The organism is Telluria sp. PB2R4 (assembly GCF_059685695.1).
This window is the reverse complement of the sequence record NZ_JCASIC010000006.1, coordinates 166,661-280,953: the sequence shown is the minus strand read 5'-3', so window position 1 is coordinate 280,953 and position 114,293 is coordinate 166,661. Positions and strand designations below refer to the sequence as shown.

The window sequence follows — 114,293 nt, the reverse complement described above, 5'->3', positions numbered from 1 at the left end:
ACCATCAAGACCGTGTTCCAGGAACACCGCCTGCCGAAGGGCACCTGGGAGGTCGGCGGCCAGCTGGTGCGTCCGCAGGACATCAAGACGGTGGCGCTGTTCACCGTCGAGGGCGAGCTCGACGACATCTCGGGCGCAGGCCAGACGCGCGCCGCGCACGACCTGTGCAGCGGAATTCCAAAGAACATGCACCTGGATTTCGTGGCGCCCAACTGCGGCCACTACGGCATCTTCTCGGGCCGCCGCTGGCGCGAGATCATCTGCCCGAAGATCGGGGAGTTCATCCGGGCGCACGCCTGATGGATGTGAAAAATGCCGGAGCTTGCTCCGGCATTTTTGTTTGGGCCGCCATGACGGCAGCGTATCAGCGTATCACCAGCACCTCCTGCACCATCCCCGTCGCGATCGCCACCAGCGCGTAATCGCTTCCCGCCTGCACCCACTGGTGCCCCGGCGGCGGCTCCGTCAGCCGATGCGTCTTCCAGTTCTCGACCACGTAATGGTGGGTGCGGTAGCGTGGCGGCAGCTGTTCGCCGCGCTTGAGCTGGCCGCTGGCGCCCACGCTGCGGTAACGTCCTTCCTTGGCGATCTGCTTGCCGTGCTGCGCGCGGGCGTCCTGTTCGCCGCGCTGGTGCGCCTGGGCCGCGGCGCCACCGGCCAGCACCGCGGCGACCAGCACCGGAACGATGAGTTTGTTCATATGAGCTCCTCTTCAGCGTCGAGCCTCCAGTACACCACGCGCCAACGCGGCAGTCTGTTCGCTCCAGCACGCAGTCGCAGCACTGCTGGTTTTTGACGCGATTTTTGACGGATAATGTCGGCTTTTACCGCCCGCGTTTATCGCCGCTTGCGCCGTGACCAAGACCCTCGCCGACCAGATCGAAGACGTACTGCCGCAGACGCAATGCACCAAGTGCGGCTATCCCGCATGCCGGCCGTATGCGGAAGCGATCGCGCGCGGCGAGGCCGAGATCAACCAGTGCCCACCCGGCGGCATCGAAGGCGTGCGCCGCCTGTCCTCCGTGACCGGCCGCCCGGTGATCCCGATCAACCCGGCCAACGGCATCGAACGCCCGCGCCCGGTCGCTTTCATCGACGAGTCGCTCTGCATCGGCTGCACCCTGTGCATCCAGGCCTGCCCGGTGGACGCCATCACGGGCGCGGCCAAGCAGATGCACAGCATCCTGCCGAGCCTGTGCACCGGCTGCGACCTGTGCGTGGCGCCCTGCCCGGTCGACTGCATCTCGATGCTACCCGTGACCGGCGAGCGCACCGGCTGGGACGCCTGGTCGCAGGAAGCCGCCGACGCGGCGCGGAGCCGCCATGACTTCCGCAGCGAGCGCCTGCAACGCGAACGCGAAGAGAACGACGCCCGCCTGGCCGCCAAGGCACTGGAAAAGATGCGCGCGGTGACGGCCGAGGTGACCAACACGCCGGAAGAACTGGCGGAGAAGGAACGCAAGCGCGCCATCATCGCCGCCGCGATGGAGCGCGCGCGCCTGAAGGCCGCCGCGAATTTGCCCGAGACGCCGCCGGACAAAACGTAAGCAAAACGAATGAATCCTGCTAAAAGATTAGAAATATTCACGCGCTTTCGCGCCGCCAATCCGAAGCCGACCACCGAGCTCGAATTCGGCACGCCCTTTGAACTCCTGATCGCGGTGCTGCTGTCGGCGCAGTCGACCGACGTCGGCGTCAACAAGGCCACGCGCCGCCTGTACCCGGTGGCGAACACGCCGCAGGCCATCCTGGACCTGGGCCTGGACGAACTCAAGTCCTATATCTCGACGATCGGCCTGTACAACACCAAGGCCGCCAATGTCATCGGCACTTGCCGGATCCTGGTGGAGCAGCATGGCGGCGAAGTGCCGCGCGAACGCGAGGCGCTGGAAGCCCTGCCGGGCGTGGGCCGCAAGACCGCCAATGTGGTGCTCAATACGGCGTTTGGCGAGCCGACCATGGCGGTCGACACCCATATCTTCCGGGTGTCGAACCGGACCCGCATCGCTCCGGGCAATAACGTCGACATCGTCGAGCAGAAGCTGCTCAAGTTCGTGCCGAAGGATTTTCTGCACGACGCCCACCACTGGCTGATCCTGCACGGCCGCTACACCTGCATCGCGCGCAAGCCGAAGTGCTGGAACTGCCTGATCAACGACCTGTGCGAATTCAAGGACAAGACACCGGCGCCGGCCGGCGCGATGGATCCGGCGGCCGACCTGGCGGCGCAGGCCGCGGAGCTCGGGTAGTCAGCCTTGACCCAGCCTGGTTTCGCCGGTGGCAAAGGAAGCGCGCACGATGCGCCCCTCCACCACTTCGTACACGCACAGCATCTCCACCGTGCCCCGGCCTTCCGGGAAGTTACGGGTCACGACCTCGAGGTCGATGACGAAGTTGCCGAGCACCGAGCGGGTAAGCAGGCGCGCCTGCAGGTCAGGCTCCAGGAAGCGCTCCTGGTAGCGCGGGCGGATCTGGTCGATGCCTTCCGCCAGCAACGCGCCATGCAGTGCGTACTGCCGGGCGTCGGGTGCATAGGTGCGCATCAGCGCGTCGAGGTCCTTGGCATTGTAGGCGTCGAGCTGCGCCTGGACGACAGCGAGGGGAGAAGTCGGGTTCATGGGCTCCGTGGGCAGATGAAAAAAACGCGCCAGGCCTGGCGCGTCTTCCATCTTACGCGGTCAAGCGCTTGGGCGCATGCATGCCGATGGCTTTTCGCGCTTCCCCGCCACCCGCGAGCTTGAACACCGCGACAACCTCGTTCAATGCCTGCGACTGGTCGCGCAATTCCTGCGCGGCGGCGGCGGCCTCTTCCACCAGGGCCGCGTTCTGCTGCGTCACCGTATCCATCTCGCCGACCGCCGTGTTGACCTGGGCGATGCCGGCGCCCTGCTCCGCGCTGGCGGTGCTGATCTCGCCGATGATGTCCATCACGCGACGCACGCTGGTGACGATCTCGTTCATGGTGGCGCCGGTCTCGCCGGCCAGCCGGTTGCCTGCGTCGACGCGCTGCACCGAGTCCTTGATCAGTTCCTTGATTTCCTTCGCCGCGGTGGCCGAGCGCTGCGCCAGGTTGCGCACTTCGCTCGCCACGACCGCAAACCCGCGGCCCTGCTCGCCGGCGCGCGCGGCTTCCACCGCTGCATTCAAGGCCAGGATGTTGGTCTGGAAGGCGATGCCGTCGATGACGCCGATGATGTCGACGATCTTGCGCGAGGACTCGCTGATCGAAGCCATGGTGCCCACCACCTGCTCGACCATCTGGCCGCCCCTTTCGGCAACGTCGCAGGCCGACATGGCGAGCTGGTTGGCCTGGCGCGCATTCTCGGCGTTCTGCTGGACGGTCGAGGTGATCTCTTCCATCGACGACGCGGTTTCCTCGATCGCGCCGGCCTGCTGTTCGGTGCGGCTCGACAGGTCGAGGTTGCCGCGCGCGATCTCGCTCGAGGCCTGGGCAATGGTCTCGGTGCCGCTGCGGACCTGTGTCACGATGGCCTGCAGGCTGCCGGTCATATCGTTCAGCGCCTGCAGCAGCTGGCCGGTTTCGTCGTCGCTGCGCACCTCGATCGTGGTGCGCAGGTCGCCCGCGGCGACGCTCTGCGCGGCTTCGACCGCGTCGCCGAGCGGGCGCGTGATCGAACGCGAGACCAACACGCCGGCGACCACGGATACGACCGCGCCCAGCAGCATCAGGGTGTAGCCGAGCAGGGTGGCCCGCTTGCTTACCGCTTCGGCGTCGGCCATGGTGGCCTTGGCCTGCCCGCTCATGGCCTCCTCTGCCTTGTTCAGCAACTCGGCCGGCGCACGGTCCATGCCCTTGACCGCCACGTCGCCTGCGGACGCATCAAAACCGGCGGCAGTGAACGCCTCGAAACCGCTGCGATAATCCTGGCCCATCTTGCCGTGCGCCTGCGAGAACTGCTGCAGCAGCGCGCGGACCTCGCCCTCCGGCATGGCGGCAGCCAGCGCCCTTGCCTCGCCCGCCACATCCGATTCGGTTTTCTGGAACGCCTTCCAGTACTTCGCGCGCTGCTCATCGTCCTTGCCGCGCAACAGGGTGTTCTTCCATTCCTGGGTCTGCAGGCGGAACTGCGACAGCAGGCCTTCCACACGCTGGGCATGGCCGGACATGGCGGATGCGGCGCTGTAGCTGTCGACCGCTTGATTCATCTGGTATATGCCGAAGAATCCGGCGCAGGCCACGATCAGGGTGACAGCGGCAAAACCAATGGGCAACTTACGGCTGAGTTTCATCGAACATGCGAGTTGGTTAAAGTGATTACCAGTGTAAATGCGCTGTAGCCGAGCGGCAAAAATAAAGGCGGGCCGCCTGCGGGTCAGGCGTCCGCCTTGTAGCTCATCAGCAACGTGCGCACCAGGGTGGTGCGCATTCCATCAAAGAAGCACCAAATTGTCGCGATGCACCAGTTCGACACCCTCGACGTAACCAAGAATGCGCTCGATCTCGGCCGACGAATGGCGCATGATGCGCCGCACTTCGCTGCTGGTGTAGTTGGTCAGGCCGCGCGCCAGCGCATTGCCGGCCTCGTCGATGCAGGTGATCACCTGCCCGCGCCCGAATTCGCCGCGCACGCCGATCACGCCGATCGGCAGCAGCGACTTGCCCTCCCTGGTGAGCTTCTGCACGGCGCCGGCGTCGAGCACCACTTCGCCGGTGGTGTGCAGGTGGTCGATCATCCACTGGCGGCGCGCGGTCAGGCGGCCGGTCGGCGCGGTGAGCTGGGTGCCGATCATTTCGCCGCCGGCCAGGCGCACCAGCACCCCGTCTTCGCGGCCCCAGGCGATGATCGTATGCGCGCCCGAGCGCGCGGCGCGGCGGGCCGCCAGCACCTTGGTGAGCATGCCGCCGCGTCCGATGCTGGAACCGGCGCCGCCGGCCATCGCTTCCAGCGCCGGGTCGCCCGCCTGCGCCTCCTGGATCAGGTGCGCGGCCGGGTCCTTGCGCGGATCGGCGGAATACAGGCCGCGCTGGTCAGTGAGGATCACCAGCACGTCGGCCTCGATCAGGTTGGCCACCAGTGCACCCAGCGTGTCGTTGTCGCCGAACTTGATCTCGTCGGTGACAACGGTGTCGTTCTCGTTGATGATCGGGACCACGCCCAGGCGCAGCAGGGTCGTGAGCGTCGAGCGCGCGTTCAGGTAGCGTTCGCGGTCGGCCAGGTCGGCGTGGGTCAGCAGCACCTGGGCGGTCTGGACGCCGTGGGTGCGGAAACTGGTTTCGTAGATCTGGGCCAGGCCCATCTGCCCACAGGCGGCGCAGGCCTGCAGTTCGTGGATGTCGGTCGGGCGGGCAGCGAAACCGAGGCGCAGCATGCCTTCGGCGATGGCGCCGGAGGATACCAGCACGACTTCCTTGCCGAGGGCGCGCAGCGCGGCGATCTGGGCGGCCCAGCGGGCGATGGCGGCATGGTCCAGGCCCCTGCCCTCGTCCGTGACGAGCGAGGAACCGACCTTGACGATGATGCGGGAGGCTTGCCGAAGCGTTGAGTGGGCGACTGAGTTCATGGAGACAGGAATTTTCCTCGCGGCCGTAAGGCCAGCAGGGAAAGTCCTGCCAACAACTCGACCGCGCAGACTGCTAATAATACCCCCTTCGGCAATCCGATCGCGAAAGCCGCGGCCAGACGCCCGGCCGGCTGGGCCAGGAGGAACAATGCGGTGAGGTCGACGAGAAGCGGATGGTTGCCGCTTCTTGCTGCCAGCAGCGCCAGCATCGCGGTAGCGAGGCGCATGCCCACGTAGATGGCGTAGAACTGGCTGTAGCCGTTCACGCCAACGAGAAAGACGCCCATCGCCGACGCGATGCGGTCGGGATCGAGCATGGCCACCAGCGCCGCCAGCGAACTGGCGGTGGCGAGCAAATGTAGCAACTGGCCACGCAGCCAGTCGCGACTGACGGAACTGGCTGCCAAGTCAGCGCCTTTTAATCTTCAAGGATCTTGAAGCGCGGATCGTCCGGGTCGATCGAGTTGATGCCGCGCGCTTCCTCGGTCATCGAGGTCTCTTCGGCGCGCTGCTCGCTGTGGCGCTTTTCTTCCAGGTGCAGGTAGATCGCATTGACCAGGTCCTGGCAACCTTCGCGGTTCAGCGCCGAGATCTCGAACACCGGCCCCTTCCAGGCCATGCGCTTGACGAAGTCCTTGACGCGCTTCTTGCGTTCGGCATCCTCGACCACGTCGAGCTTGTTCAGCACCAGCCAGCGCGGCTTGTTCAGCAGCTCTTCGTCGTACTTCTCGAGCTCCTTGACCAGGGCCTTGGCTTCCTTGACCGGATCGACGTTGTCATCGAACGAGGACAGGTCGACGATGTGCAGCAGCAGGCCGGTACGGGCCAGGTGACGCAGGAACTGGTGGCCGAGGCCCGCGCCTTCGGACGCGCCTTCGATCAGGCCCGGGATATCGGCGATCACGAAGCTTCTCTCGTGCGATACGCGCACCACGCCCAGGTTCGGATGCAGGGTAGTGAACGGATAGTCGGCGATCTTCGGCTTGGCGTTCGACACGGCGGTAATGAAGGTCGACTTGCCCGCGTTCGGCATGCCCAGCAGGCCGACGTCGGCCAGCACTTTCAGCTCCAGGCGCAGGGTACGGCGCTCGCCTTCCTTGCCCTCGGTCTTCTGGCGCGGCGCACGGTTGGTAGAGGACTTGAAGTGGATGTTGCCCCAACCGCCCTCGCCGCCCTTGGCGAGCAGTTCGGTCTGGCCGTGTTCCATCAGGTCGGCGATGATCTCGCCGTTGACGTCGTCGATGATCAGGGTGCCGACCGGCATGCGCAGGTAGACATCCTCGGCGCCCTTGCCGTAGCAGTCCGAGCCGCGGCCCGGTTCACCGTTCTTGCCGTGGTGGGTCTTCGAGTAACGAAAGTCCACCAGGGTATTGATGTTACGGTCGGCCACCACGTAGATCGAGCCGCCCTTGCCGCCGTCCCCGCCGTCGGGGCCGCCAAACGGGCGGAACTTCTCGCGGAGGAACGAGGCGCACCCGTTGCCGCCGTCGCCGGCGATGACTTCAATTCTTGCTTCGTCGATAAACTTCATGATGGTGACCGATAAAAACTAAAAAGGCCCTACCGTGGGCAGAGCCTTTCGATGGAAGGCTTGCGCCTTGCAAAGAAGCGCCGCATCGAATGCGGCGCGAGTGCTTGTTTAAGCAGCGACTGCTTCGTTGGCAACGACGGTCACGAACTGCTTCGAGCCCACGCCTTGCTTGACGAACTTGACGGTACCATCGACCAGCGCGAACAGGGTGTGATCCTTGCCGGTGCCGACGTTGGTGCCAGCGCGCACCGGGGTGCCGCGTTGACGGATGATGATGCCGCCGGCGTTGATCGCCTGGCCGCCGTAGACTTTCACGCCAAGGCGCTTGCTTTCTGAGTCACGGCCGTTGCGGGTAGTACCGCCGCCTTTTTTGTGTGCCATTTAATTACTCCTTGATGAACTGATTGACCGGTCGGCGATTAGCCGTTGATCGAAACCACTTGGATTTCGGTGAAGTTCTGGCGGTGGCCCTGACGCTTCTGGTAGTGCTTACGACGACGCATCTTGAAGATACGCACTTTGTCGTGACGACCATGGGAGACCACTTTCACCAGCACCGTTGCACCTTCAACCAGCGGAGCACCAAACTTGATGCTGTCGCCCGCGCCGAGCGCGAGAACCTGATCGATCGTGAGTTCGGAACCAATGTCTGCCGGTATCTGTTCTACTTTAAGTTTTTCACCAGCGACAACTTTATACTGCTTGCCACCGGTTTTTATGACCGCGTACATGATTTGAAACCTCATCAAATGTTAAAAGAATTCCCTAGCGTCGAGACGCTGAACTGTTTGGATGCCGGGGAACAGGGGATTATACATGGATCGCTGCAGCGCGTCAAAAGGCCTTGACGATTCCTGCAGAGCGTGTTGCGGGCATGTCGCAATGGCAAGACCGTACGGCATGTGGTCAGGCCAATTCAGCGCGCCCCAAGCCATCAGTGGGACGCCGTTCTCTTGCATGACGTATAATCCCGGCACTTTCTACCGAATACTCACTGTTTATTGCAGGTTCGCCTTGTCAGCCGCTACCCAACACGCCCAGAACACCATCGCCCAATCGATCGCCACCGACATGGAAGCCGTGAACACGGTGATCCGACAGCGACTGCACTCGGAAGTGAGCCTGGTGAACCAGATCGCCGAGTACATCATCAGCGCGGGCGGCAAGCGGATCCGGCCGGTGCTGGTGCTGCTGCTGGCGAATGCCTACGGCTACAAGGGCAGTGACCATCACGAGCTGGCGGCGGTGGTCGAGTTCATCCATACGGCAACCCTGCTGCACGACGACGTGGTCGACGAATCCTCGATGCGCCGCGGGCGCCAGACCGCCAACGCGCTGTTCGGCAATGCGGCCTCGGTGCTGGTGGGCGACTTCCTGTACTCGCGTTCGTTCCAGATGATGGTCGGCCTCGACGACATGCGCGTGATGCGCATCCTGTCCGACGCCACCAACGTGATCGCCGAAGGCGAAGTGCTGCAGCTGCTGAACATGCACGACCCGGACGTGACCCACGAGAGCTACCTGACAGTAATCCGTTCCAAGACGGCCAAGCTGTTCGAGGCGGCCGCCGAGCTGGGCGCCCTGGTGGGCGGCGCCGACGACGCGCAGATCGCGGCGGCCGGCGAATACGGCCGCTCGCTGGGCACGGCCTTCCAGTTGATCGACGATGTGCTGGATTACGCCGGCGACGCCCAGGAGATCGGCAAGAACCTGGGCGACGACCTGCGTGAAGGCAAGCCCACCCTGCCCCTGATCTGGCTCATGGAAAACGGCACGCCGGCGCAGCGCGAGCTGGTGCGCAGCTGCATCGAACACGGCGACGATGAGCAATTCGAGGCGGTGCTGGCCGCAGTGAGCTCGAGCGGCGCGCTGGATTACACCCGCCGGCAAGCCGAACAAGCGGCCCGCCGCGCGGCCGAAGCGATCGCCGATTTGCCCGACAATTCCTATAAGGACAGCCTGCTCCAGCTCTGCCGTTTCGCTGTTGACAGGAACCATTGAGCAGTTTTATAGTAATGCCTTCCCGAGATTGCGAATACGTCATCTCAAACCGTCGGGGTGTAGCTTAGCCCGGTAGAGCGCTACGTTCGGGACGTAGAGGCCGGAGGTTCGAATCCTCTCACCCCGACCACCAAATTCAAAAGGCCAGATGCAGCGAAAGCGCATCTGGCCTTTTCCATTCTGGGGTAGCAGGGTTGGTACGGTGGTCGGCTTCGCCGACCGCCCTACGACAGGCTCGCCGCCAGCAGTTGCCGAATCTCCGGCAGGCAGGAACCGCAGTTACCGCCCGCGCGCACGCAGGCGGTGACGCTTGCCGCATCCTGCAGCCCCTGCTCCTTGATCGCCGTGCAAATCGTATTGCGGCCGACACCAAAGCACGAACACACAATCGGGCCAGGGTCCACGCCCTGCACGGGCGGGCGCCCGGCCAGCAGCGTGGCCCGCTCCTTCGTCCCCAGAACCTCCTGCGCGAACAGGCCCCCCAGCCAGGCCCGCGCCGGCAGATCCGGACGGCGCGACACGAACAGGCAGGCATGCAGGCGGCCATCGACCAGCAGCGCGCAGCGCAGCATGCCTTCCGACTTGTCCTCGTATTCGATCCAGTCCGCTTCCTCGTCCGCCCCCAGCAGGGTGCGCGCCCATCCCGGCGCCACCGGTTCGCGGCCGCCCAGTTCGTAGCGCACGAAGCCGCTGCCGCAGACCCGCGTCCAGTTGGCGACGCGCTCCAGGTCCAGTTCTGCCCTGCTGAGGATGAAGCCGTGCCAGGCCACCCCAAAAGGCTCGATGCGCACCGGCGTGTGCTTGAATTCCGGCTCGCCCGAGACCGGATCGACGTCCGGGTTGACCACGGCGCCGACCCGCGCATCCGATGCGGTCTGGCCGTTCCAGTGGATCGGGATGAAAGCGGCGCCGCGCGCAATGCCGCCGCTGTGCGCCACCCGCGCCACCATCGCGCCCCAGCGGCTGGAAACGCGGGCCAGTTCGCCCTCGCGTACGCCGCTGACGAGCGCGTCGTGCGGATGCAGGTCGACGAAAGGTTCGGGCGAGTGGCCGGCGAGGCGCGGCGACTTGCCGGTGCGGGTCATGGTGTGCCACTGGTCGCGCAGCCGGCCCGTGTTCAGCGCCAGCGGGAATTCTTTACATGGTGCGTGGGCCGGCAGGCGCGGCGCGGTCGCGACGAAACGTGCCCGGCCGTCGGGGTACGAGAAGCGGCCGTCGGCAAACAGGCGTGTCGTTCCTTCGCGCCTGTTCAGCACGGGCCACTGCAGCGGCTCCAGCGCGTCGTAGTCGGCGCGATCCATGCCGGCCAGGCCGTCGATGCGGAAGGCGCGCGGCAAGTCGTCGTCGCCATTGCGCCAGGTCGACAGCCTTGCGTGCTCGTCGAAAATCTCATGCACGCTAGAGTAGTCGAAGCCGCGGAAACCCATGCGCTGCGCCACCTGGCAGATCGCCTGCCAGTCGCTTCGCGCCTCGCCCGGCCTTGGGAGGAAGCCGCGCTGGCGTGAGATGCAGCGTTCGGAATTGGTGACGCTGCCGTCCTTCTCGCCCCAGCCCAGTGCGGGCAGCAGCACGTGTCCAAGCCGGGCGGTGTCGGTATCGCCGCTCATGTCCGAGACCACGACCAACTGGCAGCGCTGCAGCGCGCGCTTGACCTGGTCGGCGTCCGGCAGGCTGACCACCGGATTGGTCGCCATGATCCACACCGCCTTGACCTTGCCCTCCTCGATGGCGCGGAACAGGTCGACCGCCTTCAGGCCGGGCTTGTCGGCGATGCGCGGCGCATCCCAGAAGCTGCGTACGGCCTCGCGGTGCGCCGGCTTGTCGAGCTCGAGGTGGCTGGCCAGCATGTTGGCGAGGCCGCCCACTTCGCGCCCGCCCATCGCGTTCGGCTGGCCGGTCAGCGAGAACGGCCCCATGCCTGGTTTGCCGATGCGGCCCGTGATCAGGTGGCAGTTGATAATGCTGTTGACCTTGTCCGTGCCGCTCGACGACTGGTTGACGCCCTGCGAGAAAGCGGTGACCACTTTCCCGGTGGCCGCGAACATGGCGTAGAACTCGGCCAGCTTTCCCGCATCGACGCCGCAGGTACGGGCGACGAAGTCGAGGTCGGCGCAGCCGGCCGCCTCTTCCAGTGCAGCCTCGATGCCGTCGGTATGGCTTGCAACAAAAGTAAGGTCGGCCGCGCCAGTGCGCGCCAGGTGCGCTAGCAGGCCATTGAACAGCCAGACGTCGGTGCCGGCCTTGACCGGCAGGTGCAGGTCGGCCAGTTCGCAGGTGGCGGTGCGGCGCGGGTCGATCGCGACGATGCGCAAGCCTGGCCGCGCTTCCTTCGCCCTGGTGATGCGCTGGAACAGCGTCGGGTGGCACCAGGCGGTGTTGGAACCGACCAGCACGATCAGGTCGGCCAACTCAAAATCTTCGTAGCAGCCCGGCACCAGGTCTTCGCCAAACGCGCGCTTGTGCCCCGCCACCGCCGAAGACATGCACAGGCGCGAATTGGTGTCGATGTTGGCGCTGCCAACATAGCCCTTCATGAACTTGTTGGCGACGTAATAATCCTCGGTGAGCAGCTGGCCCGAGACGTACATCGCCACCGCGTCCGGGCCGTGCTCGGCGATGATGGCAGCAAAAGTAGTGGCGACCTTGTCGATCGCCTCGTCCCAGCTGGCGCTGCGCAGCACGCCGTCCTCGCGGATCTGCGGCGCCAGCAGGCGCCCGTCCAGGCCGAGCGTTTCGCCCAGGGCCGAGCCCTTGACGCACAGGCGGCCGCGGCTCGCCATGTGCTCCGGGTCGCCCTCGATCAGGGCGCCATCCGGCGTCAAGCTGGCCTTGATGCCGCAGCCGACGCCGCAGTACGGACAGGTAGTGCGGACCGCTTTGGCGATCGGAATCATGGGTGCATTCATCAGGCAGCCTCGCACAGGCTTGGGCCGAACAGCAGCCGGTCGCGGATGGTCGAGACGTCGGCGCCGCGCTGGATCAGGTCGAAGTACCAGGGGCCGTCGGCCACGTCGCCGTACAGCACCGCCCCGGTCACGCGCCCCCCTTGCAGCACCAGGCGCTTGTACACGCCGGCATGGCGGTCGCGCAGCACCAGGTCTTCGCTGCCTTCCAGGCCGACGATGTCGCCAACCGAGTACAAATCGATGCCGGTCACCTTCAGCTTGGTGGCAGTGGCCTGCTGCACGTAGCGGCGGTGTCCAAGCCCGGCCAGGTGGGCGGCGCAGACGCGCGCCTGGTCCCAGATCGGCGCCACCAGGCCGAAGGTGGCCTTGCGGTGCTGGACGCATTCGCCGACGGCATACACGCGCGGATCGTAGGTCTGCAGGGTGTCGTCGACCACGATGGCGCGCTCGACGTGCAGGCCGGCGTCACGCGCCAGCGCCACGTTGGGACGCACGCCGGCCGCCATCACCACCAGGTCGGCGGGTACTTCGAGCCCGTCGGCGAAACGTACCGCTTGCACCCCTCCCTCGCCCAGGATCGCCTCGGTCTGCGCACCGAGCAGGATGCGCAGACCGCGCCGCTCCAGTGCAGCTTTCAACAGCAGCGAGGCCTGCGGGTCGAGTTGCTGGTTCATCAGGCTGCTGGTCAGGTGCACCACGGTGACCTCCATCCCCTGGCGCAGCAGGCCGTTGGCCGCTTCCAGGCCGAGCAGGCCGCCTCCGATCACCACCGCACTGCCGCCGCGCCGGGCCGCGGCCAGCATCACGTCGACGTCATCGAGGTCGCGAAAGCCGATGACACCCTCGAGCTGCGCTCCCGGCACCGGCAGGATGAAGGGGCTGGACCCGGTCGCCAGCAGCAGGCGGTCATACGCCACTTCGAGGCCGGAACGCGAGCGCACGATGCGGCGCGACCGGTCGATCGCCACCACCGGGTCGCCCGCGTGCAGCACAATATTGTTTTGCCCGTACCATTCGCGCGTGTGCAGCACGATGTCCTCGGGCTTCTTTTCGCCGGCCAGCACGGGAGAGAGCATGATGCGGTTGTAGTTGACGCGCGGCTCGGCGCCGAACACGGTGATGTCGTACATCTCTGCATCGAGCTTGAGCAGCTCTTCGACGGTGCGCATGCCGGCCATGCCGTTGCCGACCACGACCAACCGCTGTTTCAGGGTGCGATCCATACCTTGCCTCCTTCCACGCGGGCCGGGTAGCTCGCCACCGAGTGCTCGGGCGCTTCCAGGCATTCGCCGCTGTGAAGGTCGAAATGCTGCTTGTAGATGGGCGAGGCAACGACGATGCGCTCCCCCAGGCTGCCCACCAGGCCCCGCGACAGCACGGCCGCCTGCGCATTGGGATCGAAGTTATCGATGGCGAACACGCGCGGCTCCGTGGTGCCGACGCGGAACACGGCCACCTGGCGGCCGGCCACTAGTGCGCAGACGCCGGTGTCCGGCACGATCTCGTCGATGGCGCAGACGGCGGTCCAGTTTTGAAGATGGATGTCTCGGTGCATGGCGATCTCCTGGATGTTGGTCAAGCCGCGCTGGCGGCGATGGGGATGACGCGTCCGCGCCGCTCCTCCGGATTGGCCGGGCGGATCTGGCCGCGCTCCGGCACGAACACGACATTGCTGTCCACCGCCTCGCTGTTCACGAAATGGCGGAAACGGCGCCGCACTTCCGGATTGGTGACGGCTTCCTTCCATTCGCAGGCATAGGTGTCGACCACGTGCTGCATCTGCGCCTCGAGTTCGGCGCCGATCCCCAGCTTGTCGTCGACCACCACCTGTTTCAGGTAGTCCAGCCCGCCCTCCAGGTTTTCGCGCCATACGCTGGTGCGCTGCAGGCGGCCGGCGGTGCGCACATAGAACATCAGGAAGCGGTCGACCAGCTTGACCACCGTTGCATCGTCGATGCCGGAGGCGATCAGTTCCGCATGGCGCGGCTTCATGCCGCCGTTGCCGCACACGTACAGGTTCCAGCCCTTCTCGGTCGCGATCAGGCCGACGTCCTTGCCCTGCGCCTCGGCGCACTCGCGGGTGCAGCCGGAGACGCCGAACTTGATCTTGTGCGGCGCGCGCAGCCCCTTGTAGCGGTTCTCCAGCGCGATGGCGAAGGCCAGGCTGTCGCCCACGCCGTAGCGGCACCAGGTGGAGCCGACGCAGGATTTCACGGTGCGCAGCGACTTGCCGTAGGCGTGGCCCGATTCGAAGCCGGCCGCGATCAGCTCTTCCCAGATGTTGGGCAGCTGGTCCAGGCGCGCGCCGAACAGGTCGACGCGGGCGCCGCCGGTGATCTTGGTGTACAGGCCGTACTTCTTGGCCACCTGCCCTACCGCGATCAGGCCGTCGGCCGTCACTTCGCCGCCCGGCATGCGCGGCACCACCGAATAGGTGCCGTCTTTCTGGATGTTGCCGAGGAAGTAGTCGTTCGAGTCCTGCAGGCTGGCGTGCTCCGGCTTGAGCACGAAGTCGTTCCATGCCGAGGCCAGCACGTTGGCGACCACCGGCTTGCAGATGTCGCAGCCCAGGCCCTTGCCGTGGCGGGCGATCAGTTCGCCGAAGCTGCGGATGCCCTCCACGCGCACGATGTGATAAAGCTCCTGGCGCGAGCAGGCGAAGTGTTCGCACAGGTGGTCGTTCACTTCCACGCCGAGGCGCGCCAGTTCGGCGTTCATCACCTGGGTCATCAGGGGCACGCAGCCGCCGCAAGCGGTGCCGGCCTTGGTACAGCTCTTCAATGCGCCGACGGTGCCGGCGCCGCCCGCCACCGCTTCGCACAGCGCGCCCTTGGAGACGTCGTTGCAGGAGCAGATCTGGGCGCTGGCCGGCAGCGCGTCCACGCCCAGTGCCGGCCGCGCGGTGCCTTCCAGCTGCGGCAGGATCAGGACTTCGGGCGACTCCGGCAGCGCGATCCCGTTCAGCATCATCTGCAGCAGCTCGCCGTAGGCCGAGGCGTCGCCCACCAGCACGGCGCCGAGCAGCTGCTTTCCGCAGCTCGAGGTGACGATCTTGCGGTACTCCTGCTTGCGCTCGTCCAGGAACTGGTAGCTGCGGCTGCCGCTGGTCGCGCCATGGGCATCGCCAATGCTGGCCACGTCCACGCCCATCAGCTTGAGCTTGGTGCTCATGTCGGCACCAGTGAAGCCGGCTTCCAGGCCGAGGATATGCTTGGCGGCGGTGCGCGCCATGTCGTAGCCCGGCGCCACCAGGCCGAACAGCTGGCCATTCCACAGGGCGCATTCGCCGATCGCGTAGATATGCGGGTCGGACGTCAAGCAGCGCTCGTCGATCACGATGCCACCGCGCTGGCCGAGCGTCAGGCCGCTGTAGCGCGCCAGCTCGTCGCGCGGGCGGATGCCGGCCGAGAACACGATCATGTCGGCATCCAGATTGCTGCCGTCGGCGAATTGCATCCGGTGCGTGCCGTCTTCGCCATCGACGATGGCGAGCGTGTTCTTCTGCGTGTGCACCTGCACGCCCAGCTCTTCGATCTTGTTGCGCAGTACCCGCGCACCCGGGTCGTCGACCTGCACCGCCATCAGGCGCGGCGCGAATTCCACCACGTGGGTCTGCAGGCCGAGGTCGCGCAGCGCCTTGGCGCATTCCAGGCCGAGCAGGCCGCCGCCCACCACCACGCCGGTGCGCGAACGCGCCCCGCACTCGCTCATCGCTTCCAGGTCTTCGATGGTGCGGTACACGAAGCAGTCCTTGCGGTCCGCGCCGGGCACCGGCGGCACGAAGGGGTAGGAGCCGGTGGCCAGCACCAGCTTGTCGTAGGCGACCGGTTCGCCCTCGGCCAACACGACCTGGCGCGCTTCACGGTCGATGCCGGTGACGCGGGTGCCGAGGCGCAGGCACAGTTGCTTGTTGTCGAAGAATCCGGGCGCGACCAGCGACAGCTCTTGCGCGCTCTTCCCGGCGAAGAATTCGGACAGGTGGACCCGGTCGTAGGCTGGACGCGGTTCTTCGCCCAGGATAGTCACGCGCAGGTCCGGATCCCCACTGGCTGCGAGGGTCTCGATGAATTTATGGCCCACCATGCCGTGGCCGACGACGACGATATGCATTGCTCTACTCCTTATGCTGCGGAGACCGCAGGCGAGGCCGACGTGGACTCTTCCGCGCTCATGGTGAAACGGGCTGCGATGGCGCACAGGCTTGCGGCCAGCACCAGCACACTCAAAATCGTCAGGGTCTCGGCGATATCGCCGGTGCCTTTCATCAGGAAGCCGGCCGCCACCGCGCCGACATTGCCGCCCGCGCCGACGATCCCGGCCACGCCGCCCAGCGCCTTCGGGGCCACGAAGGGCACCAGCGCATAGGTGGCGCCGCAGGCCATGTGGGTGAACAGGCCGAAGCACAGCATGGCGATCACCGCATACACCACGCCGTCGGCCTGGGCGAACCACAGCAGGCCGAGGCCCTCGCCGATCATCAGCACGAACAGCACGCTGACGCGGCTGTTCAGGTTGCCGCCACGGGCAAAGCGGTCCGACATCCAGCCGCCGAGGGCACGGGCGAACAGCGCCAGCAGGCCGAAGCTGCCGGCAGCCAGGCCGGCGGCGCCCAGCGACAGGCCGAAGTGCTCGACGTAGTACACGGCGGCGATGTTGTGGATGAAGATCTCGATGCCGAAGCAGGCGCCGTAGGTGACGAACAGCAGCCAGGCGCGGTGGTTGCGGCAGGCTTCGCGGAAGCTCGCCCAGCCGCCCTTGCCGCCAGGGAGCGCTTCGCCGCGTGCGCGTAGTTCGTCGAAGTTGCCGGCCGGGCAGTCCTGGGTGTAGCGCCAGTAGAAGAAAGCCATCACGATCATCATCAGGCCCGGCACCACCAGCGCCACGCGCCAGCTCATGGCCTGCGACACGCCCAGCATGGTGACGGCGACCAGCATCAGCGGCATCAGGGCCTGGGCCGCGCCGCCGCCGCTGTTGCCCCAGCCGGCCGCCGCCGCGTTGGCCGTGCCGACAACCTTCGGGCCGAACATCACGGAAGTGTGGTACTGGGTGATGACGAAGCTGGCGCCGACCGCGCCGATCCCGAGGCGGAACAGCAGGAAGCTTTCGTAGCTCTGCGCTATCGCCACACCCAGCACCGGGATGGAGCCCAGCAGCAGCAGGCCGGTGTAGGCCTTGCGCGGACCGTAGCGGTCGCACAGCGGGCCGATGAGCAGCCGCACGAAGATCGTGATGGCGACGGCGGCGATGTTGATGTTGGCGATCTGTTCCATCGACAGGCCGAATTCGCCTTTGATCACCGGCATCAGCGGTGCGCAGGCGAACCAGGCGAAAAAGCAGATGAAGAAGGCCACCCAGGTCAGGTGGAAGGCGCGCATGGGCGCCGTATTAAACGAGAAAAGGTGGATGCTGTCCGCCTTGTTGCCCACGTTGTTGTGTGATGCGTTGGCCATGTTTCTTCCTTAGAAAAACAAAACGGCGTCCGCGCTCTGCTGCCTTGGCAGCGAGTCGCGGACGCCGTTGTCCTTGGTAGCCGGCCCCTCGTTAGGCCGACAGTGAAGTAGTGTGGTGCGTGAAGAGGATCGCCATTGATCCGTACAGACATATACGCAAGAGGCGTGCCACATCGCCTTCAGAGGGAGAGACGATCCAGGCGGCGCGGGGACGCGCTACATTGCGGTGCAACATGCCCGTTAATGATGCGTGGCGCGGCGCACCCGCGCACCGATTCAGGCAGCGCGCTGGAACGAGGCGATATAGCCGGACGGATCGCTGCCGTTCCACACGCGGCCGTCGATCATGGTCGAACTGCGCAGCGCACCGTCCGGCACGGCCACGCCGGCGAGCGCCGCACCGTCGCGGTACAGGTCGATGCGGTTCACTTCGGCCGCGACCGAGCGCCAGGCGGGATCGGCGCGCAGCAGGCCCCAGCGGCGCAACTGGGTCAGGAACCACATGCCGTCCGACAGCCAGGGGAAGGTAGCGTCTCCGCCGTCGAAGAAGTGCAGGCCGTTGTGACCGCGCCAGGCGCGGGTGCCCCTCCTGCTGCCGGCACGGCCGGCCAGGCAGTATTGCAGCAGCTCCCTGCCGGCATTCACATAGGCGGGACTGGCCAGCACCTCGGCAGCGGCCTCGCGGTTGGTGCGCGAAGCATCCAGCCAGCGTGCGGTGTCGAGCAAGGCGGCCACCATGGCGCGGCAGGTGTGCGGGTTCTCCGCAGCAAAGGCCGCACTGGTGCCCAGCACCTTGCCCGGATGGTCCGGCCAGATCTCCTCGCTCGACACCGTCAGTCCCGCCGCGCCGTCGCGCACCGCACGCTGGCCCCAGGGCTCGCCGACGCAAAAGCCGTCCATATGGCCGGCCGCCAGGCTCGAGGCCATCTGCACAGGGGGCACCGTGACCAGCTTGCAGTCCTCGAATGGGTCGATGCCGGCGGCGGCCAGCCAGTAGTACAGGAACATCGCATGGTTCCCGGTCGGGAAGGTATGCCCGAAGGTGGGGCGGAAAGTGCCCGCGCGGACCAGCCGCTCCAGCGCTGTGGCGTCCTGCGCCATCGCGGCGAGGGCGCGCGACAGCGTAATCCCCTGCCCGTTGCGGTTCAGGTTCATCAGGACGGCCATCTGGCGCGGCCGCGTGCCGACGCCCATCTGCAGGCCGTACAGCAAGCCATACAGGACATGGGCCGCATCGATCTCGCCGGCCACCAGGCGGTCGCGCATGCCGGTCCAGGACAGCTCGCGGCTCAATTCGAAGCGGATGCCGTACTTCTCGTCGAAGCCGAGCACGGACGCCATGACCACCGGCGCGCAATCCGCCAGCGGCATGAAGCCGATCCGCACGGCCTGCTTTTCCGGTCGGTCGGAACCGGCGATCCATGCTGCGCTCTTTTCGCTGCCTGCCATAGTGCTCCTGTTGCCTGTCTTTGCTTCTGCCCGGATCAGCCGAGCAAGTCTTCCACGTCGATCAGCCGCTGCGCGATGTCCGCCAGCTTCAAATTCTTGTTCATCGCCATGCTGCGCAGGCGCTGGTAGGCCTGGTCCTCGGTCAGCTGGTAGCGCGTCATCAACAGCCCCTTGGCGCGGTCGACGATCTTGCGTTCGGCCAGCTTCTGGCGCGTGCCCTGCAGTTCGTCGAGCAGCTTCTGCTCGCGCCGGAAGCGCGCCAGCGCCACGTCGAGCACCGGCTTGACGCGCTCGGCCTGCAGGCCGGCCACGATGTAGGCGGACACGCCCGCGTCCAGGGCGGCATCCATGCTGGCCGGCGCATCGTCTTCGGTGAACAGGACGATCGGACGGCGCGCGTCGCGCGTGGCGATCACGATGTGCTCGAGGACGTCGCGCGCATCCGATTCGCTGTCGACGATGATCATGTCCGGCTGCAGCTGGGCGATGCGCTCGGGCAGGAACACGTCGGCGGGCAGCGAAGCGACCAGGTCGTAGCCCGACTCGAGCAGCCCGATGCGCAGCGCGGCGCTGCGGCGCGCCTGCTCGGCGAGCGCGGCATCGCGCTCCGCGCCGGGTGCGCTGGCAGGGTTGACGACGACGATGCGCAGATGAGGTGAGGCAGGGCCAGGCGATTTCATGCCGGTATGACATGCAAGAACCGATCCACCCCGGGATGGGTTGCATGAACCATTCATAGTGGTAACAACGAGACATTCGCAATGTAAATATCACGAGGCGAGTATTGTCGACAATTATTCACTCAACGTATCGCTGGAATCACCAATCTAAAGTTTATTTATGGCTCGCGCCTCCTTATACTGCAACGCAACATCGCAGTTTTCACCGGAGATTCCACCATGGTCGCAACCCGCCGCCTCTTTGCCAACGCTGCCGCTGCATTGCGCAGCTTCTCGATCGAGCTCTATGCCGCCCACGGCGGCTGGGCGCCAACCATCCGGGGCTGAACATGACCACGCTCGACACCGTGCTCAGCGTGTGCGCCCTCGCGGCGCTGCTGATTCGCCTGGCATTCTCCCTGCGCCCCTCCAAGCGTGCGCGTCAAGTAGCCTGACCCGCTGCGGCGCAACAGCCGTATTTACATGGCAGCGCCGGTTTCACGTATGTACGTGCCCCGTCGCTTTCATTTTTAGCAGGCTCGTTCTCCGTATCGCCCGCAACGTGAAATGCTGAGCTAGAATGCAAGTCGCATTTTCTGCCAAGAAAGCTCACCCTTTTTCATTCAGCTCCCCATAACACGATGCGTATACCAGCACTCACGATCCTGGCGGCCCTCTTGGCCCTGCCGGCGGCGGCTTCCACGCCCATCACCCTCGACCAGGCCATGGCCCACCCCGACTGGATCGGCACCCCGGCGGAAACCGCCTGGTGGAGCTGGGACAGCAAGCAGGTGTTCTACAAGCAGAAGCGCACCGGCTCGCCGATCCGCGACACCTGGCAGGTCACCCAGGGCGGCAAGGCAAGCCTGGTGAGCGATGCCGACGCCGCCAGGATCGACGGCGCCGACGTCTTCTATAACCCGTCCCAGACCCGCGCCCTGATGCTGCGTAACGGCGACCTGTTCGAGCGCGACCTCAAGACCGGCGCGCTGGTGCAGATCACGCGCGGCGCCGCCAAGCTCGAAGCGCCACAGTATTCCAGCGACGGACGCAGCGTCCACTACCGCATCGGCACCGACTGGTACAGCTGGGACCGCGCCACGAAAGTGGTCGGCCCGGTTGCCCTGCCGCGCGCCGCCAAGGACCCGGCAGTCAACGAGGAAGACGCGCTGCGCGACCAGCAGCTGCGCCTGATCGCCACGCTGAAGCGCCAGAAGGACGAGCGCGATGCGCTGCGCGAGCGCATGAACGAGCAGCGCCGCGTGGACCCGACCCTGCCCCCTGCCCAGATCTACCTGGGCGACAAGGTCGCGATCGAGAGCACCGTGCTGTCGCCGGATGGCCGCTGGCTGCTGGTGGTCACCGCGCCGAAGAACGGCGACAAGGGCCGCGTCGGCAAGATGCCGCGCTACGTCACCGAGTCGGGCTACGAGGAATTCGACGACCAGCGCACCCGCGTCGGCCGCAACATGCCGGCGCCCCATGCACTGAAGCTGGTCGACCTGCGCACCAACAAGGTGCAGGACCTCTCCTTCGACGTGCTGCCGGGCGTGAACGTCGATCCGCTGGCCGAGCTGCGCGCCGCCGCCAGGAAGGAGCCGCTGAAGGGCAACCGCGCGGTGCGCGTGATCGATGGCGCCGATGCGATCGAATGGTCGGCCAACGGCGCCAACGTCGCCGTCATGCTGCGCGCGGTCGACAACAAGGACCGCTGGATCGCCACCGTCGACCTGCAGGGCGCCAAGCTCAAGCCGCTGCACCGCCTGAGCGAGAAGGCGTGGATCAACTACGACAACAACGAATTCGGCTGGCTGCCGGACAACCGCACGCTGTGGTACTTGTCGGAAGAAAGCGGCTATTCGCACCTGTATACCCAGCCGGCCGAGGGTGGCGCGCAGCGCGCCCTCACCTCGGGTAAATGGGAAGCCTCCGACGTGCGCTGGTCGCACGACGGCAGCATGGCCTGGGTGATGTGCAACCGCGCCACGCCTGGTGACTACGAAGTGTGCGCCGTCAACGCCAGGGACGGCGCGATCCGCGAAGTCACCAGCATGGACGGCGTCGAGCGTTTCCGCCTGTCGCCGGACGAGAAGAAGCTGCTGGTGCACTGGTCGAGCAGCTACACCCCGGTGCAGCTGGCCACCGTGCCGGCCAGCGGCGGCGCGGCCGTCAAGCTGACCGACACCCGCACTGCCGAATTCAAGGCGCGCCAGTGGATCGAGCCGCAGTATGTGGCGGTACCCTCGCGCGCCGGCGGCGACCCGGTCTGGGCCAAGCTGTACCGCCCGGCCCAGCTGGAGCCGGGCAAGAAGTACCCGGTGGTGATGTTCGTGCACGGCGCCGGTTACCTGCAGAACGTCAGCAAACGCTACCCGAACTACTTCCGCGAGCAGATGTTCCACAACCTGCTGGTCCAGAAGGGTTACATCGTGCTCGACATGGACTACCGCGCCTCCAAGGGCTACGGCAGGGACTGGCGCAGCGCGATCTACCGCCAGATGGGCCATCCGGAACTGGATGACTACCTCGACGGCGTGCAGTACATGGTGGCGCAGCACCAGGGCGATGCGAAGAACGTGGGCGTGTACGGCGGCAGCTATGGCGGTTTCATGACCTTCATGGCCCTGATGCGCGCACCGGAAACCTTCAAGTCGGGCGCCGCGCTGCGTCCGGTGACCGATTGGGTAACCTACAACCACGAGTACACCGCGAACATCCTGAACACGCCGGACATCGACCCGCAGGCCTACAAGGTCTCGTCGCCGATCGAATACGCCGACAAGCTGCAGGGCCACCTGCTGATCGCGCACGGCATGATCGACGATAACGTGTTCTACCAGGACTCGGTGCGCATGGCGCAGCGCCTGATCGAGCTGAAGAAGGATAACTGGGAACTGGCCAGCTACCCGCTGGAGCGCCATGCCTATGTGCAGCCGGAAGCCTGGTACGACCAGTATCGGCGCATCTACCAGCTGTTCGAGCGGACGCTCAAGCAGTAAGCATCTCAAAGGCGCCTGCGGGCGCCTTTATGTTTTCGTAGGGTGGGCGGCTTGTCCGCCCACGCGGTGATCGCTACCGGCTGAGTCGTCGCGCCGGATGATCCCGCTGCAACCTACCACCGCGTGGGCGGGAAACCCGCCCACCCTAGGTCACACGCTAACGATGGCACCAGGTATTGTAGGAGCGGCAAATCCGTCCGCCCTACGCCAAGAAATCCAGCAGCGTCAGCGCCACCACCTTGGTCGCCTTGCGCAAATCGTCCAGCTGCACATGCTCGTCGGCTTTCTTCGCATTTGATTCCTGCACCGTGCGCGGCCCGGCGCCGTACAGCACCGCCGGGATGCCGCGCTCGCCGTACAGGCGCGCGTCGGCGTACAGCGGCGTGCCCTGCGCCGTGATGTCCTCGCCGAGGATCGCGCGGCCATGGCGCTGCAGGCTCTCCACCAGCTTCTCGGAACCAGGCAGCGGGCGCAGCGCATGCGACAGCAGCAGGCGCCGGATCTCCAGCCGGATGCCGGGCATGCCGGCCACCGCCCCTTCGATCAGCGCGCGCACCTGCGCCTCCACCGCCACCGGGTCTTCTTCGGGAATCATGCGGCGGTCCATCTTCATGACCACCTTGCCCGGCACCACATTGGTATTGGTGCCGCCATCGATGCGGCCGACCAGCATGGTGGGCGAATCGATGCCCGGAACCTGCGACTTGATTTTCTTCAGTTCGGGCAACTGGCCGTAGATCGCGTTCAGGATGCGGGTGGCGGCCTGCAACGCGTCGACCGCGGTTTCCGGCATGGCGCCGTGGCCGGCCTTGCCGTGCACGGTGATCTCCAGCTGCAGGCAGGCGTTGTGGGCGGTGACGATGTTGTAGCTGAAGCCGGCCGCGATCACGTAGTCGGGGCGGGTCAGGCCTTGCTCGAGCAGCCAGCCCGGGCCGAGCAGGCCGCCGAATTCCTCGTCGTAGGTGAAGTGCAGTTCGAGCGCGCCCTTGAGCGGCAGTCCCAGCGCTTCCAGTGCGCGCACCGCGAACACATAGGTGGCGAAATCGCTCTTCGAGACCGCCGTCGCGCGGCCGTACATGGCGCCGTCAATGATCTCGGCGCCGTAGGGCGGCGTGCTCCAGCCCTCGCCCGGCGGCACCACGTCGCCATGCGCGTTCAGCGCCAGGGTCGGGCCGCCCGCGCCGTAGGGCCGGCGCACGATCAGGTTGGTGATGCTCTCCATGCCGTAGTCGCGCACGTCGCGTTCCGGCACCGCGTGCTTCTCGGCGCTCCAGCCATACTGCGCAAGCATGTCGGCCACCGCCTCGGCGTGCGGCGCGTTGTTCCCCGGCGGCGTGTCGGTGGGGATGCGGACCACCTGCTGCAGGAAGCCGACCTGCTCGTCGAAGTGCGCGTCGATCCATTGCAGGAGCTGTTGCTGTCGTTGATCGTCCATTTAGTTCGTTCCAGTTTTTGCGCCGGCTTCGAACCAGGCGCCGACCTGCGCCCGTTCGGCATCGGTCATGTGGGTGAGGTTCGCCAGCGGCATGGCCTTGAGCTGCACGGTCTGCTGGTAGATGCGCTGCGCGTTCTGGCTCACGAGTTCGGGGGTGTGCAGCGCCACGCCGGCCGGCGCCGTGGCGAAGCCGGGCTGGGTCGGCTGCTGGGCATGGCAGGACACGCAGCGCTGGTCGATGATGGTGCGCACCTGGGCGAAGCGGGCCGCATCGTCCTCAGTTCCCCTACCTTCGGCCTGCGCCGGGGCCTGCACAGGCGGCTTGGGTGCGATCGCGAAAGCCAGCACCGCGAGCAGCGCCACGCCCGCCGCCGGATACTTCCACTCGACGCGGCCCTTGTGGCGCAGGTTGAAGAAGTGGCGGATCAGCACGCCCGCCGCCATGATCACGCCCAGCACCGCCCACGCATAGTCGTGGCGGTAGGTCATCGCGTAGTGGTTGCTGATCATGATGAACAGCACCGGCAGCGTGAAGTAATTGTTGTGGACGCTGCGCTGCTTGGCCTTGATACCGTGGATGGGGTCGGGCTGTCCGCCCGCCATCATGGCATCGACCATCTTGCGCTGGCCGGGAATGATCAGCATCGCCACGTTCGCCACCATCATGGTGCCGATCATCGCGCCCACGTGCAGGTAGGCGGCGCGGCCGCTGAGCAGCTGGGTCAGCACATAGCTGCTGGCCACCAGGAAGGCGAAGATGGTCAGGCCGAAGGCCAGGTCGTGCTTGCCGAGCGGGGAGCGGCACAGCAGGTCGTAGACGATCCAGCCGATGACGAGGCTGGCCAGGCCGATGCCCACCGCCTGCCAGCTGCTGAGATCCGCCACGCTGCGGTCGACCATCATCGCCTGCGCATTCAGGTAATACACGATGACGAGCAGGGCGAAGCCGGAAATCCAGGTGGAATAGGCTTCCCACTTGAACCAGTGGAGTTCGCTGGGCAGCTCGGCGGGCGCCACCAGGTATTTCTGCGGGTTGTAGAAGCCGCCGCCGTGCACCGCCCACAGCTCGCCGGACACGCCCTTCTTCGCCAGCTCGGATCCCGGCGCGGGCGGCCGGATCGTGTTGTCGAGCCAGACGAAATAGAAGGAGGCGCCGATCCAGGCGATGCCGGTGATGATGTGCAGCCAGCGCACCAGCATGTTGAACCACTCCAGGGCATATGGCCCAAGATATCCGAAGTCCATGCAGCTTCCCAGTATTGTGTATCCCTCGACAATAACGTGATTTCAATTTCTGCAACATGAAATCTAGCGTATATTCAACATATCTGTATTGATATACGCTCCCATGTCCAGCCTGCCCCAGCACCTCGACCTGCACCTGATCCGCATCCTCTACCTGCTGCTGCAGGAGAAGAACGTCTCGCGCGTGGCGCTCAAGCTGAACCAGCCGCAGCCTTCGATCTCGGCCTCGCTGCGCAAGCTCCGCGAGCTGACCGGCGACCCGCTGCTGGTGCGCGGCGCGCGCGGCATGGTGCCGACCCAGCACGGCGAGAGCCTGCTCAAGCCGGCCAAGCGCATCCTGGACGAAACCGAGAGCCTGTTCGTGCGCAAGTCGCCCTTCGTGCCCGAGGAAGCAGCGCGCACCTTCCACATCGCCGCGCCCGACTACCTCGACACGCAGTTCCTGCCGGGCGTGGTGGCGTCCTTGCGGCGCGGTTCGCCCAACAGCAAGATCGTGATCCACAGCCTGGGGCCGGGCATGGATTACCTGCGCATGCTGTCCGACGGCGAGATGGACCTGGTGATCGCCAACTGGGACGAACCGCCGGCCCACCTGCACATGTCGAAGCTGTTCGAAGACCCGATCACCTGCACCATGCGCGCCGACAGCCCGTACGCCAAGCGCACGGCAGTCGACGCGATGACGGTCGAGGACTACCTGTCGCTGCCGCACGTGGCGCCATCACAGATGCTGCCGGGTTACCACGGCGTGATCGACGCCCACCTCGACCGGCTGGGCATGCAGCGCAAGGTGGCGGTCGAGTCGCCCTACTTCGGCGTGATCCCCTACATGCTGACCCAGACCGACCTGGTGCTGACGACCGGACGCCAGTTCATCCGCTTCTACGAACGCACGCTGCCGCTCAAGAGCTTCACGGTGCCGATCAAGTTTCCGCCGATGCGCTTCTACCAGCTGTGGCACCAGCGCGTGCACCAGTCGACCGAGCACAAATGGCTGCGCGACCAGGTGAGCGCGGCGGCGCGCGCGCTGGTTGCCAAGTAGCGCAATACCGCCTATGCGCCCGGGCGTATAAGCTGGAAGGCTTGCAGCATTTATCATCATTGATTCCAATGAGGCGATGCAGACCATGACCACCCTGTCGGACCTGAATACCTTCGAGCCCGGCGCCTTCGTCGAGGCGCTGCGCGGCATCTACGAACATTCCCCCTGGATCGCGGAGCGCGCCGCCGGCCTGCGTCCCTTCGCCAGCGTGGCCGCGCTCAAACAGGCCTTGCAGGCGGTCGTGACGCAGGCGACAGAGGCCGAACGGTTGTCGCTGCTGCGCGCCCATCCGGAACTGGCCGGCAAGGCGGCGATCGCCGGCGAGCTGACGGCAGAATCGACGGGCGAGCAGGCGGCGTCCGGGCTGAACCTGTGCAGCGCGGAGGAATACGCGCTGCTGCACGCACTGAACGCGCAATACAATGAAAAATTCGGCTTTCCCTTCCTCCTGGCGGTGAAGGGGCCGACCGGGCGCGGCCTGACCCGCACGGCCATCATCGCCACCTTCACGCGCCGCCTCGGGAATACGCGCGGGGACGAACTGCATGAATGCCTGCGCCAGGTGCACCGCATCGCCGAGATCCGCCTCAACGACCTGCTCGATGTGCGGCACCGCTTCGGTCCGCAGGTGATGGACTGGGCCGAGGCCTTGGGGGCCATCAGCGACAGCCCGGAGAACCTGACCTGCGCCTACATGACGCCCGCCCACCAGCGCACCGCCGGCCAGCTGCGCGACTGGATGCGCGAATCCGGCATGGAAGCGCATATCGACACGGTCGGCAACGTGGTCGGACGTTACGCCGCGTCCGAAGTGGATGCGAAGACGCTCATCACCGGTTCGCATTACGACACCGTGCGCAACGGCGGCAAATACGACGGCCGGCTCGGGATCCTGCTGCCGATCGCCCTGGTGCGCTACCTGAACGAGCGCGGCGAGCGCCTGCCCTTCCATCTCGAGGTCATCGGCTTCGCCGAAGAAGAAGGCGTACGCTTTCGCAGCACCTTCCTGGGCAGCAGCGCGGTCACCGGCCGTTTCGATCCTGTTCTCCTCGATCAGCAGGACAGCGAAGGCGTCAGCATGCGCACGGCCCTGGCCGCTGCCGGCCACGATCCGGCAGGTATCAAGGCGATCGCACGCGACCCCGCTTCTCTGCTGGGCTTTATCGAAGTCCACATCGAACAGGGACCGGTACTGCTGGAGCGCGGCCTGCCGGTCGGCGTGGTCACCGCAATCGCGGGGAGCTCGCGCTACCTGGTCGAACTCGCGGGCGTGGCCAGCCATGCGGGCACCACGCCGATGGGCATGCGCCGCGATGCCGCCGCGGCGGCCGCCGAGATCGTGCTGCTGGTCGAAGCGCGCTGCGGCGGGCGCGGCTCGCTGGTCGGCACGGTCGGCCAGCTCGAGGTGCCGTCCGGATCGGTCAACGTGATTCCGGGCCGGTGCCGCCTGTCGCTCGACATCCGCGCCGCCAGCGACGAGGAACGCCTGGCGGCGGTGGACGACATCCTGGCCGGGGTTAAGCAAATCTGCGCGCGGCGCGGCATCGATGAAAAGCTGTGGAAGCTGGTGGAAGCGGACGCCGCACCCTGCGCGCCAGGCCTGATGGACCGGCTGGGTGCGGCCATCGAAGCCGCCGGCCTGCCGCGCTTCGACCTGCTGTCGGGCGCCGGGCACGACGCCATGGAAATGGCGAAGTTCACCGAGGTGGCGATGCTGTTCACGCGCTGCGGCAACGGCGGCATCAGCCACAATCCGCTCGAGACCATGACGGCCGACGATGCGGAGGTGGCCGGCGACGTACTACTCGGCTTTCTCCGTGGTTTCGGTGGAGCGTCCCTCCACGGATAAGGGCTCCGCCTTCGCGGGAAGCAGTTCCTTCTTTGGCGTCAGGCGTAGCAGCGCCAGGATGGCAAGGGCAAACAGCGCACTCAGAACTGCCGTGGCTTCGCGCCCCATACCGGCTGCGATGCCGACGGCCGCAGTCAACCACACGCTGGCGGCGGTGGTGACGCCTTTCACATCATCGTGCTTCGTGTGCTTGAGGATGGCTCCCGCGCCGATGAAGCCAATGCCTGCGGTGACGCCTTGCAGCACGCGCGACAGGTCGCTGATCTCCATTCCTGCCTGCAGCGGGATCAGGACGAACAGTGCGGCGCCGAGCGACACCAGCATGTGGGTGCGCAGGCCGGCCGAGGCGCCGACCGACTCCCGCTCGTAGCCGAGCATTCCACCCAGGACCACCGCCACCAGCAGGCGCAGCACGATGCGCGTGATGTCCTCCGGACTGCCAAGGTCCGAGAATTCCTGCTGGATTGTCAGCCAGCTCCGTTCCATCCACTCCATGCCGCTCCTCCCGAGATAACCCGGGAATAATGCCAGCTAAACAAGAACGGCGGCGCTCTCCTGCCCCTCACTCCGCCACGCCCGCCCGCGCCAGCATCGCATGCAACAACACATTGCAGCCCGCTTCCAGGTGGGCCGGCTGCGCATCTTCGATCTCGTTGTGGCTGATGCCGTCCTTGCAGGGCACGAAGATCATGCCGGCAGGGGCCACGCGCGCCGCGTAGATGGCGTCGTGGCCGGCGCCCGAGACCACGTCCATGGTCGAGTAGCCGAGCTTGTCGGTGGCGGCCCGCACGGCGTTGACGCAGTCGGGGTGGAAGGGGCATGGCGGGTAATAGGACACCCGCTCGATGGCGATCGACAGGCCGCTGTCCTCCTGTGTCTTTTTCACGAAGGCGAGCATCTCTTCGTGCATCGTATTCAGCAGTTCGTCGTTCACGTTGCGCAGGTCGATGCTGAATTTCACCTGGCCCGGGATCACGTTGCGGCTGTTCGGGAACACCTGCACCATTCCGACAGTCCCGCGTCCGTAGGGCGGGTAGCGGTTCGCGATCCGCACGGTCTCCTGCATGATGGCGGTGGCCACCTGCAGCGCGTCGCGCCGCAGCCCCATCGGCGTCGGACCGGCGTGGGCTTCCATGCCCGTCACGGTGCAGTCGTACCAGGACAGGCCCATCACGGCCGGCACCACGCCGATCACCTTGTCGGCGTCTTCCAGCACCGGCCCTTGCTCGATGTGGGTCTCGAAGTAGGCGCCGATCGGGTGCTTGCCCGGCACCTGGTCGCCCAGGTAGCCGATGCGCTCCAGTTCATCTCGCACGCACTTGCCCTCGGTATCGACGGCGGCGTAGGCCGTCTCCAGGCTGAAGGCGCCGCAGAACACGCCGGAGCCCATCATCACCGGCACGAAGCGCGAGCCTTCCTCGTTGGTCCAGAAGGCGACTTCGATCGGCGCCTCGGTCTGGACGTTGCGCTCGTTCAGGGTGCGCACCACTTCCAGACCGGCCAGCACGCCGTAGTTGCCGTCGAACTTGCCGCCCGTGGGCTGGGTGTCGACGTGGCTGCCGGTGACGATCGGCAGTGCAGATGCGTTACGCCCCGCACGGCGCATGAAGACGTTGCCGATCTGGTCGACCGTGACTTCCAGTCCCGCTTCGCGTCCCCAGCGGACGACCAGGTCGCGGCCCTGGCGATCGAGGTCGGTCAGGGCCAGGCGCTTGACGCCGCCCTTCTCGGTGGCGCCGATCGCGGCCAGCTCCATCAGCGACTTCCACAGGCGGTCGCCATTGATCCTGAGTTCGTTCATGTTCATCCCCTTCTTCAAGCCACGGTAGCGGAAAAAGCGGGACGCTCGATGTAGCGCCCTGCCCCGGCTTCGGCACGCAGGTCGCCGCGCGCAAATACCAGTTTTCCGGCAGCCACCGTGTGGGTCGGAATGCCGCGCACGGTGCGGCCTTCGAACACGTTGAAGCCACCCTTCGAATGCTGGGTCTGTGCCGAAATGGTGCGGGTCCCAATCGGGTCCCAGACCACGATGTCGGCATCGGCCCCGGCGGCAACCAAGCCCTTGCGCGGGTAGATGTTGAAGATCTGCGCCGCATTGGTGGAGGTGACGCGCACGAATTCCGAGGGCGTGAGCAGACCGGTGTTGACGCCGGCATCCCAGACCACGGCCATGCGCTCCTCGACCCCGCCGCAGCCGTTCGGAATCCGCGTGAAATCGTCCTTGCCGGCCGCCTTCTGCTCGGCACAGAAGGTGCAGTGGTCGGTGGCGGTGGTGTGCAGGTTCCCGCCCTGCAGGCCCTGCCACAGCGCCTGCTGGTGGTGCCGGCTGCGGAAGGGCGGGCTCATGACGTGGGCGCGCGCGAATGCCGGGTCCGGATTGCGGTAGACGCTGTCGTCGATCACCAGGTGGCCGGCCAGCGCTTCGCCGTACACGCGCTGCCCTTTGGCGCGCGCCCGTGTAATGGCTTCCAGCGATTCGGCGCAGGACACGTGCACGATGTAGACCGGGGTGCCGAGCACGCCCGCGATGGCGATGGCGCGGTTGGCGGCCTCCGCCTCCACTTCCGGCGGGCGCGAGAGCGGGTGCGCCTCGGCGCCGCGAATTCCTTTTGCCAGCAGCTCCTGCTGCAGCTGGTAGACGAGCTCGCCGTTCTCGGCGTGCACGGTCGGGATCGCACCGAGTTCGAGGGCGCGGCGGAAGCTCTTCACCAGGGTTTCGTCGTCGGCCATGATCGCGTTCTTGTAGGCCATGAAGTGCTTGAAGCTGTTCACCCCATGCTCGCGCACCAGCACGCCCATTTCCTCGTGCACCGACGGGTCCCACCAGGTGACCGCCACGTGGAAGGTGTAGTCGCCGGCCGACTTCTCCGCCCAGCCGCGCCAGGTGTGGAAGGCCTCGAGCAGCGACTGCTTCGGGTCGGGGATGACGAAATCCATGATGGTGGTGGTGCCGCCGGCCAGGCCGGCCGCGGTGCCGGTGAAGAAGTCGTCGGCCGTGACGGTGCCCATGAAGGGCAGCTGCATGTGGGTGTGGGTGTCGATCCCACCCGGCATCACGTACTGGCCACCGGCGTCGACCACCGTGGCGCCCGCCGGCGCCTCGAGCTTCTCGCCCACCGCCGCAATCTTGTCGCCCACGCAAAGCACATCGGCGCGGAACGCGCGGTCGGCGTTCACGACGGTACCGCCACGTATCAACGTAGTCATGCTAACTCCCCCTGTCTTAGGAATGCCGCGCCGCCAGGACTGGAACGCGATGGCCTTTCATCATGGCCCCATAGACGACAGCCGCGATGGCGACGCCGACGAACCATGCATAGGTATAGATGGACTTGAACACCTCGGCAACATCCGGGAACGCGGCCGGGAAGGCGGCATTCAGGAAGCCCGGGATGTTGGGCAGCACCCCGAGGACGAAAGCGGCGATCGCCGCCACGTTCCAGCCGTTCCTGTACGAATAGATGCCGTCGTCGCGGTACAGTTGGGCGACGTCGAGCTCCGTCTTGCGTACGAGGTAGTAATCGACGATCAGGATGCCGGCGATCGGTCCGAGCAGCGCGGAGTAGCCCACCAGCCAGGTGAAGATGTAGTTCTGGGTCGTCTCCAGGATCTTCCAGGGCATCATCACCAGCGCCAGTCCGGCCGTGATGTAGCCGCCGAGCCGATAGCTGATCTTGCGCGGCGCCAGCGCCGAGAAGTCGTAGGCCGGGCCGACCAGGTTGGCGGCCAGGTTGACGCTGACGGTATCGACCAGCAGCACGATCAGCGCCACCAGTACCGCCGCCCCTTCCATGCGGCTGGCCAGGTCGACCGGGTCCCACAGCGCCTTGCCATACAAGACCACGGTGGCCGAGGTGACGATCACCGCCAGGGCGGCCAGCAAGCCCATCGGCACCGGCAGGCCCACGGTCTGGCCGATGACCTGGTCGCGCTGGGTCCTGGCGAAGCGGGTGAAGTCGGGGATGTTGAGCGCCAGCGTGGCCCAGAAGCCGATCATGGCGGTGAGCGAGGGCCAGAACACCTGCCAGAACTGCCCTTCCTTGGGGCCGCCCGGCACGAAGGCCGAGGGTCGGTCGAGCAGCGGGCCGAAACCGCCGGCGCGTTCGTACACCCACCACAGCAAGACGAAGCAGATGGCGATCTTCAGCGGTGCGGTCCAGGTCTCGAGCTTGCGGATCGACTCGATGCCGTGCACGATGAAATAGAGCTGGATTGCCCAGAAGGCCAGGAAGCACAGCAGCTGCGCAAGGTTGATGCCGAGGCCCGCGATGGGATCGCCGCCGATCGGCGCACCGTTCATCACCCCCAGCAGCGTGTAGATCATGCTGCCGCCGAACCAGGTCTGGATGCCGTACCAGCCGCAGGCGACAATGGCGCGCATCAGGGCAGGCAGCTTGGCGCCGCTGGTGCCGAAGGAGCTGCGCGCCAGCACCGCGTAGGGGATGCCGTACTTGGTGCCGGCGTGGCCGATCAGGAGCATCGGCACCAGCACGATGGCGTTGGCGAGAAAGACCGTCCACACGGCCTGCCAGGCCGACATGCCCGACTCGATCAGGCTGCTCGAAAGCGTGTAGGCAGGGATGCACATCACCATCCCGACCCACAACGCGGCGAAGTGGTACCAGCGCCAGGTGCGCTGTTCCGGGCCGGTGGGGGCCAGGTCGTGGTTCCAGAGTTCGGAGCTTGCGTTCTGTTGCATGGTCACGGTCGGACTCTCCTCATCGCTTGCGAATGGTGCAAGCGAGTGTAGCGCAATCGTAAGTACGTTTGTTTTTCGTAGGGTGGACGGCTATGCCGTCCGCGCATTCAACACACGCCCGCGTGATCGCAACTGTGATTTGAACGCGCGGGCGGGAGACCCGCCCACCCTACGCAATAACGGGTTCTGCGCGGGGATTCCGCGGATCCTGCGTCCAGTTCATATAAGGCTTGCCGCTCTCCTGCGGCACCATGGTGATGCAGGCCTCCACCGGACAGGTGATCTCGCACAGGTTGCAGCCCACGCACTCGGCGTCCTTCACCTCGTAGCGGCGCTTGCCCAGGTCGTCCACCAAGCGCGCGACGGCCTGGTGCGAGGTGTCCTCGCAGGCCACGTAGCACTTGCCGCACCCGATGCAGGTGTCCTGGTCGATCCGGGCGATCACGTGGTAGTTCATGTCCAGGTACTTCCAGTCGGTGGTGTTGCGCACCGCCTTGCGCGAGAACGCCGCGATATTGGGGTAACCCTGGCTGTCCATCCAGCGCGACAGGCCGTCCTTCATCTCCTCGACGATCCGGAAACCGTGCAGCATCGCGGCCGTGCACACCTGCACGCTGCCCGCGCCGAGCGCGATGAACTCGGCCGCGTCGCGCCAGCTGCCGATGCCGCCGATGCCGGAGATCGGCAGCGCGGCGGTGAGCGGATCGCGCGCGATCTCGGCCACCATGTTCAGGGCGATCGGCTTGACCGCCGAGCCGCAATACCCGCCGTGGGTGCTGGCGCCGCCCACGATCGGGAATGCGACCATGCGGTCGAGGTCCAGGTGGGTGATCGAATTGACGGTGTTGATCAGGGACACCGCATCCGCGCCGCCGGCCAGCGCCGCGCGTGCCGGTTGGCGCACGTCGGTGATGTTCGGGGTCAGCTTGACGATGACGGGCAGGCGCGTGTGCTTCTTGCACCAGGCGGTCACCATTTGAACGTACTCCGGCACCTGTCCCACCGCCGCGCCCATGCCGCGCTCCGGCATCCCATGCGGGCAGCCGAAGTTCAGTTCGATGCCGTCGGCGCCGGTCGCCTCGACCAGCGGCAGGATCGCGGCCCACGGCGCTTCCTCGCAGGGCAGCATCAGCGAGACGATCAGGGCTCGGTCCGGCCAGTCCTTCTTGACCTGGGTGATCTCCTGCAGGTTGATTTCCAGGCTGCGGTCGGTGATCAGCTCGATGTTGTTGAAGCCGATGACCTCGCGGTTCTTGCCGTAGTGGGCCGAGTAGCGCGACGACACGTTGACCGCCGGTGGGTCTTCGCCCAGGGTCTTCCACACCACCCCGCCCCATCCCGCCTCGAAGGCACGCACCACGTTGTAGGCCTTGTCGGTCGGCGGCGCGGAGGCCAGCCAGAACGGGTTCGGGCTCTTGATACCGCAGAAGTCGATGCTCAGGTCGGCCATGCTGCCTCCGCTTTGGCTTGGATGTCTTCGTGGATGGCCAAGGCGGCCAGTTTGCCGTGCTGGACCGCCTGCACCGTCAGGTCCTGCCCTGGGGCGACGCAGTCGCCGCCCGCATAAATACCAGGGAGCGCGGTGCGGAAGCGCCCGTCGATCCGGATGCGCTCGCCCTCCCGTGACAGTTCCCGCGCCAGCGGCTCGGTGAAGCCCTCTTCGCTCATGCCCTGGCCGATGGCTTTGAACACGGCGTCGGCCGCGATCTCGATGAAGCCGCCTGTGCGCACCAGGCGGCCGTCTTCCATGCGGGTCTGCTCGAAGCGCATGCCGGTCACCCGCCCCGCCTCGTCGAGCAGCACCTCGAGCGGCGCGGCCCAGGTGCGGATGCGGACGAAATTCGCCTTGGCGATCTCGATCTCGTGGCCGGTCGCGCTCATCGCCTCCAGGCCGCGCCGGTACACCAGGGTCACGTCCTCGGCGCCGAGGCGCTTGATCTGCACCGCCATGTCGATGGCGGTGTTGCCGGCGCCGATGACCACCGCACGGCGCGGCACCGGCAGTTTAGATAAGTCGCTGGCCTGGCGAAGCGCGGCGATGTAGTCGATCGCCGCCATCAAGCCGGGTGCATCCTCGCCAGTCAGGCCGAGGGCGCGGCTGGCCTGCAAACCGAGGCCGAGGAAAACCGCGTCGTAGCGCGTATGCAGCTCGGCCAGGCTCAGGTTCTCGCCAAGCTTGCGGCCGTATTCGATGTGGATGCCGCCGATCGACAGCAGGAATTCCACTTCGCGTTCGGCGAAGTCGCCCGGGAGCTTGTACTTGGCGATGCCGTATTCGTTCAGGCCGCCCGCCTTCGGGCGCGCTTCGTACACCACCACGTCGTTGCCCAGCATCGCCAGGCGGTGCGCGCAGGACAGCCCGGCGGGGCCGGCGCCCACCACCGCGATCACCTTGCCGGTGGATGGCGCACGCCCGAACGGATGGCCGTCGAAGCGTGCATGGTCGATCGCATAGCGCTGCAGCAGCCCGATGCGCACCGGCTCGCGCTCGGCCGGATTGTTGCGCACGCAGGAATCCTCGCACAGGATCTCGGTGGGGCAGACCCGGGCGCAGCTGCCCCCGAAGATGTTGGCCTTCAGGATGCCGGCTGCCGCACCAGTGACGTTGCCGTCGTGGATATTCTTGATGAAGCCGGCGACGTCGATGCCGGTCGGGCAGGCGTTCATGCAGGGGGCGTCGTAGCAGTACAGGCAGCGCGCCGCCTCGACGGCGGCCTGGCGCGCGCTGAGCGGCGGCGCCAGGTCGGTAAACTGCGCGGTCAGCTCGCCATTCGACCCTGCTGCGGGCGGCAGGTGCTGGAGTGATTCGATCATGGGCATCCCTGTTGTGTTGTTGAACCGGGCTTAGTTCATTGATTACTTCATCTGCGGGAAGGCGAACTGCGGCCCGCTGCTTGCACTGTCAGGCCAGCGTTCCATCACCGCCTTGTGGCGGGTATAGAAGCGCACGCCTTCGGGCCCATAGGCGTGGTGATCGCCGAACAAGCTGCGCTTCCAGCCGCCGAAGCTGTTGAAGGCCATCGGCACCGGCAGCGGCACGTTCACGCCCACCATGCCGACCTCGATCTGGCGCACGAACTCGCGCGCCACGCCGCCGTCACGCGTGAAGATGGCGACGCCGTTGCCGTATTCATTGGCGTTGATGAGTTCCACCGCGCGGCCCACGTCCGGCAGGCGCACCACGCACAGCACCGGGCCGAAGATCTCTTCCTGGTAGATCGTCATGTCGGGGGTGACGTGGTCGAACAGGGTGCCGCCGACAAAAAAGCCGTTCGGGCAGCCATCGACGCGGTAGCCGCGGCCGTCGACCACCAGGCTTGCGCCCTGCTCCACGCCCTGGCCGATCAGGCGCTCGATGCGCTCCTTGGCGGCGCTGCTGACCACCGGGCCCATTTCGGCGTCCCGGGCCATGCCGTCGTTGACCTTGAGTTTCGCGGTGCGCTCCGCCAGCGCTGCCACCAGCTTGTCGCCCGCATCGCCGATCGCCACCGCCACCGAAATCGCCATGCAGCGCTCGCCGGCGGAGCCGTAGGCCGCGCCGACCAGGGCGTCGACCGCCATCTCCAGGTCGGCGTCCGGCATCACCACCATGTGGTTCTTGGCGCCGCCCAGGGCCTGCACGCGCTTGCCCTTGCTTGATCCGCGCGTGTAGATGTATTCGGCGATCGGGGTCGAGCCCACGAAGCTGATGGCCTGGATATCCGGGTGGTCCAGCAGCGCGTCGACCGCCACCTTGTCGCCCTGGACCACGTTGAACACGCCGTCCGGCAACCCGGCTTCCTTCAGCAGCTGCGCATGCAGCAAGGCGGGCGACGGGTCGCGCTCGGACGGCTTCAACACAAAGGTATTGCCGCACGCGATCGCCACCGGGAACATCCACATCGGCACCATCACCGGAAAATTGAACGGCGTGATGCCGGCCACCACGCCGAGCGGCTGGCGCATCGACCAGGCGTCGATCCCGCGCGCGATCTGGTCGGTGAACTCGCCCTTGAGCATCTGCGGGATGCCGACCGCGAACTCGACGACCTCGATGCCGCGCGCCACTTCGCCTTGCGCGTCGGCGAAGGTCTTGCCGTGCTCGCGCACCACCATGGTGGCGAAGTCATCGAGGTGCTGCTGGCACAGCTGCAGGTATTTGAACAGGACGCGCGCGCGCGCCAGCGGCGGGGTGGCGGCCCAGGCCGGGAAGGCTTGCAGGGCCGCCGCGACGGCTGCATCGATATCACGCGGCTCGGCCAGCGCCACCCGCGCGCAAGGCTCGCCGCGCGCCGGGTTGAAGACGTCGGCCTGGCGCGTGCCTTCCGCGTGCGCCAGCTGGCCGTTGATGAAGTGCGAAATGATGTCCATGACTCTGTTCTTTTCCTAGTCCAGGTTTTTCAGTACGGTGGCAAGCTTGCCAAACAACTCGTCGATATGCTGCTTGGTCAGGATGAGCGGCGGCGACAGCGCGATGATGTCGCCCGTCACGCGGATCAGGACGCCGTCCGCGAAGGCCTGCTTGAAGGCGCTGTAGGCGCGCGCGCCGGGCTTGCCGGGGATGGATTCGAGCTCGATGCCCGCCACCAGGCCGATCGAGCGCAGGTCGATCACGTGCGGCAGGCCGCGCAGTCCATGCAGCGCATCTTCGAAATATGGCTGGAGCGCCTTGGCGTTCTCGATGACGCCCTGCTCGCGGAAGACCTCGAGCGTCGCCAGGCCGGCGGCGCAGGCCAGCGGGTGGCCCGAGTAGGTGTAGCCGTGGAACAGCTCGATGCCGGCCGGCGCGTCCATGAAGGCGTCGTGGATGAAGCGCTTGGTGAACACCGCGCCCATCGGCACCACGCCGTTGGTCAGGCCCTTCGCCGTGGTCATGATGTCCGGCTCGACGCCGAAGTAGTCGCTCGCAAAAGGCGTACACAGGCGGCCGAAACCGGTAATGACCTCATCGAAGATCAGCAGGATGCCATGCTTGTCGCAGATCTCGCGCAGGCGCTTGAGGTAGCCCTTGGGCGGCACCAGGACGCCGGTGGAGCCCGACACCGGCTCGATGATCACGGCGGCGATGGTCGAAGCGTCGTGCAGGGTCACCAGGCGTTCGAGCTCGTCGGCCAGCTCCACGCCGAACTCCGGCTCGCCGCGCGAGAAGGCGTTTTTGAGCAGGTTGTGCGTGTGCGGCAGGTGGTCGACGCCCGGCAGCAGCGGGCCGAAACTCTTGCGGTTGTTGCCGATCCCGCCCACCGACAGGCCGCCAAAGCCGACGCCGTGGTAGCCGCGCTCGCGGCCAATCAGGCGGGTCCGCCCGCCCTCGCCGCGCGCCCGGTGGTAGGCCAGCGCCATCTTCAATGCGGTGTCCACCGCTTCGGACCCTGAGTTGGTATAGAACACGTGGCCGAACTTGTGGCCGGTGTACTCCATCAGTTGTTCCGCCAGGTCGAACGCGGCCGGGTGGCCCATCTGGAAGGTGGGTGCGAAGTCGAGCTGGCCGACCATCTCGCTCACCATCTGCGTGATGCGCGGCTGGGCATGGCCGCAAGGCACGCACCAGAGGCCGGCGGTGCCGTCCAGCACGCTGTTACCGTCCACATCCTTGTAGTACATCCCCTCCGCCGAGACCAGCAGGCGCGGGCTGGCCTTGAAGTCGCGATTATTGGTGAAGGGCATCCAAAATGAGGACATCGACTTGGGCCTGGACTCGTTCATGCGTCTCTCCCCGCCATGAGGCGAAAAATTTTTACCAGTTGGCAAAATATTGATCAATAATAGTCAGCAAGGCAACACCGGCACAGATACACCAAGGGCAAAACCGACCAACCGTACAGGCATCCTACCCTGTACAGTTTCAACCCCGCGCGTGGAGTGGTGGTATGGAAGAAGTCGTTCTCACAGAGGTCATGCCGGCATGGCCGCTGCTCGCCATCGACCGGAAGGGCCGCGGCAGCCTGGTCGACCAGATCGTCGGGGCTATCTCGGCGATGGTAAACGAGCGCCAGCTCGGTGCCGGTACGAAAATGCCATCGGTTAGACAATTCGCAAAGTGCAATGGCGTCAGCACATTCACCGTGGTGGAAGCCTACGAACGCTTGCACCAGCTCGGCCTGCTGTCCTCGCGCCGCGGTTCCGGCTTCTTCGTCACGCGCAGCCTGCCGCAGGCGGCCTGCACCACCCTTCCCACCCAGCCCAGCCTGCAATCCGAAATCGACGCCCTCGCCCCGGATTTGTATAGCGGCCAGGCCGAAGCCCTGCCGGTCGGCGCCGGCTGGCTGCCGCCCGAGTGGTACGGCGAGAACACCATCCTCGACGCCGTGCGCCATGCGATGAAGATCCCGGCCAGCCGCCTGCGCGGCTACGGCCACCCGCTCGGGTTTCCTTCGCTGCGCCAGCACCTCGCCGCGACCCTGTCGAGCGAGCTGTTCGCCGTCGGGCCGGACCAGGTGCTGCTCACCAACGGCGCCACCCATGCCTTCGACCTGGTGCTTCGCACCTTGACGCGCCCCGGCGACGTGGTGCTGGTCGAGGACCCCGGCTACAGCAACCTGCTGGCGCTGGTGCGCCACCACGGCTGCATCCCGGTCGGTATCCCGCGCAGCGAACAAGGCCTGGACATGGCGGAACTCGCGCGCCAGGCCGCGCTGCTGCATCCCAAGCTCATGTTCGTCAACACGGTGCTCCAGAATCCGCTCGGCACCTCGCTGTCGCAGGCCCAGGCGCACCGCCTGCTGGCGCTGGCCGAGCAGTTCGATTTCTGGCTGGTGGAAGACGACATCTACCGCGAGCTGGCCGCCCCCGGCGAGGCGTCGCTGGCAGCCATGGACGGGTTGCGCCGCGTGATCCGGGTCGGCAGCTTTTCCAAGACGCTGTCGCCGGTGCTGCGCGTGGGCTCGCTGTGCGCCTCGCCATCGCTGGTGCCGGAGCTGCTGCGCGTGAAGATGGTGGCCGGCCTGACGACCTCGGAGATCAACGAGCGTGCGGTGTTCCACGCCACCAGCGCGCGCGGCTACCGCCGCATGGTGGAGCGCCTGGTCGGCCAGCTGATGGATGCGCGCGAGTGCACCCTGGACGCATTGCGCGGGATCGGGATGCGCCCGCTGGCGCGGCCGCGCGGCGGCATGTTCGTCAGCGCCGGTTGGGACGCGTCGCCAACGGCGGCGAAAAACGGGCGCAGCATCGCCGACGCCGCCCTGCGTGCCGGGATCCTGCTGGCGCCAGGCGAATTCTTCACCCAACGCGAGCCAAGCGGCATCTGGTTCCGCTTCAATGCCGCCTACGCGGCCAATCCCCAACTGCTCGACTTCCTGCGCGCCCAGCGCTGAGGCCCCCATGGACGTTCATGTTACTGACAGCGCCAAACGGCGCGACAAGCTGGAAGCCGCCATCCTCGCCGCCGCCACGCGCCTGTTCGCCGAGTGCGGCTTCGCAGGCACGAGCATCGCCGCCGTTGCCGAGCGCGCCGGCATCTCGAAGCAGAACCTGCTCTACTACTTCCCGACCAAGAACAGCCTGTACCAGCGCGTGCTCGACGACGTGCTCGACGACTGGCTCGAGCGCATGGCCAATCTGGCCGATGGCGGCGGCGAGCCGGCCGAGGTACTGCGCGCCTATGTCGCCGCCAAGCTGCGCTTCTCGCGCGAGCAGCCCTGGGCTTCGCGGGTGTATGCGATGGAGGTCATCGGCGGCGCCACCTTCTACGGCGAGCAGATCCGCGCCCGCGTGGTGCCGCTGCTGCGTCGCGACATCGAGGTGTTCGAGCGCTGGATGCTCGAGGGCCGCATCGCCCGCGTCGACGCCACCCACCTGCTGTTTGCGCTCTGGGCCATGACGCAGTCCTACGCCGACTTCGCGGCCCAGATGACGCTGGTGCTGGACAAGCCCGAACTCGGCGGCGGCGACTTCGAGGACGCCGAACGCCTCATCGGCGACCTGGTGGTACGGGCGCTGGCCTCTACCGGCTGAGATAGGCGGCCGGCCGTGCTGCAGTGTTATCATTTATGCCATGTCGAGCTATCCCACGCCCATCCTCACTACCAACCGGCTCACCCTGCGTCCCCTGACGATGGCGGATGCCGAAGACCTGTTCGCCGTATTCTCCGACCCGCAAGTCGTGCGCTACTGGGGCTTCGACGTCTGGACCTCGCTCGACTCTGCCCAGCACATGATCGCGGAGGCGCTCGAGAGCTACCGCGAACAGTCCGATATCCGGTTCGGCATCGAGCTGGCGGAAACCGGGGTCCTGGCCGGCACCGTGAACCTGCATCATTTCTTCCCCCAGAACCGCCGCTGCGAGATCGGTTATGCGCTCGGCAGCCCCTACTGGGGCAAGGGCTACGCTGTTGAGGCGCTCGCGGCGGCGCTCGACTACGGCTTCCATGAGCTGCGCCTGAACCGCGTCGAAGCCGACATCGACCCGCGCAATACCGCTTCGGCCGCCTTGCTGGAGCGCCTGGGTTTTCGCAAGGAAGGCTATATGCCCGAGCGCTGGTTCGTGCATGGCGAGATGGCCGACACGGTCAATTACGGGCTGCTGCGCAGCTACTGGGACGCTGGCGGCCGCAGGTAGAGCAGAAGGCGGCGCCGGCACTCTCCCAAAAGTGGCAGGGCAAGCGTCCCGCTTATCGGCCCACGCTACCGCCAGACCCGGGATTTCGACAGTTCGTCGGATCGCCATGGCGCCTTGCAGGCCCAGGGCCTACAGTGGCGCCATCAACTCAACCGAAGGACCACGCATGAAACCCTCCCGCTTCGATTCGTTCATGACCGACATGACTGACATCGCCCGCAAGGCCAACCGCGCCATCCGCTCGGGCGCCCGCACCCTGGCGGCGCTGTCCTGGCCGTCACTGCTGGCGGTGTCGATTGGCCTGGCCCTGATCCTGAGCATCGTGCCGCTCGCCCTCACGCTGTTCGTCGCCTTCCTGCTGCTGAAGCTGCTCGCCGCGGCCCTGTTCGGCCGCCGTCCAGCCCAGATCGTGGAGTAAGCCATGGCCGCCGCCCCGATCAACCGCGCCGTCGACTTCGTGCGCGAAGCCGTCAGCGAAGCCAGCGCCTTGTGGTGGAGCTTCTTCGACTGGCTGGCCCTGGTCGAGTGGCGCAAGCTGTACGTGACCTGGTTCCTGGTCTTCATCTTCGGCATCTCGTTCCAGCTGACCGAGCCGGCGGTCTGGTTCATCCTGATCTCGTTCGGCGTCAAGGTGCTGGCCGGCGGCAAACGCCGCGCCGAACTCACCGCGCACGAAGCTGCCGACAAGGCCAATGTGGCCACGCTGGAGCGGCGCCTGATGGAAGCGCAGATGGCCACGCTGCAGGCCCAGGTCGAGCCCCATTTCCTGTTCAATACGCTGGCGCTGATCGGCCAACTGATCGAGACCGACCCGAAGGAAGCGGCGCGCGTGCATGCGCATCTGATCGAGTACCTGCGTTCCTCGCTGCCGCAGATGCGCTCTGGCGGTGGTGGCACGCTTGGCAAGCAGGTCGAGCTGTCGCGCGCCTACCTGGCGATCATGCAGGCGCGCATGAAGGAACGCCTGGCGGTGCACTTCGAGGTGCCCGATTTCCTCGGCAGCGCGCCCTTCCCGCCCATGATGCTGCAGACCCTGATCGAGAACTCGATCAAGCATGGGCTGGAGCCGAAGGTGGCCGGCGGCACCATCACCATCCGCGCCCACGTCGAAGTCGCCACCTTGCACGTGGACGTGTGCGACGACGGCGTCGGCATCGACCTGCATGCCGACGAAGGCGTGGGCCTGGCCAACATCCGTGAGCGGCTCGCGCTCCTGTATGGCAAGGATGCCGAGCTGGTGATCGAAATGCCCGCAAGCGGCGGCGCCTGCGCGTCGATCCGCCTACCCTACCGCATGACGGAGTTCGACTGATGAGCGCAAGCAGTCCGACCGCCCTCATCGCCGACGACGAAGCGCCGCTGCGCGAGCAGCTGCGCATGCGCCTGCTCGAGGCCTGGCCCGAGCTGCGCATCGTCGCCGAAGCCGCGAACGGCAGCGAGGCGCTGGAACTGGCTGCCGTGCATAAGCCGGACATCGCCTTCCTCGACATCCGCATGCCGGGCATGGGCGGCATCGACGCCGCGCGCCAGCTCTACAACCGCTGCCACATCGTATTCGCGACCGCCTACGACCAGTACGCGCTTGACGCCTTCGAACAGGGCGCGATCGACTACTTACTGAAACCGGTGACGCCGGCGCGCCTGCAGACCACCTGTGAACGCCTGCGCGCGCGCCTGACCCGGGCGCCGCAGGACATCGGCGCCCAGCTGGCCGAGCTGGGCACGCTGCTCAAGCAAGGCGGCGCGGCCAAGCCGAGCTACCTGCGCTGGATCCAGGCCCAGGTGGGCGGCAGCCTGCGCATGGTCAGCACCCGCGAGATCCTGTTCTTCCAGGCCGACGACAAATACACCTGCGTGCAGACCGCCACCGCCCAGCTCCTGATCCGCAAGACCCTCAAGGAGCTGGCCGACGAGCTGGATCCGGACGAGTTCTGGCGCATCCACCGCTCGACGCTGGTACGGGTGGATGCGATCGCCGAAGTGACCCGCGACATGCGCGGGCGACAGATGCTGAAGCTACGCGGTTTTCCGGGCGAGCTGGAAGTGAGCCGGAATCACGCGCATCTGTTCCAGCAGATGTGATGCCTGCCTTTTCGGGTGTCTTAACCAAACAGGCCTTCGTCCGACCCGTCGCCGTCGAAGAAGCCGCCATTCTCTTCGATGCCGCCCTCTCCGAGCAGGCTGTCGCCGGTGCCGATGTCGTTCAGGCCGGCCTGGTCGGCGAGCGCACTGCCTGAAAAATCGCCCCCTCCCGTCAGGTTCTCGCCGCCCAGCAGGTGAGCGCCGCCGTTGCCGTCGTGGTCGGGGAACAGGTTGTCCAGGCCGTGGAACAGGAAGCTGCCTGCTGCCAGGCCAGCCGCCGTCGCCGCGATCGAACCGAGCATTCCCCCGCCCCTGCCACCACCGCCCAGGAAGCCACCCATGCCGCGGCCCATCGAACCGAAGCCGGCATGCTGGTAGTGCATGTGATGGGATTGCGGGTGGCTGACATGCTTGCGGTGGCCCCATGAAAACGGATCGAGGAATCCGCCACCTTGGCGCTGTTGTTGGTGCTGCTGTAGCTGGTTTTCCAGTGCGGCGATCTGGGCGCGGGCGCTGTCCAGGGCCTGGTCCATCAGAAGGGCGCGTTGGACCAGCAGGTAGGCGGCATCGGGCTGCTGTTCGACGGCGCGCTGGATGAGCGCATCGGCTTCGGGGTCTTTCTGGATGCCTCGGGCCTGGATGAGCTGGCCGAGGAAATCATGCAGCTTTTGGGTATCGGATGGGCTCATGGGGGTGCTCCTCATCGAAAATGTGGTCAAAGCTGCATGTTGTGCGGGCACTAGAAATTTCAAGGCCAGTTGCGCCGAATCCTCCGGGGTCCGCGCTTCGGCGCACGATAGGCACGGCAACGCCATGGAAAATACCGACGACTACAGCTGATTGGCGAATGTCAGCATTTCAAAAAGTATAGCGAGATTTGTAGCCAATGCTATTCTGGACGAATCACGACACCCTCTTCCTTTTCAAAAGCGCCAAGCTTCGAAAGCTGGGCCACACCAAATCCGATCATTTGCATGATGAGCGAAATTACAATTATCACTGGAATACTCCAGGAAAACATACTAAAAACTGGGAAGACATTACGAAGCGACAATCCTACCAACATTGAGATAACAATTAATACAGAAATTATTGGGTTTAATATTTTCGGAATTCCTGGTATGTAGATCGCCACTGACATCTTCAGTGATCCCACAACACCGCTCCAATCAAGCTGCCCCTCCTTCCGGCTATAATATCGGCTAAGTAATCGCGGGCCCACGACTGCCCACCTCGAATCAAATTCAGCAATTCCCTTGTTCACATTCGCAGCCCAGAGAATGGACGAGAAAATAAGCAACAGCAGTTTTACACGAAACGAAAAGACGGCCACGAAAAATATTGGCAGCACGAGGCAGAGCAGAAAATAAACAATTCCAAAAACGAATGTTATATTAAATAGCACCAGATGAAACACTCGCTTTTGGCCTTTGATTGAAAATATTATCTGCAGCATTAGCAATACTAACAGAATTAGCGCACCGAATTGTAGAAACAAAACTGCCGAGTGATACCCTCCTAACTTGTATGTCAACGCTCCGCCTCCGGCCACCCCGCCGACGCACATGAATGTAGATAAAGAAATGTATGAGCGCCTGTGATTAAGCATTTTATCGCGCCAAGTCTGCTACAGATTGCTTAACATTGAAACCTTCATCAACCAGGTCAACAAGTGTTGCAGCCAGAATGTATCCCCCGATTACTACCGCAATAACAGCAATAACTGGTGCGGCTCCCAGACTCATCACAGCAGCGCCTGCGGTCACAAGTGCTATACCGCCTGCAGCAAATACACTTCCGATCGCAGCAGTCATTCCTGCTTTGACGAGCGAGACCCCAGCTCGGCCTAAAAACTCCGACAGGTCTTTGCTGCCTTTTTCATCGAAGTACACAGCGTGCACATCGACGAACAGGTCGATCACTGTTCCGACAATTTGTACCTTCACACCACCTTTGAAATTTTCGGCAGCCGTTAGCATTATTCGACGCGCACCATATCCAATCTTGCCACTCTTGGCAAACCCGCCGTCAATAAAACTGCTCGCTTTTGAGCCAAGAGCAGTATTTTGGTGAACCGTCTTTACCGTCTTTCCCGCAAGTGTAGCAGCGACAACCTTTGAAAATGGCTTACCTTTCAGGATAGCTCTATATTGCCCTTTAGTCTTCTTCTCGATGCGAACTGTCATGAGAATCTTGTCGAGCGCCCTGTAATGTTCTTGCAAATAGCCCGCAGTTTCCTTGAACGGCGTACTGGTAACAATATCGTTACCCGCAATCGTGGACGCGGCAGCGCCCAAAGCTCGGTAAAGATGAGACTCTTCATCCGGTTGCCTGCTTGCCGAAAATAGTTCGCTCGGTTTTCCAGTCACTGGTCCTGTTTCCAGCCGCTTCAGGACCTCTGGTCGAATCTCATCAGGCCGCACTTCGGCTACCGCTGCGTACTCTTTGACCTCCAGTGGCTCGCGGGGATATGAATAGTCGAAGCGCGTAGCGCTCACGCTCTTCAAAAGCGGCAGCTTCGGATTCAGTACTGAGAAGATATCCAACTGATTCTGCGTGACGGAAAGCGGATCAGGAATCTTGCAAATTAACGAAGAGTACTCCCGCGTGCCTAGTGCGATTAATAGTGGCTCAGGCTTTTCTTTCGGATCATCACCGTAATTTGTTGGATCAAGTTCATTTACTTGGTATTGCCCCATAACGGCATCGTCAACCTTCAAAACGAGAAGCTCCCTGAATTCCCGGCCAACCCATATTTGAAATTTTTCCCCATTGAAAAAACTTGCCTTCTTCAGCAACTTTTTTTCGCGCGGGCTATAGAATTCAGACTTCGACTCAACGGTATAGGTCGCATCCTTCGTGATATTGATGTCGAAGATGACATCACGGTGCTTACGCAAGATAACTTTGACCTTATCGCTCGACCGCCAGCACTGAACACGTTGACCAGGCAGGTCAACGCATACCTCCTGCGCTTTCGTTTCCGATACTGCCGCTGTTTTTTTCGCGCCCATCACCTGTCCTCACTTGCGTCGTGGCTGCTTTGCTCCAAATGGACCTAGCGGAGCGTTCTTGATAACGGCTTTGCCGCTGCCGTCCAGCACAGCCTTCTTCTCAATGCCAGAGGCGAATTTCAAATTGACTGGCTCGTCAGTAAGAGCATTACCATCGGCATCAACGTATTCGATCTCAAGGTCCCGTTTCAGATTAAGTTCCGAAACCCTCATGGCGAGCTCCGGACTCGAAACGCTGACAGGCCCGGCTAATTCTTTCTTGCTCGCCTTGAACTCCACATTCCCCGGCGCATGCACCTCAATGTTCCCACCCTGCAACTTGATGTAAGCCCCCTGCGCCATCAGCAACACATGCTTCTTGGGCGCCGAAATCGACACCGATTTGGTCACGCTAGCCACGGTAATCTTCTTGTCCGCAGTCAACGAGGTCGCCCCCGACTGACTCTGGCTGCTCAGCTTCCCGCTCGCCGCATGCAGCTTGATCCCCACCTCCTGATTCGGCTTCTCCTTGTTGGTCGCCTTCCCATACGTGAACAGGCTGATGCCTCCCGCCACTAGGGTAGACATGCTTCCCTGCGCGACCATATTGATGTCCTGCCCCGCCACGACGCTGCTTGTCGTCCCCGCCGACAGCACCGCATCCGCCGGCGTGGTCGCAACGATCCCCGCCGGGCTCGACAGTTGCAGATGTGGTTCGCTATAGGCCTCGACCGCCTGCTGCTCGCCCGCACTTGCGTTAAGAACCTCGAGGCTGTGCGCCATCTGCTTGACCGCCACCAGCTCTTCCGGCGCCGATTCGTCCGGCAGTTTCGCGTTGTGCTTCTGCGCCAGGGTCGCGATCGACACCTGCAGCTGATGACTTTCCTCGACCTGGCTCGCCGCCTCACGCGAGTCGAGCAGGTTGCCACGGCCACCATTGCGTGCATCCGTCGACAGCAACATCCCCTGCCCGGCCCGCAAGGCCGCGCTGTTCGCCGTTTTCAGCTCAGCCCCAAACCCGACGGTCTGCAGACGCTCGTTGTCGCTCTGGTGCCGCAGGTGCCCCAGGTTCAGTTCGGCCGCACCGTCGTGCTGCTTCGAATGGTGCTGGAGCGCGATGCGCGGCTGTCCCGCTGCGTCGTCGAACACCAGCTGGTTGTAGGCGCCGTGACCGCCCTGGCTGTCCCCCATAGCCTGCGACTTGAAGCCGGACAGCACGGCCGGATGTCCGTGACCGCCAGCCTCGCCGGGGAACCAGGGCGGGGCGTTGCCGGTCGCGCTTCCCGCGCCGTGTGCGACCCCGTTGTGCTGGGCATCCACCTGCCCGCGCCCGTTGTACAGGCTGCCGATCACCACCGGCCGGTCGATATCGCCCTCCAGGAAATCGACCAGCACTTCCTGGCCGATTCGCGGCAGCATGTTGCTGCCCCAGTTCGCGCCCGCCATCGGCGTCGCCACGCGCACCCAGGTGCCGGCGGTGTCGTCGCCGGGCGCGCCGGTGTGCCCCGCAGGGGATGGATGATCGAGCCGGCTGTGGCTGGCGGCGCCGCGCTGCCAGTGGAACTGGACCTTGATGCGATGATCCCGGTCGGTGTGGATGACCGCGCCAAGCGGGCCGACCACGATGGCGGTCTGCTGCCCACGCACCGTCGGACGCGGATGCAGGAGCTGGCCATCCCCGTCCATTCCGCTGGTCCGATAGGGCACGCTCGCCAGGATCGCGTCGATCCGGTTACGGTACAGCGGGCGCTCTTCGCCAGGCCGTAGGGCTTTCAGCATCGGCTCGGCGGCGCCGGCCAGCGCCACGGCGCCCTGCCCCAGCAGCTTGCCGACGCCATCGAGCATGTCGGCGCTCAGGTTGTTGTGCATCAGGTGCACGGCACGCAGGATGACGAAGCTGCGGCCGTCGTCGTGCTTGGCCCGGTCGAACTGCGCATGGCCGTGCAGCATGAAGCTGGTGCCCGGCGCGAATCTGCGCACAGTCCCCGCGCCGATGTGGATCTTCCGCGCCGCTTCGATTGCTTCGATCTGGTTGGCCGCAATGCGCTCGCTCTGTTCACGGTCCTCCCAGGCATAGAGGCCCGGGCAGTCACGACTGCACAACAGCGCTTCGCCGGCGCCCGCCGCCGACACCTGGCGCTGGCGCAGCGTGCGGTAATCCCAGCTGCCCATCTCGACGGCATTGGTCGTCAAGCGCGCTTCGCTGCGCCAGCGGTCGATGCTGTCCGCCTTCATGACGGCGCCGGGTTGGGTGAACGCGACCGACGGCTGGCCGTTCGGCGCGAATGCGCCGTTGTGGTCCGCGATGACCATGGTATGGCTGCCGAGCGAGGGGCTGCGTGGGTCGCCGCTGTGCTCGAAGAAGCTGAACAGGCCCTCCTCGTGCATCAGCCGCTCGACAAAGACGAGATCGCTTTCCTGGTACTGGGTGGTGAGACTGCGTTTCGGATAGACGGCGCGGTCGGCGAGCTCGAAGCGCCATGCGGGCGCAACCCTGCCGCGCCCCGCGTAGCCGCCAAAGACCACGTCCAGGATGTCGAACACGCTCATGTCCTGGAAGATCCGGCTGTCGCGGCCCAGCGCGAGGAACCGGCTCCAGGGTTCAAGCGTGAGGACGTAACGCGCGAAGCCGCCGTTGGCGCCGGTCATCTCGGCCGCAGTGACGTAGCCGTGGAAGGGGCGCAGTGCATCGTCGCTGTCGGCGGTCAAGAGCTGCAGCAGCGCCGGTTGCCCGACCAACGCCTTCAAGGGGACATGCGCATCCATCGAGAGCGCATCGATCCGGAAGCAGTAGTCCCGACTGATGGCTTCTTCGCCATGCACGCACTCCGCCACCAGCTCGTCGCCCAGCGCCGTGGTCAGCCGAAGCAGGCGCGTGTCTTGCGTGTAGCCGCCCAGTAGCGCCGAAAGATCTGCGGCAAGCAGGCTCGTATCCATCGGATCCTCCCTTCGTGCACTGCACACTGATTCCAAGGATTACACGTCGGGATCAAGGTGTTGCTTTTGAGAAGGATCAGGCTGTTGACGACAGGAACGTGCCTCCGCTGTGCATTCGGAAAATTCCGACCAATGCATTAGGCAGAAAAGAAGAAAGCGCTGCCGCGTTTCCGCGTACAGCGCTTCTTGTCGGGGTGCTGCGTGGGACTTACTTGTTCAGATCCCGGCCGCCGAAAGCATTCGGCAGTTGCTCGGCCGCGGTCGTTTCGAACACGTCGCCGTCCAGGTTCGTCAGCACCACCGGCAGCGCGTTGCCGCCCAGTTCCAGGATCACCTGGCGGCAGGCGCCGCAGGGGGCGATCGGGCCGTCGGTCTGGCCGATTACCGCCAGCGCCGTGAAGTCGCCCGGCTTGTAGCCCTGGGCGATGGCGCTGAAGAAGGCGGTGCGCTCGGCGCAGTTGCACAGGCCATAGGACGCGTTTTCCACGTTACAGCCGCGGAAGATGCGGCCGTCCTTGCACTCCAGCGCGGCGCCGACCTTGAACTGCGAGTATGGCGTGTAGGCCTGCTCGCGCGCGGCGCGGGCTTCGTCGATCAGTTTTGCGTATGTCATGGTGCGACTCTCAAGGACGAATGGTTTTGTAGATCATCGGTTCGGCCGCCGGCGTCGAGGCGCCGATCTGGTAAGCCGCCTGCACCTGGCGCACCGCCTGCTCGGCAGCGTCCCGGGTGCGTGCGTGGACCATCGCCAGCGGCTGTCCAACCGCGATCGCGTCGCCCAGTTCCACCAGGTTCGTCAGGCCGACGGCGAAGTCGATCGAATCCTGCGGACGCACGCGGCCGCCGCCCAATGCCACCACGGCCAGGCCGAGGCCGCGCGTGTCGACCGCGCTTGCGAAGCCCGCCTGCAGGCTCGGCGCCGGCACGATGACCGGCGCGGTTTCCAAGTGCGCGTCCGGCTTGTCCATCAGGTCGGCCGGGCCGCCCAGCGCGGTGACCATGCGTGCGAAACGCTCGGCCGCTTCGCCGGAATCCAGCGCGGCCAGCAGCTTGGCGCGCGCCTCGCCGTCATTGGCGGCAATGCCGGAGATGACCAGCATCTCCGCGCACAGCGCCATCGTCACTTCGTGCAGGCGTGCCGGGCGCGCCTTGCCGGTCAGGTAGTCGATCGCCACGCGTACTTCGACCGCGTTGCCGGCCGCGTGGCACAGCGATTCGTTCATGCCGGTCAGGATCGCCGAGGTGCGGGTGCCCGCACCATTGCCGACGTGGACGATGCTCTCGGCCAGCTCCACCGATTTCTCATAGGTCGGCATGAAGGCGCCGCTGCCGACCTTCACGTCCATCACCAGCGCGTCCAGGCCCGCGGCCAGTTTCTTGGAGAGGATCGAGCCGGTGATCATGGCCACCGATTCCACGGTGGCCGTGGTGTCGCGGATGCTGTAGAAGCGCTTGTCGGCCGGCGCCAGTTGGGCGGTCTGGCCGATGATGGCCACGCCCACGTCCTTGACGACCCGGCGGAACGTTTCCGGATCCGGCACGGTGCTGTAGCCGGGGATCGAATCGAACTTGTCCAGGGTGCCGCCGGTGTGGCCCAGGCCGCGGCCCGAGATCATCGGCACGAAGCCGCCGCAGGCCGCGATCATGGGCCCCAGCATGAGCGAGACCACGTCGCCGACGCCGCCGGTCGAGTGCTTGTCGACCACCGGGCCCGGCAGGTCCAGCGATTTCCATTCCATCACCAGGCCCGAATCGCGCATCGCCAGCGTGAAGGCGACGCGTTCGTCCATGGTCATGTCGTTGAAGTAGACAGCCATCGCGAGTGCCGCGATCTGGCCTTCGGTGGTTCTGCCGTCGGGGATGCCGCGCACGAAGAACTGGATCTCCTCGGCGCTGAGGATGCCGCCATCACGCTTTTTGCGGACGATTTCTTGGGGTAGGAACATGACATTAACCTTTTCTATAACGTAGGGTGGGCGGATTCTCCGCCCACGCGTTCAACCATCCTGTGAACAGCCACGGAGCTGGCCGGGATACGTGATTTGAACGCGCGGGCGGCAAAGCCGCCCACCCTACGACGCCCGCAGGCGCCAACAATACTTAGACGCCGTACGGGATCCAGACGTTCTTGACTTGCGACGCATGCTGCAGCACGGTGCGGCCACACGCCTGCTTGGCATCGAACCAGTCCCTACCCTTAGCACCGCCAACCCAGGTGCGCTTGAGCGACTCGCTTGATAAGCGCTCGACTTCCGCGCATCCTTCCGCCGAGCCGTCGTGGCGCCACACCGCATCCACGTCCGAGTGCGAAGCCAGCGTACGCGCCAGTTCCGAGCTCGATCCGGTGACGATGTTCAGCGCCCCGCCCGGCAGGTCCGAGGTATCCAGCACCTGGTACAGATCAAGCGCCGACAGCGGCGCCGTTTCCGACGGCACCGCCACCACGCGGTTGCCCAGGGCCAGGGCCGGGGCCACCAGCGAGATGAAGCCCAGCAGCGGGTTCTCATTCGGGCAGACGATGCCGATCACGCCGACCGGTTCGTTCAGCGCCACGGTGATGCCGTGCATCGGCGGCTGGTGGGCGGCGCCGTCGTACTTGTCGCACCAGGCGGCCCAGTAGAACAGGCGCTCGATCGAGGCCTGCACTTCGCGCGCGGCATCCTTCGAGCCGGTCTGCGCGGCGATGCGCTGGGCAAATTCGTCGGCACGGATCGCCAGGTTCTCGGCGATGTAGTACAGCACCTGGGCACGGTTGTGGGCGGTGGCCTTGGACCAGCCGGACGCCTTGTGTGCCGCTTCCACGGCGTTGCGGATGTCCTTGCGGTTGCCTTCGCCGACGTCGGCCAGGAAGGCGCCGTTGGCGCCGTTGATGGCGCGGCTGTAGGCGCCGTCCGGGCGTGCCTGCTTGCCGCCAATGTAGAGCTTGGCGGTGCGGTCGACGGCGAACGGCGCAGTTGCCACATTCGCTTCCTCCGATGCCTTGACGCGGCCTTTTTCAGGAACGATCGGCGCGGCCGGGCGTGCATCTTCCGACAGCGGCGTCAGGTACTCGTACATGCCCTCCTTGCCGCCTTCGCGGCCGAAGCCCGATTCCTTGTAGCCGCCGAAGCCGCAGGCTGCGTCGAACTGGTTGGCGGTGTTGATCCACACCACGCCGGCCTTGATCTGCGGCGCCACGTCCAGCGCCAGCGAGATCGATTCCGACCACACGCAGGCGGCCAGGCCGTACACGGTGTTGTTCGCCAGTTGCACTGCCTCGCTCGGGGTGCGGAAGCTCATCGCCACCAGCACCGGGCCGAAGATCTCGGCCTGCGCCACGGCGGCCGAGGTCGACGCGCCCGTGATCAGGGTCGGCAGGTACCACGAACCGGCGGTCGGTGCCTCACACGAAGGCTGCCAGATTTCGCAGCCTTCGGCACGCGCCGATTCCACCAGGCCGTGGATGCGCTGCTGCTGGATCGGATCGACCAGCGCGCCGATGTCGTTCGACTTGTCCAGCGGCGAGCCGACGCGCAGGTTCTGCATGCGCGCCTTGACCTTGGCGATGAAGCGGTCATACACCGATTCCTGCACCAGCAGGCGCGAACCGGCGCAGCAGACCTGGCCCTGGTTGAACCAGATCGAATCGACCAGGCCTTCCACGGCTGCATCCAGGTCGGCGTCGTCGAACACGATGAAGGGCGACTTGCCGCCCAGTTCCAGCGACAGCTTCTTGCCGGTGCCGGCGGTGGCCTTGCGGATGATGCGGCCGACTTCGGTCGAGCCGGTGAAGGCCAGCTTGTCGATGCCCGGGTGATTCACGATGGCCTCGCCCACGGCGCCGTCGCCGGTGACGATGTTGACCACACCCGCCGGAACGCCGGCCTGCTGGCAGATCTCGGCGAACAGCAGCGCGGTCAGCGGCGTGAACTCGGCCGGCTTGAACACGATGGTGTTACCGGCGGCCAGCGCCGGGGCGATCTTCCATGCCAGCATCAGCAGCGGGAAGTTCCATGGCACGATCTGGCCGACCACGCCCACGGCGCGGTAGTCGGCGAATTCTTCCTGCTGCAGCTGGGCCCAGCCGGCGTGGTGGTAGAAGTGGCGCGCGGCCAGCGGCAGGTCGGCATCGCGGGTTTCGCGGATGGTCTTGCCGTTGTCCAGGGTCTCGAGCACCGCGAACAGGCGCGCATGCTTCTGCAGCAGGCGCGCCAGCGAATACATGACACGCGCGCGGCCATGGCCGCCAAGCGCCACCCAGCCCGGCTGGGCGCGGCGCGCGGCTTGCACGGCGCGTTCGATGTCGTCCGCGGTGGCTTGCGTCACCTGGGCCAGTTCACTGGCGTCGGCCGGGTTGCTGGTGGCGAAGGTGCTCGCAGCGTCGGTCCAGGCGCCGTCGATGAACAGGCCGAAACGGCGTCCATGCTGATCCAGCCACGCATTCGCTTCCTTGGTGCTTTCTGGTGCGGGGCCGTAATCCATAGTCTGAAGAATCTCTTTAATAGTTGGCATGACGAATACCTTGCTGTTTTATGGTTGCGCGTGGCGATGGGCGGCCGAGTAGTTGCCGGTCACGTAGTGTTCGAGCTGGCGTTCGATGTCGGTCATCAGGCTCGACGCGCCAATGCGGAACAGGTGCGGTTGCAGCCAGTCGTTGCCGAGTTCTTCCTTCATCACGGTCAGGTATTGCAGCGCGGCCTTGGCCGTGCCCACGCCGCCGGCCGGCTTGTAGCCGACCTGGAAGCCGGTCTGCTCGTAGTAGTCGCGGATCGCGCGGGTCATCACCAGGGAGACCGGGATGGTGGCGTTGACGCCTTCCTTGCCGGTCGAGGTCTTGATGAAGTCGGCGCCGGCCATCATGCAGACCATCGAGGCCTTGGCCACGTTGTCCAGGGTGACGATGTCGCCGGTGGCCAGGATCGCCTTCACGTGCGCGTCGCCGCAAGCCTGGCGGTAGGCGAGCATTTCGTCGTACAGGGCTTGCCAGTTGCCGGTCAAGACGTGCTGGCGGGTGATCACGATGTCGATCTCGGTCGCGCCGGCGGCCACGCTGAGTTCGATCTCGCGCAGCTTGGTCTCCAGGCTCGACAGGCCGGCCGGGAAGGCGGTGGACACGGCGGCGATCGGCAGGCGGCCCTGCAGCACTTTCACGGCGGGTTGAATCATCTCGTGGTACACGCAAACCGCGCCGGTGGTGAGCGATTCGAGGCCAAGGGCCTGCATCAGGTCCGCGCGCAGCGGGCGCATCGCCTTCATGCACAGGCGCTCGACGCGGCCCGGGGTGTCGTCGCCACCCAGGGTGGTCAGGTCCATGCACTGCACCGCGCGGACCAGCCAGGCGGCCTGGTATTCCTTCTTGACGGTACGGCGGTTCGCCAGGCTGGCGGCGCGGCGGTCGGCCGCGTTGCGGTTCACCTTGACGTGCTTGACCAGGCCGAGGTCGAGGCCGACGGCCATGTTACGTTTGAAATCCAGGGGCTGGGTCATAGCAGTGCGGTTCCGTTCGAAAGTGGTTTGACGCCAAGGTGCTTGGCGAGCGTGGCGCCGATGTCAGAGAAAGTGTTCGCAATCGGCAGTTCCTGCGGAGCGACCTTCGGGCCGAAGAAGATCATCGGGATGTGCTCGCGGGTGTGGTCCGAGCCCGGCGCGGTCGGGTCGCAGCCATGGTCGGCGGTGATGACGACCAGGTCGCCGTCCTTCAGTTTGCTCATGAATTCCGGCAGGCGCGCATCCAGCTCGTGCAGCGCGTTCGCATAACCGGCGACGTCGCGGCGGTGGCCGAAGTGCATGTCGAAGTCGACGAAGTTGACGAAGGTGAGCGACTTGGAAGGCGCGCTGTCCGCCACTTCCAGCAGGCGGTCGAACAGGGCCATGTTGTCGGCGCCCTTGATCAACTGGGTCACGCCCTGGGCCGCGAAGATGTCGCTGATTTTACCGAGGGCGATGACTTCGCCGCCTTCGTTCTTGACGTGGTCGAGCAGCGTCGGCGCGGTTGGCGGTACCGCGTAGTCGTGGCGGTTGGCAGTGCGCTTGTACTTGCCGTTCTCGCCCAGGAAGGGACGCGCGATCACGCGGCCGATGTTGTAGGGCTTGACCAGCTCATACGCCGCTTCGCAGACTTGGTACAGGCGATCGAGGCCGAAGTGTTCTTCGTGCGCGGCGATCTGCAGCACCGAGTCGGCCGAGGTGTACAGGATCGGCTTGCCACTCAGGACATGCTCGTCGCCCAGCTCGTCGATGATGGTGGTGCCGGAGGCGTGGCAGTTGCCCAGCCAGCCGGGAACGCCGGTGAGTTCCTGCAGCTTGTCGGTCAGCTCTTTCGGGAAGGACGGCAAGGTCTTCGGGAAGTAGCCCCAGTCGAACAGCACCGGCACGCCGGCGATTTCCCAGTGGCCGCTCTGCGTGTCCTTGCCGGTCGACTGCTCGCGCGCGACTCCCCAGGCGCCGCTGAAGCCGTCGCGCTGCTGGAAACCGGCAGCCCATTCGCCGCTGGCCTTGTGCGCGGCCGCGGCCAGGCCGAGGCGCTCGAGATTGGGCAGCGCCATCGGCTTGCCCTCGTTGGCGGCCCATTCCGCAATGTGGCCGAAGGTGTTGGCACCGAGATCGCCGTACTTGTCGGCATCGGGCAAGGCGCCCAGGCCGAACGAGTCGAGCAGGAGGATGAATGCGCGTGACATGGAATCGCTCGCTTTTAAATAATCAGGCAGCGCTGCGTGGGGTCGAACCCAGGCGCTCGATGAAGGAATGAATCAGGGTGACCAGGTCCTTGGCCGCGACCGCGGCGTACTTCAGGGTCTGCTCGTGCGACAGCGGGAACGGGGTCAATCCCTCGGCCAGGTTGGTGATGGCCGAGATGCCGGCGACCTTCAGGCCGCAATGGCGTGCCGAGATCACTTCCGGCACCACCGACATGCCGACCACGTCGGCGCCGAGCGTCTTGAAGGCGCGGATCTCCGCGGCCGTCTCGAAGTTCGGGCCCGGGCAGGCCAGGTACACGCCTTCGTTCAGGGTGATGCCCTTGCTTGCCGCGGTTTCCTTGATCATGGCGCGCAGGTCGGCGTCGTAGGCGTTGGCCATGCTGAAGAAGCGCGGGCCGAAGCGCTCGTCGTTCGGGCCGGCCATCGGGCTGCCCGGCAGCAGGTTGATATGGTCGCTCAGGACCACGACACTGCCCGCATCCACTTCCGGACGGAGCGAACCGGCGGCATTGGTCACCAGGAGCATCTCGCAGCCGATCAGCTTGAAGGTGCGCACGGCGGAGGTCATCACGTTGGCGCCATAGCCCTCGTAGAAGTGACCGCGGCCCTTCATGCATACCACCGGCACGCCGGCCAGCGTGCCCAGCACCAGTTCGCCCGCGTGGCCGTGCACGGTGCTGATCGGGAAGCCCGGCAGGTCGGCGTAGCTGATCGATACCGCATCCTCCATCTGCTCGGCCAGCACGCCCAGGCCCGATCCCAGGATCAATGCGGCACGCGGCGCGAAGCCCGGTTTGCGGGCCTGGATGACTTCTGCTGCTTCAAATGGAGTATTGCTGAACATGGCGTGTCCTTGTGGTTCGGATGCGGGAGAGGTAGGAAGAGGCTGGCACCGTTGTTGCTATCTAACCTTGAACAAAGAGCACATATCAGCCGGAATATTATAACTATGCATGAGGGGCGATATGTATGGCAAATACCATTTTTCTTGTCGATTTATTGGTTTAAAAAATAAATCAAACGGTGTATTGTCGACCTGTCGACCTTGGAGCCGATTTGGTTTGACAGCCTTCAAACATTTGTCTAGCATCTATCAACAATTGTTTATCACTATCCTCGCTGGACCCACCGACCGTGACCGAGCTGCCCAAAAAAGAACAGTTGTATGAGCTGATCCGCGCGAATCCCTTCATTTCGCAACAGGAGCTTGCTGCCCAGCTGAAGCTGTCGCGCTCGGCCGTGGCCAACTACATCGCCACCCTGGTACGCGAGCGCCGTATCCTGGGTCGCGCCTATGTGCTGCCGGACGGGCGCCCGATCCTGTGCATCGGCGCCGCCAACCTCGACCGCAAGCTGCGCTCGCTCGCCAGGCTCACGCTCGGCACCTCGAATCCGGCCAGCCAGGACGAATCCTTTGGCGGCGTCGCCCGCAACATCGCCGAGAACCTGGCGCGCCTGGGTGCGCCGGTGGCCCTGATCACGGCGGTGGGCAACGACGCCTCCGGTCGCGCCCTGCTCGCCCACGCCGAGGAGGCCGGCATCGACACCCGCGGCGCGCTGCGCCTGGACGGCGCAAGCAGCGGCACCTATACCGCGGTGCTGGACCAGGACGGCGAAATGGTGGTGGCGCTGGCCGACATGGCCCTCAACGACCATTTGAGCCCGGATTTCCTCGCCACCCGCCAGCAGCAGCGCGCCGGCGCGGCATTGGTGGTGGCCGACCTGAACCTGCCGCGCGATACCGTTGCCGCCCTGCTCGAAGACGCGCAGCGCGACGGGGTGCCGCTGGTGCTGGTGGCGGTGTCCGCACCGAAGATGGCGCGCCTGCCCGAACAGCTGCACGGCCTGCGCCTGCTGATCCTGAACGAAGGCGAACTGGCGAGCCGCCTCGGGCGCCCGCTCGACAGCGACGCCGCCATCGGCGCCGCCTGCGCGGAACTGCAGCGCCAGGGCGCGCAGGACGTGGTCGTCACACGCGGTGCGCGCGGCGTCATGTATACCTCGGTCGACGGCCTGATGCGCCTCGATGCGCCACAGGTCGACGTGGTCGACGTCACCGGCGCGGGCGACGCCTTTGCCGCCGCCGTCTGCTGGTCGCTGCACAGCGCCGGCGAAGACAGTGCGGACCTGGGGCTGGCCTGCCGCCGCGGCCTGCAGCTGTCCGCCATGACCATCGCCTGCGCGCAGACCGTCTGCCCGGCGCTCGAACCCGGCCATGTCGATGGCCTTCTTATTGAATCCGACCCCGAATCCGTATTGGACTGAACATGCAATCCTTCCTCCTGTTCTCGCCCGAAGTGGCGGCCGCACGCGCCGCCGGCAAGCCCGTGGTGGCGCTCGAATCGACCATCATCTCGCACGGCATGCCCTATCCGCAGAACGTGCACACCGCACGCGACGTGGAACAGATCATCCGCGACGCCGGCGCCGTACCGGCCACCATCGCCATCATCGGCGGCAAGATCTGCGTCGGACTGCTGGATGACCAGCTCGAGCTGCTCGGCTCCTCGCCTGACGCCATGAAAGTCAGCCGCCGCGACCTGCCCTACGTGCTCTCCACCGGCAAGCTCGGCGCGACCACCGTGGCCGCCACCATGATCTGCGCCCAGTTGGCCGGCATCGAGGTCTTCGTCACCGGCGGCATCGGCGGCGTGCATCGCGGCGCCGAGACCAGCTTCGACATCTCGGCCGACCTGCAGGAACTGGGCCGGACCAGCGTCGCCGTGGTCTGCGCCGGCGTAAAGTCGATCCTCGACATCGGCCTGACCCTCGAATACCTGGAAACCCATGGCGTGCCGGTGCTGAGCGTCGGCCAGCCGGGCTTTCCGGCCTTCTTCACGCGCGAGAGCGGCTTCCAGGCCGACTTCCAGCTCGACACCCCAGAGGAACAGGCAGCCTTCATCCGCACCAAGTGGCAGCTCGGCCTGGCCGGCGGCGTGGTGGTGAGCAATCCGGTGCCCGCGGAGTCGGCGATGCCGACGGTGGAGATCGACGCCATCATCGCCCAGGCGCTGGGCGAAGCCGAGGCGCAGGGCGTGAAAGGCAAGGCGGTGACGCCCTTCCTGCTGGCGCGCATCAAGGAACTGACCGGCGGCCGCAGCCTGGCGACCAATATCGCGCTGGTCAGGCACAACGCCCTGGTGGGTGCGCGCCTCGCGGTGGCGCTCAAGGCTTGAACCAGGGGCGCCCATGTCGATCGACCTGAAACAGCTGCGCTACTTCCTGGCGGTGGCCGAAGAGAAAAGCTTCTCGCGCGCCGCCGAACGCCTGCACATCTCGCAGCCGCCGCTGAGCCAGCAGATCATGAAGCTGGAAAGCGAACTCGGGGTGCGGCTGTTCACGCGCACCACGCGCAGCTTCGAACTCACGGTGGCAGGCAAGGCCTTGATGGGCGAGGCGGCCGAGCTGCTGGCCAAGATGCGCATGACGATCGACACCATCCGCCAGATCGACCGCGGCGAAGTCGGCCGCCTGCGCGTGGGCATCGTGGGTTCGGCGATGTGGGGGCCGATTCCGGCCCTGCTGGAACAGTTCCAGAGCCAGTATCCGCGCGTGACCTGGACCATCCACGAGCTGGGGCCGAACGACCAGTGGGAAGCGCTGCGCGCCCGGCAGATCGACGTCGGCTTCTGGCGCGAGCCGCGCATCGAGGCGGATGTGCTGAAGCAGGCCAACCTGCGCCAGGACCTGTGCTTCCGCGAAGACGTGTGCGTGGCGATCAATGCGAAGCACCCGCTGGCGCAGCACGAGGCGATCGAGCTGATCGACATCGCGCAGGAACCGATGCTCACCCTGCACCTGGACCAGTCGGCCGAGCCGCGCTACCTGATCCAGTGCTGCGTCAACGCCGGCTTCCAGCCGACCATCTTCCAGGAAGCCGCCGAGCCGCAGACCCTGCTGGCCATGGTCGGCGCGGGCCTGGGCGTGGCGCTGCTGCCGCAAACCACCAGCCGCATCGGCTGGCCGGGCGTGCGCTTCCTGCCGATCCGCACCAACCCGCCTTCGGCCAATCTGTACATCGCCTACCCGGTGGAGGGCGATGCGCCGGTGGTGCGCGCCTTCCTGAACATCCTGTTTCCCGAACAAGCCGCTTGACGGCGCCTATTGCACGCTTATTGCCGCTTGAGTTCGACCGCTACCGTGCTGAGCGAGGCAATCTGGTGGCGCCGGTCGGTCGGGCGGGTCAGCACGCGCATGGTGATGTCCATCGGCACGCCCATCTTCGCCAGTTCAGTGGCGGCGCGCGGCCGGCCCTCGCTCGCCGCTTCGTGGATGGCGGAGTCGATCAGCAATGCGGTCTTGTAGTCAGTTCGTCGGTCCATTGATCGATCCTAACACCCCCCGAGCGCACACTTCAAGGCAATCGCCTTTTGACAAAGCTGATCGCGACACCGACTTCGATAAATTTTGTTAAAGCTGCAAGTTTTTTCTGTTCTGCGTTACTTTGCGCACCGTTCTCAACCCATTCATGGTGCAAACTCTTGTCAAAAGATGAATAACTTAAACCCCTTCACAAGGAGCACACCATGAATAAATCCACCGCTACCATTTCCGCCCTGATGCTGGCTGTCGCCGTGATGGCCACCGGCTGCAAGAAAGACGACAATCCGAACATGGGTCCTGCACAGGAAGCCGGCGCCGCTGTCGATGCCGCCGCTGCCAACGCAGCACAGGAAACCCGCGAAGCGGCGCAAAACGTCGAGAACGCGACCGAAAACGCCGCCGCACGCGTTGATGCCGCCGCTGAACGTGCAGGCGAGAACCTCGAGCAGGCCGGCGCCGAAATCAAGCAGGAAACCAAGGAAGCCGCCGCTGAAGTCGATGCAGCGGCAGACAAAGTTGGCGACAAGACTGGCGCCGCCCTGGAGCGTGCCGGCGAGAAGCTGCAGGAAAAGCGTTAATCACCAGCTAGTTGTTTGAACGTGGCGTACGCAGGCGGGCGGCTCAGTGAGTCGCTCCGCCGGCGTGCGCCACGTCGCGTTCCGTCTTCACCGCCGTTTGCACGGCCGTCATGATGCCCAGGATGATGTCATCGAGGGGCATCGACGGCGGATCGTCCGCCCGTTCCTCTGCCTGCTCCGGCAGGAAGGGCACGTGGATGAAACCCGCCTTCACCGGCGTGCCCGCCGTGTGGTGCATCAGCCCGTAGAACACGTGGTTGCACACGAAGGTGCCCGCGGTCTGCGACACCCCCGCCTTCAATCCCTGTTCCCGCATCGCCGCCACCATCGCCTTGATCGGCAAGGTGCTGAAATAGGCCGCCGGTCCGTCTGCGCAAATCGGACGGTCGATCGGCTGGCGGCCGGCGTTGTCGAGAATGGAGGCGTCGTCGACATTGATCGCCACCCGCTCCACCGAAATCTCGGGACGCCCGCCGGCCTGGCCGACGGCGATCACGATATCGGGATGCAGCTCGTCGACCATGGCGGCCAGGGCGGCACTGGCTTCAATGAACACGCAGGGCAGCTGGCGCACTTCGACGCGGAAACCTTCGCCGCTCCAGCCGGCCAGGGCGCGCACGGCCTCCCAGGCCGGGTTGATGCTGGCCTGGTTGAAGGGTTCGAAGCCAGTAAGCAGGACAGTCTTGATCATTGGTTCATCAGGAAATACAGCAGGAAGATGTTCGCCACCAGCAGCGGCAGCGCGGTCGGGATCTGCGCCCGGATGACGGCGTTCTTGTCGGGCAGGTCGAGCAGCGCGGCCGGCACGATGTTGAAGTTGGCCGCCATCGGCGTCATCAATGTACCGCAATATGCGCTGAACATGCCGATCGCCGCCATCACGGCCGGGTTGGCGCCGTACACGCCGACCAGCACCGGAATGCCCACGCCGCCCGCCATCACCGGGAAGGCCGCGAAGCCGTTGCCCATCACCACCGTGAACAGCGCCATGCCGATGCAGAACACGGCCACCGCGATGAAGCGCGAATCCATGGCGATGTACGAGGTCGTCACGTGCGCGACCGCCTTGCCCACGCCCGCCTCGGTGAACAGCAGGCCGAGCACCGCCAGCATATGCGGCAGCACGACCGCCCAGCTCATCGCATCGACCAGGCGCCGCGCCTCGCGCACGCCCTGCAGCGGCGTGGCGCGCGTCAGCCAGCAGGCCGCGCCCAGCGCCACGATGGCGGCGACGCCCAGGCTCACCAGGGTCACGTGCCTGGGGTCGAGCAGCGCCAGGCCGTTCACCTGGACCTCGGAGAACACCGTGGCCCCCAGCATGGTCACCAGCGGCAGGATCAGCGCCGGAATGAACAGCCGGTTGCCGAGCCGGCTGCTACTGGCGCGGCGCACCTCCTCCGGCGGCATGTCGGGCTTGCCAGCGGCGACACCCTTGAAACCGGCGACCAGCGCCATCAGGATCATCAAGGCGCCGACAAAGCTGGGGGGCAGGCGCTCGCCTGCCAGGTAGAGCAGCGCGTACAGGCCCCAGAACAAGGCGGTGGTGACACGGCGCGGGTTGCTGCGGTCACGCAGGTTCATCACGGCGACGGCCACGAACAGCAGGCCGACCAGTACGTAGAAGAATTCGAGCGTGATCATGCCTGGCCCATGTCACGACGGATCTGCACATCGAGCCGGCGCAAATTCCAGGCGTGGATGATGAAGGCGGTGATCGCGGTCGGGATGCCCCACAGCGCCATGTGCAGCGGGTCGACCGCGATGCCCTCGGCATTCAGTATGGTCTGCATCAGGACGATGGCGCCGAAGGCGACGAAGATGTCTTCGCCGAAGAACAGGCCGACGTTGTCGGTGGCGGCGGACATGGCGCGAATGCGGTGGCGCAGGTGGTCCGGCAAACTGCCGTATTGCGTCTCGGCCGCGGCTTCGGCCATCGGCGCCACCAGCGGGCGCACCATCGAGGCCTGGCCGCCCAGGCTGGTGAGGCCGGCGGCGGCCGAGGTCTCGCGTGCGAACAGGTAGACGATCAGGAGGCGCCCGGCGGTGGCCGAGCGCACCTTCGCGATCGCCGTCTGGGCGCGCTCGCGCAGGCCGGCGCGCTCCAGCAGGCCGATGGCGGCCAGCGGCAGCAGCAGGATCAAAGGCAGGTTGCGGGTCTTGACGAAGGCGCCGCCGAGCGCGGCCAGGATGCCTTCCACCGGCATCGCGGCGGCCAGGCCGGTGACGCCGCAGGCGGCCACCACCACCAGCACGGGGTGGGCGCGCAGCAGGAAGCCGGCGACGACGACGGCGACGCCGAGCAGCGGCCACAGGTTGACGGCAGATTGCATGAACTCTCCGTTGAAAGCCGTGCAATCTTACCCGATGTTCGCTGCGAATTGCCGTCTGTAATTATCCAGGACGGACCGGGGTGAAGGCGTCGTCGCCCACCACCGTATTCCACTGGCGCACGTGGAAGGCGCGCACCAGGCCGTGGGTGACGTAGGGGTCTTTGGCGGCGAACAGCTGCACCGGCTCCGGGCCGTCGCAGCTGAACATCAGGACGGCGCGGTCGCTCGGATCGGCCAGCGCGCCGGCGATCACCAGCTCGCCGCGCGCCTGCGCCTCCCATGCCAGCTGCAGGTGCTCGTCGCGGAATTCGCCGCGGCGTTCGAGGTAGTCTGGGGCGAGGTCATACATGAGCAGGTAGTGCACGGGAACTCCGAGGTCGAGGCAGCGAATGCCGGAATGGATCATCTTACTTGAAGCCCCCCAAGCGTGCGAGTCGCTCCCCTGCCCTATGTCACACTCATCCTGAACACAACCAACGTCAGGAGCACGCCATGAACAAGATCACCATCGCCGGCCAACCTCTGCACTCGGTCCTGAGCGCGGCGCCGGCCATCCTCATTCCCTTCGGTTTCATCCTCGACGCCATGCACAGCGCTACCGGCGACGAAGACTATGCCAAGGCTTCCTACCTAAGCATGGGCGCCGGCATCGTTGGCGGACTGGCCGCCAGCGCCGCCGGCGTGGCCGACTACGTGGCCGACAAGCCGCAGGGCGAAGAGAAACGCGACAGCCAGCTGCACGCCGCCCTCACCGGCGCCGCCCTCCTCGTCGGCGCGGCCAACCTGGTGCTGCGCCGCGGGGGCAGCCACGCGCGCGGCGGTTCGCTGGCGCTGACGGCGCTGTCCGCGGCCGGCGTGCTGGCCTCGGAATACCTGGGCAAGCACTACTCCGGCAACGGCAGCAAGGGCGAGCACGCCGAAGCCGGCGTCCACGCCGACCAGCAGGATGTGCGCATCGACCATACCGCGACCGATGTCGAACAGTACGTCGCCGCCGGTCCGTCCACGCGGCATGCGCCGGACTGAACACGCCGCGGCAAGCCGACACCGTAGCTCGTAGGGTGGGCGGGTTTCCCGCCCACGCGTTCAACTAGCGAAAGAATGATCGCGCAGGCTGTTCATGTCCGATTTGAACGCGTGGGCAAGAGACTTGCCCACCCTACTGTTGTAATAACCCAACTGTTCCACTACTCTTCCAACTTGCTTAACGCTGAGCGAAGTGCCGCACAGAACAAATTTTTGCGGCAGGGGTAGACTGGAGCCATGGACACGTCAAAGAAAATGGCAGCGGGGCTCACAGGATTCGCCAGCTTTTTGTGGCTGACCGTTACTGCCGCCGTGGCCGCCAACCAGCGCCGCCTGGTGTTCAATCCCTGCATCACACCCGAAGTGGAAAGCCCGCGCAGCACCGGGCACCGCACCCGCCCGGTCGTGCTGCGCGGCAAGGACGGCACCCGCCTGTGCGGCTGGCTGCTGACCCCGCTCGTTCCCGGCCCGCGCCCCGCGGTGATGTACTTCGGCGGCCGCTCCGAAGAAGTGTCCTGGGTCGCGCGCGACGCCGGCAAGCTGTTCCCCGGCATGACCGTGCTGGCCATGAACTACCGCGGCTATGGCCAGTCCCATGGCGTGCCGGCCGAAATCCACATGATCGAAGACGGTTGCACCCTGTTCGACTGGCTCGCCGCCCTCGGCCAGGTCGACGCTTCCCGCATCGCCCTGGTCGGCCGCAGCCTGGGCTCGGGTGTCGCGGTACAGGTGGCCAAGGAACGCCCGGTCAATTCCGTGGTTTTAATCACCCCCTACGATTCGATCCTGGCCATCGCCAAGCGGCGCTTCCGCGTGATGCCGATCGAGTACATGCTGCGCGACCGCTTCGAGTCGATCAAGTACGCGCCCTCGCTCAAGGCCCCGACCTATGTGCTGCGCGCGGCCGCCGACGACGTGGTGCCCCACTCGCACACTGACCAGCTGGTAGGCAAGCTGGCCACGCTGGTGGGCGACGAGACCGTGCCGGGCTCGGATCACATGAACATCCCCTACCTCGAAGCCACCCAGGCCCTGATCGCCAGCTTCCTCACGCGCCAGTTCGCCAAGCCGGTCGGCATCCCCCAGCTGCCGGCAGTCGAGGCCGCTGCGCCCGAGACTGCGCCGGCACAGGTCGAAGTCGGCAAGGAGGTGGGCCCTGCGCCTGTATCGACATCCTCCCCGGCAGACGCCACGATGAGCGCCATGGCAAAATAATTGCTGAAAAATGTCAGCAGTTATATTTCCTTGGAATAAATTGCCAAGTAAAATCGTATTTGTCATCAATATGTCGCTTGATGCATATTTGACAGGCTGAGCTGCGTACATCGAATTTCCCACAATTTGCGCGGCGTCGCGGGCGATGTCGGCTCCGGGCTTGTCGCAGGGCCGTGCTGGCTGTTGCAGATGAGCTACATACCGCAGGCCGATGCATCCGCGATACAAATCGTAACCCCTCGTGCGCCCTGCGGCTGACACAATGCGCTTCGCATTGTCCGCCGCAATGGCGCCGTTGGCGATGCAGCTTGCGCAGCCCGTTCCAGCCTGACTGTTGGGCCGGGTACAATATCGAAATTCCAGGAGCCTCATTCATGAAACTCAAGCAACTCACCATGACCATCGCGGCGCTGGCCGTCGCCGGCAGCGCGGGCATTGCAATTGCCGCGCCGGCAGCGCCGAAGCTCGGCATGGTCTACGATGCGGGCGGCAAGTTCGACAAATCGTTCAACCAGTCGGCCTTCGAGGGTCTGCAGCGCTTCTCGAAAGAGACCGGCATCAAGGTCTTCGAAGTGCAGGCCAACAGCGATACCCAGGCCGAGCAGGTGATGCGCGGCCTGGCGCGCAAGAAGGTCGACCTGATCGCGGCGATCGGCTTCTCGCAGACCCAGGCGGTCCAGAAGGTCGCCAAGGAATTCCCGAACGTGCGCTTCGTGCTGATCGACAGCGTCGCCCAGGGTGCCAACATCAACTCGGTGATGTTCAAGGAACAGGAAGGCTCCTACCTGGTCGGCGTCGCCGCCGCCATGGCGTCCAAGTCGAAGAAGCTGGGCTTCGTCGGCGGCATGGACATCCCGCTGATCCGCGCCTTCGCCTGCGGCTACACCCAGGGCGCGAAAGCGCAGTTCCCGAAAGTCGAGATCATGCAGAACATGGTCGGCACCACCGCCGCGGCCTGGAACGATCCGGCCAAGGGCGGCGAGCTGGCGCGTGCGCAGTTCGATCGCGGCGCCGACGTGGTGTTCGCGGTGGCCGGCGGCAGCGGCATGGGCGCGCTGCAGATGGCCAAGACCAAGGGCAAGCTGGCGATCGGCGTCGACTCGAACCAGAACTACCTGCACCCGGGCACCATGCTGACCTCGATGGTCAAGCGCGTGGACATCGCCGTCTACGACTCCTTCATGGCGCAAAAGAACGGCACCTGGAAAGCCGGCGTCATCCACAAGGGCTTGAAGGAAGGCGGCGTCGACTGGGTCCTGGACAAGGACAACCGCAAGGTCGTCTCGCCGGAGATCGAAAAGCGCGTGAACGCCGTGCGCACCGACATCATCAACGGCAAGATCAAGGTCATCGACTACCGCGCCGCAGGCAGCTGCCCGGTCTGATCCACCCATCCCATTCTGAAGCGCGCCGCACCGGCATACCCGGTCCGGCGCGCTTTTGAATGAATGAAGTACAAACTCTCTTAATACAGATCGCAATGCAGCCAGCCGTAGAATTTCGCAACATCAGCAAGGCCTTCGGGGCCGTGCAGGCGAACGCTGACGTCAGCTTCTCGATCGCCAAAGGCTCGATCCACGGTGTGATCGGCGAGAATGGCGCGGGCAAGTCCACCCTCATGAGCATCCTGTACGGCTACTACAATGCCGACAGCGGGCAGCTCCTCATCGATGGACAAGAGCGCACCATCCGCACCTCGCACGAGGCGATCGCGCTGGGCATCGGCATGGTCCACCAGCACTTCATGCTGGTCGAGAACATGACCGTGCTCGACAACGTCATGCTGGGGACCGAGGGTGGATTCAAGCTGGCTGCCAAGCGCAAGGAGACCGAGGCCAAGCTGCGCGAGATCTGCGCCCGCTACCGCCTCGACGTCGACCCGCTGGCCACCATCCACGACCTGTCGGTGGGTGCGCAGCAGCGCGTCGAGATCCTCAAGCAGATCTACCGCAGCGCCGAGATCCTGATCCTGGACGAGCCCACCGCCGTCCTCACCGCCCAGGAAACCGCCTCGCTGTTCGAAATCCTGCGGCTGTTCAAGGAACAGGGCAAGACCATCATCCTGATCACCCACAAGCTGGGCGAGATCATGGAGATCACCGACCAGGTAACGGTAATGCGCGCGGGCCGCGTGGCCGGCGCCGTCGCTACCAAGGACAGCTCGAAGGAACAGCTGGCCAACATGATGGTCGGCCGTCCGATCGAGGGCAACCTGCCGCGCAAGCCCTTCAATCCGGGCGCGCCGGTGCTGCGGGTGTCGAACCTGCAGCTCGAAGACAGGAACAAGGTCAAGCTGCTGTCCGACATCGACCTCACGGTGCGCGCCGGCGAGATCGTCGCGATTGCGGGCGTGTCGGGCAACGGCCAGAGCGAACTGATGGAAATCCTGTCGGGCATGCGCCTGCCGACCTCCGGCACGGTTGAATTCCTGGGCAAGGAGCTGCCCTACGCGCGCCGCGCCAACGCCGACGGCCTGCCCGCCGAATTCCGCGCGCTCGGCATCGGCCACGTGCCGGAAGACCGCCTGCGCGACGGCGTCATCAAGGATTTCTCGGTGATGCAGAACACCGTGTTCGGCTACCAGGACCGCGTGAAAAACAAGATGGGCCTGTTCGACTTCGAGGCCATCGCCAAGCGCTGCGCCCACCTGCTGGAAGCCTTCGATGTGCGTCCGAAGAACCCGGACCTGCGCATCGGTCTTCTGTCCGGCGGCAACCAGCAAAAGGTGGTGATCGCGCGCGAAGTGTCGGCTAGCCCGAAGCTGATGCTGGTCGGCCAGCCGACCCGCGGCGTCGACATCGGCACCATCGAGAGCATCCACACCCAGCTGCTGCGCCTGCGCGACGAGGGCGTGGCGATCCTGCTGGTGTCGACCGAACTGGAAGAAGTGCGCGCGCTCGCCGACCGCATCGTGGTCGTCTCGAGCGGCCGCGTCACCGGCGAACTGAACATCGACGAATTCGATACGACCCGCATCGGCCTGCTGATGGGCGGGATGCACAAGCACTAAGCCAACAAGCCCAATGAAAACGACTGAACTCCCACGCTGGGCTTCCGGCTTCGTCCTGCCGGTCCTGAACCTGCTGTCGGCGCTGCTGGTGGCGGCCCTCGTCATCCACCTGCTGGGCGAAAGCCCGGTGGAATCGCTGCAGATCCTGGTCAACAGCGCCGTCATCAATCCGGAAGGCCTGAGCTATACGCTGTTCTACGCCTCCACCTTCGTCTTCACCGGCCTGGCGGTCTCGGTGGCGATGAAGGCCGGCCTGTTCAACATCGGCGCCGAAGGCCAGATGTACCTGGGCGGCCTGGGACTGACCCTGGCCATGCTCGCTTTTGACGCCACGCTGTCGCCGTGGCTCCTGATTCCGCTGGCGATGGTGGCCAGCGCCGTGTTCGGCGCCGGCTGGGCTTTCCTGCCCGGCTACCTGCAGGCCAAACGCGGCAGCCACGTGGTGGTCACGACCATCATGTTCAACTTCATCGCCGCCAGCCTGATGAACTACCTGATCCTGAAGCTGATCCCCGAGGGCGACCAGAATCCGGCCAGCCGCGTCTTCAGCGAAGCCGCGTGGATGCCGCGCCTGGGCGAGTGGTTCCCGGTGCTGGGCGACACGCCGCTGAACATCGGATTCTTCCTGGCGATCGTGGCGCTGGCGGTCTATTGGGTGATGATGACGCGCTCGCCCTGGGGCTACAAGCTGCAGGCGACGGGCCTGAACCAGCACGCGGCCCACTACGCCGGTGTGCGCATCAGCCGCATGATCATCGTCGCCATGCTGATCTCGGGCGCGCTGGCCGGTCTGGCCGCGGTGAACTCGATCCTCGGCTCGACCCACTACCTGAGCCTGAACTTCCCGGCCGGCGCCGGCTTCATCGGCATCGCGATCGCCCTGATGGGCCGCCAGCATCCGGTGGGCATCTTCCTGTCGTCGGTCCTGTTCGGCGCGCTGATCCAGGGCGGCTTCGACCTCTCGCTGGAAAAGCCGAACATCCCGCAGGAGACCTTCATTTTCATCCAGGGACTGATCATCCTGTTCTGCGGCGCGATGGAGAACCTGTACGCGCCCGCCGTTCTTAAAATGATCAACGCACGCAAGGGATAAGCCATGGACGACTTCCAATTCGCCAGCATCGTCGTCACGATGATCCGCAATGCGCCGGTCCTGATCTTCGCGGCCATGGCCGGCCTGTTCGCCGAACGCAGCGGCGTGATCGACCTCGGCCTCGAGGGCAAGATCCTGGCCTCGGCCTTCGTGTCGGCCGGCGTCGCCTACGCCTACCAGGACCCGTGGCTCGGTATCGCCGCCGGCATCCTGGCGTCCAGCGCGCTGGCGCTGGTGCAGGCCTTCGTGTCGATCACCCAGAAGGGCAACCAGCTGGTCGCGGGCATGGCGATTAACATTGCCATGAGCGGCCTGACCTTCGTCGTGGCCCAGTACTTCTTCCAGCAGGGCGGCCGCACGCCGGACCTGGGCGAAGCGCGCCTGGCCGAGATCGTCCTGCCGGGCACCGCGGCCGTGGCCGATATTCCCTTCATCGGCTGGCTGTATGGCAGCGTGATCGGCGGGCACACCGTGCTGGTCTACCTCGCCTTCCTGCTGCTGCCGCTGGTGCACTGGCTGCTCTACCACAGCCGCTTCGGCCTGCGCCTGCGTGCCTGCGGCGAAAACCCGCACGCGGCCGATGCGGCCGGCGTCCCGGTGCAGCGCACCCGCTACACCGCGATGCTGATCGCGGGCGTGCTGTGCTCGTTCTCGGGCGCCTACCTGTCGATCGTCCAGAGCGGATTCTTCCTGCGCGACATGTCGGCCGGCGCCGGCTACCTGGCGCTGACGGCCATGGTGTTCGGCAATTGGCGTCCGCTGCACACGGTGCTGGGCTGCCTGATGTTCGGCTTCTTCGGCGCGGTGCAGGTGCAGATCGAAGGCGTGGACCTGCCGGTGGTGGGCCGCATCCCGGGCGCGCTGATACAGATGATCCCGTATGTGCTGACCGTGATCGTGCTGGCCGGCCTGATGGCCAAGTCGGTGGCGCCCAAGGCGCTGGGCAAGCCCTTCGTCAAATCAAGGTAATCGTAGCGGCACGTAGCAATGGCCTGCTTTCCGCAGGCCATTTTTTTTGCTGGTCGTCACCGCATGTTGCACAGTTTGTTAGCAAATGTGAGCGGCGTAAGCCTTTGTAAGGCTCGTCAACAGGGTGCAAGCGGCGCCCGTTAGAGGCCGAGGTGACACGATACACGTACGCCAGAACCCGAACCGGAAAGGATTTATCCATGAAAAAAGCACTTGCTACCCTGATCGTCGCTCTGTCCGCTACTTCGGCCTACGCCCAAACCACCACCCCGGCCACGCCGGCTACCCCGGCAACGCCGGCAACCGCCGCCACCCCGGCGATGCCGACCACCCCGGCAACCGAGACTTCCGCCACTACTGACTCGTCGGCAACCGCCGGCGGCACCGGCACCACCGCGGCCACCGCAGCTTCGCCGGCAATTCCGGCCACGCCCGCCACGCCTGCCACCCCGGCATCCGCAGCCGACATGACCGACCAGGCTGCCAAGGCCGATGCGAAGCAGGCCAAGAAAGATGCCAAGGCCGCGCGCAAGGACAGCAAAGATGCAATGAAGTAATCAGGTCAGCATCCGGGCGGGCCATGCGCCGCCCGTGTAGTTCACGATGCCGTGCGGCCCCGCACGGCATTTTTCATTGATTACATGCCCGGACTGACCGTTTCCGCCCCGCGCGCCCGCGCCGCGGAACGCCTGAAGGTCCACATCACGCCTACCCCGCCCGACACGCCGCTGTCCTTCACATGCAGCGGGCTGTCACGGTTCGCCGTCCCCTGGTAGCTCTCGTAGCGCAGGTAGCCGAACACCCGCACATCCTCATTGATGCGGCGCGAGCCGAACAGGCCGAGACGCGTCAACAGCAGGCCGGAGTCGGCTGCATACGCGGGCCGCGCGGCCGTCGCATACTGCGGCGCCACCTCGTAGAAATGGCGGTTGATCCGGCGGTCGCCCAGCACCACCGACAGGTTCGTTTCCAGCGTCCACAGCCCGCGCTCGCCAGCCATCTCGTAGGCCAGGCGCGGCTCGAAGGTATAGCCACGGCCATGCAGTCCACCACGCGCCTCGATCACGGCGCGCAGCGGCAGTTCCGCGCGCAGGCGGCGGTTATTGCCCAGGTCCGCCAGCCGCAATTTCAGGCGTGGGCCGAATTCCACCAGCGGACCGAGGTCGGGCATGCCGGCACGTTCGTCGACATCGTCCGAATCGGAGGGCAAGGCGCCGGCGAAGCCGATGTCGAGCTCGGCCCGGTCGGAGCTGAACAGGCGCGCGTTGACGCCGGAACGGTCGGCGCGCAGGATCTCGCCGCGGTAAATGATGTTCGGGAAGACCAGCACGCGGTTTTCGCGCTCGTCGGAGCCGGGATAGGACGGTGTGGACAGCGCGGCGGCGCCGAGGCCGATTTCCCACAGCGGGAGATTGCGCTCCAGGCTGGATTGCGCGTCGGCGGCGGCAGGAAGCAGGCAGGCAACGATACAAGCGGCACTGCTGGCCGCCTTGAAGAGAGGGTTCATGGTCTTGGACTCGGTGTCGGCGTCGGTGCCAGTGAGCCGGATTCTATCCAAGACCATGTGCGGGGCGCGCCGCGCACGGCGCTCCCGCGAGCGATGCTAGACTGCGCTCAACCCTTCTCCGGGAAAATCGCCAGCAGGATCGCCGCCAGGTTGTAGCCGCCCTTGATCAGCTGCTGCTTGGCGATCTCCGAGCTCGGCACCGGGTAGTTCTGCGGCACTTCCAGCGCGAAGGTGTAGTAGGTCTCGCCCTTCTTGCTGGTTTGCGGGGTCAGCTTGCCGGGCGTGACGCCGTCGAAGGCCTGCTTCGCCACGTACAGCGAATGGTTGGCCCACGCATACGGCGCGGTGATCGGGTCGCCCTCGATCGCCGGCAGCTGGGGTTTGCCGTTGATCACCTTCTCGGCAAACTGTTCCGGGGTCCGTGTCTGCAGGCGGCGGAACGCGTAGTCGACCGTGGTGCTGTCCCAGTAGGAGTGGAACGGCCTGGTCAGCGCCTTCGGCACGCCTTCCCGCACCGGGACGGGCTCGCCCGCCGGGATGACGGCGGCCGCCAGCGCGCCCAGGCGCGCATCGTCCAGCAACAGGTTATTGCTGCCGCGCGTGTCGAAGATCACGGTCTCGTCGACCTCGCCCTGGGTCTTCGGCGCCACGAACTTGCCGTCCTTGCCGACGTAGGCCGCGCCCACGTGCAGCGGCTGGTGGATGTCGCCGGCAAAGTGGGTGAGCAGGATCAGCGCCTGGCGTTTTGTGAACTTGTGCGGGTTCAGCTCCGGATCCGTCTTGCCCTGCAGGACGGCGATGCACTGGCGCAGCGTCTGCACGATGTCGACGCCGGTCCGGCCGACGCCATGGTCGTCATAGTGGTCGTGCTGGAACGGCACGTTGGTGTAGTGATACTTGTCGTGCTGCGGGTTGGCGTTGACGAACTCGATCATTTCCGGGGTCTGCTCGCCGCAGAAGGTCCCCTTGACGCAGTCGGCCCAGTTGGCGACCAGCTCGAGCGACTCGCCCGGCTTGAGCAGCTTGGCGATTTCCTGCTGCGCCCTGCTGCCCTTGAGCAGCTTGTCGGCGATGGCGCCGATCGCCTTGTGGCCGTCGCGGCCCCAGGCTGCGGCGTCGAACGATGCGAATGCGCTGGTGAGCGCGAGTACACAGGCTAGTTTTTTCATGGTCTTCCTTGACTCGTATGATCGGCTTACTGTGCCTTGATGATGCGTGGCGCGCTTGCGGCAGGGGCCAGCGCCGCGCCCTGCCCTTCGATGGCGCGCAGGTAGTCGGTAAAGGCGTCGAGGTCCAGCAGGCCGGTCTCGAGGCGATTGGTTCCCTTGCCGAATTCCGGGTAGTTGTCGCCGCCTTCGGCCAGGAAGTTGTTGGCGACGATGCGGTAGGTCTTGGCATCGATGAGCGGCTTGCCGTTCAGGGTGATGGCGGTCACGCGGCTGCCGACCGGGCGCCGCTCGTCCCAGGTATAGCTGAAGCCGTTCGACACCTGCAGCATCGATCCCATCGAACCGTCCTTGTTCCACTGGCGCTCGAGCAGCGCGCGGATCTGGGCGCCGCTCAGGTCCATCACCACCAGGGTGTTCCCGAACGGGAGCACGGCCTGGGCCTGGCCGAAGGCTGCCACGTTGTCGGCGCCGGCCTCCAGGTCCTTGCGGATGCCGCCTTCGTTCATGAGGCCGATCTGCGCGCCCACGTTGCGGGTGGCCGCCAGTACGGCGTCGGCGATCAGGTTGCCGAGCGGCGCTTCGCCGGCCGCGTTCTGCTTGCGCAGCACCGGCGCCGTGGCCAGGCGCGCCACCGGGCGGTTCAGGGCGGCGCGGCTGCTGTCCTTCACCCTGACGATGAAGGCGGCCATCCGCTCGTCGGCCGGATAATCGCCCGCCTTCATCAGCACGTTCTCGACCTTGATGTCGCCGACCACGCCTGCGCCCTTCTGCACCTTCATGTCGATGCGGGTCAGGAGGTGGCCGTAGGAAGACGCCTGGGTCACGGTGCGGCCGCCGACCTTGCACAGGTAGCTCTGGTGGGTGTGGCCCGTAATCACCAGGCGGATGCTGGGATCGAGCTTCTCGACGATGCCGACGATCGGACCGGTGAGGTTGGCGCAGCCGGGCTGGGTCGGGTGGTCCTTGGTGTTGCCGCCCTGGTGCACCAGGGCCACGATCACGTCGGCGCCCTGGCGGCGCATGTCGGGAATGGCGCGGTTGATGGCCGCGGCCTCGTCGCCGAATTCCAGGCCCGCGATACCCGAGGCCATGACGACCGAACGGGTGTCTTCCAGCACCACGCCGACCAGGCCGACCTTGATGCCCTTGGTTTCCTCGATGCGGAAAGCCGGGATGAAAGGCTTGCCGGTGGCCTTGTCGATCACGTTGGCAGCCAGGTAGGTGAACTTCGCGCCGCCGTAGGTCGGCGCCATCTGGCAGGCCTTGGCCGGACGCGGTGAATCGCAGCCGCCGTGCTGCTGGCGCAGCAGCTCCTTGCGGCCGGCGTCGAATTCGTGGTTGCCGACCGCGCTCACGCGCAGGTCCAGCATGTTCATCGCCTCGATGGTCGGTTCGTCGGCCCACAGCGAGGACATCGCCGGACTGGCGCCGATCAGGTCGCCCGCCGAGACAAACAGCAGGTCCTTGTCCTCCTTGCGCCAGGCCTGCAGCGCCGCCGCCACGGCTTCGACGCCACCGGCGCGGATCGCCGGCGCCTTGCTGCCGTCCGGGTTGGTCGGGGTGAAGCGGCTCGGCTCGAGGTTGCCGTGGAAGTCGTTCATGGCGACCAGCTTGATGCTCACCGGCTCGCGGCTGGCGGTGGCGGCGCAGCCGGCCAGGCCAAGTGAAATGGCGACGGCCAGCACGGCGCGTGGGAGAGGTGCCGGGGCACGCAGATGTACGTTCATGGAATATTCTCGATGGAGGAAGGTGCCTGTCGGCCCTGCGCATTATCACATGGCTTCACCCAATGGAAAACGGCCGGTGTCGCCACCGGCCGTTCTCACATCACAGGGATGCCTTCACGCGTTCAGCTTAGAACTCGTACTTGACGGTTGCCTGGATGGCCCACTGCGACTCGCCCTTGTTCTGGCGAACGTTCAGGTCTTCCACGTTGTTGCGCACGCCGTAGACGTAGCGGCCCTGTGCATCCAGGCCGACGTAGTCGACGAAGCTGCGCGCCTGTGCGCCGGCGGACTGGAAGCCCACTTCTTCGATACGGCCCCACTTCTTGTTCAGCAGGTTGCCGAAGTTGAGGATGTCGAGCGAGAAGCTGGCCTTGTGCTTGCTGAAGAAGCCTGGCAGTTCCTGGGTGATCTTCACGTCGAAGCTGTTGGTCCATGGCGAGAAGTCGGTGTTACGACCGACCACGCCGCCCTTGGCATTGCGCAGCACTTCGTTGGCGTTGACGGTTGCCCAGAAACGCGCCTCGTTGCTCTTGTTGGTCGCGGTGTCGCCGAAGAACACGACTTCGCCCGAACCTTCGGCCGACGGGATGTACATCAGGTCGTTGCCGGCCAGTCCGTCACCGTTCAGGTCGTTGTTGAAGGTCCAGCTGTACGGCTTGCCCTCGCGGCCTTCATAGAAGACGCCGAGACGGGTGCGGTAGTTGCCGAAGAAGCGCTTCTCCCACGACATGCGGGCATTGATACGCTCTTTCACCAGGTAGGACGAATTGGCGGCGACTTCCTCGTTCGGGTTGAAGACCGAGCGGCCCGACCAGTTCGAGTTCGAGGTCGACGAGGTCAGCGGCGAGACTTCGGTCGCGTTGGTGTGCGAGTAAGCGACCGACCAGCCGAAGCCCTTGCGGGTCGGGCTCGTCAGCGAGAAGGTCAGGACCTGGGCATCGCCCTTGTCGGTGCCCTTGGCCAGCAGCACGTTACCGTAGCTCAGGTTCGACAGCGCCTTGTTGGTGTTCTGGCAGTTGGTTGCATTACCCACCGAGTTGTTGGTGAAGGTATAGCAGCTCGCCGACAGGCCATTGGCGTTGTAGTACAGCTCGCGGCCGTCCTTGCCGATGCGGGTCGGTGCGCCCAGGTTCAGGTTCTGGTAGAAGATCGAATCCTTGTTCTGGGTCGCCAGCAGCTCGGCGCCGAACACCAGACCGCCGACCGGCAGCTCATGCTCGAATGCCAGGTTGGCCTTCCAGATCGATGGCTGGCGCAGGTCCGGCGACAGGACGTCGACGTTGGCCGACGGGGTCGAGCCGGTGACGGTACGCTGGGCGTTCACGTCCGGCGTGAACAGGCCGTCGGTGCTTGGGCAGCGGGTTGCGCCCGAGCCCGAGCAGGTGATGGTGCGGGTAGCGATGCCCGGGTTCGAGAACGGGTTCGACATCCACACGGTCGCCGCCGCGCCCTGGAACAGGCCGGCACCGCCGCGCACCTGGGTCGGACGTGCCGTGTCGAACTTGTAGTTGAAGCCGACACGTGGCTGCCACAGCTTGTTGCCGTCGAAGGTCTGGGTATTGTCGACACCATAGCCGCCGGACTGGCGCAGGAAGGTGGCGGCGTTGCCGGCGACGGTCGGTGCGGCCACGGCGGCGTTGCGCAGCGGACGGTTGTCGACGCCGGTCACGTCGACGCGCACGCCGGCGCTGACGGTCAGGTTGTTGTTGACGGTCCAGTTATCCTGCAGGAACACGCCGGTGTTCTTCATCGTGAACTGGGCGATCGCGTTGCTCAGCGAACCACCAGCCACCGGCAGCTGCACGGTGTACGACGACGGACGGCCGCGCGAGAAGTTCTCGAAGATCGCAGCGTCGATCTGGGCCGCGGTCGCGGTGGCGCAGTTGATCGAGCCGAAGGTGTACGCGAAGTTGTTATCGCACTGGAAGGTGTAGTTGCCGTACACGTTCTGCAGGAAGGCGTTGTACACCTTGTTCTGGGTGTAGTCGGCGCCGACCTTGAATTCGTGGTCGCCCCACAGGTAGTTGGCGCCGGCGTACACGTCCAGGGTCTTGGTGCCCAGCACGTTGTTATGGCGGCTTTGCTCGGTACCGGTGTTCAGGAAGCGGGTGCCGGTGCGGGTGCCGCTCGGTGCGTCCGACGGCAGCGGGCCGGTGAACGAGAACGACATGGTCGGCAGCGTGGCATTGTTGACCGGCACCGAGTCATAATCGCGCTGCGAAACCTTGAATTCGGTCGACAGGTTCTCGGTCCAGTCCGAGAACACCTGGCCGACCAGGGTTTCGATGGTCTTGTCCTGGTTGTAGAACTGCGAGCTCAGGGACACGCCGCTCTGCGAGAAGCCCGGGAAGATCGGCTCGTTCTGCGAGGTCTTCGAGTAGCGCAGGTTGGCGCGGTGGTCGTCGCTGATGTTCCAGTCGAGCTTGAGCATGCGCTCTTCCGACTTCATCTTGGTACCGGCCGGCACGTCGGTGCTGCCGATGTCGAAGCCGTAGCGGCTCTGGGCGATTTCCTTGATGCGGTTGATCTGGTTCGGGCTGATGCCGACGGTGGTGCCGGTGCCGGTGCCGATGGCGCCGAATTCCGGACCGCTGCGGCTGCTTTCATAGTTCTCCGCCAGGGCGAAGAAGAACAGCTTGTCCTTGACCAGCGGGCCGCTGACCCACAGGCCCTTGGTGTTGTCCTTGAATTCCGGCGCGTCGAAGTAGTCGTCGGTGGTCTGGTTGTAACGCTTGCCGACCAGGCGGTCGTCGCGGGTCACGTAGTAGGCGCCGCCGTGGTACACGTTGGTACCCGACTTGGTGACGGCGTTGACGTTGGCGCCGGTGTAGCCGCGCTGGGTCACGTCGTAGTTGGCGACGTTGACCTGCACCGAGGCGATGGCTTCCATCGAGATCGGCTGGCGGGCGGTCGGGCTGCCGTTGGCTTCCAGGCCGAAGGTATCGTTGATGGCCACGCCGTCGATGGTCATCGAGTTGTAGCGCGAGTTCTGGCCGGCCACGGACATCTCGCCGCGGTCCTTGTCGGTCTGCGACACGCGTGGATCGAGACGCGCGAAGTCCTGCAGGTTGCGGTTGATCGATGCCTGGGTTTCCAGGTCGGCGCGGCTGATCGCGGTGACCGAACCCATGGCCTGGTTCGAGAAGATCTCCGAGCGGGCTGCCGAACCGGTCACGGTCACGGTCTGCATGTTCTGGCCCAGGGTCGCGTCCACGGCGGCGGTTTCGGCCAGCTCGGTGAACACGCCTTCGCGGCGCTCGGTGACGCCGCCCTGCGTGATGATGATGGTGTAAGGACCGCCGACGCGCAGGCCGCGTGCAACGTAACGGCCTTCCGCGTCGGTCGTGACATTGCTGACAGAACCCGACTCGGTGTGAACAATCTGCACCTGGGCGCCGACGGCAGGCTTGCCGTCAGCGGCCGAGATACGGCCGCCGATGGCCGAGGTGGTGTTCTGTGCGAAGACTGGCGTGGCAGCCAACGCAACAGACAAAGCCAGCGCCAGTTTGGTGAGCCGGATCTGTTGTTGAGTGATCATTGATAACCCCAAAAAGAACTATAGTTATAACGGGCAGCCGACGGTTGCCCCTCTCTTACAAGTACTGCAATCTTTTCTTTTGCTGCATGGTGCCCAGGCGGGCCTGCCGGCTAGCGGCGGCAAGTGTAACGTGCAAGTGTTTCAACGAAATGACACGGCGCGCACCCGATCGAACGATGATGCCTTTTGGTAATCAAACCTCAATATGCATGAGCGTTATCAAACCGGCCAATTCGTTTTGGCTTCGATATTCATACGTTTGTCGTATAAATACGCACCACTACGTCGCATCTGCGCTACAAACCTGGGTTAAACCCGAGCAAAATTACAAGGCGGGATTATAAAGGCGGCATTCCTAGGCGAAATTTTTTTAATAAGAATTTGGCCAAACCTGAGATGGAAGGGGATGTTTTGTAGCAGGCGAGCCACAAAAGATGCATTATCGATCATTTGTGATCGAAAAGTTACCGATAAAAGATGACTGCCAAGCGCTGCACCAGAGATGTGCAGCGCCTGGCCAGGCCCTTATTTCGCTGCAGCGCGCAGCTTTGCCAGGCCGGCAAATTTGGCCTCGAAGGCCGCGAAACGCTCGTCCAGTTGGCGGGTCAGACGTTGTTTTTCTGCCACTGGCAAGAAAGCGTAGCGGATGCTGTTGTACGAGGTCCGCTTCATCTCCGCATAGTCCGGCTTGTAGCGGCTGGCGAACAGCACGTATTCGTTGGACAGCGTATGGCGGGTGACGCCGGCGTCGTCGGTCGAGATCACGTAGGGCACGCCGTATGTGCGGTACAGGGTGACCGGGTGGTTGGCGCCTTCGATGCCGCTGATGAAGGCGTTCGAGGTGAGGTTGATCTCGACCGGGATGTCGTCCTTGCGCATTTTGGCCATGATGGCCGGCGCATTGGTCTCGTGGGCCAGGTCGAGACCGTGGCCGATGCGGTCGGCGTTGGCCACGACCAGCGCCTGATCGATGTGGAACTTCAGGCCTTCCGGCGGCACGTCGCCCATCGCCAGTTCGCCGGCGTGCATCGCCACCTTCACTTCCGGATAGCGCGACTTCAGGAAGCGGAACATCTTCATGTGCAGCGTGTAGTCGCGCATCGAGACCATCGTGCTTTCCTGGCCAACGATATTGACGCCCACGATCTTGTCGCTCATTGCCGCCGCCTTGAAGCCCGACACCATCGACGAGAACACCTGCGAGGGGTTCAGCAGGCGCAGCACGTAGGTCTGGTAGCGCATGGTGAAGCGCTCGTCGTCGATGCCTTCGGCCGACTCGTGGATCTTCGTGACGAAATCCTCGATCGACTTGGCGAAGCCGGCATCCTGCTCCAGCACCGCCAGCCAGGCGCCCATCTGGGCGTCGAAGGCCCGGTCATTGCCGACATTGTTCCAGGCCTGGGTGTCGAAGTCCTTGTTCACCACGAACGGGGACATCTTGAACATGGTCTCGATGTAGCCGACGTTTTCCGCGATGGCGCGCTTCTTGAGCTCCTGCAGGCCTTCGCGGAAGTTCGCGTTCGACACCGGCCCGAAGAAGCCGAAGGTCTGGAAGAACAGGCGGTCCGGCGGCGGCTGGAGCGCGCCATGGTTGCCGAAGTCCTTGTTCGACCAGCGCTGCAGCAGTTCGCGGTAGGTGTAGTCGTCGGCATAGACCTCGGCGGTCGACAGGCAGTTGCGTTGTTCCGCCGGCTTGGCGCGCTCGGCGGCGACGACCTCTTTGCTGGTCTCGATCCGGTAGGTCTGCTTGTTGAGGCAGTAGCCCTGCTTGTCGAGGAAGTCGACGTACTGCTCGGCGTAGACCGACCCCGAATAATGGTGGTGCAGGTCGCCGCCCTTGGGCATCTGGGTGAAGAACAGGGTCAGCTCGGCCGTCTTCGGCTCGCCGGCGATCAGGCTGGCGTAATGGCGGGCGGTGGCGGTTTCGTTGGCCTTGGATGCCGGGCCCTTGGCCAGGGCTTGCGGGGCGGCGGCCAGGGCCAGGGCCAGCAGGACGCTGCCGGTCAGTTTGGTATACATGGATCGGACTTTCTGGTGCGGTTATGGCAAGCTCGCGCCTGCACTGGACCGCGCAACTCTATACGGTTGAGTTAGCGTTTGCAATATGCCTACGTAGGGTGGGCGGGTCTCCCGCCCACGCGTTCAACTCCCGCATGCACTGCCTGAACGCGTGGGCAGGGAACCTGCCCACCCTACGAAAAATCCTATTTCAAGCGCCGCGGGCGTGGACTTGCTCGCCGCCGGAATACGTCGCCTTGACCACCCGGTCATCCCCCAGCAGCGCCAGCGCGAACAGCAGCTCTTCCAGCGACGCCAGCTGCGCCGTGCGACGCGCCAGCAGCGGAGTGGCCTGCGGATCGAGCACGACGAAGTCGGCCTCCGCCCCCGGCGCAAAGCTGCCGATCGTCCCTTCCAGCCCCATGGCGCGCGCCGCGCCCAGCGTGGCCAGGTAGAACATGCGCAGGGCCGGCAGGTAGCTGCCCTTCAGGCGCGCCACCTTGTAGGCTTCGTTCATGGTCTGCAGCATCGAGAACGAGGTGCCGGCGCCCACATCCGTGCCGAGCGACAGCAGCGTACGCGCCTTGTCGGCCCGGTCGAAGTCGAACAGGCCGCTGCCGAGGAACAGGTTGGAAGTCGGGCATACCGCCGCGGCACTTCCCGTGGCCGTCATGCGCGCGAAGTCCTCGTCGTCGAGCCAGATGCAGTGGCCGAACAGCGCGCGCGGGCGCATCAGGCCGAAGCGCTCGTACACGTCCAGGTAGCTGCGCGCCTGCGGATGCAGCTCGCCCACCCAGGTGCATTCGTCCTTGTTCTCCGAGACGTGGGTCTGGATGAAGGTGTCCGGGTAGGCCGCGGCCAGTTCGGCGGTGGCGCGCAGCTGGGCGTCGGTCGAGGTCGGGGCGAAGCGCGGAGTGATCGCATACAGCTGGCGGCCGCGCTTGTGCCACTTCTCGATCAGGTCGGCGCTGGCGCCGACACCGCCCTCGCAGTCGCGCAGGAAGTCGGGGCAGTGGCGGTCCATCAGCACCTTGCCGGCCACCATGCGCAAGTTGCGCGCTTCGCTGGCTTCAAAAAACGCATCCACCGATTGCGGATGCACGGTGCAGTACACGACGGCAGTCGTGGTGCCGCAGCGCAGCAGTTCGTCGAGGAAGAACTCGGCGGTGGCGCGCGCATGGGCCGGGTCCTCGAAACGGCGCTCGGTCGGGAAGGTGTAGGTCTCCAGCCAGGGCAGCAGGCCCGGGCTGGGCGAGGCGATCATGTCGGTCTGCGGGAAATGCAGGTGGGTGTCGATGAAGCCCGGGGTGATGAGCTGGCCGCGGTAGTCGTGCGGGGTTACGCCGGGCGGCAGCGTATCGATCAGGGCGGCGTAGTCGCCCGCGGCCTTGACCTTGCCGTCTTCGACGATCAGCAGGCCGTCCTCGAGCCAGGCATGGGCGTCGCCATCGAAGGCCGGGTCGGCATGGAAGTGCAGCAAGCTTGCACGGTAAGCCTGGAGCTTAGTGTTGGACATCTTGACAATCCGAAGAAACATGGGCTTGGCGGGCAGCTGCTTCCCACACGGTGAGCAGCTGGGCCGCCACGGAGGCCGCGATCACGGCCGGGGCCTTGCCCTCGATGCCGGGCAGGCCGACCGGGCAGACCATCGCGTCGAGGCGCGCATCGTCGATGCCGCGTTCGCGCAGGCGGTGCTCGAACTGGCGGCGCTTGGTAGTGGAGCCGATCAGGCCGAACCAATCCGCGCTGGGGCGCGACAGTATCGCGTGCGACAGGGCCAGGTCAAGGGCGTGGCTGTGCGTCATGACCAGGAAGGTGGTGCCGTGTGGCGCGTTTTCAACAAGCGCCTCCGGCGTGTCGGTGGCTTCGACCGTCACGTTGGCCGGCAGCGCGGGCGGGAACAAGGCGTCGCGCTCGTCGACCCAGGTGACGCGGCAAGGCAAGTCGGCCAGGGCGCGCACGATGGCGGCGCCGACGTGGCCGGCGCCGAACAGCATCAGGTGCGCGCGCGGGGACGGTACGGCGTCGGCCAGCCACAGGCGGTTTTCGGCGTCCTGGAACAGGTGGGTGCCCTGGCTGCGGTCGAAGGCCGGGACATTGCCGCCGGCGAGCTGGCGCCCGTTGCCGTCGAATATCGCCGTTGTAGGGTGGGCGGGGCACGACAGGCCAGTGGCCTGTTGTGCGCCCGCGCGTTCAACTGACGGAAGCGCAGCCACAGCGCATTCTTTAGTTGAACGCGCGGGCGGGAGACCCGCCCACCCTACGAAAACCACGCGCCAGGTGTCCTCGTTGCGGCGCTGGTCGAGCAGCGCCAGCTGCTCCGCATCCGCAAACTCAAACGCCAGCCACGCAATCCCCCCACAACACTGCCCAAGCTTCGGCCCCAGCGGAAACCGTTCGACATGCGCCGCCCCGCCCTGCCCCAGCATCGCGCGCGCGATCTCCAGCGCCCGGTGCTCCAGGTGTCCGCCGCCGATGGTCCCGCGAAACCCTTCGGCATCCACCAGCATGCGCGCCCCCGGCTCGCGCGGGACGGAACCCTCGACGCGGGCAACCGTCACCAGCACTGCGGGCGCCGGCAGCGTGCCTGTCAGCCAATCGCTCATCAGGCGCCCGCCGCTTCCACGGCCGCCACCGCCCGGAGAATCTCTTCACAGGTCGCCGGCGCATTCAGCGGCGGATTCAGCTTGTGCCCGCCGACCGCCGAGATGGCGTCGCGGATCGCGAAGAACACCGAGAACGGCAGCAGCAGCGGCGGCTCGCCCACGGCCTTGGAGCGGTGGATGCTGTCCTCGACGTTGCGGTTCTCGAACAGGCGTACGCGGAAGTCTTCCGGGCAGTCGGAGATGCCGGGGATCTTGTAGGTCGAGGGCGCATGCGTCATCAATTTGCCCGCCGGGTTCCACCACAATTCCTCGGTGGTGAGCCAGCCCATGCCCTGGATGAAGGCGCCTTCGACCTGGCCGATGTCGATCGCCGGGTTGAGCGAGTTGCCGGCGTCGTAGAGCGCGTCGGCGCGCAGCAGCTTCCATTCGCCGGTGAGGGTGTCGACCACCACTTCCGAGATCGCCGCGCCATAGGCGTAGTAGGAGAACGGATGGCCGTTCATGGTCTTCGGATCCCAGTGCAGGCCGGGCGTGGCGTAGAAGCCGTCGGACCACAGCTGCACCCGCGCCAGGTAGGCCTTGGCGATCACGTCGCCGAAACGCAGCACCTGGCCCGCCACGAACACGCTGTCGTCGGCAAAGCGGACTTCCGAAGCGTCGCCGCCGAACTGCCCAGCGACGAAGGCGGCCAGCCGGTCGCGGATGGTGCGGGCGGCGTCCTGCGCCGCCTTGCCATTCAGGTCGGCGCCGGTGGAGGCTGCGGTGGCCGAGGTATTCGCGACCTTGCCGGTGTTGGTGGCGGTGGCGCGCACGCGCTTCAAGTCCACGCCCAGTTCGTGCGCGACCACCTGCATCACCTTGGTATTGATGCCCTGCCCCATCTCGGTGCCGCCGTGGTTCACCAGGATCGAGCCGTCCACGTAGACGTGCACCAGCGCGCCGGCCTGGTTCAGGTGGGTGACGTTGAAGGCGATGCCGAATTTCACGGGGGTGAGCGCCAGCCCCTTCTTGAGCACGGGACTGCCGCGGTTGAATTCATTGATCGCCGCGCGCCGGGCCCGGTAGTCCCCGGTCTGTTCCAGCTCGGCCACCAGTTCGTGGATGACGTTGTCGACGATCGTCTGGCCGTAGGGGGTGAGGTTGCGATCCGTCTTGCCGTAGAAATTCAGGCGGCGGATGTCGAGCGCATCGCGGCCCAGGTTGCGCGCGATCTCGTCGATGATGTATTCGATGGCAATGGCGCCCTGCGGTCCGCCGAAGCCGCGGAAGGCGGTGTTCGACTGGGTATTGGTCTTGCCGCAGGCGGCGCGGATCTCGACGTCGGACAAATAATAGGTGTTGTCGAAGTGGCAGACCGCGCGCGTGGCCACCGGGCCGGACAGGTCGGCCGAGTAACCGGCGCGCGTGACCATGTCGACTTTCGCGGCAAGGATGCGGCCCTCGCGGTCGTAGCCGACTTCGTACTCGTAGTGGAAGCAGTGGCGCTTGCCGGTCACCAGCATGTCGTCGTCGCGGTCGGCGCGCAGCTTGACGGGCCGGCCGGTGCGCGCGGCCGCGATCGCCGCGGCCGCGGCCCACAGCGCCGACTGCGATTCCTTGCCGCCGAAGCCCCCGCCCATGCGGCGGCACTCGACGGTCACGTGGTGCGAATGCAGGCCCAACGCGTGCGCCACCACGTGCTGCATCTCGCTCGGGTGCTGGGTCGAGCAGTAGACGTGCATGCCGCGGTCTTCGCCCGGGATCGCGTAGGCGATCTGGCCTTCGAGGTAGAACTGCTCCTGGCCGCCGACGTACAACTCGCCCCGGACGCGATAAGGCGCGGCGGCGAACGCGCCTTGCGCATCGCCGCGGGCCAGGCGCATCGGCGGCAGCACCCAGGATTGCGCGGCGCGCGCCGCCTGCGGGGTCAGGATGGCCGGCAGGTCTTCGTAGTCCACCTGCGCCAGTCTGGCGGCGCGGCGTGCATTGTCATGGCTGTCCGCGACCACGATGAACACCGGCTGCCCGACGTACTGGACCAGGCCATCGGCCAGGATCGGGTCGTCATGGATGATCGGGCCGCAATCGTTCGTGCCCGGGATGTCCTGGGCGGTGAACACCGCCACCACGCCGCGGCTGGCGCGCACGGGCGCCAGGTCGATGCCGAGGATGCGTGCGTGGGCGCGCGACGAGAGCCCGAGCGCCGCGTGCAGCGTGCCGGCGGTCTCGCGGATGTCGTCGGTATAGGTGGCCTGGCCGAGCACGTGCAGCACGGCCGATTCGTGCGGCCGTGGCTTGCCGACTTCGGTCCACTGGGCAGTGCCGAGGATGGGTGTGCCTGCGTCGTTCATGTGCTCCTCCTCAATCGGCCGCGAAGGCATTGACCGCCGTCGACGGCAAGGGATCGTCGACGCGGGTCTCCAGCCAGAAGCGGCGCAGCAGGTTCTGGGCGGCCCGCATGCGGTAGCTGTTCGATGCGCGCATGTCGCTCAACGGCGCGTAGTCCTGGGCCAGCGCGTCCATCGCGGCGCGCATCGTCGCTTCGTTCCACGGCTGGCCCAGCAGGACGGCTTCCGCGCCGGCGGCACGCTTGGGCGTGGCCGCCATGCCGCCGAAGGCGATGCGTGCGCCGGCGACGACATCGCCGTCGAGCGTCACCGCAAAGGCGGCGCACACGCTTGATATATCCTGGTCGAAGCGCTTGGCCAGTTTATAGGTACGGAAGCGCAGGCCGGTCCGCGGCAGCGGCACCCGCAGCGTTTGCACGAATTCGCCCGGCTGCAAATCCTTCTGCTGGTAGCCGAGATAAAAATCTTCCAGCGCCAGCACGCGCTCGCCGGCCGCGCCGCGCAGCACCACCTGGCTGCCCAGGGCAATCAGCCAGGGCATCGAATCCCCGATCGGCGAACCGTTGGCGACGTTGCCGCCCAGCGTGCCGGCATTCCGGATCGGCAGCGAGGCGAAGCGCTGCCACATCTCGCCCAGCTCCTCGGAGTAATGACGGCAGACCGCCGCATAGGCATCTTGCAGCGTCACGCCGGCGCCGATGTCCAGCATACCCCCGCTTTCCACCACGGTCTTGAGGGCCTCCACCTGGCCGAGGTAGATGATGTCGTTCAGCTCGCGCATGTGCTTGGTGACCCACAGGCCGACGTCGGTCGAGCCGGCCAGCAGCAGCGCGGACGGGAATTCGCAGCGCAGCGCGACCAGTTCGTCGAGCGTGCGCGGCGTGTGGAAACGCCCGCCTTGCGCTTCATAGGTGAAACCGTGGGCGCGCTGCAGCGCTCCCAGGCGTTCGGCCAGCGCGGCCCGGTCAAAGCTTGCCGCCGGCAACTCGACCATGCGGCGGGCCGCATCGATGATGGGGCGGTAGCCGGTGCAGCGGCACAGGTTGCCCGAAAGCGCGTCGTCGATCTGGCAGCGCGAAGGCGCGCGGCCGGAAGGCCCGTGGCCTTCCCGCTTCAGGTACATGCCCCACAGCGACATGGCGAAGCCCGGCGTGCAGAAGCCGCACTGCGAGCCATGGCACTCGACCAGGGCCTGCTGGACCGGATGCAGGCTGCCATCGGGCGCCTGCAGGTCTTCGACCGTGAACAGGGCCTTGCCGTCCAGCGTGGGGGTGAACTGGATGCAGGAATTGACGGCCTTGAGTGCGAGCTTGCCGTCTTCCAGCGCGCCGATCACCACGGTGCAGGCGCCGCAGTCGCCTTCCGCGCAGCCTTCCTTGGTGCCGGTGCAGTGCAAGTCTTCGCGCAGGTGCTGCAGGATGGTCTGCGTCGGCCGCACATCCGATACTTCCTGGACGGCGCCACGGTAATAGAATCGGATCGGCTCTGGCATCAGGGTCTCGTGGAAGTCTTGTTGAAACGGTCTCGGGCAAGGGCGGAAGGCTACCACCCGCAGCCACTCGAACTATAAGATTATCTATATATTACTTATCAATATATAAGCATATCTAATGAATGACGGCACCCTGTCATTTTAGGAAAGGATGCACCGATTTCCAGTGGTTCGCGATATCGATGCGGCGCGTGATCCAGACCCCGTCGTGTCCCTGCACGTAGTCGAGAAAGCGCGCCAGCGCTTGCGCCCGTGCCGGGCGCCCGACCAGCCGGCAGTGCAGGCCGACCGACAGCATCTTGGGCCGGTCCAGGCCGTCCGGGTCGCCCTCCGCGTACAGCACGTCGAAGGCATCCTTCAGGTAATCGAAGAACTGGGTGCCGGAATTAAAACCCTGCATCGCGGCGAAGCGCATGTCGTTGGTGTCGAGGGTGTAGGGCACCACCAGGTGCGGCGCCAGCCGGCCGTCCTGCAGCGCCACCTGCTGCCAGAACGGCAGGTCGTCGCCGTAATGGTCGGCGTCGTAGGCGAAGCCGCCGTGCTCGACCACCAGCCGGCGCGTGTTGGGCGAATCGCGCCCGGTGTACCAGCCGAGCGGGGCCTCGCCGGTCAGCTCGCGCATGATGTCCACCGCCTCGGCCATGTGGGCGCGCTCGGTGGCCTCGTCCATGTTCTGGTACGAGATCCAGCGCAGGCCGTGGCAGGCGATTTCGTGGCCCAGCTCGCGGAAGGCGCTGACCGCTTCCGGATGGCGCTTGAGCGCCATCGCCACCCCGAACACCGTCAGCGGCAGGCCGCGCTCCTCGAACAGGCGCAGCACCCGCCACAGGCCGGCGCGCGAACCGTATTCGTAGAGCGACTCCATGCTCATGTGGCGCATCGGGAAGGCCTGGGCGCCGATGATCTCGGACAGGAAGGTTTCCGAGGCCGGATCGCCGTGCAGCACGCAGTTCTCGCCGCCCTCCTCGTAGTTGAGGACGAACTGCAGCGCCACGCGCGCCCTGCCCGGCCATTGCGCATGAGGCGGATTGCGGCCGTAGCCGGTGAGGTCGCGCGGGTAGTTCGAGTAGGTGTCCATGGCATCCGGGAAAGGCAGGTATATCGGCGATCATATATTGCAGGAAGCACAAGGGTATATGATTGCCCGCATACTTCAACTCAACCAGCTGATATGGGCAAACTTTCCACCCACGTCCTCGATACCGCCCATGGGCGTCCCGGGGCCGGCGTCCGGGTCGAGCTGTATGGCGTCGACGCCGGCGGCCGCACCCTGATCAAATCCGAGCTCACCAATGCGGATGGCCGCTGCGGCGCCCCGCTGCTGGAAGGCGAGCTGCTGCGCCCCGGCCAGTACGAACTGGTGTTCCACGCCGGGGACTATTTCGCCGCCCAGGGCGTGGACCTGCCCTCACCGCGTTTTCTCGACCGCATCACGATTGCCTTCGGCATCGCCGACAACAGCCAGAATTACCATGTGCCGCTGGTGATGACGCCCTGGTCCTACTCGACCTACCGGGGCAGCTAGCCGGACGAGCAGCGCTTCCGGACGCGGTCGCTGCCTGAATCTTGCTATGCTTGGGCCCACTGCGTCGGGAGGGCCCATGGCATTGCACATCGTTCATTTCATCGGACCGATCAACCACAGTTCCGCCAGCGGCATCCGCAACAATTGCTTGCAGGCGCTGCAGAACGGCGCCACCGGGATCGAACTGCACATGTCCAGCGAAGGCGGAAACATGACGGCCGGTTTCGCGCTGTACTTCTTCCTGAAGTCGCTGCCGGTACCGCTCGCCACGCACAACATCGGCAGCGTGGAATCGGTGGCGGTGGTCATCTTCCTGGCCGGGCAACAGCGCTACGCCTGCCCCGGCACACGCTTCCTGATCCACCCGCTGCACTGGGGCTTCGGCAGCCTGGTCGCGGCCGACCATTCGCGCGTGTCCGAATGGCGCGACTGCCTCGATTTCGACGCCGAGCGCTACGCCAGCATCTTCCTCGAGGCCACCACCGCGGCCGGCACGGCCACCGACATTCGCAGCAACCTGACGGGCAATGCCCGCATCTTCGACGCCGACGCGGCGGTCAAGGCCGGCATCGTGCACGAAGCCAGGCAAGCCAAGCTGCCGGCGGCAGGAACGACTTGTCACTGGTGGAATTAAAACTGACGATATAACGTTGTCATCTGACAACGCGCTGTGTCCATGCAACAACGATTTGTTAGAGGTGATTTTCTAAATTGTCACCAATTGTCATCAACTTGTTGCTTACGAAATTGCTCGCTGGATAGAATCGTTTCCAGAACCTAACGACGCTGCCTGCTTGCTGCCTTTTCAGCGCCGTCCTTCCCGAGCAGCTTTTGCAACAAGAACGATGATGAAGAAAACTGTAATTGCTAGTCTGCTGGCGCTTCCGCTGGCAGCCCCGATGGCCCATGCCCAGGATGGCAGCGGCTTCCCTCAAGTGAAGATCAGCGGCTTCGGCACCGGCGCCCTGACCTATGCCGACACCCGTCACGCCGAGTTCGCACGCCCGAACCAGGCTGGAGGTTCGTCGCGCGACTTCCGCACCGGCATCGACTCGAACCTGGGCCTGCAGGCCGACATGCCGGTCAACAGCTGGCTGTCGCTGACCGCCCAAGGGCTGGTGCGCAAGGATGCCGAAGCGAGCTACGGCGCCGAACTGAGCTGGGCCTTCGCCAAGGCACGCATCTCGGATGAGATCAGCGTCCGCATCGGCCGCGTCGGCCTGCCGGTGTTCATGATTTCCGATTACCGCAATGTCGGCTACGCCAACCACATGGTGCGCCCGCCGGCGGAAGTCTATTCGCAGGTGCCGTTCAACAGCGTCGACGGCGTCGATGTCACCTGGCAGCACAGCTTCGGCGACACGACCCTCACCTCGCAGCTGGCCTACGGCAGCGTGAAGTCGCCAGTGTCCGGCGACATCCATGTGAAAGGCAGGAAGCTGGCGGCCCTGAACGTGAGCGCCGAACACGGCCCGTTCACGGTCCGCGCCGGCCACGCTACCGGCAAGATCACCATCGACGACTCGGCCTCGCTGAACACCCTGGTCGCCGGCCTGCGCGCCGCCGGCGCCGGCTACCGCTTCGCCCAGCTGCCGGTGCTGGCGACCGACATCGCAGCCAACGGCAAGAAGGCTTCCTTCAGCTCGCTGGGCCTGGCCATGGACTGGAACGACATCGTCGTCCAGACCGAATTCGCCAAGCGCAAGAGCGACACCTACATCAACGACACCAGCGCCTGGTACGTCATGGGCGGCTACCGCATCGGCAAGTTCATGCCCTACGTCAGCCACAGCAATCTGAAGATCGACAGCGCCGTCGTCAACACCGTGCCGGCAGCCTGCCCGGCCGGCTACCCTGCCGCCTGCACCCCGACCATGCAGCAGCTCGGCGCCGGCGTGCGCCGCCTGCCGAACACCGGCGTGGGCCAGGGCGAGCAATCGACCGACACCATCGGCGTGCGCTGGGACTTCGCCAGTTCGGTGGCGCTGAAGGCGCAGATCGACCGCGTCAAGCCCAAGAACGGCACCGGCCTGTTCGTGAACGCCACCCCCGGCTTCAACGACACCGTGACCGTCGGCGCCGTCGCCCTCGACTTCGTGTTCTAAGGAGCGACGTATATGAAGAAGATGATTGCACAGCTGTTCGCCCTTGCCGCCGCCGCTGTCGTTTCGACCTCGGCCATGGCCGAAGTGGTGGTGGTGGTGAACCCGAAGGCCGGCGAAGCGTCGATGACCAAGGAACAGATCGCCCAGTTCTTCCTGGGTAAATCGACCGCCATGACCCCGATCGACCAGGCCGACTCGTCGCCGATCCGCGCCGAGTTCTACAAGAAGGTCGCGGACAAGGATGCCGCCCAGGTCAAGGCCCTGTGGTCGAAACTGGTCTTCACCGGCAAGGCCACGATGCCGAAGGAAGTCGGCGACAGCGCCGCCGTCAAGGCCGCCGTCGCCGCCAATCCGAAGGCGATCGGCTACATCGACAAGAGCGCCGTCGACGGCAGCGTCAAGGTCGTCTACTCGGCACAGTAAGCAGGCTTTCAATCAGTAGCACCCGCCGGCGGCTCCCGTACCGCCGGCGGTTTCTGCATTCTGGAGACATCACCATGAGCATCAAGCGCAGGATCTGGGCACTGCCCGTCATTTCCGCCATTATTTTCGGCCTCGGCGCCGGCGCCAGCGCGATGATCGCGAACGGCGCGCTGCATTCGATCACCACGACCGCGAGCGTCGACTACCCGGTGCTCGATGCCTCCAAGGCCCTCATTCTCGACGTCGCCGCCGTCACCGACGGCCTGCAGGACGCGGTCGCCGAAGGCGACAAGGACAAGATCGGCCAGGTCGGCGAGCAGGCCGGCAAGCTGCGCGCCAGGCTGGAGAAGTTCAGGCAGATTCCGGGGCAGCTGGAAACCGGCACGCGCCTGGCCAAGGAATTCGATGCGTATTACGCACCGGCCCTGTCGGCGGCGCGCATCATGCTCGAGATGGAACAAGGCGACCCGCAGGCTGTCGTCGGCAAGATGCAGTCGGCCCTTGCCGTGCTCAACGGCGACCTGGCCAAGGTCAACGAAGCGGCCCAGCGCCAGTTCGCGGCCGGCATCGAAGGCAGCAAGAACAGTGTGCAGAACGTCCTGTTCTCGATGATCGCGACCGCGCTGATCGTGATCGCCAGCCTGGCGCTGGTCTCGTGGTTCGTGGTGCGCACCATCTGGCAGCAGCTGGGCGGCGAACCGGAGTACGCCCGCGAGATCGCCCAGGCCGTGGCCGGCGGCGACCTGTCGACCGAGATCCGCCTGGAGGCCGGCGACAAGGGCAGCCTGCTGGTGGCACTCAAGGAAATGCGCGGCCGCCTGGCGACCCTGGTCGCGGAAATCAAGGCCTCGGCCGACACCATCGCCATGGCCAGCTCGGAAATCGCGAGCGGCAATGCCGACCTGGCGCGCCGCACCGAATCGCAGGCGGCAAGCCTGGACCACACCGCCCGCTCGATGGACACGCTGACCGGCGCGGTGCGCGAGAACGCCAGCGCCGCCAGCCAGGCCAATGCGCTGGTGGAAACCGCCAGCAGCATCGCGACCCGCGGCGGCGAGGTGGTCGGCGGCGTGGTCAGCACGATGGGCGACATCAACAGCTCGGCCAACAAGATCGTCGAGATCATCTCGGTCATCGACGGCATCGCCTTCCAGACCAACATCCTGGCGCTGAATGCCGCGGTGGAAGCAGCGCGCGCCGGCGAGCAGGGCCGCGGCTTCGCGGTCGTGGCGAGCGAGGTGCGCAACCTGGCGCAGCGCTCGGCGGCGGCGGCCAAGGAGATCAAGGCGCTGATCGGCGACTCGGTGTCGAAGGTGAGCGCCGGCAGTGCGCTGGTGGACGAAGCCGGCGTGACCATGGGGCAGATCGTGGAATCGGTGCGCAAGGTGCAGGCCATCATGGCCGAGATCAGCGCCGCGGGCGCGCGCCAGAGCGCCGGCATCGACGACATCGGCCGCGCAATCGGCAGCATCGACGAGATGACCCAGCAGAATTCGGCGCTGGTCGAGGAAGCATCGGCGGCGGCGGAATCGCTGACCGAGCAGACCACCCAGCTCACGGCGGCGCTGTCGGTGTTCAAGCTGGAACAGGCGCCGACGCCGGTGGCAGGCGCTTCCACGCGCCTGGCGCTGCGTTAATCGGCTTTCGTACGGTGGGCGGCTCCACTCGACAAGGTGATAAGCCGGGATATTCGCGCCGCCCACGCGTTCAAGCGGCACGCGAATAACCGTTCCATCTGCTCGACAGGGAGTTGAACGCGTGGGCGGCAATGACGTTGTGGATGAATCGCATTCTCGGCTGGAGCCGCCCACCCTACGATCGTCGGGCTCCATGAAGAAGCGCAAACTGCCGCCCCGGACATCGTCAATACGCAATCTTGACGCCTGCACCATACTCATTGTCGGCCCGACCACAAGCATTGTCAGCCGGTCCACGAAACGTCGCGCACCAGCCTGAGTACGTGGCGCGTACGCATCTTCCCGGGACGGAATCCTTTACAAATTTGATGCCCGTAGGCATCATCCAGAGAATCCACCCCGGGTAATCTCCGTCTTCTCAGCTCCCTCGGTCCTTTATGGCTGCAGTCCTCCCCAACACGATCACCGCTGCGCCCCTGTCGGGCCTGGCGCGCGCGCTCGTGCAGGCGAGCCGGCTGAGCCCGGCACAGGCCGACACGCTGCAAAAAAAGGCGGCCGCCGACAAGACCGCCTTCATCGACGCCCTGCTCGAGAGCGGCATCATCGACGCCGGCGCGCTGGCGAGCTTCTGCGCCGAGACTTTCGGCTATCCGCTGCTCGACCTGTCCAGCTTTGCGCCGGACGCCATCCCGACTGCCGCCATCGACGCCAAGCTGATGCAGGCGCAGCGCGTCATCGCGCTGGCCAAGCGCGGCAACAAGATGTCGGTGGCGCTGTCCGACCCGACCAATATCCAGGCCCTGGACCAGATCAAGTTCCAGAGCGAGGCCTCGGTGGAGCCGGTGATCGTCGCCCACGACGTCCTGCTCAAGCTGCTGGGGACCCTGGCCAAGAGCGCCGAGCAGGCCCTGAACGAACTGGCCGGCGAAGAGGCCGAGATCGAGTTCGCCGAGGACGATGCGCAGCAGGTGGCGCCGCCCGACGCCACCAGCGAGGTCGAGGATGCGCCGATCGTGCGCTTCCTGAACAAGATCCTGATGGACGCGGTGTCGCTGGGCGCCTCCGACATCCACTTCGAGCCCTACGAGAAGTACTACCGCATCCGCATGCGCGTGGACGGCGTGCTGCGCGACCATGCCAGCCCGCCGCTGTCGATCCGCGAAAAGCTGGTCTCGCGCATCAAGGTGCTGGCCAAGCTCGACATCTCGGAAAAGCGCGTGCCGCAGGACGGCCGCATGCGCCTGGTCATGGGCCCGACCCGCACCATCGACCTGCGCGTCTCGACCCTGCCCACGCTGTTCGGCGAAAAGACCGTCATGCGTATCCTCGACGCCACCCAGGCGCAGATGGGCATCGACGCGCTCGGCTACGACCCCGAGCAAAAGGCGCTGCTGCTGGACGCGATCTCGCGCCCCTACGGCATGGTGCTGGTCACCGGCCCCACCGGTTCCGGCAAGACGGTGTCGCTGTACACCTGCCTGAATCTGCTGAACAAGCCCGGGATCAACATCTCGACCGCGGAAGACCCGGCCGAGATCAACCTGCCCGGCGTGAACCAGGTGAACGTCAACGACAAGGCCGGCCTCACCTTCCCGGTGGCGCTGAAGTCCTTCCTGCGCCAGGATCCCGACATCATCATGGTCGGCGAGATCCGCGACCTGGAAACCGCCGACATTGCGATCAAGGCCGCCCAGACCGGCCACATGGTGTTCTCCACCCTGCACACCAACGATGCCCCGTCCACCCTGACGCGCCTGATGAACATGGGCGTGGCCGGCTTCAACATCGCCTCGTCGGTCATCCTGATCACGGCGCAGCGCCTGGCGCGCCGCCTGTGCAACTGCAAGCAGCCGCTCGAGACGGGACGCGAGGTGCTGCTGGCGGCCGGCTACCGCGAAAGCGACCTGGAAGGCGACTGGAAACCCTACGGCCCGGTCGGCTGCGACCGCTGCCTCGGTTCGGGCTACAAGGGCCGCGTCGGCATCTACCAGATCATGCCGATCACGCCTGCGATCGAATCCCTGATCCTCACGCACGGCAACGCCATGCAGATCGCCGAGCAGGCCCAGAAGGAAGGCGTGAATTCGCTGCGCCGCTCGGGCCTGATGAAAGTGAAACAAGGTCTTACCAGCCTCGAAGAAGTGCTCGGCTGCACCAACGAATAGGCGACGAACAGGAAACTATGGCTACCTCCCTCCAAACCCGGAACCGCGCCGCAGCGCAGGTCAAGGAATCGGTCTATGCCTGGGAAGGCAAGGACAAGACCGGCAAGACCGTGCGCGGCGAACTGCGCGCCGGCGGCGAGGCGATCGTCAACGTGACGCTGCGCCGCCAGGGCATCCTGGTCAGCAAGGTCAAGAAGAAGACCCTGCGCAGCGGCCGCAAGATCACCGACAAGGACCTGAGCCTGTTCACGCGCCAGCTGGCCACCATGATGAAGGCCGGCGTGCCGCTGCTGCAGGCCTTCGACATCGTCGGCAAGGGCCACGGCAACCCGTCGATGGCGCGCCTGATCATGGACCTGCGTAACGACGTCGAGACCGGCACCAGCCTGAACAACGCCTTCCGCAAGTACCCGGTCTACTTCGATCCGCTGTTCTGCAACCTGGTGGGCGCCGGCGAACAGGCCGGCATCCTGGAAGACCTGCTCACGCGCCTGGCGGTCTACAAGGAGAAGACGCTGGCGATCAAGGCCAAGATCAAGTCGGCCCTGATGTACCCGATCGCGATCCTGGCGATTGCCTTCATCGTGACGGCGGTGATCATGATCTGGGTGGTCCCGGCCTTCAAGGAAGTGTTCAAGACCTTCGGCGCCGACCTGCCCACCCCGACCCTGGTCGTGATGGCGATCTCCGAATTCTTCGTGGCCTGGTGGTGGCTGATCTTCGGCGCGATCGGCGGCGGCCTGTACTTCTTCTTCCAGGCCTGGAAGCGCTCGCGCAAGATGCAGCAGGCCATGGACCGCGTCCTGCTGCGCCTGCCGATCTTCGGCGCCGTCATCCGCAAGGCCACCATCGCGCGCTGGACCCGCACCCTGTCGACCATGTTCGCCGCCGGCGTGCCGCTGGTGGAAGCGCTCGACTCGGTCGGCGGCGCCGCCGGCAACGACGTCTACCTGGAAGCGACCAAGAAGATCCAGCTTGAGGTCAGCACCGGCACCAGCCTGACGATCTCGATGCAGAACGTGAATGTGTTCCCGAACATGGTGATCCAGATGGTGCAGATCGGCGAAGAATCCGGCTCGCTCGACGCCATGCTGGGCAAGGTGGCCGACTTCTTCGAAGAGGAAGTCGACGAGGCGGTGGCGGCGCTGTCGTCGCTGATGGAGCCGCTGATCATGGTGATCCTCGGCGTGCTGATCGGCGGCCTGGTGATTGCGATGTATATGCCGATCTTCAAGCTGGGGTCGGTGGTGTAAGGGCTGACGAAATGCCCGCGCCCGGGCGGTTCATGACGTTCAAGCCGCAGTCGAACCAGCCGGGCATGCCGACATTGCAGATCAACGCAGCACGGCGCGCGCATTCGTAGGCTGCACCGGGCGGTTGTTCGCCATGCCGAGCGCGCTGGTGAAGCGTTCTATTTGTGCTTTGGAAGCCGTGGCTGGCTGCTTCAACACGAGCCAGCGCCCCCCTTCCGAGCAGGGGGGCGTGGTCAGCGAGCCACTGAAGCTGTAGTAGTCATGCGAGGCCGGGAGCAGACCCGCCGCGCTTAATCCGGACGGCAGCGCATTCTTTATGCCCTTGGCAGGCAGCTTCTCCCAAAGCTGGCTTAACAGTGGATTGGCTTTGCCTTCCGAGAACATCACGGCCAGCACCGCGAGATTACCGTCCTTGTCAGCATGGACCAAGTGGCTTTCAAGCGGGAAATGCTTGCCGTTGATTGTGTTCTCGCTCGGCGCATGGAAGTGGAACTGCTTGAGTTCGAACTCGCGTCCGTCGACCACCAGCATGCTTCCCGGCTCGTAGTTGACCTGCACCGTATGGCCATTATTGAGGATGTCGGCGGCTACCGGCCGGCCCTTGTGATGGATGTCAGTGGCGGCTGTTCTGTAAATCACTTTAAGCGGCTTCAGTTCGGCATCCGTAAACTGCGCCAGGTCGATCGGCGATTGGTTCTTTCCCATGCCGCACATGACGAACTTGGGATCGAGTTTCGCCCAGTTGGCCGGCCCGCCGTCGCCTTCATAGGACCAGTGCTGCGCCAGCGCGGCTTGCGGCGCGGCGAGCGCCAGACCTGCAAACACGGCGGATGCAGTGAACGTTTTCATGTGGTTTCCGATTTAATTCGACCTTGGGGGGCGATCGTGCAGTTTTTATGACTGCGCTGTCAGTGGCTTAGCAGACATTTTCCTTCCGGCGCCCAGGTCATTTATTCTTATCATCAAAAGAGCTTCCTGAGTTATCGCGGATAACTCTATGCTGCGGTAATCGGGCGCGGTATTGGACCTTTGTCTCACTCGCATGTCATTTGCATCGAAGAGAATTGTGCCCGAGGGCGGGAAACGGGGCGCTGACGACAAAGTCCGGCGCTTGGCAGCGTCCCGTCAGCCAAAGACCTCGGTGAGCTTGGCACGCATCAGGACGTCATAGTCCACGCCTGCGCCGGCGTTCATCCATTCACGCATTTCCAGCTCCTTCACATTGTTTCGGCTTGTCTGCTTGACGTTCGGGTGCCCAGCAGCAGCTCACGACCGGCAAACTTGCCGCCAAGGCTTTCCAGGTCGAGGCGCTGCGCATCACGGCGCCGCACAAAGTCCATCGTTTCATCGGCCTCGTCCTCGGTAGCACCAGCGGCCAGTACCGCTTGCCGCCCGAGCTGTAGCGCCGATTCAAACGTCTCCCGTATCACGTAGTCGGCACCGGCCCTGGTCAGCGTCAGCGCGTGTTCACGGTCGTAGGCGCGAACGAGCAGCTTGGCACCTGGGAAAACGTCTTTGGCAATCTTCGCAATGTGGCTGGCCGCATTCCGATCGTTGATACAGACCATCACTACGCTCGCCGTACCCGCCCCGGCCGCGCGCAGGACGCTGGCTTGACTGCCGTCACCGTAAAAAACCTTGAAGCCGTATGCCTGCGCCTCCCTGATCACCTCGACGCGGTTGTCGATCACCGTGAGCGACGCGCCGCGAGCCAGGACGCCTTGACTGGCGATTTGCCCCATGCGGCCAAATCCGATGATCAGCACACTTGTGCTGCGGTCCACCGCAGCTTCGTGCACGCCCGCCGCTTGCGTGCGCTTCGGTCCCCAGCGCTTGTGCCCGGAGATCATGATGGGGGTCAACGCCATGGACAGCACCACGATGGCCGTCATGTTGGCGTTGACCTCGGGACTGATCACGCCGGCTGTAGCGGCGGCGGCAAAAAGCACGAACGCAAACTCGCCGCCTTGCGCCATCAGCACTGCACGGTCCACAGCCTCGTCGTGGACGCTGCCGGCAGCGCGCGCGACCAGGTAAATGCACATGGCTTTCGTCGTCATCAGGGCGAGCACCCCGGCGATGATGAGTCCTGCATTCGCCGACACGACCGACAAGTCCAGCGACATGCCCACGCCGAGAAAGAAAAGACCCAGCAACAGCCCGCGGAACGGCTCGATGTCTGCCTCGAGCTGGTGCCGGAAGCTCGACTCCGAGAGCAGTACCCCGGCCAGGAAAGCGCCCAGCGCCATGGACAGGCCGCCCAGTTGCATCAGGAGCGCGGCGCCTAGCACGACCAGCAAGGCCGCTGCGGTCATGATCTCCCTTGCCCGTGCCCGCGCCAGTATCTGGAACATCGGGTTGAGTAGCCAGCGTCCGCCGATGACCAGAGCACCAATCGATCCGAGCGCGGTGGCTACCGGGATCCACCCACTGGATGCGGCACGCAGGGCGCCCTCGGCTTGTGGCGCCAGGAGCGCGACCAGGGCGAGCAAGGGGACGATCAGCAGATCCTCGAGCAGCAGGATGGCGACGATCCGCTGCCCGCGCGGCGACGCAGCGTCCCCTCGCTCGGCCAGCGTTTGCATGACGATGGCGGTGGAGGTCAGCACGAACCCCATCGCACAGATCAGTGCAACCGGCAAGGTCAGACCGAACGCCATTCCCACCATTGTGAGCAGCGCACCGCACACCAGCGCTTGCAGGCTCCCCAGGCCAAAGATGGCGCCCCGCAGCGCCCAAAGTTTCGAAGGGCGCATCTCAAGGCCCACGACAAACAGGAACATGACCACACCCAGTTCGGCGACATGCAAGATGGCGCCGGGATCGCTGAACAAGGCAAAGCCAAACGGGCCGATGACGAGGCCTGCACTCAAGTAACCAAGGACCGATCCGAGACCGAGCTTTCGAAACAGGGGCACACCGATCACGGCCGCTGTAAGGAGCGCCACGACCGGCAGCAAGTCGCTTCCCGCGTAATCCGCGTCCATAGTCCCATCCTGATTCAATATAAAAAAGCGCCGCTGGCCAGCGAGACGCTTGTCCCGCCAGCCACCCGCGCATCGACGACCTGAAACAGCATGTTCCTGATCAGGACCGCAGCCGCGTAGTCAGTGGACTATAGGCGGCCTCACACTTCATTGCCCGCTGCTGGCGCTGTCGAGCCTGTCGGCGTGGGCGAACTGGATAGGTGAGACTTCATCTTGCAGCACGTCCCAGTGCTCAGCCAGCAGGCCATCCTCGATGCGGAAGATGTCCACCACGACCTGCGGTGCAGGAGCCCACCCCCGGATGCGGCCGTGAATGGCAACGTAGTCGCCCTCGGCGATCATCAAACCTGGTTCATAGAAGACGTCACTCGAGAGCTGCGCTACCAGCTCCTCCAGCGCCTGGCGCCCTTGCGCGATGCCTGGATTGTGCTGGACGTAGTTAGCCGCGTAGTAGCGCGCAACAGCGGACGGATCACGCCGTTGAAACAGTGCGGTCATTGCTTCAAGCACGAGAGTTTTGTTTTGGTCTGGCGTGTTTTTCATCATGGGGCTCGTTGGTCAACAATATTCATTGCGCCTTGCATGCGCAAAAAGGTTCCGTCAGGCAGCGTGGCGTGTGAATAAATTTTGTTTTCTACAAAATCTTCCACATGCACAACCGTAGCGCCGCTGCTCTCCGTCCAGCTGACCAGGAATACCCCGGTACGAATGCAGTCGGCTGCCATTTTCACGATCTCGGTTTTGGCGTAGACGCCGGTATCGATGTGAAACTGCATTTTGCTGTTGGGCAGCGTCGTCAGGCGGGCAGAGAATTCGTTGAAGCTCACATCGAAAACCAGTCCGATCGGATATTGGTTCGCGAGTGCTGGTGAACTTGCTTGATTCATATATCTCCGTTGATTAATTTAAACAGGGCGTCCAAAATTGGCACTACCGGCCGTTTGCAATGGTGTTCAGTGTCGCCCTTGCGCATGCCTGATGCACTGTCTAAAGATGCGACGGATAGTCTTGTTTTGCTCAAATGCCTGTGTCAATTCCACCGGCGATGGCTCGTCAGCTTTGCCGGTCGAGACGCCATGCGCCGGGGCTTGCCTGTGTAAGCTTGCGAAACGTCCTGCCGAAGTGGACCGAGTCAGCAAAGCCCGTGGCCTCGGCGATATGATCCAGAGAAAAATTAGTGTCCATCAACAGACGCTTCGCCCGCTCGATACGTGCGTTGAGTTGCCACTGGTAGGGCGCTAAACCCGTCGCGGCCTTGAAGGCGCGGCAGTAATGCGACGAGGACATGCCTGCCAGGCGCGCGAGCGCCGATAGCTCCACGCGCTCAGGCATATGGGCGTCAAGAAAGCTCATGGCGTCCTTCAGCTGCATGCTCGACAAGCCAACCGACTTCCTGCTGGATGTGGGCGCACTGCTGATCAAGCAGCTGGCAATGGCAGAAATCAAGGAGTCGCCGTACAACTGTACAGATGGATCCGGATCTTCAATCACGTCAGCCAGCAGGCGCACAAGATGCCAAATGCGATCGTCGGTAAAACGAAGCTTGGGCACGCTGGCCAAGTCAGCGTCTGCCTTGATCTGTAGCTGATCCGCGAACGGCTTGAGGTCCAGCGTGATATGCACATCCTTGGCGTAGAGCACATCGGCACTGTAACCCCAGATCTCCATACCCGCTGGCATGAAACTCATATCGCGGGGCCGCGATTCGTGCGGGCATTTCAGCCAGCGATTTTCCCGCGGTTCGCACCGATATTTACTGACCTCGTCGACGATCACACTCAAGCGGGTCTTGTCGCTGTGTGGAAGTCGGTGCAGGACCTCACCGTTGCAGTTGTATTCGGTCACCTCTACAAGAACTCCGCTCCAGTCACGCCGAGAGGTGCTGGCCAGAAGATTTTCGGGAACTTCAGACGCTGTGGACATCGCTCTTCTTGCCATTGATGAAGTCAAAATACTGTGTCATGCCGCTTACAGTGTGTGTGCCAAGCCCAAAGTGGAGTGTTTAAGCGCGGCAAGATATTACTGACATGGTCCAACCGAGTCACTGATCATTCTTGCTTGCAGCAGCACGATTTTGTTGCGAAGACGGGCTTGCCTGAAGGGCATATCTTCAGGCATTCGAACATGCGTTAATGTGCACCTGTGATGTCGCGTTAGCACCTACCCTTTGTCAGTGGCCTGGCAGCGTTTGGTGTGATATCAAGGATGCGCGCACTTCAATAAATCTAGGACAAGAATGACCTTACCTTTCAAGTATCCATCGCGATGCACGTCTGTTGCAGCTTCGCTTGCGATTTTTTATTCGGTCGTACTGCCTGTCGGAAGTTCTCACGCGGCTCAGCCACAACCGGCGTGGAAAGACATGGCGCAACGCGACATCGACTTCACTGCCAAGGAACTGAAGACTCTCTATATTTCCGCCGTGTTTCCCGATCCGCAGGCATTTGAGCGACGTATCGCGGCCTCCTATGCGGCAGCGAAGCAGGAGGCGATGCAAGTGAAGGATTTCGGCGGATATCGCGCGGCGATAAGCCGCTTCGTTAACAGCATGGATGATGCGCATGTGGGCGTCAGTTTTCATCTGACTCAAACAAGTTATGCCTGGCCTGGATACATGGCGGTGTTCCAGGGAGGCCGGTTTCTGACAACTGCGTCAGACAGCGAAGCGATCGCGGATGGCTTGGAGATTACGGCCTGCGACGGCGCTCCCATGAGCGAGTGGAGTCGCCGCGTGGCCGCCTACGAGGGCGGGTTCCCGGGCCTGGAAAGGACCAATCATTCGATGGCGCGCGCAATATTCGTAGACCGAGGCAATCCGTTCTTGCAGCGGCCCGCGAATTGTACGATTGGCGGACGCAATGTGGCCCTGGCCTGGCGACCGATCAGCACGGTGGACTATACGAACAAGATCAGGGCCCAGCGTTCAACGCGAAGCCGCGAGGCGACAGTGACGCCTTTCGGAGAAAATAGCGCCTGGGTCCGGATGGGCTATTTTTATCCAACCAACAAAAAAGAAGCCGAGGCATTCCACCGACTGATCGCCGACGCGCCAGGCCTGCGGCAGAAGGATGCCGTGGTACTCGACGTACGCGGGAACGGGGGTGGCAGTTATCACTGGCCAATGGGTTTCTTGCGAGGGCTTTACGGACAGTCTTATACCGACTACTTCGCCCGGGCGCGGCTGGCAATCGTACCAGTCAGCCGTGCGCACGAACGTGTGGTCGACTTGTTCGCGAAATATGGCGCCGTGGACGACGAGTTCAAGGCGCCTGCGGACTTCGCTACGCAATGGGATCCCGAGGACGCAGGCTTGAAACGTGCAACCGCGTCAGGCGCCCCGTATTTCAGGCCGTCAGGAGACCTGCCCAAGGCGCCGGCTGGCTCGGCGCCTGTCAATCCAGTGAGAGCCAAGGTGTACGTGCTGACCGACGCTCATTGCGCAAGTGTCTGCCTGTCTTTTATCGACGAGACCAAGCGACTGCCAGGTGTGACACAAATCGGGCGTGAAAGCGGTGTCGACTCCCGCACAGGCACGCCGATGGACATCGATCTACCAAGCGGCAATGGTCGAATTACGCTCGCGGTCATGACCCGGGACGGTCGAGAACGCGACGACAATGTACCTCACCGTCCGAGCCACGAGTTCCAGGGCGACATCACGGATACTGCCGCCGTCCAGCATTGGGTTCTGAGCGAAGTGCTGAAGAAGGATAAAGTGATCCGTTGAGCTTACTGGAAACGCCGGCCTTGAACCTGAGCTATCACGACGTCGGGCGGGCTCCGATACCGTCTCTCATCTCGGCCACCTGGTCGAACTCCGGCGCAAGCTAGCTGTAAAGATCGTCGTTGCCCTGCCCTTCCTCCGTTACCACCTCCAGGCCTGGAAGCGCTCGCGCAAGATGCAGCAGGCGATGGACCGCGTCCTGCTGCGCCTGCCCATCTCGGCCCGGTTCGGAACAGGACCGCGACCGTCACCGCATGGCCGCACCTGCCGCAGCGGAGCGTCAAGTGCTGGGCCTGGCGGTCGCACACCTGGATCCCCGATGCTTGCGAGGATAGCCAAGCATCGGCATTCGCTCCCTTATTCCTGGCTTAATACTTGTTCGGCAGCTTGACATATCGCGAAATGCCGATATACTGGGTGCATGGACCTTCTCGAAACATTCAAAGCGCTTTCAAACCGTACGCGACTTGACATCGTGAGGCGGCTGAAAGATCCGGTACGGAACTTCCCGCCGCAAGACGAAGGGGACGTTCATACGGTAGGCGTGTGCGTCAGCAGTATCCAGGAAGGCGTTGGATTGTCGCAGTCGACGGTCTCCGACTATCTTGCAACTTTGCAAAGGGCTGGTTTGATCGAAGTCCAGCGCATTGGTCAGTGGACCTACTACAAGCGAAACGAAGAAGCCATCAGTGCTCTCGCCAAACTCATCGGCACAGACCTGTAAATTTTTTTTACCACTAAATATCGAAATTTCCCGATATCCCTTTTTAACGAAGCGAGGATGAAATGAAAGCAATGACACTCAAGACTTTTGGCGGTTCGGAAGCATTTGAGCTGCGCGACGTGCCCAAACCCGTGCCTGGCCCAGGGCAGGTTCTGGTCCGGGTTCACGCCACTTCCATCAACCCCCTGGATTACCAGGTACGCCGCGGGGACTACCAGGACTATGTGCCACTGCCGGCCATCACCGGACACGATGTTTCCGGCGTCGTCGAGGAAGTCGGCGCCGGGGTAAGGTCCTTTGTCCCTGGCGACGAGGTCTGGTACACGCCCCAGATCTTCGATGGTCCGGGAAGCTATGCGGAGTACCACGTCGCTGCCGAAAACATCATCGGGAAGAAGCCTGCTTCGCTCAGCCATCTGGAAGCCGCCAGCCTGACCCTGGTCGGGGGTACGGCCTGGGAAGCGCTAGTCGGGCGTGCCCAGCTTCGTGTGGGAGAAAGCATCCTGGTGCATGGCGGCGCGGGTGGGGTGGGACATGTCGCCATTCAAATCGCAAAGGCCATCGGTGCGAAGGTATTCACGACCGCACGTGCGGAGCAGTTCGACTTCGTCCGCAGCCTGGGGGCAGACGTCGTCATCGACTTCGAGAAGGAAGACTACGTCGAGGCCGTCATGCGTGAAACCGCGGGCCAGGGCGTCAACGTCGTCTTCGACACGATTGGCGGAGACACCCTTGCCCGTACGCCCGACGCGCTGGCCCAGCTCGGCCGCCTGGTCTCGATTGTCGATATCGCGAAGCCACAGAACCTCATCCAGGCCTGGGGCAAGAATGCGAGTTACCACTTCGTGTTCACGCGGCAGAATCGCGGCAAGCTCGATGAACTGAGCGCCCTGGTCGAACGCGGGCAGCTGCGGCCCCACGTCGGTGCAACGTACTCACTGGCCGACATTCCGCTTGCGCACGCGCGCCTCGAAAGCCGCAATAACGGGCTGCGCGGAAAAGTCGCGATCGAGGTGGTGCCGGCAGCGAATGCGAACGCGCCGCAGGCCAAGTCATAAGCACTGTCGGGAGAGCACATCATGATCTACGAAATTGCTTCATTACCGGTCAAGACCGACCGCATCGATTCCTTCCAACGCGCGTTCGACGAGGTCGCGCCCCTGCTGGCGCGCGCGAAGGGCTACCAGGGCCATCGGCTGATGCAGGGGGTCGAGACGCCATCGCATTTCACGCTCATCGTGCGATGGCAGACGCTCGAGGACCATACGCAGGGCTTCGAACCGAGCAGCGACCACCAGGCATTCATGGCGGGTCTGGAAGCGTTTCTGGCGGCTGACCCGGTTGTTTATCACGTTCGGGCGGAGGAGTCGGCGAACGGCGCCGATCTCCTTGCGCAGTAAAGGGCACTGGCCAGGATCGGTTCCTGGCCAGCTACTCAAGTGAGCATGTCCGTCCGCCAGGCGGCCGGGCTGGCGCCCGTCGATTTCCGGAAGGTGCGGCCAAAATGCACAGCGTCTGCAAAACCGGTCGCTTCTGCGATTTCTTGTAGACAGCGATTGGTGTTCAACAGCAGGAACTTGGCGCGATCGACCCGCGACTGCAGTTGCCACTGGTAGGGCGCCAGCCCGGTCGACGCCTTGAAGGCACGGCAGTAGTGCGACTGGGACAAGCCGGCCAGCTCCGCGAGCGTCGAGAGTTCCACCTTCGCCGGCATCCTTGCCTCGAGATAGCCGAGCGCATCCTTGAGCTGGATCTCGGAGAGCTTGCCCTCGCTGCCTTTGGCCTCTTTCGGCCGCTCGAAGAGCTTCGCTGCAATCGCTGCGGTGAGCGAGTCGCCGTACAGTTGAGCGGTCGGGTCGGTGTCCTCGAGCGCATCGATCAGCAGTTTAATCAAGGTCCACATCCGGTCATCCGCGAAGCGGAACCGCGGCACGTCGATCAATCCCAAGGCGTCGGATATGCCGAGGCGCTCTTGCAGCATGGCGCCGTCGAAGCTGATCGTCGCGCACTTGAGATAGCTGGCGTCGCCACAATGCGCCCACAGTTCCATGTCGGCCGGTGCGATGTACAAAGGACGCGGCTTGTAGGCGCGTGGATTGGGTGTATTGGGCCTCAACCTGGCCTCGATGTAGTCCCGTCCGACCTCTTCGATCTGGGCGGCAAGCCAGGTCAGTTCCACCGGGCGCTCGATCGGAAACAGGATCCTGCCCGTGCAGGTGTATTCGTGCCGCTCGACGGTCACACCGTTCCAGCATCGATTGACGCTGGTCAGGCCGACCACATTTTCAGGGAGTTCCAGTACGTCCGACATTCCAATCCTTGTAAGTACATTCTCAACGTAGCACTGAGCCGTTGCCCAAGATATGGTTAATTTGTAATCAGGTGAGCAATTCGAACTGTCATCCGCAAGATCGGACAGTGACGGGCACGTCGGGCTCGATAACAATCATTCCATCCCACCCATGCAGCAACCCGATTGAAATGGAGGCCCTATGAATTCAGTCAGCGACATCCCCTTGTCGTCCACCGTCGTCCCCCGGCGCGTAAGCTACCGCACCCGTGGCGTCACGCACGGTCCCATCACCCGCTTGATGAGTCCATCGGACCTGGGCCACCAGCTCAAGCCCTTCGTGTTCCTCGACCTGTTCGACCTGGACCTCCACGATCCGCGCGCGGGCATGACCGTCCACCCCCACTCGGGACTGGCGACGATCACCGTGATCGTCGACGGCGACCTGCGCTTCGACGATCCCACCGACGGCACCGGCCAGCTCGGGTTCGGCGGTTTCGAATGGATGCGTGCCGGTAGCGGAGTCTGGCACGGCAAGGAACTCTCGGGTGGCACTTCTCCCCGGGCCAAGGGTTTCCAGCTGTGGATCGCTCTCGGCCCCGAACTCGAGCACGCGGCCGTCGACAGCCAGTACGTGGAAGCGCGCCATGTTCCCGTCACTGGTCCGGCCCACGCCATTCTCGGCAGCTACGAGGGCGTGCGCAGCCCTGCCCGTTCGCCCGACGGCATCACCTACCTGCTGGTGAAGCTCGCTGCGGGGACGGCGTGGACGTTCACGCCGCCCCATGCGCAGCCGCTCGCCTGGCTCGGGCTGGCAAGCGGCCAGCTGGTCGGCGCGGCGCATGCCGAGGCGGGAGAAATGCTCGTCTTCGAGCAGGCGCAGCAGCCGATCACGCTGGAGGCAGGCGCGGACAGCGAGGCCATCTTCGTGATCGGTTCCGCCGCGCCGCACCCGCATGATCTGCACCTCGGGTATTACTCGGTTCACAGCTCGGCAGCCTCCCTCGCCAGGGGCGAGGCCAACATCGAACGCTTGCGCAAGCTGCTGGTCGAGGCTGGAGACCGTCGTACCGCCAGCGGCAGCATTCCCGTGTTCCGCGAGTAGCGTTCGCTGCTTCAAAACCGGTACTGCGCACCGAGGCTGATGAAACCCAGCACATCATCCGCCCCGGTCTCGCGCAGGAAGGGCCCCGGCCGTGCGTAGGCGGCCACCGCGGTCGATGACCAGCCGCGGCCCAGCGTCCACACGGCGCCGAGCGACGCGATCGTCGCCACGTAGCGGGCGCGGCTGTCACCGGCGGGCCGCATCAGCGTGCCGTTCGGCGCATACACGCCGTCGCGGGTGCTGTGGCGCCAGAAGAAGTCGACACTGGCGTTCAGCTGGACCCGGGGTGCGAGCCGCAGGACCAGCGCCGGATGGATGTTGAAGAAGTTGCGTGGCCCGAGCGTCGCTTCGTCCCCAAAATAATTACCGCGCGGGTAAAAGGGATGCAGGGTGCCGAGGCGCTTGTCACCGGGATCCTTGTCGCCGCTGGCGATGGCGACCAGCAGCGCCACCCTCGGCCGGCCGGCCACGCCGGCGAAGGTGTAGCCGGTGTCGGTGGCAAGCGACCAGGCGCGGATCGCGGCCTCGCCGAAGCGCCCGCCCTGCACGGCGGCTTCCCAGTTCCAGTCCCAGGCGTCGCGGGCGCCGAACACGCGGGTGCCGGCCGACCAGCGGCGTTCGTGCCCTGCCCCCTGACCATAGCGCGCAAGCGCATCTTCGTAGTGCAGCCCGTAGATATCCCAGGAGCCGAGTTCCCCGGAGTAGGTCGCGTAGATGCCGCGCAGCGCCTGCGTCGGCGATTGGGTGTCGTCGAAGCTGCCTGCAAGATTCTGCCGCGGTGCGGCGGCGAAAGCGTCGACACGCCAGCGACCGCCTGCCGCATACGCGCGCACCGCTTCGAAGCTGCGCCGTACGTTCGGGCCCTCGCGGGCATCGATGGCGCGTCCCGATCCGAACTGCAGTTCCTGGATGCCGACCCGCATGCCGATGCCGTGCGCGCCGTGCGCCGCCGATCGCCACTCGACGAACAGGTTGGTGGGGTCGAGCCTGTTCTCGTCGACGGGGGATGGGCCGGCGGCGCGGCCCTGGGTGTGCGAGCTGGCCAGCTGGGCGAAGCCGCGCCAGTGCTGGCCCAGGCGCAGGTCCGCGAAGACCGAGCCGCGCAGCTGCAGTACCCCCCAGCGGTCCTGGCGTTCCAGCCCATAGCGCGGATTGCGGGCGTACTCATGGCGCATGCGCAGGTCGCCGCCGATACTCAGGCGCACATCGTCCGTGACCGGGCGGTCCTTCCAGCATGCGCCGGCGTCCCTGTTCCCGGCGCAGGCCCGCCCCTGGGCGCTGAAGTCGTCGTCGAAGCGCAATGGCTGGAACTGCGCCAGTGCGGCATCGGCGGCCAGCAGCAGGGGCAGACCGAGCCAGGCCGCGCGCATGCCCACCTTACCTGGCCTGGTAATAGCCGCCGAAGTGCTTGATCGGCGACCAGGCCGGCAGGACCTCGGGCAATGCCGGCGTCAGCGACTGGTAATCCTGCGCGCCATATACCACCCGGCCATCCATGACGGTGAGGACCGAGGACACCGATGCGATCTGGGATTCCGGCACCGTGAAGTAGTCGCGGTCCAGCAGCGCGAAGTCGGCGAGCTGGCCGGGGGCGATCATGCCCATCTCGGATTCCGCATGCATGAACCAGGCAGCCTTGCGGGTGAACAGTGCCAATGCTTCTTCGCGCGTCAGGCGGTTGCCCTTTGCCAGCACTTCGGCGCCCGACACCGACTTGCCCGACACCATCCAGCTGATGCCGACCCAGGGATTGAACGACGACGCGCGGAACGCGTCGGTGGTCATGGCCAGTGGAACGCCGCTATCGACCAGCTGGCGCAGGCGCGGGGTCTGCAAGGCCTTGTCACGGCCGTGGGTCTTGATGAAGGCCTCGCCGTGCAGCGCCATCTTGGCGTCCAGGGCAATGCCGCCGCCGAGCGCCTTGACCCGGGCGATGTTGGCGGGACTGATGGTCTCGGCATGCTCCAGGCTCCAGCGCAGGCCGTCGATCGGCGTCTTCCGGTTCAGCTTCTCGAGCGCATCGACGAAGGGCGTGATGTTTTCGTCGTAGCTGATGTGCTGGCGGAAGGGGATCCGCCGCTGGACCAGCTTGGCGATGTCGCGTTCCACCAGTTCCCGCATCTTGTCCGCTTCGACGATGACTGCCGGCCGGTCGAAGTTCTCGTGATCATGAATTTCCGCCGACAGCACCTCGCCCATGGCGCGGTAGGTGTGGCCGTGCGCCAGCTGCGGGTGCAGGTTGTGCCCCGGAGCGATCGGCGCCGTCTTCGTGACGGCCTTGATGTGCTCGTCCACCATGTTGATCGGGCCGCCGTCTCCCAGCTGGATGTCCATGAAGGGCATGCGGATGTTGAGGCGGTTGTCGCGGGCGACGGCATCGACGGTAGGCTTGGCCTTGGGATACCCGCGGAAGGCCGTGCCGCCATCGACGGCGGACGTGACCCCGAAGCGATTCATGCTGTGAACGGTCTGGACCAGCGAACTGACCTCTTCCTCGAAGCTGAGCTGGGGAACCATGGCCTCGATGGCGACGAACTGGAAGGTGAACGCATGGATCACACCGGTGTACCTGCCCTGTGGGTCCTTCTCCAGCTCGGTGCCCGGCAAGATGGGAAACTTGCTGGTGCCCACCCCGAGGGCATCCATCGCCTGCTGGTTCATGAAGGCCCGGTTATAGGCGTACTGCACGATGAGCGGACGGTTCGGGACGGCCTTGCGCAGTTCGTCCAGGGTCGGGAAGCGCTTCTCTTCGAACTGGTAAGGGGACCAGCCGCCAACCACCTTGACCCAGTGGCCTTCCGGCGTCCGCCTGGCCTGTTCGCTCAGCATCTCCAGCGCGCGCCGCAATGTCGGGACGCCATCCCAGCGCAAGGTATAGTTGTATCCGCCCTCGTTGAGCACGTGCGTGTGTGCGTCGATCAGACCAGGAATGAGCCGCCGGCCGCGAGAATCGATAACCCGGGTCCTGGCGTCCTTCAAGCCTAATATCTCGGCATCGGTGCCCACCGAGTAGACGCGGCCGTTCTTGACGGCCAGGGCGGAGGCCGAGGGTTTTGCGGCATTGCCGGTGAATATCCTGGCGTTGTGGACAATCAGGTCTGCGCCCGGCGACGCTTGCTTGACTTGTGCATGGGCGTTGATTGCGCCATTGAACACGATGCATCCGATCAGTATTAGTCGTTTCACTGCCATTCCCCATTAACGGATGTAAAAGAACGCCGTGCGGCGTTAGTTGGGAAGATGCTACTGACTCGGTACAAGCCCGTCACTGATCATTCTTGCTGGCGACAGCACGATTCGCTCATTGGGTTGAATGGGCAGCCGCCGTCCGGCGGCACAGGCTCACCGCGCCTCCGGCGGGCCTGTTGACGGGCAAGCGCGCTATCGTCATCGAATCGCGTGGCGGGAAATATTCGGAGGGACCTGACCAGGCCAAGGATTTCCAGGAACCCTACCTGCGCCACCTGCTGGGCTTTATCGGGATCACGGACGTCGGCTTCATTCGGGCCGAGAACATCGGTCTCGGCGCCGATGCCCGCGAACTCGCGCTCTCTTCCGCTAGACAGCAAATTGTCGAAGCGGTTGCCCGGCTTTCCGAACGCAGCCCGGGCACGGAAGATCGACCCGGCTTGAGCCGACTGGAAGAAACAGCATGATCAGCCCGATGCGGACAGCGAGGAGGTCATTCCCTTGCCCGACAAGCCTGTTCAGATCACGTAGGCTTTTAGCTCCACCATTTTCCCGGCATCGAAGCGCCACACGTCACAATAGGCATGGGTGACCGGCTTTCCGGATGCATCGCGGCCTTCAATCTCGCCGATCGCGACGACGTGATCATCCTCGGCGACCATGTGATGCACAGTGAACCTGGGTGGCTGCGTGTACTCGGCCTTCATCCAGGCGCGCACGGCTTCCTTGCCGCGCATGGATTCGCCCCCGACCGTCGTCCACGCGATATCGTCAGCGCAGAACGCCAGGAATCCTTCATTGTCCCCAGCGAGTACTGCGGTATTAGCCTGCTGCAAGATGTGCTTGTTTGACTCGGACATGCTTGTTTTCCTTTGCAAAGAACTAACGGGTACCGATATGCCGGTCGAGGAAGCGGCGCATCTCCTTGGCGATTTCCGCACCGTGGGTCTCGATCGCAAAGTGTCCCGTGTCGAGGAACTTGAGCTCCGCCTTCGGATTGTCGCGCTTGAACGCTTCCGCACCGGCAGGCTGGAAGAACGGATCGTTCTTCCCCCAGATGGCCAGGGTAGGCGGCTGATGTTTCCGGAAGAAAGCGTGAAGTTGCGCGTACTGGCGAATGTTCGAACCATAGTCAGCCATCAAGTCGATCTGCGGCTCGACGCCGATCCGGTCGATCGCGGCGGAGGCCAGCAGATATCCTTCAGGCGCAATCACGGACGTATCCTTGACACCCTCCTGGTATTGCCACTTGACCATGTCGGGAGAATTGAACTTGCGTAGCGCTTCCCTGTTCTCCCGACTTGGGTTTGCCCAAGCCTTGCGCGGGTCGGCCCATGCTGCAGTCAGGCCTTCCTCGTACGCGTTGCCGTTCTGGCTCACGATGGCCGAAATCTTCTCGGGATGGCGCACTGCAAGACGCCATCCAACCGGCGCCCCGTAGTCGAACACGTACATGGCATAGCGATTCAGGCCTTTCGCTACCGTAAAGGCGTCGATGACATCCGCCAGGTTGTCGAAGGTGTAGCGGAAATTCTTGTCTGCGCTCGTCAGGCCGAAGCCGGGCAAGTCCGGTGCGACGACCCGATAACCGTCCGCCAGGAGCGGCATCAGGTGACGGAACATGTGGGAAGACGCACCGAAGCCGTGCAGCAGCAACACTGCGGGGGCGTGCTGCGGCCCGGCTTCCCTGTAGAACACGTCGACACCCTTGACCTGTATCGATGCATGACGCACGACGACCGGCTCAACCGCCGGGCTCGCGCTTGCGCCTGCACTCGTTCCGGCGATTGCTGCTGCCGCCAGGATGGACTTCACACCAATCTTCATGACTTTTCCTTGAAAGCGAGTTAATATGAGTAACCGGCTATTCTTATTTTATGCGGTTATGTGATCGAAGTATTTGACAAATCGCGTAACCTGTCAAATTGTTTTTTTGAGGTTATTGAATGAATTCCTTGTCAAGCGAAGGCGCAGCTGAGCCGGTCGAACCGGTCCTGGTAGGCGATCATGTGGCGCTCGACCTGATCAATACGCAGGCGATGAATGGCGCTTTCCTGCATGACTTCTGGCGTACGAACGACGATGTGCTGCGGTGGTTCAAACAAGTCGGCATCGCGTGCGGCGAGGTCGGGAAGGATGATGACCCTTCCTTGCTGGACCGCGCACGCGAGTTGCGTCGCATCGCGCGTGAACTGGTCGGCTTGCGCAAGCAGGGCGGCCGTGGCGATCCGGCGGCCTTGAACCGGTATCTGGCAGCGCTGCGCTCGGTTCCCATGCTGTCCTGGCCCGATGACGGCCCCTGCCTGGTCAGGCAAGTCGAGAACCCATCGCCTGCGACGGCATTGGGCACGGTTGCCGAAGCACTCGCCCTCCTGCTGGCGGAAGGGAACTTTGACCTGGTACGCCAATGCGAACATCCTGACTGCGTCTTGTGGTTCTACGATCGTACGAAATCGCATCGCCGGCGCTGGTGCAGCATGGCCGTCTGCGGCAACCGGCACAAGGCCGCGGAATTCAGAAAACGGAATGCGAAAACATGACATCGCGCGTCATGCAAGTGATGCGGCGACTGACCACCTACAAGCTCATCATCCACTCCCGGTTCTTCTCATGGCAAACCAGACCGCACTTCCCGAAAACCTGCTCGATGTGACCAGCGTCAGCCGCACCTGGAATGGCGTGGCCGTCGTAATCTCCGAGTTTTTCTGCACCGGCCGGGTGCTGCACCAGCTGCCACACGATGAGCAGTCGCGGCTGGGCATGATCCTGGACGAAGTCGGCGAAGGCCGCAGCGAGCCGCGGCTGCGCAGCGATGCGCCCTGCCCGGTCGACTACAAGCCACGCCAGATGCACTTCACACCCGCGGGGATGGAGCTATGGGGGTACTGCGCCGACATACGCTACGTCCGTGACATCAACCTGTGCTTCGATATCGACGCGCTCGGCGAGCACTGCGCGATCGAGGGATGGCGCGACCTCGCCAACACCCCGCGGCTGCGGTTCAGCGACGATGGCATCTTCGCGCTCATCAAGCTGCTGGCGGGCGCAGTAGGCGATCCGGATCCGTCCGCGCAGCTCTACGGCGACGCGCTCGTGACCTCGATTGCGATCCGGCTGTACCGCGGCAACCGACCGCCTGCCAAGGCCCCGACCAAACTGTCGCCACTGCAGTTGAGCGATGCGCTGGGCTTCCTCGAAGCGAACCTGCCGTCAAGGGTGGACCTGGCCACGCTGGCCAAGCTCGCCGGCTTGTCCCAATCGCACTACCACCGGGCGTTCAAGGCCTCCACCGGCCTGGCGCCCTACGCATGGCAGCTACAGGCGCGCATCGAGCGCGCCAAGGCACTCTTGCTCGACACCCGCGGTTCCCTCGAAGACGTGGCTGAAGCGACCGGCTTCGCGGACGCCGTCCACTTCGGCCGGACCTTCCGCAAGCTGACGGGCGCGACGCCGTCGGCCTGGCGCAGGGATCGCATCGGCTAGGCAAGCGAGCCGTGCATGCCTGGCCCGGGGATCAGGCCTGGGCCGCCGCTTGCAGCAGCTGTATTTTCCAGGCCAGCGCCACGCCGCTTGCGCCGCCATGCTCCAGCACGACCTGCGACAGCTCGGTGGCCGACTCCACCCGCGCCCAGTCACGCTGCCACTCGGAGATCACCGCCATCCAGGTGATCGGCACGGCGCCGGCCTGCACCATTCGGCGCACCCCCATGTCGTGCGCTTCGGCCGACACACCGCCCGACGCATCGGTCACGATGAACACGTCGTAGCCTTCGCCCAGGGCCTGGATGGTCGGCATGGCCAGGCAGATCTCGGTCCACAGGGCCGCCAGGATCAGCTGTTTGCGGCCGCTCTTCTTCACCAGGTCGGTGACCTTGGGGTCTTGCCAGGTATTGATGAAGGTGCGATTGATCGGTTTCTGGTCGGGGAACACGTCTTGCAGCCCCTTGATCAGATTGCCGCCCCGCTCCTCGACGACCGTGGTGAGGATGGTCGGGACCTGGAAGATCTTCGCGGCCTTGGCCAGGCCGACGACGTTATTGACGATCATGGTCGGTTCGTGACTGTGCAGGTTCGCGAACTGGTAGGGCTGGTGGTCGATGAGCACGAGGATACTGTCTTCGGGGCGAAGCAGTGCGGGAAGTCCGTTCTTGGCCATGTAAAGCTCCTGGATGCGGCGTTTGTGCGCCCTTGTGGAAAATCCGGGAACAGGTGGCACACGCCATCTGTCCGTCTCCAGAAGATGGT

100 protein-coding genes and 1 tRNA gene (1 of these 101 cut by a window edge) are annotated in these 114,293 nt (G+C 64.9%); 40 read left to right on the top strand and 61 right to left on the bottom strand.

The genetic code is table 11. From position 1 onward, the window contains the following. Positions 1-300, top strand: partial view of a polyhydroxyalkanoate depolymerase gene (locus AC56LU_RS12855; protein WP_497175992.1) — the 3' end only. It extends 936 nt beyond the left edge of the window; only the last 300 of its 1,236 coding nucleotides appear in the window; the start codon falls outside the window, past its left edge; its stop codon occupies positions 298-300. A 64-nt stretch (positions 301-364) separates the two neighbouring features. Here AC56LU_RS12855 and AC56LU_RS12850 read toward each other — a convergent pair whose 3' ends face one another. Further along, on the bottom strand, positions 365-700 hold the full coding sequence (locus tag AC56LU_RS12850) for an RcnB family protein (RefSeq protein WP_497175991.1): 336 nt from the start codon (positions 698-700) through the stop codon (positions 365-367). Between the two features lie 154 nt (positions 701-854). Here AC56LU_RS12850 and rsxB point away from each other — a divergent pair, with 154 nt between their 5' ends. Both rsxB and nth read left to right on the top strand, forming a co-directional pair. Beyond that, complete coding sequence (rsxB, locus tag AC56LU_RS12845) at positions 855-1,547, top strand: electron transport complex subunit RsxB (protein WP_497175990.1); 693 nt, start codon at positions 855-857, stop codon at positions 1,545-1,547. 9 nt (positions 1,548-1,556) lie between these two features. Then, positions 1,557-2,249 (top strand): endonuclease III, encoded by a 693-nt coding sequence (gene nth, locus AC56LU_RS12840; protein WP_497175989.1) that lies wholly within the window; start codon positions 1,557-1,559, stop codon positions 2,247-2,249. Here the strand turns inward: nth and AC56LU_RS12835 are convergent, their stop codons facing one another. The 7 genes from AC56LU_RS12835 to rplU form a co-directional block, all read right to left on the bottom strand. Continuing rightward, positions 2,250-2,618: a nuclear transport factor 2 family protein gene (locus AC56LU_RS12835; protein ID WP_497175988.1), complete on the bottom strand. Its 369-nt coding sequence runs from the start codon at positions 2,616-2,618 to the stop codon at positions 2,250-2,252. 52 nt (positions 2,619-2,670) lie between these two features. Then, positions 2,671-4,251 (bottom strand): methyl-accepting chemotaxis protein, encoded by a 1,581-nt coding sequence (locus tag AC56LU_RS12830; protein ID WP_497175987.1) that lies wholly within the window; start codon positions 4,249-4,251, stop codon positions 2,671-2,673. A gap of 141 nt (positions 4,252-4,392) precedes the next feature. Beyond that, positions 4,393-5,523: a glutamate 5-kinase gene (proB, locus tag AC56LU_RS12825; RefSeq protein WP_497175986.1), complete on the bottom strand. Its 1,131-nt coding sequence runs from the start codon at positions 5,521-5,523 to the stop codon at positions 4,393-4,395. Beyond that, positions 5,520-5,930 (bottom strand): hypothetical protein, encoded by a 411-nt coding sequence (locus tag AC56LU_RS12820; RefSeq protein ID WP_497175985.1) that lies wholly within the window; start codon positions 5,928-5,930, stop codon positions 5,520-5,522. The genes proB and AC56LU_RS12820 overlap by 4 nt, the downstream gene beginning before the upstream one ends. A gap of 11 nt (positions 5,931-5,941) precedes the next feature. Then, positions 5,942-7,054, bottom strand: a complete 1,113-nt coding sequence (cgtA, locus tag AC56LU_RS12815; RefSeq protein WP_497175984.1) for an Obg family GTPase CgtA — start codon at positions 7,052-7,054, stop codon at positions 5,942-5,944. 108 nt (positions 7,055-7,162) lie between these two features. Then, a complete protein-coding gene (gene rpmA / locus AC56LU_RS12810; protein ID WP_027865916.1) occupies positions 7,163-7,435 on the bottom strand; it encodes a 50S ribosomal protein L27 in 273 nt (90 codons plus the stop codon). Positions 7,436-7,473: 38 nt separating this feature from the next. Next, on the bottom strand, positions 7,474-7,785 hold the full coding sequence (rplU, locus tag AC56LU_RS12805; RefSeq protein WP_091871481.1) for a 50S ribosomal protein L21: 312 nt from the start codon (positions 7,783-7,785) through the stop codon (positions 7,474-7,476). A gap of 283 nt (positions 7,786-8,068) precedes the next feature. Here rplU and ispB point away from each other — a divergent pair, with 283 nt between their 5' ends. After that, positions 8,069-9,055: an octaprenyl diphosphate synthase gene (ispB, locus tag AC56LU_RS12800; protein WP_497175983.1), complete on the top strand. Its 987-nt coding sequence runs from the start codon at positions 8,069-8,071 to the stop codon at positions 9,053-9,055. A 53-nt stretch (positions 9,056-9,108) separates the two neighbouring features. After that, positions 9,109-9,185 (top strand) — tRNA-Pro (locus tag AC56LU_RS12795). Between the two features lie 94 nt (positions 9,186-9,279). Here AC56LU_RS12795 and AC56LU_RS12790 read toward each other — a convergent pair. From AC56LU_RS12790 to AC56LU_RS12760, 7 genes are all read right to left on the bottom strand, one after another. Then, entirely contained in the window at positions 9,280-11,961 is a 2,682-nt protein-coding gene (locus tag AC56LU_RS12790; protein ID WP_497175982.1) for a molybdopterin-dependent oxidoreductase, read from the bottom strand. Then, positions 11,961-13,184: an NAD(P)/FAD-dependent oxidoreductase gene (locus tag AC56LU_RS12785; protein ID WP_497175981.1), complete on the bottom strand. Its 1,224-nt coding sequence runs from the start codon at positions 13,182-13,184 to the stop codon at positions 11,961-11,963. The genes AC56LU_RS12790 and AC56LU_RS12785 overlap by 1 nt, the downstream gene beginning before the upstream one ends. Continuing rightward, positions 13,169-13,516, bottom strand: a complete 348-nt coding sequence (gene nirD / locus AC56LU_RS12780) for a nitrite reductase small subunit NirD (RefSeq protein WP_497175980.1) — start codon at positions 13,514-13,516, stop codon at positions 13,169-13,171. Before nirD ends, AC56LU_RS12785 begins: the two co-directional genes overlap by 16 nt. 20 nt (positions 13,517-13,536) lie before the next feature. Then, positions 13,537-16,071 carry a nitrite reductase large subunit NirB gene (nirB, locus tag AC56LU_RS12775; RefSeq protein WP_497175979.1) on the bottom strand — a complete coding sequence of 845 codons (2,535 nt, stop codon included), beginning with the start codon at positions 16,069-16,071 and terminating at the stop codon, positions 13,537-13,539. 11 nt (positions 16,072-16,082) lie between these two features. Next, positions 16,083-17,387, bottom strand: a complete 1,305-nt coding sequence (locus tag AC56LU_RS12770; protein WP_497176018.1) for an MFS transporter — start codon at positions 17,385-17,387, stop codon at positions 16,083-16,085. Between the two features lie 300 nt (positions 17,388-17,687). Then, positions 17,688-18,860: a CmpA/NrtA family ABC transporter substrate-binding protein gene (locus AC56LU_RS12765; protein WP_497175978.1), complete on the bottom strand. Its 1,173-nt coding sequence runs from the start codon at positions 18,858-18,860 to the stop codon at positions 17,688-17,690. A gap of 35 nt (positions 18,861-18,895) precedes the next feature. Next, positions 18,896-19,540: an ANTAR domain-containing response regulator gene (locus AC56LU_RS12760; RefSeq protein ID WP_497175977.1), complete on the bottom strand. Its 645-nt coding sequence runs from the start codon at positions 19,538-19,540 to the stop codon at positions 18,896-18,898. Positions 19,541-20,160: 620 nt separating this feature from the next. Here AC56LU_RS12760 and AC56LU_RS12755 point away from each other — a divergent pair. Next, complete coding sequence (locus AC56LU_RS12755; protein WP_497175976.1) at positions 20,161-22,518, top strand: S9 family peptidase; 2,358 nt, start codon at positions 20,161-20,163, stop codon at positions 22,516-22,518. A gap of 202 nt (positions 22,519-22,720) precedes the next feature. Here the strand turns inward: AC56LU_RS12755 and AC56LU_RS12750 are convergent, their stop codons facing one another. Continuing rightward, positions 22,721-23,953 (bottom strand): ArgE/DapE family deacylase, encoded by a 1,233-nt coding sequence (locus AC56LU_RS12750; RefSeq protein WP_497175975.1) that lies wholly within the window; start codon positions 23,951-23,953, stop codon positions 22,721-22,723. Further along, a complete protein-coding gene (locus AC56LU_RS12745; protein WP_497175974.1) occupies positions 23,954-25,198 on the bottom strand; it encodes a urate hydroxylase PuuD in 1,245 nt (414 codons plus the stop codon). A 103-nt stretch (positions 25,199-25,301) separates the two neighbouring features. On the opposite strand from AC56LU_RS12745, the gene AC56LU_RS12740 reads away from it, so the two are divergent. Next, entirely contained in the window at positions 25,302-26,240 is a 939-nt protein-coding gene (locus AC56LU_RS12740) for a LysR substrate-binding domain-containing protein (RefSeq protein ID WP_497175973.1), read from the top strand. An 85-nt stretch (positions 26,241-26,325) separates the two neighbouring features. Beyond that, positions 26,326-28,089, top strand: coding sequence for an allantoate amidohydrolase (locus AC56LU_RS12735; RefSeq protein WP_497175972.1), 1,764 nt, complete (start codon positions 26,326-26,328; stop codon positions 28,087-28,089). On the opposite strand, the gene AC56LU_RS12730 is transcribed toward AC56LU_RS12735, so the two are convergent. The 8 genes from AC56LU_RS12730 to aptA all read right to left on the bottom strand — a co-directional run bounded on the left by AC56LU_RS12730 (position 28,042) and on the right by aptA (position 38,470). Continuing rightward, entirely contained in the window at positions 28,042-28,584 is a 543-nt protein-coding gene (locus AC56LU_RS12730) for an MgtC/SapB family protein (protein ID WP_497175971.1), read from the bottom strand. The two genes, AC56LU_RS12735 and AC56LU_RS12730, sit on opposite strands and share 48 nt — an antisense overlap. A 67-nt stretch (positions 28,585-28,651) precedes the next feature. Further along, the gene (locus tag AC56LU_RS12725; RefSeq protein WP_497175970.1) at positions 28,652-29,890 is read right to left on the bottom strand and encodes a Zn-dependent hydrolase; all 1,239 of its coding nucleotides are present in this window, start codon (positions 29,888-29,890) and stop codon (positions 28,652-28,654) included. A 14-nt stretch (positions 29,891-29,904) separates the two neighbouring features. Then, the gene (gene hydA / locus AC56LU_RS12720) at positions 29,905-31,296 is read right to left on the bottom strand and encodes a dihydropyrimidinase (protein ID WP_497175969.1); all 1,392 of its coding nucleotides are present in this window, start codon (positions 31,294-31,296) and stop codon (positions 29,905-29,907) included. 16 nt (positions 31,297-31,312) lie between these two features. Next, positions 31,313-32,788: an NCS1 family nucleobase:cation symporter-1 gene (locus AC56LU_RS12715; protein WP_497176017.1), complete on the bottom strand. Its 1,476-nt coding sequence runs from the start codon at positions 32,786-32,788 to the stop codon at positions 31,313-31,315. 169 nt (positions 32,789-32,957) lie between these two features. Then, positions 32,958-34,238, bottom strand: a complete 1,281-nt coding sequence (gene preA, locus AC56LU_RS12710; protein WP_497175968.1) for an NAD-dependent dihydropyrimidine dehydrogenase subunit PreA — start codon at positions 34,236-34,238, stop codon at positions 32,958-32,960. Continuing rightward, on the bottom strand, positions 34,226-35,602 hold the full coding sequence (locus tag AC56LU_RS12705) for an NAD(P)-dependent oxidoreductase (RefSeq protein ID WP_497175967.1): 1,377 nt from the start codon (positions 35,600-35,602) through the stop codon (positions 34,226-34,228). Before AC56LU_RS12705 ends, preA begins: the two co-directional genes overlap by 13 nt. 42 nt (positions 35,603-35,644) lie before the next feature. Then, positions 35,645-37,138 carry a CoA-acylating methylmalonate-semialdehyde dehydrogenase gene (locus AC56LU_RS12700; RefSeq protein WP_497175966.1) on the bottom strand — a complete coding sequence of 498 codons (1,494 nt, stop codon included), beginning with the start codon at positions 37,136-37,138 and terminating at the stop codon, positions 35,645-35,647. Positions 37,139-37,153: 15 nt separating this feature from the next. Then, positions 37,154-38,470 (bottom strand): omega-aminotransferase AptA, encoded by a 1,317-nt coding sequence (gene aptA, locus AC56LU_RS12695; protein ID WP_497175965.1) that lies wholly within the window; start codon positions 38,468-38,470, stop codon positions 37,154-37,156. A gap of 164 nt (positions 38,471-38,634) precedes the next feature. Here aptA and AC56LU_RS12690 point away from each other — a divergent pair, with 164 nt between their 5' ends. From AC56LU_RS12690 to AC56LU_RS12665, 6 genes are all read left to right on the top strand, one after another. Continuing rightward, entirely contained in the window at positions 38,635-40,080 is a 1,446-nt protein-coding gene (locus AC56LU_RS12690) for an aminotransferase-like domain-containing protein (RefSeq protein WP_497175964.1), read from the top strand. A 7-nt stretch (positions 40,081-40,087) separates the two neighbouring features. After that, positions 40,088-40,720: a TetR/AcrR family transcriptional regulator gene (locus AC56LU_RS12685; protein WP_497175963.1), complete on the top strand. Its 633-nt coding sequence runs from the start codon at positions 40,088-40,090 to the stop codon at positions 40,718-40,720. A gap of 40 nt (positions 40,721-40,760) precedes the next feature. Next, the gene (locus tag AC56LU_RS12680) at positions 40,761-41,324 is read left to right on the top strand and encodes a GNAT family N-acetyltransferase (RefSeq protein ID WP_497175962.1); all 564 of its coding nucleotides are present in this window, start codon (positions 40,761-40,763) and stop codon (positions 41,322-41,324) included. Between the two features lie 166 nt (positions 41,325-41,490). After that, on the top strand, positions 41,491-41,742 hold the full coding sequence (locus tag AC56LU_RS12675; protein WP_497175961.1) for a hypothetical protein: 252 nt from the start codon (positions 41,491-41,493) through the stop codon (positions 41,740-41,742). 3 nt (positions 41,743-41,745) lie between these two features. Then, the gene (locus AC56LU_RS12670; protein ID WP_497175960.1) at positions 41,746-42,636 is read left to right on the top strand and encodes a sensor histidine kinase; all 891 of its coding nucleotides are present in this window, start codon (positions 41,746-41,748) and stop codon (positions 42,634-42,636) included. After that, positions 42,636-43,406: a LytR/AlgR family response regulator transcription factor gene (locus AC56LU_RS12665; RefSeq protein WP_497175959.1), complete on the top strand. Its 771-nt coding sequence runs from the start codon at positions 42,636-42,638 to the stop codon at positions 43,404-43,406. Before AC56LU_RS12670 ends, AC56LU_RS12665 begins: the two co-directional genes overlap by 1 nt. 20 nt (positions 43,407-43,426) lie before the next feature. On the opposite strand, the gene AC56LU_RS12660 is transcribed toward AC56LU_RS12665, so the two are convergent. The 10 genes from AC56LU_RS12660 to xapA form a co-directional block, all read right to left on the bottom strand. Then, on the bottom strand, positions 43,427-44,095 hold the full coding sequence (locus AC56LU_RS12660; protein WP_497175958.1) for a DUF2076 family protein: 669 nt from the start codon (positions 44,093-44,095) through the stop codon (positions 43,427-43,429). 200 nt (positions 44,096-44,295) lie between these two features. Then, positions 44,296-44,940 carry a hypothetical protein gene (locus tag AC56LU_RS12655; RefSeq protein WP_497175957.1) on the bottom strand — a complete coding sequence of 215 codons (645 nt, stop codon included), beginning with the start codon at positions 44,938-44,940 and terminating at the stop codon, positions 44,296-44,298. Between the two features lie 76 nt (positions 44,941-45,016). Further along, the gene (locus tag AC56LU_RS12650; protein WP_497175956.1) at positions 45,017-46,420 is read right to left on the bottom strand and encodes a hypothetical protein; all 1,404 of its coding nucleotides are present in this window, start codon (positions 46,418-46,420) and stop codon (positions 45,017-45,019) included. 9 nt (positions 46,421-46,429) lie between these two features. Continuing rightward, positions 46,430-49,336, bottom strand: coding sequence for a type VI secretion system Vgr family protein (locus AC56LU_RS12645; RefSeq protein ID WP_497175955.1), 2,907 nt, complete (start codon positions 49,334-49,336; stop codon positions 46,430-46,432). A gap of 208 nt (positions 49,337-49,544) precedes the next feature. Beyond that, positions 49,545-49,949, bottom strand: a complete 405-nt coding sequence (locus AC56LU_RS12640) for a cytidine deaminase (protein WP_497175954.1) — start codon at positions 49,947-49,949, stop codon at positions 49,545-49,547. Between the two features lie 10 nt (positions 49,950-49,959). Further along, complete coding sequence (deoA, locus tag AC56LU_RS12635) at positions 49,960-51,282, bottom strand: thymidine phosphorylase (protein ID WP_497175953.1); 1,323 nt, start codon at positions 51,280-51,282, stop codon at positions 49,960-49,962. 154 nt (positions 51,283-51,436) lie between these two features. Continuing rightward, positions 51,437-53,827, bottom strand: coding sequence for an aldehyde dehydrogenase family protein (locus AC56LU_RS12630; RefSeq protein WP_497175952.1), 2,391 nt, complete (start codon positions 53,825-53,827; stop codon positions 51,437-51,439). Positions 53,828-53,845: 18 nt separating this feature from the next. After that, complete coding sequence (gene deoC / locus AC56LU_RS12625; RefSeq protein WP_497175951.1) at positions 53,846-54,802, bottom strand: deoxyribose-phosphate aldolase; 957 nt, start codon at positions 54,800-54,802, stop codon at positions 53,846-53,848. Beyond that, positions 54,799-55,992, bottom strand: coding sequence for a phosphopentomutase (locus AC56LU_RS12620; RefSeq protein ID WP_497175950.1), 1,194 nt, complete (start codon positions 55,990-55,992; stop codon positions 54,799-54,801). The genes deoC and AC56LU_RS12620 overlap by 4 nt, the downstream gene beginning before the upstream one ends. 22 nt (positions 55,993-56,014) lie before the next feature. Further along, on the bottom strand, positions 56,015-56,857 hold the full coding sequence (gene xapA, locus AC56LU_RS12615; RefSeq protein WP_497175949.1) for a xanthosine phosphorylase: 843 nt from the start codon (positions 56,855-56,857) through the stop codon (positions 56,015-56,017). A gap of 290 nt (positions 56,858-57,147) precedes the next feature. On the opposite strand from xapA, the gene AC56LU_RS12610 reads away from it, so the two are divergent. The 3 genes from AC56LU_RS12610 to AC56LU_RS12600 are packed head-to-tail and all read left to right on the top strand — an operon-like array spanning position 57,148 to position 60,108. Continuing rightward, positions 57,148-58,278: a carbohydrate kinase gene (locus tag AC56LU_RS12610; protein ID WP_497175948.1), complete on the top strand. Its 1,131-nt coding sequence runs from the start codon at positions 57,148-57,150 to the stop codon at positions 58,276-58,278. Between the two features lie 2 nt (positions 58,279-58,280). Further along, a complete protein-coding gene (locus AC56LU_RS12605) occupies positions 58,281-59,189 on the top strand; it encodes a pseudouridine-5'-phosphate glycosidase (protein WP_497175947.1) in 909 nt (302 codons plus the stop codon). Positions 59,190-59,202: 13 nt separating this feature from the next. Then, positions 59,203-60,108, top strand: a complete 906-nt coding sequence (locus AC56LU_RS12600; protein ID WP_497175946.1) for a LysR family transcriptional regulator — start codon at positions 59,203-59,205, stop codon at positions 60,106-60,108. A gap of 17 nt (positions 60,109-60,125) precedes the next feature. Here the strand turns inward: AC56LU_RS12600 and AC56LU_RS12595 are convergent, their stop codons facing one another. Next, positions 60,126-60,335: a hypothetical protein gene (locus AC56LU_RS12595; RefSeq protein WP_497175945.1), complete on the bottom strand. Its 210-nt coding sequence runs from the start codon at positions 60,333-60,335 to the stop codon at positions 60,126-60,128. A gap of 204 nt (positions 60,336-60,539) precedes the next feature. Between AC56LU_RS12595 and AC56LU_RS12590 the strand changes: the two genes are divergently transcribed. Continuing rightward, the gene (locus AC56LU_RS12590) at positions 60,540-60,914 is read left to right on the top strand and encodes a hypothetical protein (protein ID WP_497175944.1); all 375 of its coding nucleotides are present in this window, start codon (positions 60,540-60,542) and stop codon (positions 60,912-60,914) included. Positions 60,915-60,957: 43 nt separating this feature from the next. Here the strand turns inward: AC56LU_RS12590 and pcp are convergent, their stop codons facing one another. The 4 genes from pcp to AC56LU_RS12570 form a co-directional block, all read right to left on the bottom strand. Further along, positions 60,958-61,602 (bottom strand): pyroglutamyl-peptidase I, encoded by a 645-nt coding sequence (gene pcp / locus AC56LU_RS12585; protein WP_497176016.1) that lies wholly within the window; start codon positions 61,600-61,602, stop codon positions 60,958-60,960. Further along, positions 61,602-62,555 (bottom strand): DUF979 domain-containing protein, encoded by a 954-nt coding sequence (locus AC56LU_RS12580; protein WP_497175943.1) that lies wholly within the window; start codon positions 62,553-62,555, stop codon positions 61,602-61,604. Before AC56LU_RS12580 ends, pcp begins: the two co-directional genes overlap by 1 nt. Then, positions 62,552-63,244, bottom strand: coding sequence for a DUF969 domain-containing protein (locus AC56LU_RS12575; protein WP_497175942.1), 693 nt, complete (start codon positions 63,242-63,244; stop codon positions 62,552-62,554). Before AC56LU_RS12575 ends, AC56LU_RS12580 begins: the two co-directional genes overlap by 4 nt. 61 nt (positions 63,245-63,305) lie before the next feature. Further along, the gene (locus AC56LU_RS12570) at positions 63,306-63,608 is read right to left on the bottom strand and encodes a YciI-like protein (RefSeq protein ID WP_497175941.1); all 303 of its coding nucleotides are present in this window, start codon (positions 63,606-63,608) and stop codon (positions 63,306-63,308) included. A gap of 128 nt (positions 63,609-63,736) precedes the next feature. Between AC56LU_RS12570 and AC56LU_RS12565 the strand changes: the two genes are divergently transcribed. The 7 genes from AC56LU_RS12565 (at position 63,737) to AC56LU_RS12535 (ending at position 71,114) form a co-directional block, all read left to right on the top strand. Further along, positions 63,737-64,270 (top strand): DUF2231 domain-containing protein, encoded by a 534-nt coding sequence (locus AC56LU_RS12565; protein ID WP_497175940.1) that lies wholly within the window; start codon positions 63,737-63,739, stop codon positions 64,268-64,270. Between the two features lie 237 nt (positions 64,271-64,507). Further along, positions 64,508-65,485 (top strand): alpha/beta hydrolase, encoded by a 978-nt coding sequence (locus AC56LU_RS12560; RefSeq protein ID WP_497175939.1) that lies wholly within the window; start codon positions 64,508-64,510, stop codon positions 65,483-65,485. 374 nt (positions 65,486-65,859) lie between these two features. Continuing rightward, a complete protein-coding gene (locus AC56LU_RS12555; RefSeq protein ID WP_497175938.1) occupies positions 65,860-66,870 on the top strand; it encodes a BMP family lipoprotein in 1,011 nt (336 codons plus the stop codon). 95 nt (positions 66,871-66,965) lie between these two features. Next, positions 66,966-68,495, top strand: coding sequence for an ABC transporter ATP-binding protein (locus AC56LU_RS12550; RefSeq protein ID WP_497175937.1), 1,530 nt, complete (start codon positions 66,966-66,968; stop codon positions 68,493-68,495). 13 nt (positions 68,496-68,508) lie between these two features. Next, positions 68,509-69,588 carry an ABC transporter permease gene (locus AC56LU_RS12545; protein WP_497175936.1) on the top strand — a complete coding sequence of 360 codons (1,080 nt, stop codon included), beginning with the start codon at positions 68,509-68,511 and terminating at the stop codon, positions 69,586-69,588. 3 nt (positions 69,589-69,591) lie between these two features. Next, the gene (locus tag AC56LU_RS12540) at positions 69,592-70,557 is read left to right on the top strand and encodes an ABC transporter permease (RefSeq protein ID WP_497175935.1); all 966 of its coding nucleotides are present in this window, start codon (positions 69,592-69,594) and stop codon (positions 70,555-70,557) included. Between the two features lie 200 nt (positions 70,558-70,757). Continuing rightward, the gene (locus tag AC56LU_RS12535) at positions 70,758-71,114 is read left to right on the top strand and encodes a hypothetical protein (RefSeq protein ID WP_497175934.1); all 357 of its coding nucleotides are present in this window, start codon (positions 70,758-70,760) and stop codon (positions 71,112-71,114) included. 80 nt (positions 71,115-71,194) lie between these two features. Here the strand turns inward: AC56LU_RS12535 and AC56LU_RS12530 are convergent, their stop codons facing one another. From AC56LU_RS12530 to puuE, 10 genes are all read right to left on the bottom strand, one after another. Then, positions 71,195-72,064 (bottom strand): MipA/OmpV family protein, encoded by an 870-nt coding sequence (locus AC56LU_RS12530; protein ID WP_497175933.1) that lies wholly within the window; start codon positions 72,062-72,064, stop codon positions 71,195-71,197. Between the two features lie 107 nt (positions 72,065-72,171). Then, positions 72,172-73,233, bottom strand: coding sequence for a S1/P1 nuclease (locus tag AC56LU_RS12525; protein ID WP_497175932.1), 1,062 nt, complete (start codon positions 73,231-73,233; stop codon positions 72,172-72,174). A 26-nt stretch (positions 73,234-73,259) separates the two neighbouring features. Then, positions 73,260-74,960: a bifunctional metallophosphatase/5'-nucleotidase gene (locus AC56LU_RS12520; RefSeq protein ID WP_497175931.1), complete on the bottom strand. Its 1,701-nt coding sequence runs from the start codon at positions 74,958-74,960 to the stop codon at positions 73,260-73,262. Between the two features lie 127 nt (positions 74,961-75,087). Further along, positions 75,088-78,498, bottom strand: coding sequence for a TonB-dependent receptor (locus tag AC56LU_RS12515; RefSeq protein WP_497175930.1), 3,411 nt, complete (start codon positions 78,496-78,498; stop codon positions 75,088-75,090). A gap of 525 nt (positions 78,499-79,023) precedes the next feature. After that, entirely contained in the window at positions 79,024-80,517 is a 1,494-nt protein-coding gene (locus AC56LU_RS12510) for an adenosine deaminase (protein WP_497175929.1), read from the bottom strand. Between the two features lie 190 nt (positions 80,518-80,707). Next, a complete protein-coding gene (gene guaD / locus AC56LU_RS12505) occupies positions 80,708-82,012 on the bottom strand; it encodes a guanine deaminase (RefSeq protein WP_497175928.1) in 1,305 nt (434 codons plus the stop codon). Beyond that, positions 81,999-83,102 carry a xanthine dehydrogenase accessory protein XdhC gene (gene xdhC / locus AC56LU_RS12500; RefSeq protein WP_497175927.1) on the bottom strand — a complete coding sequence of 368 codons (1,104 nt, stop codon included), beginning with the start codon at positions 83,100-83,102 and terminating at the stop codon, positions 81,999-82,001. The genes guaD and xdhC overlap by 14 nt, the downstream gene beginning before the upstream one ends. Beyond that, complete coding sequence (xdhB, locus tag AC56LU_RS12495) at positions 83,102-85,432, bottom strand: xanthine dehydrogenase molybdopterin binding subunit (protein ID WP_497175926.1); 2,331 nt, start codon at positions 85,430-85,432, stop codon at positions 83,102-83,104. The genes xdhC and xdhB overlap by 1 nt, the downstream gene beginning before the upstream one ends. Positions 85,433-85,442: 10 nt before the next feature. Further along, entirely contained in the window at positions 85,443-86,921 is a 1,479-nt protein-coding gene (xdhA, locus tag AC56LU_RS12490; protein WP_497175925.1) for a xanthine dehydrogenase small subunit, read from the bottom strand. A gap of 136 nt (positions 86,922-87,057) precedes the next feature. Further along, positions 87,058-87,999 (bottom strand): allantoinase PuuE, encoded by a 942-nt coding sequence (gene puuE, locus AC56LU_RS12485; RefSeq protein WP_497175924.1) that lies wholly within the window; start codon positions 87,997-87,999, stop codon positions 87,058-87,060. Positions 88,000-88,092: 93 nt separating this feature from the next. On the opposite strand from puuE, the gene uraH reads away from it, so the two are divergent. The 7 genes from uraH (at position 88,093) to AC56LU_RS12450 (ending at position 96,029) form a co-directional block, all read left to right on the top strand. Beyond that, the gene (gene uraH / locus AC56LU_RS12480; RefSeq protein ID WP_497175923.1) at positions 88,093-88,446 is read left to right on the top strand and encodes a hydroxyisourate hydrolase; all 354 of its coding nucleotides are present in this window, start codon (positions 88,093-88,095) and stop codon (positions 88,444-88,446) included. Positions 88,447-88,522: 76 nt separating this feature from the next. Beyond that, entirely contained in the window at positions 88,523-89,080 is a 558-nt protein-coding gene (locus AC56LU_RS12475; RefSeq protein ID WP_497175922.1) for an ATP-dependent Clp protease proteolytic subunit, read from the top strand. Positions 89,081-89,294: 214 nt separating this feature from the next. Beyond that, a complete protein-coding gene (locus AC56LU_RS12470; RefSeq protein WP_497175921.1) occupies positions 89,295-90,551 on the top strand; it encodes a porin in 1,257 nt (418 codons plus the stop codon). Between the two features lie 12 nt (positions 90,552-90,563). Continuing rightward, positions 90,564-90,974 carry a hypothetical protein gene (locus AC56LU_RS12465; protein ID WP_497175920.1) on the top strand — a complete coding sequence of 137 codons (411 nt, stop codon included), beginning with the start codon at positions 90,564-90,566 and terminating at the stop codon, positions 90,972-90,974. 74 nt (positions 90,975-91,048) lie between these two features. Next, entirely contained in the window at positions 91,049-92,611 is a 1,563-nt protein-coding gene (locus AC56LU_RS12460) for a methyl-accepting chemotaxis protein (RefSeq protein ID WP_497175919.1), read from the top strand. Positions 92,612-93,048: 437 nt separating this feature from the next. Then, the gene (gene pilB / locus AC56LU_RS12455) at positions 93,049-94,776 is read left to right on the top strand and encodes a type IV-A pilus assembly ATPase PilB (protein ID WP_497175918.1); all 1,728 of its coding nucleotides are present in this window, start codon (positions 93,049-93,051) and stop codon (positions 94,774-94,776) included. A gap of 17 nt (positions 94,777-94,793) precedes the next feature. After that, a complete protein-coding gene (locus AC56LU_RS12450; protein WP_497175917.1) occupies positions 94,794-96,029 on the top strand; it encodes a type II secretion system F family protein in 1,236 nt (411 codons plus the stop codon). Positions 96,030-96,110: 81 nt separating this feature from the next. On the opposite strand, the gene AC56LU_RS12445 is transcribed toward AC56LU_RS12450, so the two are convergent. The 5 genes from AC56LU_RS12445 to AC56LU_RS12425 all read right to left on the bottom strand — a co-directional run bounded on the left by AC56LU_RS12445 (position 96,111) and on the right by AC56LU_RS12425 (position 100,939). After that, positions 96,111-96,878, bottom strand: coding sequence for a carbonic anhydrase (locus AC56LU_RS12445; protein WP_497175916.1), 768 nt, complete (start codon positions 96,876-96,878; stop codon positions 96,111-96,113). Between the two features lie 368 nt (positions 96,879-97,246). Then, on the bottom strand, positions 97,247-99,016 hold the full coding sequence (locus AC56LU_RS12440; protein WP_497175915.1) for a monovalent cation:proton antiporter-2 (CPA2) family protein: 1,770 nt from the start codon (positions 99,014-99,016) through the stop codon (positions 97,247-97,249). A 147-nt stretch (positions 99,017-99,163) separates the two neighbouring features. Then, positions 99,164-99,562 carry a nuclear transport factor 2 family protein gene (locus AC56LU_RS12435; protein ID WP_497175914.1) on the bottom strand — a complete coding sequence of 133 codons (399 nt, stop codon included), beginning with the start codon at positions 99,560-99,562 and terminating at the stop codon, positions 99,164-99,166. Continuing rightward, complete coding sequence (locus AC56LU_RS12430) at positions 99,559-99,903, bottom strand: MoaF-related domain-containing protein (RefSeq protein ID WP_497175913.1); 345 nt, start codon at positions 99,901-99,903, stop codon at positions 99,559-99,561. The genes AC56LU_RS12435 and AC56LU_RS12430 overlap by 4 nt, the downstream gene beginning before the upstream one ends. Positions 99,904-100,069: 166 nt before the next feature. After that, entirely contained in the window at positions 100,070-100,939 is an 870-nt protein-coding gene (locus AC56LU_RS12425) for a helix-turn-helix domain-containing protein (RefSeq protein ID WP_497175912.1), read from the bottom strand. A gap of 439 nt (positions 100,940-101,378) precedes the next feature. Here AC56LU_RS12425 and AC56LU_RS12420 point away from each other — a divergent pair, with 439 nt between their 5' ends. From AC56LU_RS12420 to AC56LU_RS12405, 4 genes are all read left to right on the top strand, one after another. After that, entirely contained in the window at positions 101,379-102,743 is a 1,365-nt protein-coding gene (locus AC56LU_RS12420; RefSeq protein ID WP_497175911.1) for a hypothetical protein, read from the top strand. 418 nt (positions 102,744-103,161) lie between these two features. Then, positions 103,162-103,464: an ArsR/SmtB family transcription factor gene (locus tag AC56LU_RS12415; RefSeq protein WP_497175910.1), complete on the top strand. Its 303-nt coding sequence runs from the start codon at positions 103,162-103,164 to the stop codon at positions 103,462-103,464. Positions 103,465-103,526: 62 nt separating this feature from the next. Beyond that, entirely contained in the window at positions 103,527-104,522 is a 996-nt protein-coding gene (locus tag AC56LU_RS12410) for a zinc-dependent alcohol dehydrogenase family protein (RefSeq protein WP_497175909.1), read from the top strand. Between the two features lie 21 nt (positions 104,523-104,543). Then, positions 104,544-104,864: an antibiotic biosynthesis monooxygenase family protein gene (locus AC56LU_RS12405; protein ID WP_497175908.1), complete on the top strand. Its 321-nt coding sequence runs from the start codon at positions 104,544-104,546 to the stop codon at positions 104,862-104,864. A gap of 35 nt (positions 104,865-104,899) precedes the next feature. Here AC56LU_RS12405 and AC56LU_RS12400 read toward each other — a convergent pair whose 3' ends face one another. Continuing rightward, positions 104,900-105,775 carry a helix-turn-helix domain-containing protein gene (locus AC56LU_RS12400; RefSeq protein ID WP_497175907.1) on the bottom strand — a complete coding sequence of 292 codons (876 nt, stop codon included), beginning with the start codon at positions 105,773-105,775 and terminating at the stop codon, positions 104,900-104,902. A gap of 181 nt (positions 105,776-105,956) precedes the next feature. Here AC56LU_RS12400 and AC56LU_RS12395 point away from each other — a divergent pair, with 181 nt between their 5' ends. Beyond that, on the top strand, positions 105,957-106,859 hold the full coding sequence (locus tag AC56LU_RS12395; protein WP_497175906.1) for a pirin family protein: 903 nt from the start codon (positions 105,957-105,959) through the stop codon (positions 106,857-106,859). 11 nt (positions 106,860-106,870) lie between these two features. Here AC56LU_RS12395 and AC56LU_RS12390 read toward each other — a convergent pair whose 3' ends face one another. Both AC56LU_RS12390 and AC56LU_RS12385 read right to left on the bottom strand, forming a co-directional pair. After that, positions 106,871-108,229, bottom strand: a complete 1,359-nt coding sequence (locus tag AC56LU_RS12390) for an alginate export family protein (protein ID WP_497175905.1) — start codon at positions 108,227-108,229, stop codon at positions 106,871-106,873. Between the two features lie 7 nt (positions 108,230-108,236). Next, the gene (locus AC56LU_RS12385; protein WP_497175904.1) at positions 108,237-110,045 is read right to left on the bottom strand and encodes an amidohydrolase; all 1,809 of its coding nucleotides are present in this window, start codon (positions 110,043-110,045) and stop codon (positions 108,237-108,239) included. A 179-nt stretch (positions 110,046-110,224) separates the two neighbouring features. Between AC56LU_RS12385 and AC56LU_RS12380 the strand changes: the two genes are divergently transcribed. Continuing rightward, the gene (locus tag AC56LU_RS12380) at positions 110,225-110,515 is read left to right on the top strand and encodes an NAD(P)H-dependent oxidoreductase (protein ID WP_497175903.1); all 291 of its coding nucleotides are present in this window, start codon (positions 110,225-110,227) and stop codon (positions 110,513-110,515) included. A 51-nt stretch (positions 110,516-110,566) separates the two neighbouring features. On the opposite strand, the gene AC56LU_RS12375 is transcribed toward AC56LU_RS12380, so the two are convergent. Both AC56LU_RS12375 and AC56LU_RS12370 read right to left on the bottom strand, forming a co-directional pair. Further along, positions 110,567-110,908 carry a nuclear transport factor 2 family protein gene (locus AC56LU_RS12375; protein ID WP_497175902.1) on the bottom strand — a complete coding sequence of 114 codons (342 nt, stop codon included), beginning with the start codon at positions 110,906-110,908 and terminating at the stop codon, positions 110,567-110,569. A gap of 22 nt (positions 110,909-110,930) precedes the next feature. After that, complete coding sequence (locus tag AC56LU_RS12370) at positions 110,931-111,875, bottom strand: alpha/beta fold hydrolase (RefSeq protein WP_497175901.1); 945 nt, start codon at positions 111,873-111,875, stop codon at positions 110,931-110,933. A 119-nt stretch (positions 111,876-111,994) separates the two neighbouring features. On the opposite strand from AC56LU_RS12370, the gene AC56LU_RS12365 reads away from it, so the two are divergent. After that, a complete protein-coding gene (locus AC56LU_RS12365; protein ID WP_497175900.1) occupies positions 111,995-112,588 on the top strand; it encodes a CGNR zinc finger domain-containing protein in 594 nt (197 codons plus the stop codon). 70 nt (positions 112,589-112,658) lie between these two features. Continuing rightward, on the top strand, positions 112,659-113,531 hold the full coding sequence (locus AC56LU_RS12360; RefSeq protein WP_497175899.1) for a helix-turn-helix domain-containing protein: 873 nt from the start codon (positions 112,659-112,661) through the stop codon (positions 113,529-113,531). A gap of 31 nt (positions 113,532-113,562) precedes the next feature. Here AC56LU_RS12360 and AC56LU_RS12355 read toward each other — a convergent pair whose 3' ends face one another. Beyond that, on the bottom strand, positions 113,563-114,204 hold the full coding sequence (locus AC56LU_RS12355; protein WP_497175898.1) for a hydrolase: 642 nt from the start codon (positions 114,202-114,204) through the stop codon (positions 113,563-113,565). Positions 114,205-114,293 lie beyond the last annotated feature (89 nt).

Bases quoted from the DNA above. Each gene is read 5' to 3' on its own strand.
- AC56LU_RS12620 (WP_497175950.1), bottom strand. From the start codon at position 55,992: ATGTCACGCGCATTCATCCTCCTGCTCGACTCGTTCGGCCTGGGCGCC.
- AC56LU_RS12415 (WP_497175910.1), top strand. From the start codon at position 103,162: ATGGACCTTCTCGAAACATTCAAAGCGCTTTCAAACCGTACGCGACTT.
- AC56LU_RS12450 (WP_497175917.1), top strand. From the start codon at position 94,794: ATGGCTACCTCCCTCCAAACCCGGAACCGCGCCGCAGCGCAGGTCAAG.
- AC56LU_RS12520 (WP_497175931.1), bottom strand. From the start codon at position 74,960: ATGAACGTACATCTGCGTGCCCCGGCACCTCTCCCACGCGCCGTGCTG.
- AC56LU_RS12755 (WP_497175976.1), top strand. From the start codon at position 20,161: ATGCGTATACCAGCACTCACGATCCTGGCGGCCCTCTTGGCCCTGCCG.
- AC56LU_RS12650 (WP_497175956.1), bottom strand. From the start codon at position 46,420: ATGGGCGCGAAAAAAACAGCGGCAGTATCGGAAACGAAAGCGCAGGAG.
- proB (WP_497175986.1), bottom strand. From the start codon at position 5,523: ATGAACTCAGTCGCCCACTCAACGCTTCGGCAAGCCTCCCGCATCATC.
- AC56LU_RS12370 (WP_497175901.1), bottom strand. From the start codon at position 111,875: ATGAAGATTGGTGTGAAGTCCATCCTGGCGGCAGCAGCAATCGCCGGA.
- AC56LU_RS12470 (WP_497175921.1), top strand. From the start codon at position 89,295: ATGAAGAAAACTGTAATTGCTAGTCTGCTGGCGCTTCCGCTGGCAGCC.
- AC56LU_RS12460 (WP_497175919.1), top strand. From the start codon at position 91,049: ATGAGCATCAAGCGCAGGATCTGGGCACTGCCCGTCATTTCCGCCATT.
- AC56LU_RS12830 (WP_497175987.1), bottom strand. From the start codon at position 4,251: ATGAAACTCAGCCGTAAGTTGCCCATTGGTTTTGCCGCTGTCACCCTG.
- AC56LU_RS12760 (WP_497175977.1), bottom strand. From the start codon at position 19,540: ATGAAATCGCCTGGCCCTGCCTCACCTCATCTGCGCATCGTCGTCGTC.
- xdhA (WP_497175925.1), bottom strand. From the start codon at position 86,921: ATGCCAGAGCCGATCCGATTCTATTACCGTGGCGCCGTCCAGGAAGTA.
- uraH (WP_497175923.1), top strand. From the start codon at position 88,093: ATGGGCAAACTTTCCACCCACGTCCTCGATACCGCCCATGGGCGTCCC.
- AC56LU_RS12850 (WP_497175991.1), bottom strand. From the start codon at position 700: ATGAACAAACTCATCGTTCCGGTGCTGGTCGCCGCGGTGCTGGCCGGT.
- AC56LU_RS12515 (WP_497175930.1), bottom strand. From the start codon at position 78,498: ATGATCACTCAACAACAGATCCGGCTCACCAAACTGGCGCTGGCTTTG.
- AC56LU_RS12430 (WP_497175913.1), bottom strand. From the start codon at position 99,903: ATGAATCAAGCAAGTTCACCAGCACTCGCGAACCAATATCCGATCGGA.
- AC56LU_RS12365 (WP_497175900.1), top strand. From the start codon at position 111,995: ATGAATTCCTTGTCAAGCGAAGGCGCAGCTGAGCCGGTCGAACCGGTC.
- AC56LU_RS12525 (WP_497175932.1), bottom strand. From the start codon at position 73,233: ATGAAAAAACTAGCCTGTGTACTCGCGCTCACCAGCGCATTCGCATCG.
- AC56LU_RS12790 (WP_497175982.1), bottom strand. From the start codon at position 11,961: ATGAATGCACCCATGATTCCGATCGCCAAAGCGGTCCGCACTACCTGT.
- AC56LU_RS12675 (WP_497175961.1), top strand. From the start codon at position 41,491: ATGAAACCCTCCCGCTTCGATTCGTTCATGACCGACATGACTGACATC.
- AC56LU_RS12750 (WP_497175975.1), bottom strand. From the start codon at position 23,953: ATGGACGATCAACGACAGCAACAGCTCCTGCAATGGATCGACGCGCAC.
- aptA (WP_497175965.1), bottom strand. From the start codon at position 38,470: ATGAACGAGTCCAGGCCCAAGTCGATGTCCTCATTTTGGATGCCCTTC.
- AC56LU_RS12420 (WP_497175911.1), top strand. From the start codon at position 101,379: ATGGCGCAACGCGACATCGACTTCACTGCCAAGGAACTGAAGACTCTC.
- deoC (WP_497175951.1), bottom strand. From the start codon at position 54,802: ATGACCCAGCCCCTGGATTTCAAACGTAACATGGCCGTCGGCCTCGAC.
- AC56LU_RS12540 (WP_497175935.1), top strand. From the start codon at position 69,592: ATGGACGACTTCCAATTCGCCAGCATCGTCGTCACGATGATCCGCAAT.
- AC56LU_RS12745 (WP_497175974.1), bottom strand. From the start codon at position 25,198: ATGGACTTCGGATATCTTGGGCCATATGCCCTGGAGTGGTTCAACATG.
- AC56LU_RS12355 (WP_497175898.1), bottom strand. From the start codon at position 114,204: ATGGCCAAGAACGGACTTCCCGCACTGCTTCGCCCCGAAGACAGTATC.
- xapA (WP_497175949.1), bottom strand. From the start codon at position 56,857: ATGTTCAGCAATACTCCATTTGAAGCAGCAGAAGTCATCCAGGCCCGC.
- hydA (WP_497175969.1), bottom strand. From the start codon at position 31,296: ATGACTACGTTGATACGTGGCGGTACCGTCGTGAACGCCGACCGCGCG.
- AC56LU_RS12550 (WP_497175937.1), top strand. From the start codon at position 66,966: ATGCAGCCAGCCGTAGAATTTCGCAACATCAGCAAGGCCTTCGGGGCC.
- AC56LU_RS12565 (WP_497175940.1), top strand. From the start codon at position 63,737: ATGAACAAGATCACCATCGCCGGCCAACCTCTGCACTCGGTCCTGAGC.
- AC56LU_RS12395 (WP_497175906.1), top strand. From the start codon at position 105,957: ATGAATTCAGTCAGCGACATCCCCTTGTCGTCCACCGTCGTCCCCCGG.
- AC56LU_RS12510 (WP_497175929.1), bottom strand. From the start codon at position 80,517: ATGTATACCAAACTGACCGGCAGCGTCCTGCTGGCCCTGGCCCTGGCC.
- AC56LU_RS12575 (WP_497175942.1), bottom strand. From the start codon at position 63,244: ATGCAATCTGCCGTCAACCTGTGGCCGCTGCTCGGCGTCGCCGTCGTC.
- AC56LU_RS12400 (WP_497175907.1), bottom strand. From the start codon at position 105,775: ATGTCGGACGTACTGGAACTCCCTGAAAATGTGGTCGGCCTGACCAGC.
- AC56LU_RS12605 (WP_497175947.1), top strand. From the start codon at position 58,281: ATGCAATCCTTCCTCCTGTTCTCGCCCGAAGTGGCGGCCGCACGCGCC.
- AC56LU_RS12680 (WP_497175962.1), top strand. From the start codon at position 40,761: ATGTCGAGCTATCCCACGCCCATCCTCACTACCAACCGGCTCACCCTG.
- puuE (WP_497175924.1), bottom strand. From the start codon at position 87,999: ATGGACACCTACTCGAACTACCCGCGCGACCTCACCGGCTACGGCCGC.
- cgtA (WP_497175984.1), bottom strand. From the start codon at position 7,054: ATGAAGTTTATCGACGAAGCAAGAATTGAAGTCATCGCCGGCGACGGC.
- AC56LU_RS12630 (WP_497175952.1), bottom strand. From the start codon at position 53,827: ATGCCAACTATTAAAGAGATTCTTCAGACTATGGATTACGGCCCCGCA.
- nth (WP_497175989.1), top strand. From the start codon at position 1,557: ATGAATCCTGCTAAAAGATTAGAAATATTCACGCGCTTTCGCGCCGCC.
- AC56LU_RS12765 (WP_497175978.1), bottom strand. From the start codon at position 18,860: ATGGCAGGCAGCGAAAAGAGCGCAGCATGGATCGCCGGTTCCGACCGA.
- AC56LU_RS12375 (WP_497175902.1), bottom strand. From the start codon at position 110,908: ATGTCCGAGTCAAACAAGCACATCTTGCAGCAGGCTAATACCGCAGTA.
- AC56LU_RS12425 (WP_497175912.1), bottom strand. From the start codon at position 100,939: ATGTCCACAGCGTCTGAAGTTCCCGAAAATCTTCTGGCCAGCACCTCT.
- AC56LU_RS12715 (WP_497176017.1), bottom strand. From the start codon at position 32,788: ATGCAACAGAACGCAAGCTCCGAACTCTGGAACCACGACCTGGCCCCC.
- AC56LU_RS12725 (WP_497175970.1), bottom strand. From the start codon at position 29,890: ATGAACGAACTCAGGATCAATGGCGACCGCCTGTGGAAGTCGCTGATG.
- AC56LU_RS12465 (WP_497175920.1), top strand. From the start codon at position 90,564: ATGAAGAAGATGATTGCACAGCTGTTCGCCCTTGCCGCCGCCGCTGTC.
- AC56LU_RS12835 (WP_497175988.1), bottom strand. From the start codon at position 2,618: ATGAACCCGACTTCTCCCCTCGCTGTCGTCCAGGCGCAGCTCGACGCC.
- preA (WP_497175968.1), bottom strand. From the start codon at position 34,238: ATGGCCGACCTGAGCATCGACTTCTGCGGTATCAAGAGCCCGAACCCG.
- AC56LU_RS12545 (WP_497175936.1), top strand. From the start codon at position 68,509: ATGAAAACGACTGAACTCCCACGCTGGGCTTCCGGCTTCGTCCTGCCG.
- AC56LU_RS12645 (WP_497175955.1), bottom strand. From the start codon at position 49,336: ATGGATACGAGCCTGCTTGCCGCAGATCTTTCGGCGCTACTGGGCGGC.
- AC56LU_RS12640 (WP_497175954.1), bottom strand. From the start codon at position 49,949: ATGACATACGCAAAACTGATCGACGAAGCCCGCGCCGCGCGCGAGCAG.
- AC56LU_RS12410 (WP_497175909.1), top strand. From the start codon at position 103,527: ATGAAAGCAATGACACTCAAGACTTTTGGCGGTTCGGAAGCATTTGAG.
- AC56LU_RS12665 (WP_497175959.1), top strand. From the start codon at position 42,636: ATGAGCGCAAGCAGTCCGACCGCCCTCATCGCCGACGACGAAGCGCCG.
- xdhC (WP_497175927.1), bottom strand. From the start codon at position 83,102: ATGAGCGATTGGCTGACAGGCACGCTGCCGGCGCCCGCAGTGCTGGTG.
- AC56LU_RS12685 (WP_497175963.1), top strand. From the start codon at position 40,088: ATGGACGTTCATGTTACTGACAGCGCCAAACGGCGCGACAAGCTGGAA.
- AC56LU_RS12700 (WP_497175966.1), bottom strand. From the start codon at position 37,138: ATGGACATCATTTCGCACTTCATCAACGGCCAGCTGGCGCACGCGGAA.
- AC56LU_RS12670 (WP_497175960.1), top strand. From the start codon at position 41,746: ATGGCCGCCGCCCCGATCAACCGCGCCGTCGACTTCGTGCGCGAAGCC.
- AC56LU_RS12555 (WP_497175938.1), top strand. From the start codon at position 65,860: ATGAAACTCAAGCAACTCACCATGACCATCGCGGCGCTGGCCGTCGCC.
- AC56LU_RS12445 (WP_497175916.1), bottom strand. From the start codon at position 96,878: ATGAAAACGTTCACTGCATCCGCCGTGTTTGCAGGTCTGGCGCTCGCC.
- rpmA (WP_027865916.1), bottom strand. From the start codon at position 7,435: ATGGCACACAAAAAAGGCGGCGGTACTACCCGCAACGGCCGTGACTCA.
- AC56LU_RS12560 (WP_497175939.1), top strand. From the start codon at position 64,508: ATGGACACGTCAAAGAAAATGGCAGCGGGGCTCACAGGATTCGCCAGC.
- AC56LU_RS12535 (WP_497175934.1), top strand. From the start codon at position 70,758: ATGAAAAAAGCACTTGCTACCCTGATCGTCGCTCTGTCCGCTACTTCG.
- guaD (WP_497175928.1), bottom strand. From the start codon at position 82,012: ATGTCCAACACTAAGCTCCAGGCTTACCGTGCAAGCTTGCTGCACTTC.
- AC56LU_RS12435 (WP_497175914.1), bottom strand. From the start codon at position 99,562: ATGATGAAAAACACGCCAGACCAAAACAAAACTCTCGTGCTTGAAGCA.
- AC56LU_RS12595 (WP_497175945.1), bottom strand. From the start codon at position 60,335: ATGGACCGACGAACTGACTACAAGACCGCATTGCTGATCGACTCCGCC.
- AC56LU_RS12530 (WP_497175933.1), bottom strand. From the start codon at position 72,064: ATGAACCCTCTCTTCAAGGCGGCCAGCAGTGCCGCTTGTATCGTTGCC.
- pilB (WP_497175918.1), top strand. From the start codon at position 93,049: ATGGCTGCAGTCCTCCCCAACACGATCACCGCTGCGCCCCTGTCGGGC.
- AC56LU_RS12735 (WP_497175972.1), top strand. From the start codon at position 26,326: ATGACCACCCTGTCGGACCTGAATACCTTCGAGCCCGGCGCCTTCGTC.
- AC56LU_RS12580 (WP_497175943.1), bottom strand. From the start codon at position 62,555: ATGATCACGCTCGAATTCTTCTACGTACTGGTCGGCCTGCTGTTCGTG.
- AC56LU_RS12440 (WP_497175915.1), bottom strand. From the start codon at position 99,016: ATGGACGCGGATTACGCGGGAAGCGACTTGCTGCCGGTCGTGGCGCTC.
- AC56LU_RS12660 (WP_497175958.1), bottom strand. From the start codon at position 44,095: ATGAGCCCATCCGATACCCAAAAGCTGCATGATTTCCTCGGCCAGCTC.
- AC56LU_RS12705 (WP_497175967.1), bottom strand. From the start codon at position 35,602: ATGATCGAATCACTCCAGCACCTGCCGCCCGCAGCAGGGTCGAATGGC.
- AC56LU_RS12390 (WP_497175905.1), bottom strand. From the start codon at position 108,229: ATGCGCGCGGCCTGGCTCGGTCTGCCCCTGCTGCTGGCCGCCGATGCC.
- AC56LU_RS12405 (WP_497175908.1), top strand. From the start codon at position 104,544: ATGATCTACGAAATTGCTTCATTACCGGTCAAGACCGACCGCATCGAT.
- nirD (WP_497175980.1), bottom strand. From the start codon at position 13,516: ATGCACCGAGACATCCATCTTCAAAACTGGACCGCCGTCTGCGCCATC.
- AC56LU_RS12590 (WP_497175944.1), top strand. From the start codon at position 60,540: ATGAATAAATCCACCGCTACCATTTCCGCCCTGATGCTGGCTGTCGCC.
- AC56LU_RS12740 (WP_497175973.1), top strand. From the start codon at position 25,302: ATGTCCAGCCTGCCCCAGCACCTCGACCTGCACCTGATCCGCATCCTC.
- AC56LU_RS12690 (WP_497175964.1), top strand. From the start codon at position 38,635: ATGGAAGAAGTCGTTCTCACAGAGGTCATGCCGGCATGGCCGCTGCTC.
- deoA (WP_497175953.1), bottom strand. From the start codon at position 51,282: ATGTTCCTACCCCAAGAAATCGTCCGCAAAAAGCGTGATGGCGGCATC.
- AC56LU_RS12600 (WP_497175946.1), top strand. From the start codon at position 59,203: ATGTCGATCGACCTGAAACAGCTGCGCTACTTCCTGGCGGTGGCCGAA.
- AC56LU_RS12730 (WP_497175971.1), bottom strand. From the start codon at position 28,584: ATGGAGTGGATGGAACGGAGCTGGCTGACAATCCAGCAGGAATTCTCG.
- AC56LU_RS12785 (WP_497175981.1), bottom strand. From the start codon at position 13,184: ATGGATCGCACCCTGAAACAGCGGTTGGTCGTGGTCGGCAACGGCATG.
- rplU (WP_091871481.1), bottom strand. From the start codon at position 7,785: ATGTACGCGGTCATAAAAACCGGTGGCAAGCAGTATAAAGTTGTCGCT.
- AC56LU_RS12360 (WP_497175899.1), top strand. From the start codon at position 112,659: ATGGCAAACCAGACCGCACTTCCCGAAAACCTGCTCGATGTGACCAGC.
- AC56LU_RS12475 (WP_497175922.1), top strand. From the start codon at position 88,523: ATGGCATTGCACATCGTTCATTTCATCGGACCGATCAACCACAGTTCC.
- xdhB (WP_497175926.1), bottom strand. From the start codon at position 85,432: ATGAACGACGCAGGCACACCCATCCTCGGCACTGCCCAGTGGACCGAA.
- nirB (WP_497175979.1), bottom strand. From the start codon at position 16,071: ATGCATATCGTCGTCGTCGGCCACGGCATGGTGGGCCATAAATTCATC.